The 109,124-nt window shown below is 65.8% G+C and carries 109 protein-coding genes, 2 tRNA genes and 2 pseudogenes (2 of these 113 cut by a window edge); 62 read left to right on the top strand and 51 right to left on the bottom strand.

Going from position 1 to position 109,124, the window contains the following annotated elements; genetic code table 11:
• A protein-coding gene (locus tag ACSQ24_RS14265) for a CaiB/BaiF CoA transferase family protein (protein ID WP_436095310.1) crosses the window boundary here: on the bottom strand, nucleotides 1-922 show its 5' portion. 272 nt of this gene lie to the left of the window's left edge; the window shows 922 of its 1,194 coding nt (coding positions 1-922); its start codon is at nucleotides 920-922; the stop codon falls past the left edge of the window.
• 219 nt (nucleotides 923-1,141) lie between these two features.
• On the opposite strand from ACSQ24_RS14265, the gene ACSQ24_RS14260 reads away from it, so the two are divergent.
• From ACSQ24_RS14260 to ACSQ24_RS14250, 3 genes are all read left to right on the top strand, one after another.
• Entirely contained in the window at nucleotides 1,142-1,969 is an 828-nt protein-coding gene (locus tag ACSQ24_RS14260; RefSeq protein WP_436095309.1) for a phosphogluconate dehydrogenase C-terminal domain-containing protein, read from the top strand.
• Between the two features lie 82 nt (nucleotides 1,970-2,051).
• Nucleotides 2,052-2,687: a pyridoxamine 5'-phosphate oxidase family protein gene (locus tag ACSQ24_RS14255; protein ID WP_436095308.1), complete on the top strand. Its 636-nt coding sequence runs from the start codon at nucleotides 2,052-2,054 to the stop codon at nucleotides 2,685-2,687.
• Between the two features lie 27 nt (nucleotides 2,688-2,714).
• Entirely contained in the window at nucleotides 2,715-3,113 is a 399-nt protein-coding gene (locus ACSQ24_RS14250) for a winged helix-turn-helix domain-containing protein (protein WP_436095307.1), read from the top strand.
• Nucleotides 3,114-3,117: 4 nt separating this feature from the next.
• Here the strand turns inward: ACSQ24_RS14250 and modC are convergent, their stop codons facing one another.
• Genes modC through modA form a run of 3 tightly spaced genes read right to left on the bottom strand, consistent with a single transcriptional unit; the run spans nucleotide 3,118 to nucleotide 5,747 of the window.
• Entirely contained in the window at nucleotides 3,118-4,209 is a 1,092-nt protein-coding gene (modC, locus tag ACSQ24_RS14245) for a molybdenum ABC transporter ATP-binding protein (RefSeq protein ID WP_436095306.1), read from the bottom strand.
• Nucleotides 4,206-4,904, bottom strand: a complete 699-nt coding sequence (modB, locus tag ACSQ24_RS14240; RefSeq protein ID WP_436095305.1) for a molybdate ABC transporter permease subunit — start codon at nucleotides 4,902-4,904, stop codon at nucleotides 4,206-4,208. Before modB ends, modC begins: the two co-directional genes overlap by 4 nt.
• 24 nt (nucleotides 4,905-4,928) lie before the next feature.
• Nucleotides 4,929-5,747, bottom strand: coding sequence for a molybdate ABC transporter substrate-binding protein (gene modA / locus ACSQ24_RS14235; RefSeq protein ID WP_436095304.1), 819 nt, complete (start codon nucleotides 5,745-5,747; stop codon nucleotides 4,929-4,931).
• Between the two features lie 116 nt (nucleotides 5,748-5,863).
• Between modA and ACSQ24_RS14230 the strand changes: the two genes are divergently transcribed.
• Nucleotides 5,864-6,070 (top strand): TOBE domain-containing protein, encoded by a 207-nt coding sequence (locus tag ACSQ24_RS14230; RefSeq protein WP_436095303.1) that lies wholly within the window; start codon nucleotides 5,864-5,866, stop codon nucleotides 6,068-6,070.
• Between the two features lie 255 nt (nucleotides 6,071-6,325).
• The gene (locus tag ACSQ24_RS14225) at nucleotides 6,326-7,033 is read left to right on the top strand and encodes an ankyrin repeat domain-containing protein (RefSeq protein ID WP_436095302.1); all 708 of its coding nucleotides are present in this window, start codon (nucleotides 6,326-6,328) and stop codon (nucleotides 7,031-7,033) included.
• Here ACSQ24_RS14225 and ACSQ24_RS14220 read toward each other — a convergent pair whose 3' ends face one another.
• On the bottom strand, nucleotides 7,034-7,783 hold the full coding sequence (locus ACSQ24_RS14220) for a peptidase (protein WP_436095301.1): 750 nt from the start codon (nucleotides 7,781-7,783) through the stop codon (nucleotides 7,034-7,036).
• Between the two features lie 133 nt (nucleotides 7,784-7,916).
• On the opposite strand from ACSQ24_RS14220, the gene ACSQ24_RS14215 reads away from it, so the two are divergent.
• Entirely contained in the window at nucleotides 7,917-8,840 is a 924-nt protein-coding gene (locus ACSQ24_RS14215) for a glutaminase (RefSeq protein ID WP_436095300.1), read from the top strand.
• A 4-nt stretch (nucleotides 8,841-8,844) separates the two neighbouring features.
• Here the strand turns inward: ACSQ24_RS14215 and sseA are convergent, their stop codons facing one another.
• Both sseA and ACSQ24_RS14205 read right to left on the bottom strand, forming a co-directional pair.
• Nucleotides 8,845-9,699, bottom strand: coding sequence for a 3-mercaptopyruvate sulfurtransferase (gene sseA, locus ACSQ24_RS14210; RefSeq protein WP_436095299.1), 855 nt, complete (start codon nucleotides 9,697-9,699; stop codon nucleotides 8,845-8,847).
• 48 nt (nucleotides 9,700-9,747) lie between these two features.
• On the bottom strand, nucleotides 9,748-10,464 hold the full coding sequence (locus ACSQ24_RS14205; RefSeq protein WP_436095298.1) for an alanyl-tRNA editing protein: 717 nt from the start codon (nucleotides 10,462-10,464) through the stop codon (nucleotides 9,748-9,750).
• Nucleotides 10,465-10,604: 140 nt separating this feature from the next.
• Between ACSQ24_RS14205 and ACSQ24_RS14200 the strand changes: the two genes are divergently transcribed.
• Nucleotides 10,605-11,432, top strand: a complete 828-nt coding sequence (locus tag ACSQ24_RS14200) for an SDR family NAD(P)-dependent oxidoreductase (protein ID WP_436095297.1) — start codon at nucleotides 10,605-10,607, stop codon at nucleotides 11,430-11,432.
• A 46-nt stretch (nucleotides 11,433-11,478) separates the two neighbouring features.
• Here ACSQ24_RS14200 and aac(3) read toward each other — a convergent pair whose 3' ends face one another.
• Entirely contained in the window at nucleotides 11,479-12,312 is an 834-nt protein-coding gene (gene aac(3), locus ACSQ24_RS14195) for an aminoglycoside 3-N-acetyltransferase (RefSeq protein WP_436095296.1), read from the bottom strand.
• Nucleotides 12,313-12,524: 212 nt separating this feature from the next.
• Between aac(3) and ACSQ24_RS14190 the strand changes: the two genes are divergently transcribed.
• The gene (locus ACSQ24_RS14190; protein ID WP_436095295.1) at nucleotides 12,525-13,115 is read left to right on the top strand and encodes a hypothetical protein; all 591 of its coding nucleotides are present in this window, start codon (nucleotides 12,525-12,527) and stop codon (nucleotides 13,113-13,115) included.
• A 90-nt stretch (nucleotides 13,116-13,205) separates the two neighbouring features.
• Here the strand turns inward: ACSQ24_RS14190 and ACSQ24_RS14185 are convergent, their stop codons facing one another.
• A complete protein-coding gene (locus tag ACSQ24_RS14185) occupies nucleotides 13,206-16,394 on the bottom strand; it encodes an efflux RND transporter permease subunit (RefSeq protein ID WP_436095294.1) in 3,189 nt (1,062 codons plus the stop codon).
• 73 nt (nucleotides 16,395-16,467) lie between these two features.
• Nucleotides 16,468-17,601, bottom strand: a complete 1,134-nt coding sequence (locus ACSQ24_RS14180) for an efflux RND transporter periplasmic adaptor subunit (RefSeq protein ID WP_436095293.1) — start codon at nucleotides 17,599-17,601, stop codon at nucleotides 16,468-16,470.
• A gap of 251 nt (nucleotides 17,602-17,852) precedes the next feature.
• On the opposite strand from ACSQ24_RS14180, the gene gatB reads away from it, so the two are divergent.
• From gatB to ACSQ24_RS14155, 5 genes are all read left to right on the top strand, one after another.
• Nucleotides 17,853-19,334, top strand: a complete 1,482-nt coding sequence (gene gatB, locus ACSQ24_RS14175; RefSeq protein ID WP_436095292.1) for an Asp-tRNA(Asn)/Glu-tRNA(Gln) amidotransferase subunit GatB — start codon at nucleotides 17,853-17,855, stop codon at nucleotides 19,332-19,334.
• On the top strand, nucleotides 19,331-19,837 hold the full coding sequence (locus ACSQ24_RS14170) for an N-acetyltransferase family protein (RefSeq protein WP_436095291.1): 507 nt from the start codon (nucleotides 19,331-19,333) through the stop codon (nucleotides 19,835-19,837). The genes gatB and ACSQ24_RS14170 overlap by 4 nt, the downstream gene beginning before the upstream one ends.
• Nucleotides 19,834-20,226, top strand: coding sequence for a hypothetical protein (locus tag ACSQ24_RS14165; protein ID WP_436095290.1), 393 nt, complete (start codon nucleotides 19,834-19,836; stop codon nucleotides 20,224-20,226). Before ACSQ24_RS14170 ends, ACSQ24_RS14165 begins: the two co-directional genes overlap by 4 nt.
• 1 nt (nucleotide 20,227) lies before the next feature.
• Nucleotides 20,228-20,689 carry an N-acetyltransferase family protein gene (locus ACSQ24_RS14160; RefSeq protein WP_436095289.1) on the top strand — a complete coding sequence of 154 codons (462 nt, stop codon included), beginning with the start codon at nucleotides 20,228-20,230 and terminating at the stop codon, nucleotides 20,687-20,689.
• 113 nt (nucleotides 20,690-20,802) lie between these two features.
• Nucleotides 20,803-21,510 (top strand): glutathione S-transferase N-terminal domain-containing protein, encoded by a 708-nt coding sequence (locus ACSQ24_RS14155; RefSeq protein WP_436095288.1) that lies wholly within the window; start codon nucleotides 20,803-20,805, stop codon nucleotides 21,508-21,510.
• A gap of 177 nt (nucleotides 21,511-21,687) precedes the next feature.
• Here the strand turns inward: ACSQ24_RS14155 and ACSQ24_RS14150 are convergent, their stop codons facing one another.
• Nucleotides 21,688-22,062, bottom strand: coding sequence for a DUF2147 domain-containing protein (locus tag ACSQ24_RS14150; protein ID WP_436095287.1), 375 nt, complete (start codon nucleotides 22,060-22,062; stop codon nucleotides 21,688-21,690).
• A 361-nt stretch (nucleotides 22,063-22,423) separates the two neighbouring features.
• On the opposite strand from ACSQ24_RS14150, the gene ACSQ24_RS14145 reads away from it, so the two are divergent.
• A complete protein-coding gene (locus tag ACSQ24_RS14145; protein WP_436095286.1) occupies nucleotides 22,424-22,693 on the top strand; it encodes a sel1 repeat family protein in 270 nt (89 codons plus the stop codon).
• A 3-nt stretch (nucleotides 22,694-22,696) separates the two neighbouring features.
• On the opposite strand, the gene ACSQ24_RS14140 is transcribed toward ACSQ24_RS14145, so the two are convergent.
• Complete coding sequence (locus ACSQ24_RS14140) at nucleotides 22,697-23,239, bottom strand: GNAT family N-acetyltransferase (protein WP_436095285.1); 543 nt, start codon at nucleotides 23,237-23,239, stop codon at nucleotides 22,697-22,699.
• A gap of 399 nt (nucleotides 23,240-23,638) precedes the next feature.
• Here ACSQ24_RS14140 and ndk point away from each other — a divergent pair, with 399 nt between their 5' ends.
• Nucleotides 23,639-24,061, top strand: coding sequence for a nucleoside-diphosphate kinase (gene ndk, locus ACSQ24_RS14135; protein WP_436095284.1), 423 nt, complete (start codon nucleotides 23,639-23,641; stop codon nucleotides 24,059-24,061).
• Nucleotides 24,062-24,260: 199 nt separating this feature from the next.
• Here the strand turns inward: ndk and ACSQ24_RS14130 are convergent, their stop codons facing one another.
• The gene (locus ACSQ24_RS14130; RefSeq protein ID WP_436095283.1) at nucleotides 24,261-25,085 is read right to left on the bottom strand and encodes a MipA/OmpV family protein; all 825 of its coding nucleotides are present in this window, start codon (nucleotides 25,083-25,085) and stop codon (nucleotides 24,261-24,263) included.
• Nucleotides 25,086-25,311: 226 nt separating this feature from the next.
• Between ACSQ24_RS14130 and ACSQ24_RS14125 the strand changes: the two genes are divergently transcribed.
• Complete coding sequence (locus ACSQ24_RS14125; RefSeq protein WP_436095282.1) at nucleotides 25,312-27,402, top strand: molybdopterin-containing oxidoreductase family protein; 2,091 nt, start codon at nucleotides 25,312-25,314, stop codon at nucleotides 27,400-27,402.
• Between the two features lie 191 nt (nucleotides 27,403-27,593).
• Nucleotides 27,594-27,884, top strand: a complete 291-nt coding sequence (locus ACSQ24_RS14120; protein ID WP_436095281.1) for a hypothetical protein — start codon at nucleotides 27,594-27,596, stop codon at nucleotides 27,882-27,884.
• Between the two features lie 12 nt (nucleotides 27,885-27,896).
• Here the strand turns inward: ACSQ24_RS14120 and ACSQ24_RS14115 are convergent, their stop codons facing one another.
• Nucleotides 27,897-28,613, bottom strand: a complete 717-nt coding sequence (locus ACSQ24_RS14115) for a glutathione S-transferase C-terminal domain-containing protein (RefSeq protein WP_436095280.1) — start codon at nucleotides 28,611-28,613, stop codon at nucleotides 27,897-27,899.
• A gap of 123 nt (nucleotides 28,614-28,736) precedes the next feature.
• On the opposite strand from ACSQ24_RS14115, the gene ACSQ24_RS14110 reads away from it, so the two are divergent.
• Nucleotides 28,737-29,483 carry a helix-turn-helix transcriptional regulator gene (locus tag ACSQ24_RS14110; RefSeq protein ID WP_436095279.1) on the top strand — a complete coding sequence of 249 codons (747 nt, stop codon included), beginning with the start codon at nucleotides 28,737-28,739 and terminating at the stop codon, nucleotides 29,481-29,483.
• A gap of 257 nt (nucleotides 29,484-29,740) precedes the next feature.
• Here ACSQ24_RS14110 and purN read toward each other — a convergent pair whose 3' ends face one another.
• Nucleotides 29,741-30,343: a phosphoribosylglycinamide formyltransferase gene (gene purN / locus ACSQ24_RS14105; protein ID WP_436095278.1), complete on the bottom strand. Its 603-nt coding sequence runs from the start codon at nucleotides 30,341-30,343 to the stop codon at nucleotides 29,741-29,743.
• Between the two features lie 17 nt (nucleotides 30,344-30,360).
• Nucleotides 30,361-31,431: a phosphoribosylformylglycinamidine cyclo-ligase gene (gene purM, locus ACSQ24_RS14100; RefSeq protein WP_436095277.1), complete on the bottom strand. Its 1,071-nt coding sequence runs from the start codon at nucleotides 31,429-31,431 to the stop codon at nucleotides 30,361-30,363.
• 194 nt (nucleotides 31,432-31,625) lie between these two features.
• Here purM and ACSQ24_RS14095 point away from each other — a divergent pair, with 194 nt between their 5' ends.
• The 3 genes from ACSQ24_RS14095 to ACSQ24_RS14085 all read left to right on the top strand — a co-directional run bounded on the left by ACSQ24_RS14095 (nucleotide 31,626) and on the right by ACSQ24_RS14085 (nucleotide 34,009).
• Entirely contained in the window at nucleotides 31,626-32,156 is a 531-nt protein-coding gene (locus ACSQ24_RS14095) for a CDP-alcohol phosphatidyltransferase family protein (protein WP_436095276.1), read from the top strand.
• A 73-nt stretch (nucleotides 32,157-32,229) separates the two neighbouring features.
• Nucleotides 32,230-33,324 carry an AI-2E family transporter gene (locus tag ACSQ24_RS14090; protein WP_436095275.1) on the top strand — a complete coding sequence of 365 codons (1,095 nt, stop codon included), beginning with the start codon at nucleotides 32,230-32,232 and terminating at the stop codon, nucleotides 33,322-33,324.
• Complete coding sequence (locus ACSQ24_RS14085; protein ID WP_436095274.1) at nucleotides 33,311-34,009, top strand: hypothetical protein; 699 nt, start codon at nucleotides 33,311-33,313, stop codon at nucleotides 34,007-34,009. The genes ACSQ24_RS14090 and ACSQ24_RS14085 overlap by 14 nt, the downstream gene beginning before the upstream one ends.
• Nucleotides 34,010-34,013: 4 nt before the next feature.
• Here ACSQ24_RS14085 and ACSQ24_RS14080 read toward each other — a convergent pair whose 3' ends face one another.
• On the bottom strand, nucleotides 34,014-35,246 hold the full coding sequence (locus tag ACSQ24_RS14080) for an acyl-CoA desaturase (RefSeq protein ID WP_436095273.1): 1,233 nt from the start codon (nucleotides 35,244-35,246) through the stop codon (nucleotides 34,014-34,016).
• 83 nt (nucleotides 35,247-35,329) lie between these two features.
• A complete protein-coding gene (locus ACSQ24_RS14075) occupies nucleotides 35,330-35,959 on the bottom strand; it encodes a hypothetical protein (RefSeq protein ID WP_436095272.1) in 630 nt (209 codons plus the stop codon).
• A gap of 105 nt (nucleotides 35,960-36,064) precedes the next feature.
• Here ACSQ24_RS14075 and ACSQ24_RS14070 point away from each other — a divergent pair, with 105 nt between their 5' ends.
• From ACSQ24_RS14070 to ACSQ24_RS14055, 4 genes are all read left to right on the top strand, one after another.
• Complete coding sequence (locus tag ACSQ24_RS14070) at nucleotides 36,065-36,805, top strand: TetR/AcrR family transcriptional regulator (RefSeq protein WP_436095271.1); 741 nt, start codon at nucleotides 36,065-36,067, stop codon at nucleotides 36,803-36,805.
• A gap of 145 nt (nucleotides 36,806-36,950) precedes the next feature.
• Nucleotides 36,951-39,167, top strand: coding sequence for an RNA degradosome polyphosphate kinase (locus ACSQ24_RS14065; protein ID WP_436095270.1), 2,217 nt, complete (start codon nucleotides 36,951-36,953; stop codon nucleotides 39,165-39,167).
• The gene (ppx, locus tag ACSQ24_RS14060) at nucleotides 39,103-40,665 is read left to right on the top strand and encodes an exopolyphosphatase (protein WP_436095269.1); all 1,563 of its coding nucleotides are present in this window, start codon (nucleotides 39,103-39,105) and stop codon (nucleotides 40,663-40,665) included. The genes ACSQ24_RS14065 and ppx overlap by 65 nt, the downstream gene beginning before the upstream one ends.
• Before the next feature lie 175 nt (nucleotides 40,666-40,840).
• Nucleotides 40,841-41,707, top strand: coding sequence for an NAD(P)H-binding protein (locus tag ACSQ24_RS14055; protein WP_436095268.1), 867 nt, complete (start codon nucleotides 40,841-40,843; stop codon nucleotides 41,705-41,707).
• Nucleotides 41,708-41,723: 16 nt separating this feature from the next.
• On the opposite strand, the gene ACSQ24_RS14050 is transcribed toward ACSQ24_RS14055, so the two are convergent.
• Together ACSQ24_RS14050 and rnd are read right to left on the bottom strand one after the other, a co-directional pair.
• Nucleotides 41,724-42,500, bottom strand: coding sequence for a hypothetical protein (locus ACSQ24_RS14050; RefSeq protein ID WP_436095267.1), 777 nt, complete (start codon nucleotides 42,498-42,500; stop codon nucleotides 41,724-41,726).
• Between the two features lie 113 nt (nucleotides 42,501-42,613).
• Nucleotides 42,614-43,753, bottom strand: coding sequence for a ribonuclease D (gene rnd / locus ACSQ24_RS14045; RefSeq protein WP_436095266.1), 1,140 nt, complete (start codon nucleotides 43,751-43,753; stop codon nucleotides 42,614-42,616).
• Between the two features lie 141 nt (nucleotides 43,754-43,894).
• Here rnd and aspS point away from each other — a divergent pair, with 141 nt between their 5' ends.
• From aspS to ACSQ24_RS14020, 5 genes are read left to right on the top strand one after another with little or no spacing between them, the layout of a single operon-like run.
• Nucleotides 43,895-45,673 (top strand): aspartate--tRNA ligase, encoded by a 1,779-nt coding sequence (gene aspS / locus ACSQ24_RS14040; protein WP_436097892.1) that lies wholly within the window; start codon nucleotides 43,895-43,897, stop codon nucleotides 45,671-45,673.
• Between the two features lie 6 nt (nucleotides 45,674-45,679).
• Nucleotides 45,680-46,051: a hypothetical protein gene (locus ACSQ24_RS14035; protein ID WP_436095265.1), complete on the top strand. Its 372-nt coding sequence runs from the start codon at nucleotides 45,680-45,682 to the stop codon at nucleotides 46,049-46,051.
• Between the two features lie 6 nt (nucleotides 46,052-46,057).
• On the top strand, nucleotides 46,058-46,357 hold the full coding sequence (locus ACSQ24_RS14030) for a hypothetical protein (RefSeq protein ID WP_436095264.1): 300 nt from the start codon (nucleotides 46,058-46,060) through the stop codon (nucleotides 46,355-46,357).
• Nucleotides 46,358-46,399: 42 nt separating this feature from the next.
• Nucleotides 46,400-47,296 carry a glycosyltransferase gene (locus tag ACSQ24_RS14025; RefSeq protein ID WP_436095263.1) on the top strand — a complete coding sequence of 299 codons (897 nt, stop codon included), beginning with the start codon at nucleotides 46,400-46,402 and terminating at the stop codon, nucleotides 47,294-47,296.
• Nucleotides 47,293-48,351 carry an acyltransferase family protein gene (locus tag ACSQ24_RS14020; protein WP_436095262.1) on the top strand — a complete coding sequence of 353 codons (1,059 nt, stop codon included), beginning with the start codon at nucleotides 47,293-47,295 and terminating at the stop codon, nucleotides 48,349-48,351. Before ACSQ24_RS14025 ends, ACSQ24_RS14020 begins: the two co-directional genes overlap by 4 nt.
• On the opposite strand, the gene ACSQ24_RS14015 is transcribed toward ACSQ24_RS14020, so the two are convergent.
• Together ACSQ24_RS14015 and ACSQ24_RS14010 are read right to left on the bottom strand one after the other, a co-directional pair.
• A complete protein-coding gene (locus ACSQ24_RS14015) occupies nucleotides 48,323-48,931 on the bottom strand; it encodes a CatB-related O-acetyltransferase (RefSeq protein WP_436097891.1) in 609 nt (202 codons plus the stop codon). The two genes, ACSQ24_RS14020 and ACSQ24_RS14015, sit on opposite strands and share 29 nt — an antisense overlap.
• A gap of 106 nt (nucleotides 48,932-49,037) precedes the next feature.
• Nucleotides 49,038-50,876 carry a hypothetical protein gene (locus ACSQ24_RS14010; protein WP_436095261.1) on the bottom strand — a complete coding sequence of 613 codons (1,839 nt, stop codon included), beginning with the start codon at nucleotides 50,874-50,876 and terminating at the stop codon, nucleotides 49,038-49,040.
• A 284-nt stretch (nucleotides 50,877-51,160) separates the two neighbouring features.
• Here ACSQ24_RS14010 and ACSQ24_RS14005 point away from each other — a divergent pair, with 284 nt between their 5' ends.
• From ACSQ24_RS14005 to ACSQ24_RS13980, 6 genes are all read left to right on the top strand, one after another.
• Nucleotides 51,161-51,646 (top strand): DUF192 domain-containing protein, encoded by a 486-nt coding sequence (locus ACSQ24_RS14005; RefSeq protein ID WP_436095260.1) that lies wholly within the window; start codon nucleotides 51,161-51,163, stop codon nucleotides 51,644-51,646.
• A gap of 119 nt (nucleotides 51,647-51,765) precedes the next feature.
• The gene (locus ACSQ24_RS14000; protein ID WP_436095259.1) at nucleotides 51,766-52,902 is read left to right on the top strand and encodes a patatin-like phospholipase family protein; all 1,137 of its coding nucleotides are present in this window, start codon (nucleotides 51,766-51,768) and stop codon (nucleotides 52,900-52,902) included.
• Between the two features lie 122 nt (nucleotides 52,903-53,024).
• Nucleotides 53,025-53,213: a hypothetical protein gene (locus ACSQ24_RS13995; protein WP_436095258.1), complete on the top strand. Its 189-nt coding sequence runs from the start codon at nucleotides 53,025-53,027 to the stop codon at nucleotides 53,211-53,213.
• Between the two features lie 199 nt (nucleotides 53,214-53,412).
• Nucleotides 53,413-53,489 (top strand) — tRNA-Pro (locus ACSQ24_RS13990).
• Nucleotides 53,490-53,524: 35 nt separating this feature from the next.
• Entirely contained in the window at nucleotides 53,525-53,830 is a 306-nt protein-coding gene (locus ACSQ24_RS13985; RefSeq protein WP_436095257.1) for an ETC complex I subunit, read from the top strand.
• A 43-nt stretch (nucleotides 53,831-53,873) separates the two neighbouring features.
• Nucleotides 53,874-53,950, top strand: a tRNA-Arg gene (locus ACSQ24_RS13980).
• A gap of 7 nt (nucleotides 53,951-53,957) precedes the next feature.
• On the opposite strand, the gene ACSQ24_RS13975 is transcribed toward ACSQ24_RS13980, so the two are convergent.
• Together ACSQ24_RS13975 and ACSQ24_RS13970 are read right to left on the bottom strand one after the other, a co-directional pair.
• Nucleotides 53,958-54,125, bottom strand: coding sequence for a hypothetical protein (locus ACSQ24_RS13975; RefSeq protein ID WP_436095256.1), 168 nt, complete (start codon nucleotides 54,123-54,125; stop codon nucleotides 53,958-53,960).
• A 115-nt stretch (nucleotides 54,126-54,240) separates the two neighbouring features.
• Nucleotides 54,241-54,522, bottom strand: coding sequence for a hypothetical protein (locus tag ACSQ24_RS13970; protein ID WP_436095255.1), 282 nt, complete (start codon nucleotides 54,520-54,522; stop codon nucleotides 54,241-54,243).
• A gap of 234 nt (nucleotides 54,523-54,756) precedes the next feature.
• On the opposite strand from ACSQ24_RS13970, the gene ACSQ24_RS13965 reads away from it, so the two are divergent.
• The 3 genes from ACSQ24_RS13965 (at nucleotide 54,757) to ACSQ24_RS13955 (ending at nucleotide 57,608) form a co-directional block, all read left to right on the top strand.
• Complete coding sequence (locus ACSQ24_RS13965) at nucleotides 54,757-56,445, top strand: ArnT family glycosyltransferase (RefSeq protein WP_436095254.1); 1,689 nt, start codon at nucleotides 54,757-54,759, stop codon at nucleotides 56,443-56,445.
• Between the two features lie 66 nt (nucleotides 56,446-56,511).
• The gene (locus tag ACSQ24_RS13960) at nucleotides 56,512-57,264 is read left to right on the top strand and encodes a glycosyltransferase family 2 protein (RefSeq protein WP_436095253.1); all 753 of its coding nucleotides are present in this window, start codon (nucleotides 56,512-56,514) and stop codon (nucleotides 57,262-57,264) included.
• Nucleotides 57,264-57,608 (top strand): lipid-A-disaccharide synthase N-terminal domain-containing protein, encoded by a 345-nt coding sequence (locus ACSQ24_RS13955; RefSeq protein ID WP_436095252.1) that lies wholly within the window; start codon nucleotides 57,264-57,266, stop codon nucleotides 57,606-57,608. The genes ACSQ24_RS13960 and ACSQ24_RS13955 overlap by 1 nt, the downstream gene beginning before the upstream one ends.
• Before the next feature lie 9 nt (nucleotides 57,609-57,617).
• Here ACSQ24_RS13955 and ACSQ24_RS13950 read toward each other — a convergent pair whose 3' ends face one another.
• Both ACSQ24_RS13950 and metC read right to left on the bottom strand, forming a co-directional pair.
• Nucleotides 57,618-58,331: a transporter substrate-binding domain-containing protein gene (locus ACSQ24_RS13950; protein ID WP_436095251.1), complete on the bottom strand. Its 714-nt coding sequence runs from the start codon at nucleotides 58,329-58,331 to the stop codon at nucleotides 57,618-57,620.
• A gap of 7 nt (nucleotides 58,332-58,338) precedes the next feature.
• Nucleotides 58,339-59,529 (bottom strand): cystathionine beta-lyase, encoded by a 1,191-nt coding sequence (gene metC, locus ACSQ24_RS13945; RefSeq protein ID WP_436095250.1) that lies wholly within the window; start codon nucleotides 59,527-59,529, stop codon nucleotides 58,339-58,341.
• A gap of 262 nt (nucleotides 59,530-59,791) precedes the next feature.
• On the opposite strand from metC, the gene ACSQ24_RS13940 reads away from it, so the two are divergent.
• From ACSQ24_RS13940 to ACSQ24_RS13910, 7 genes are all read left to right on the top strand, one after another.
• Nucleotides 59,792-60,817 (top strand): amino acid ABC transporter substrate-binding protein, encoded by a 1,026-nt coding sequence (locus ACSQ24_RS13940; RefSeq protein WP_436095249.1) that lies wholly within the window; start codon nucleotides 59,792-59,794, stop codon nucleotides 60,815-60,817.
• A 148-nt stretch (nucleotides 60,818-60,965) separates the two neighbouring features.
• Nucleotides 60,966-61,985, top strand: coding sequence for an amino acid ABC transporter substrate-binding protein (locus ACSQ24_RS13935; protein ID WP_436095248.1), 1,020 nt, complete (start codon nucleotides 60,966-60,968; stop codon nucleotides 61,983-61,985).
• A 151-nt stretch (nucleotides 61,986-62,136) separates the two neighbouring features.
• Nucleotides 62,137-63,159 (top strand): amino acid ABC transporter substrate-binding protein, encoded by a 1,023-nt coding sequence (locus ACSQ24_RS13930; protein ID WP_436095247.1) that lies wholly within the window; start codon nucleotides 62,137-62,139, stop codon nucleotides 63,157-63,159.
• Nucleotides 63,160-63,302: 143 nt separating this feature from the next.
• Nucleotides 63,303-64,493, top strand: a complete 1,191-nt coding sequence (locus ACSQ24_RS13925; protein ID WP_436095246.1) for an amino acid ABC transporter permease — start codon at nucleotides 63,303-63,305, stop codon at nucleotides 64,491-64,493.
• Between the two features lie 10 nt (nucleotides 64,494-64,503).
• On the top strand, nucleotides 64,504-65,883 hold the full coding sequence (locus ACSQ24_RS13920; protein ID WP_436095245.1) for an amino acid ABC transporter permease: 1,380 nt from the start codon (nucleotides 64,504-64,506) through the stop codon (nucleotides 65,881-65,883).
• Between the two features lie 17 nt (nucleotides 65,884-65,900).
• Nucleotides 65,901-66,689: an amino acid ABC transporter ATP-binding protein gene (locus ACSQ24_RS13915; protein WP_436097890.1), complete on the top strand. Its 789-nt coding sequence runs from the start codon at nucleotides 65,901-65,903 to the stop codon at nucleotides 66,687-66,689.
• Nucleotides 66,690-66,846: 157 nt separating this feature from the next.
• Complete coding sequence (locus ACSQ24_RS13910; protein WP_436095244.1) at nucleotides 66,847-67,128, top strand: hypothetical protein; 282 nt, start codon at nucleotides 66,847-66,849, stop codon at nucleotides 67,126-67,128.
• Between the two features lie 89 nt (nucleotides 67,129-67,217).
• Here the strand turns inward: ACSQ24_RS13910 and ACSQ24_RS13905 are convergent, their stop codons facing one another.
• Complete coding sequence (locus ACSQ24_RS13905) at nucleotides 67,218-68,381, bottom strand: glycerophosphodiester phosphodiesterase (protein ID WP_436095243.1); 1,164 nt, start codon at nucleotides 68,379-68,381, stop codon at nucleotides 67,218-67,220.
• A 174-nt stretch (nucleotides 68,382-68,555) separates the two neighbouring features.
• Nucleotides 68,556-68,693 carry a hypothetical protein gene (locus ACSQ24_RS13900; RefSeq protein WP_164547439.1) on the bottom strand — a complete coding sequence of 46 codons (138 nt, stop codon included), beginning with the start codon at nucleotides 68,691-68,693 and terminating at the stop codon, nucleotides 68,556-68,558.
• 156 nt (nucleotides 68,694-68,849) lie between these two features.
• Between ACSQ24_RS13900 and ACSQ24_RS13895 the strand changes: the two genes are divergently transcribed.
• The 3 genes from ACSQ24_RS13895 (at nucleotide 68,850) to guaA (ending at nucleotide 72,241) form a co-directional block, all read left to right on the top strand.
• Nucleotides 68,850-70,154, top strand: a complete 1,305-nt coding sequence (locus ACSQ24_RS13895) for an RsmB/NOP family class I SAM-dependent RNA methyltransferase (protein WP_436095242.1) — start codon at nucleotides 68,850-68,852, stop codon at nucleotides 70,152-70,154.
• A gap of 126 nt (nucleotides 70,155-70,280) precedes the next feature.
• Entirely contained in the window at nucleotides 70,281-70,589 is a 309-nt protein-coding gene (locus ACSQ24_RS13890; RefSeq protein ID WP_436095241.1) for a putative quinol monooxygenase, read from the top strand.
• A 74-nt stretch (nucleotides 70,590-70,663) separates the two neighbouring features.
• Nucleotides 70,664-72,241, top strand: a complete 1,578-nt coding sequence (gene guaA, locus ACSQ24_RS13885) for a glutamine-hydrolyzing GMP synthase (protein ID WP_436095240.1) — start codon at nucleotides 70,664-70,666, stop codon at nucleotides 72,239-72,241.
• 112 nt (nucleotides 72,242-72,353) lie between these two features.
• Here guaA and ACSQ24_RS13880 read toward each other — a convergent pair whose 3' ends face one another.
• Complete coding sequence (locus ACSQ24_RS13880; RefSeq protein ID WP_436095239.1) at nucleotides 72,354-73,286, bottom strand: helix-turn-helix domain-containing protein; 933 nt, start codon at nucleotides 73,284-73,286, stop codon at nucleotides 72,354-72,356.
• Between the two features lie 153 nt (nucleotides 73,287-73,439).
• Here ACSQ24_RS13880 and glcF point away from each other — a divergent pair, with 153 nt between their 5' ends.
• The 3 genes from glcF to ACSQ24_RS13865 are packed head-to-tail and all read left to right on the top strand — an operon-like array spanning nucleotide 73,440 to nucleotide 77,569.
• On the top strand, nucleotides 73,440-74,813 hold the full coding sequence (gene glcF, locus ACSQ24_RS13875; protein WP_436095238.1) for a glycolate oxidase subunit GlcF: 1,374 nt from the start codon (nucleotides 73,440-73,442) through the stop codon (nucleotides 74,811-74,813).
• A 38-nt stretch (nucleotides 74,814-74,851) separates the two neighbouring features.
• Complete coding sequence (locus ACSQ24_RS13870) at nucleotides 74,852-76,360, top strand: FAD-binding oxidoreductase (protein ID WP_436095237.1); 1,509 nt, start codon at nucleotides 74,852-74,854, stop codon at nucleotides 76,358-76,360.
• A gap of 30 nt (nucleotides 76,361-76,390) precedes the next feature.
• Entirely contained in the window at nucleotides 76,391-77,569 is a 1,179-nt protein-coding gene (locus tag ACSQ24_RS13865) for an ABC transporter substrate-binding protein (protein ID WP_436095236.1), read from the top strand.
• 85 nt (nucleotides 77,570-77,654) lie between these two features.
• On the opposite strand, the pseudogene ACSQ24_RS13860 reads toward ACSQ24_RS13865, so the two are convergent.
• From ACSQ24_RS13860 to ACSQ24_RS13790, 15 genes and pseudogenes are all read right to left on the bottom strand, one after another.
• A pseudogene (locus ACSQ24_RS13860) lies at nucleotides 77,655-78,768 on the bottom strand (IS3 family transposase).
• A 282-nt stretch (nucleotides 78,769-79,050) separates the two neighbouring features.
• Nucleotides 79,051-79,296, bottom strand: coding sequence for a hypothetical protein (locus ACSQ24_RS13855; protein ID WP_436095235.1), 246 nt, complete (start codon nucleotides 79,294-79,296; stop codon nucleotides 79,051-79,053).
• A gap of 180 nt (nucleotides 79,297-79,476) precedes the next feature.
• The gene (locus ACSQ24_RS13850) at nucleotides 79,477-81,096 is read right to left on the bottom strand and encodes a carboxylesterase/lipase family protein (protein WP_436095234.1); all 1,620 of its coding nucleotides are present in this window, start codon (nucleotides 81,094-81,096) and stop codon (nucleotides 79,477-79,479) included.
• Between the two features lie 238 nt (nucleotides 81,097-81,334).
• Nucleotides 81,335-82,117: a 2-oxo-hept-4-ene-1,7-dioate hydratase gene (gene hpaH / locus ACSQ24_RS13845; protein ID WP_436097889.1), complete on the bottom strand. Its 783-nt coding sequence runs from the start codon at nucleotides 82,115-82,117 to the stop codon at nucleotides 81,335-81,337.
• Nucleotides 82,118-82,182: 65 nt separating this feature from the next.
• Nucleotides 82,183-82,569, bottom strand: coding sequence for a RidA family protein (locus ACSQ24_RS13840; RefSeq protein WP_436095233.1), 387 nt, complete (start codon nucleotides 82,567-82,569; stop codon nucleotides 82,183-82,185).
• A 46-nt stretch (nucleotides 82,570-82,615) separates the two neighbouring features.
• The gene (locus tag ACSQ24_RS13835) at nucleotides 82,616-83,626 is read right to left on the bottom strand and encodes an AraC family transcriptional regulator (protein ID WP_436095232.1); all 1,011 of its coding nucleotides are present in this window, start codon (nucleotides 83,624-83,626) and stop codon (nucleotides 82,616-82,618) included.
• Between the two features lie 5 nt (nucleotides 83,627-83,631).
• On the bottom strand, nucleotides 83,632-84,198 hold the full coding sequence (gene nbaC, locus ACSQ24_RS13830; RefSeq protein WP_436095231.1) for a 3-hydroxyanthranilate 3,4-dioxygenase: 567 nt from the start codon (nucleotides 84,196-84,198) through the stop codon (nucleotides 83,632-83,634).
• 36 nt (nucleotides 84,199-84,234) lie between these two features.
• Entirely contained in the window at nucleotides 84,235-84,768 is a 534-nt protein-coding gene (locus ACSQ24_RS13825; protein WP_436095230.1) for a flavin reductase, read from the bottom strand.
• A gap of 4 nt (nucleotides 84,769-84,772) precedes the next feature.
• Nucleotides 84,773-86,338 carry a 4-hydroxyphenylacetate 3-hydroxylase N-terminal domain-containing protein gene (locus tag ACSQ24_RS13820; protein ID WP_436095229.1) on the bottom strand — a complete coding sequence of 522 codons (1,566 nt, stop codon included), beginning with the start codon at nucleotides 86,336-86,338 and terminating at the stop codon, nucleotides 84,773-84,775.
• Between the two features lie 146 nt (nucleotides 86,339-86,484).
• Entirely contained in the window at nucleotides 86,485-87,198 is a 714-nt protein-coding gene (locus ACSQ24_RS13815) for an ABC transporter ATP-binding protein (protein ID WP_436095228.1), read from the bottom strand.
• Nucleotides 87,179-87,943 (bottom strand): ABC transporter ATP-binding protein, encoded by a 765-nt coding sequence (locus ACSQ24_RS13810; protein ID WP_436095227.1) that lies wholly within the window; start codon nucleotides 87,941-87,943, stop codon nucleotides 87,179-87,181. The genes ACSQ24_RS13815 and ACSQ24_RS13810 overlap by 20 nt, the downstream gene beginning before the upstream one ends.
• The gene (locus ACSQ24_RS13805) at nucleotides 87,940-88,938 is read right to left on the bottom strand and encodes a branched-chain amino acid ABC transporter permease (RefSeq protein WP_436095226.1); all 999 of its coding nucleotides are present in this window, start codon (nucleotides 88,936-88,938) and stop codon (nucleotides 87,940-87,942) included. The genes ACSQ24_RS13810 and ACSQ24_RS13805 overlap by 4 nt, the downstream gene beginning before the upstream one ends.
• A complete protein-coding gene (locus ACSQ24_RS13800) occupies nucleotides 88,939-89,802 on the bottom strand; it encodes a branched-chain amino acid ABC transporter permease (RefSeq protein WP_436095225.1) in 864 nt (287 codons plus the stop codon).
• 74 nt (nucleotides 89,803-89,876) lie between these two features.
• Complete coding sequence (locus ACSQ24_RS13795; protein WP_436095224.1) at nucleotides 89,877-91,022, bottom strand: ABC transporter substrate-binding protein; 1,146 nt, start codon at nucleotides 91,020-91,022, stop codon at nucleotides 89,877-89,879.
• A 671-nt stretch (nucleotides 91,023-91,693) separates the two neighbouring features.
• On the bottom strand, nucleotides 91,694-92,059 hold the full coding sequence (locus tag ACSQ24_RS13790) for a helix-turn-helix transcriptional regulator (protein WP_436095223.1): 366 nt from the start codon (nucleotides 92,057-92,059) through the stop codon (nucleotides 91,694-91,696).
• A 1,035-nt stretch (nucleotides 92,060-93,094) separates the two neighbouring features.
• Here ACSQ24_RS13790 and ACSQ24_RS13785 point away from each other — a divergent pair.
• Nucleotides 93,095-93,274 (top strand): annotated as a pseudogene (locus ACSQ24_RS13785) (PhnD/SsuA/transferrin family substrate-binding protein); the annotation flags it as partial.
• Here ACSQ24_RS13785 and ACSQ24_RS13780 read toward each other — a convergent pair.
• Complete coding sequence (locus ACSQ24_RS13780) at nucleotides 93,274-93,585, bottom strand: oligopeptide/dipeptide ABC transporter ATP-binding protein (RefSeq protein ID WP_436097888.1); 312 nt, start codon at nucleotides 93,583-93,585, stop codon at nucleotides 93,274-93,276. The pseudogene ACSQ24_RS13785 and the gene ACSQ24_RS13780 sit on opposite strands and share 1 nt — an antisense overlap.
• Nucleotides 93,586-93,680: 95 nt before the next feature.
• Here ACSQ24_RS13780 and ACSQ24_RS13775 point away from each other — a divergent pair, with 95 nt between their 5' ends.
• Nucleotides 93,681-94,424 (top strand): aspartate/glutamate racemase family protein, encoded by a 744-nt coding sequence (locus tag ACSQ24_RS13775; RefSeq protein WP_436095222.1) that lies wholly within the window; start codon nucleotides 93,681-93,683, stop codon nucleotides 94,422-94,424.
• 6 nt (nucleotides 94,425-94,430) lie between these two features.
• Here the strand turns inward: ACSQ24_RS13775 and ACSQ24_RS13770 are convergent, their stop codons facing one another.
• From ACSQ24_RS13770 to ACSQ24_RS13750, 5 genes are read right to left on the bottom strand one after another with little or no spacing between them, the layout of a single operon-like run.
• Entirely contained in the window at nucleotides 94,431-95,360 is a 930-nt protein-coding gene (locus ACSQ24_RS13770; protein ID WP_436095221.1) for a polysaccharide deacetylase family protein, read from the bottom strand.
• Nucleotides 95,360-96,160: an ABC transporter permease gene (locus ACSQ24_RS13765; RefSeq protein WP_436095220.1), complete on the bottom strand. Its 801-nt coding sequence runs from the start codon at nucleotides 96,158-96,160 to the stop codon at nucleotides 95,360-95,362. The genes ACSQ24_RS13770 and ACSQ24_RS13765 overlap by 1 nt, the downstream gene beginning before the upstream one ends.
• A complete protein-coding gene (locus tag ACSQ24_RS13760) occupies nucleotides 96,157-96,990 on the bottom strand; it encodes an ABC transporter permease (protein WP_436095219.1) in 834 nt (277 codons plus the stop codon). Before ACSQ24_RS13760 ends, ACSQ24_RS13765 begins: the two co-directional genes overlap by 4 nt.
• The gene (locus ACSQ24_RS13755) at nucleotides 96,987-98,057 is read right to left on the bottom strand and encodes an ABC transporter ATP-binding protein (RefSeq protein ID WP_436095218.1); all 1,071 of its coding nucleotides are present in this window, start codon (nucleotides 98,055-98,057) and stop codon (nucleotides 96,987-96,989) included. Before ACSQ24_RS13755 ends, ACSQ24_RS13760 begins: the two co-directional genes overlap by 4 nt.
• A gap of 4 nt (nucleotides 98,058-98,061) precedes the next feature.
• Nucleotides 98,062-99,114, bottom strand: coding sequence for an ABC transporter substrate-binding protein (locus ACSQ24_RS13750; RefSeq protein WP_436095217.1), 1,053 nt, complete (start codon nucleotides 99,112-99,114; stop codon nucleotides 98,062-98,064).
• Nucleotides 99,115-99,415: 301 nt separating this feature from the next.
• Between ACSQ24_RS13750 and ACSQ24_RS13745 the strand changes: the two genes are divergently transcribed.
• From ACSQ24_RS13745 to ACSQ24_RS13735, 3 genes are all read left to right on the top strand, one after another.
• Nucleotides 99,416-100,129, top strand: coding sequence for a GntR family transcriptional regulator (locus ACSQ24_RS13745; protein WP_436095216.1), 714 nt, complete (start codon nucleotides 99,416-99,418; stop codon nucleotides 100,127-100,129).
• A 143-nt stretch (nucleotides 100,130-100,272) separates the two neighbouring features.
• Nucleotides 100,273-101,730, top strand: a complete 1,458-nt coding sequence (gene hydA / locus ACSQ24_RS13740) for a dihydropyrimidinase (RefSeq protein ID WP_436095215.1) — start codon at nucleotides 100,273-100,275, stop codon at nucleotides 101,728-101,730.
• Between the two features lie 314 nt (nucleotides 101,731-102,044).
• A complete protein-coding gene (locus ACSQ24_RS13735; protein WP_436095214.1) occupies nucleotides 102,045-102,818 on the top strand; it encodes a LytR/AlgR family response regulator transcription factor in 774 nt (257 codons plus the stop codon).
• A 511-nt stretch (nucleotides 102,819-103,329) separates the two neighbouring features.
• On the opposite strand, the gene ACSQ24_RS13730 is transcribed toward ACSQ24_RS13735, so the two are convergent.
• Nucleotides 103,330-104,214, bottom strand: coding sequence for a LysR family transcriptional regulator (locus ACSQ24_RS13730; RefSeq protein WP_436095213.1), 885 nt, complete (start codon nucleotides 104,212-104,214; stop codon nucleotides 103,330-103,332).
• Between the two features lie 144 nt (nucleotides 104,215-104,358).
• Here ACSQ24_RS13730 and ACSQ24_RS13725 point away from each other — a divergent pair, with 144 nt between their 5' ends.
• The 5 genes in view from ACSQ24_RS13725 to ACSQ24_RS13705 are tightly spaced (at most 11 nt apart) and all read left to right on the top strand, a layout consistent with a single transcriptional unit that may run on beyond the window.
• Entirely contained in the window at nucleotides 104,359-105,918 is a 1,560-nt protein-coding gene (locus ACSQ24_RS13725) for an ABC transporter substrate-binding protein (protein ID WP_436095212.1), read from the top strand.
• A gap of 11 nt (nucleotides 105,919-105,929) precedes the next feature.
• Complete coding sequence (locus tag ACSQ24_RS13720) at nucleotides 105,930-106,874, top strand: ABC transporter permease (RefSeq protein ID WP_436095211.1); 945 nt, start codon at nucleotides 105,930-105,932, stop codon at nucleotides 106,872-106,874.
• Complete coding sequence (locus tag ACSQ24_RS13715) at nucleotides 106,871-107,755, top strand: ABC transporter permease (protein ID WP_436095210.1); 885 nt, start codon at nucleotides 106,871-106,873, stop codon at nucleotides 107,753-107,755. Before ACSQ24_RS13720 ends, ACSQ24_RS13715 begins: the two co-directional genes overlap by 4 nt.
• The gene (locus ACSQ24_RS13710) at nucleotides 107,752-108,717 is read left to right on the top strand and encodes an ABC transporter ATP-binding protein (RefSeq protein ID WP_436095209.1); all 966 of its coding nucleotides are present in this window, start codon (nucleotides 107,752-107,754) and stop codon (nucleotides 108,715-108,717) included. The genes ACSQ24_RS13715 and ACSQ24_RS13710 overlap by 4 nt, the downstream gene beginning before the upstream one ends.
• Nucleotides 108,714-109,124, top strand: the start of a protein-coding gene (locus ACSQ24_RS13705; protein ID WP_436095208.1) for an ATP-binding cassette domain-containing protein. It continues 468 nt past the right edge of the window; the window shows 411 of its 879 coding nt (coding positions 1-411); the start codon lies at nucleotides 108,714-108,716; the stop codon falls past the right edge of the window. The genes ACSQ24_RS13710 and ACSQ24_RS13705 overlap by 4 nt, the downstream gene beginning before the upstream one ends.

Below are 109,124 nucleotides of genomic sequence, written 5' to 3'. Positions count from 1 at the left end.
AGGCGTCGAGCCAGTAGGCGCTGTCCTGCGTGGTCATGATCTCCTCGAGCAGGATGCGCAGCTCCGGGCGCGCCGCGTAGCGCTTCTCCATGTTGTCATAGCGCGGATCGCTCGCGAGTTCGGGCCGGCCGAGCGCGCCGCAGAAGGAACGCCAATGCCCCTCGGCGCCGACGCCGAGATTGATATGGCCGTCGCGCGTCGCATAGACGCCCATCGGTGTCGCATAGGGGTGGTCGTTGCCGGCCTGCGGCGGCACCTTGCCCTCGACCAGATAGCGCGCGACCTGGAAGTCCATCATGCCGATCTGGGCTTCGAGCAGCGAGGTCTGCACCCATTGCCCCTTGCCCGAGACGACGCGTTCCTGCAGCGCCACCAGCGCGCCGATCGCGCCATAGAGCCCGGCGGCGGAATCGGCGACGGCGATGCCGGCGCGTACCGGGCCCTGGCCGGGCAGGCCGGTAACCGACATCATCCCGCCCATGCCCTGGGCGATCTGGTCGAAGCCGGCGCGCAGGCGATAGGGCCCGCTCTGGCCGAAGCCCGAGATCGAGACCAGGATCAAGCGCGGATTGAGCGCGTGCAGCGTCTCGAAATCGAGGCCGAGCCGCTCCTTCACATCGGGCCGGAAGTTCTCGACCAAAAGGTCGGCATCGGCGATCAGCCTGCGCAGGATCGCCTTGGCCGGCTCCTTCTTCAGGTTGAGCGTCAGCGAGCGCTTGTTCCGGTGCAGGTTCTGCATGTCGTAGCCATGCCGCGGCCCGCTCATGTTCTCGTTCGGATCGACACCAGGCGGGCTCTCGACCTTGATCACGTCGGCGCCGAAATCGGCGAAGATGCGGGCGCAGGTCGGCCCGGCGCGCACGCGCGTCAGATCGAGCACGCGCAAGCGTTCGAGGGCGGTGGACGGCGTCGGGCGAGGCATGATGATCCGGAAGGGTGACAGGGGCGCCGACTATCCCGTCATCGTCTCGGGGCGTCAATCTTCGCACCATCTTGCATGCAAGATCGGCGGGTAGGCCATGCGTCAGCGGGAGGGCGGGCGAACGCAAGGAGCAGGATGCTGGGCGTTGCGCTTGCCGGAAAGCCCTGCGAGCTTGTCGGACAGCGTCGGCAACGGACGCGCGGACGCAGGAGGAAGACGATGACGGTGGTCGCACTGTTCGGTGCCGGTGGGAAGATGGGCATGCGGCTCGGCCGCAACCTCGCTCGCTCGCGCTTCGAGACCCGCCATGTCGAGATCAGTCCGGCCGGCCAGGACCGCATCCGCGAGGCCTTCGGTGCGGCCTGCTTCGAATCGGATGTCGCGATCGCAGGCGCCGAGGTCGTGATCCTCGCAGTGCCGGACACCGCCGTCGGCACGGTAGCAGCGGGCCTCGTACCGAAGCTGGCCGCCGGGACGATTGTCGTCATCCTCGACGCCGCGGCACCCTATGCCGGCCATCTGCCGGGGCGTGCCGACATCACCTATTTCGTCACCCATCCCTGCCATCCGCCGATCTTCAACGACGAGACCGACCCCGATGCGCGCGCTGATCATTTCGGCGGCATCGCCGCCAGGCAGCACATCGTCAACGCGCTGATGCAGGGGCCGGAGGAGCATTATGCGCTCGGCGAGGAGGTGGCGCGGGCGATCTGGGCGCCGGTGATGCGCTCGCATCGCGTCACCGTCGAGCAGATGGCGATTCTCGAGCCCGGCCTGTCGGAAACCGTCTGCGCCACATTGCTCGACGCGATGCGCGAGGCGATGGAGGAGGCGATCGCGCGCGGGGTGCCACGTGAGGCGGCGCGCGACTTCCTGCTCGGCCACATGAACATCCTGGCGGCGGTGACCTTCGGCGAAGTCCAGGGCGTGTTCTCCGACGCCTGCAACAAGGCGATCGTCTTCGGTAAGGAGACGATCCTCCGGCCCGACTGGAAGCGCCTGTTCGAGCCGCAGGAGATCGCCGACAGCGTCCGGCGCATCACATGACCTCCCTACGTGGCTTCGACCGACTCCGAAGCCGTGTTATGCCTCCTTCGCCGGCTGGGCGGCATGCCTTCGGAGAGATGAGATGAGTGCGATCAGCGAGAAGCTGAGCAAGACTGTCGATGACGCTACGCAACTGCGCTCGATCGTCGGCGAGGTGCATCCGCTCGCCGAGAAGAAGGTACTCGACCGGCTCGACCAGTTCTGCCGCGACTTCATCGCGCTCTCGCCCTTCCTCGTGCTCGCCAGCGCCGATGATGAGGGCAGGGCGGATGCGAGCCCGCGCGGCGACGGGCCTGGCTTTGTCCAGGTGCTCGACGACCGGACGCTGCTGATCCCGGATCGGCGTGGCAATAATCGGGTCGATTCCTACGGCAACGTGCTGAGCGCGCCCGGCGTCGGCCTGGTCTTCTTCGTGCCGGGGATTACCGAGACCCTGCGCGTCAACGGCCGGGCCCGGATGACCACCGACGCCGCGCTGCTGGAGCCTTTGGCCATGCAGGAGAAGGCGCCGAAGCTCGGCCTGATCGTCGAGGTCGACGAAGCCTATTTCCATTGTGGCAAGGCACTGATCCGTTCGAAGCTCTGGGCGCAGGAATCGCAGGTCGAGCGCGGCAGCTTCCCGACGCTGGGGCGTATCGTCGCCGAGCAGACCAAGGCGATCGATGCTGCGGAAGCCGACGCCAATATGGAAGAGGGCTACCGCACGCGGCTCTATTGAGCGCGCGCGGCCGCGGAGGGCTGGGCATTGTCGAAGGCTGATCAGCCCTTGCCGGCGACGCGCTTCAGCTTCCGGCTCGACTTCACGCCGGGCGGACGCCTCGGCCCCGGCAAGGTGCAATTGCTGGAGGCGATCGGCGAGACCGGCTCGATCTCCGCCGCCGGCCGGTCGATGAAGATGTCCTATCGCCGCGCCTGGCTGCTGGTCGACGATCTCAACCGGATCTTCCGCTCGCCGTTGGTCGAGGCGCAGCCCGGCGGCGCCAAGGGCGGCGGCGCGCATCTGACGCCGCTCGGCCGTGAGATCGTCGCGAATTATCGCGCCATCGAGGCGAAGACGCTGGAAGCGGGGGCGACCGAGATCGCAGCGCTGCGCGCGGCGGTCTCGCCGAAGGCTCCAATGCGCGAGCCCGGCCAGAAGGCCTGAGCGCTCACGGCGTATCGATCGAGACGCTTTTGATTACGGCATAGACCGGGCTGCCGGGAGCGAGCCCCAACTGCTCGGCCGATTTCGCAGTCAGGCGCGCGAGCAGGCCGGCGCCGTTGCAGTCGAGCTTCACTTCCAGTGCTGCGCCGTCGCCGTGCCGCGCGCCGATTGCCGCGACCGTTCCGGGCAGGACGTTGAGGGCGCTGATCCCGTCGAGCGGCTTGAGGCTGAGCATCACGTCGCTGGCGAGGATGCGCACGCGCAGCGCCGTCCCTTCCGGAACCTTGCGCCTACTGATCTGCAGCAGCCCGACTTGCGTCTCCAGGATCGTCAGGCCGTGTTCGGGCTCATGCCGCAGGACACGGGCTTCGAGGATCGCGCCGGCTTCCGGAGCGGCGGAGAGGATCGGCAGGTCGGGGCGGGACATCAATTCGGCGGTCGGCCCGCTCAGCGTCACCTTGCCCTGGTCGAGGATGACGAGATGGGTGGCGAGCCGCGCCACTTCGGCGATCGAGTGCGAGACATAGACGATCGGGATGCCGAAGCCGTCGCGCAGGCGCTCGATGTAGGGCAAGATCTCGGCCTTGCGCTCCTCGTCCAGCGAGGCGAGCGGTTCGTCCATCAGCAGGAGGCGCGGCTTGGCCAGCAAGGCGCGGCCGATCGCAATGCGCTGCTTTTCGCCGCCGGAGAGCGCGCCCGGCTGTCGCTGCAGCAGGTGGCCGATGCCGAGCAGGTCGACTACGTCGTCGAGCTTGCTGCCGCCATCCTCCGCCTTCGGCGCGAACCAGCGGCCATAGAGCAGGTTCTGGCGCACCGAGAGATGCGGGAAGAGCCGCGCCTCCTGGAAGACATAGCCGATGCGGCGTTGGTGCTTCGGCACGAAGATGCCGGCGGCGCTGCCGACCATCACCCGCCCATCGATGACGACGCGGCCGGCTTGCGGTCGGATCAGGCCCGAGATCACGTTGACGAGCGAGGTCTTGCCCGAGCCGGAGCGGCCGAACAGCGCCGTCAGGCGCCCGTCCGAGGCGAAGGCGGCATCGAGCGCGAAGGCGCCGAACCGATGCGAAACGGAAACCTCGATGACAACACTCATTCGACGGCGATCCGCCGGCCGACCAGCCGCGCCAGAAACTCCGAAGCGAACAGCGCGGCGACCGAGATCGCGATCGAGATCAGGGTCAGCCGCATTGCGCCGGCATCGCCGTTCGGCACCTGGGTGAAGGTGTAGATCGCCGAAGGCAGGGTCTGCGTCTCGCCGGGGATGTTGGAGACGAAGGTGATGGTCGCACCGAACTCGCCCATCGCCTTGGCGAAGCACAGGATCATGCCGGCGAGGATCCCGGGCAGAGCGAGCGGCAGCGTCACCGTCAGGAAGACCCAGAATGGGCCGGCGCCGAGCGTGCCCGCCGCATCCTCGAGCTTGCGGTCGATCGCCTCGATCGAGAGCCGGATCGCCCGGACCATCAGCGGAAAGCCCATCACGGCGCAGGCTAGCGCCGCGCCCGTCCAGCGGAACGACAGCACGATGCCGAACCAGTCATAGAGGAACTGGCCGATCGGCCCGCGCCGGCCAAAGCCGATCAGCAGGAGATAGCCGGTGACGACAGGCGGCAGGATCAGCGGCAGATGGATGACCGCGTCGAGCAGCGTCTTGCCCCAGAAGCGCCCGCGCGCCAGCAGCCAGGCGACGGCGAGCCCCAGAGGCAGGCTCGCCAGCATCGCAGTGGTCGCCACGATCAGGCTGAGGCGGACCGCCGTCCATTCCTCCGGCGTCAGCCAGTCGCTCACGAGCAATCCCTTACGAGCAATGTCTTACGAGGAGGTGGCGGGCTTGTTCAGGACCGTGAAGCCCTGCTTCTCGAAGCTAGCCTTGGCGCCGTTGCCGCGCAGATAGGAAAGGAAGCCCTGCGCGTCGGGATTGGCCGAATCCCTGGTGATGGCGACCGGGTAGACGATCGGCGGGTGGGTGTCCTCGGGGAAGGTTGCGATCACCTTGACTTTCGGATCGGCGGCGGCGTCGGTGGTATAGACGATGCCGAGCGGCGCCTCGCCGCGCGAGACCAAGAGCAGCGCGGCGCGGACATTGTCGCTCTGCGCGATCTTGTCCTTGACCTTGTCCCAGCCGCCGAGCTTCTCCAGCGCCGCCTTGCCGTATTTGCCGGCCGGCACCGAATCGACATTGCCCATGGCGAGCCGGCTCGAGCCGAGCGCAGTGGAGAGATCGACACCCGGCGCCAGCGTCGCCGTGGTCGTGGCATCGGCGGGCGCGATCAGCGCGATCCGGTTGGCGAGCAGGCTGACGCGGCTCTCCTTGATGATCAGGTTCTTCTGCTGGGCGTAGTCCATCCAGTCGAGATCGGCCGAGAGGAAGAGGTCGGCCGGGGCGCCCTGTTCGAGCTGCTTCGCCAGTGCGTTGCTGGCGGCGTAGGAGATCTTCGGCGTCGGCTTGCCGCTTTCCTTGACCCAGTTGGCCGCTGCCTCGTCGAGCGCGTTCTTCAGGCTCGCGGCGGCGAAGATCACCAGTTCCTTGCTCTGGGCGAGGGCCGGGCCGGTGAAGGAGGCAACGCCGATCAGCAGCGCGGCGGCGAAACCTAACAAGCTCAAGCCCACGTGGCGCCGGTTCGATGGCATAGGGCGGTCCTCGCTGCGGTTGCGATCGCTATGTGCGGCCGAATATAACGACGAGCGACCAAAGGTCGAGTCCGGCAGGAGCCGGCTCGCAAGCTTGTCAGATCGAGGAGACCAGCATGAAGATTTCCGCCCGCAACCAGCTCAAGGGCACCATCACCGAGATCGTCAAGGGCGCGACCACGGCGCATGTGAAGCTCGATGTCGGCGGCACCATCGTCACCTCGGCGATCACCAATGCCGCAGTCGACGAGCTCAAGCTCGCAGTCGGGCACAAGGCCTATGCCGTTGTGAAGGCCTCCGATGTGATGATCGCGATCGATTGAGCGCCGTGCGCCTGGTTGCGCGGCCGATGCCGGCTGCGTAGCTTTCGCCGCAAAGAAAAAGGCCCACGCCGAAGCGCAGGCCCAAGTCTAGGGAGGAAACGCCCAAGGAGGGCGCCGCAACATCGCTGCTGCGGTGCACAGGAGATAGGGCGGCACGGAGCGGGCTGCAAGAGGGAAGGGACAGCAAAGCTGACCCTATTTTGAGCAAGTTGCGTTTTTTCGCGCCTATTGCGCTGAAATGGCGGATGAAAGCGAATGCGTGAGGCGAAACGACGCGGGGCTAACGTTTGCCGAAACGGGTTTCGGAGCCTGCTCATCGTCGCTGCCTTCGGCTTCGGCGGGGCCGCGAGAGCCCAGATTCCACCGTCGCCGGCCGAGATCGCAGCCTATGACGCGCTGCATCTTGCCGCCTATCGCGGTGATCTGTCTGCCCTCCGACAAGCGGCCGTTACCGGCAACGGACTTGAAGTTCGGGATGGCCAGGGCCGCACCGCCTTGCATGTCGCAACCCATGCCCGTCAGCGCGAGGTGATGCGCGAACTCGCCAAAGCCGGAGCTGACACGCGCGCGCTCGATGCCCAATTCTACGACGCGATCACTATCGCAGCCGTCGCCGACGATCTGGAGACCATGCGCGCTGCGCTCGCCATCGGCGGCGACCCGCGCGCCATCACCAGCCCCTATCGCGGTACGGCGCTGATTGCGGCTGCCCATCTCGGCCATGACGGCGTGGTCCGCGAGCTGATCGCCGCTGGTGCGCCGCTCGACCATGTCAACAATCTCGGCTGGACCGCGCTGATCGAGGCGGTGATCCTCGGCGATGGCGGGCCGCGCCATGTCGAGACCGTAAGGGCGTTGGTCACGGCGGGCGCTAGGCGCGATCTCGCCGACCGCGACGGTGTCACGCCGCTCCAGCACGCCAGCCGCCGCGGCTATGCCGCGATGGTCGCGCTGCTGCAGTAGTCAGGCTGGGAAGTCCGGCGCGGGCAGGCTCGCGACCAGCGCCGTCAGCCCGTCGCTGTAGCGCTGGCGCATGTCGGCCCAATAGGGATGGTGGCTGTCGTATTTGGCGAGGTGCCGGGTCGAGAAGCTGTCGGCCTCGTAGCGCAAAAGATCGATCGGCGGAGCGACCGAGAGGTTCGAGCGGACCGTGGCATCGAAGGAGAGCAAAGCGAGCTTGGCCGCCTCATCGAGGCCGCTCGCCTCCTGCAGGGCCCGGTCGAGGATCGGCTTGCCGTATTTGGTCTCGCCGAGCTGGAGAAACTGGGTGCGCCCCGAGGCTTCGACGAAATTCCCGGCCGAATAGACCTGGAACAGGCGATGCGGTTCGCCGGCGATCTGGCCGGCGACCAGGAAGGAGCCGTTCGGGTCGCCATAGGGTTCGACGAAGGCGCGGTTGGCGCGCAGCACCTCGCGCAGCACGCCGCCGACGATCTGCGCCACGTCGAACATGGTGCGCGCCGCCAGGATGTCGCGGTTCTCCGCTCCGGTCGAGAGATCCTGCTTATGCTTGGTGTACTGCCGGATCATCGTGATCACGGCCTGCGTCGTCGCCAGATTCCCGGCCGAGAGGATCGCGATCACCCGCTCGTTCGGGACCTCGAACAAAGCGAGCTTCTTCACCACGGCAATCTGGTCGACGCCGGCGCTGGAACGCGAATCGGAGGCGAGGATCAGGCCCGAAGGCAGCAGGATCCCGAGGCAATAGGTCATGGGCGGCTCCCAGCACGGGCGCAGCATGCGCAGGAGCGCGATCTTTGCCAAGTTGCGACCGGAGCGATTGCTGCGAGGCAGACCGGGTGCGAAGCTCCCGGCGTTGGGCGACGGGACATGGCGGAGTTCGAGTATGCGCAACCTGTCGGACATCGTCGCGGCCGTTCACGCCGACATTGCCGAGCATATCGGCGGCGGCAAGGTGGCGGATTACATCCCGGCGCTGTCGCGGGTCGATCCGCGCCATTTCGGCCTCGCCATCGTTACCTGCACCGGGGAGCGGGCCGAAGCCGGTGACGCCGGCGTTCCGTTCTCGATCCAGAGCATTTCCAAGGTTTTCACGCTGACGCTGGCGCTGGAGCGGGCCGGCGCGCGACTCTGGCAGCGCGTCGGGCGCGAGCCATCCGGCTCGCCGTTCAATTCGATCGTCCAGCTCGAGCAGGAGCGCGGCGTGCCGCGCAACCCGTTCATCAATGCCGGAGCGCTTGTCGTCACCGACTCGCTGCTGACTGGCCGGACGCCGAAAAAGACTGCGGCAGAGATCCTCGCCTTCCTGCGCGAGCGTTCGGGCGATCCCTCGGTCTCGATCGACGAGGAGGTGGCGGGCTCGGAGGCGCAGACCGGCTTTCGCAATGCCAGCCTCGCCAATTTCATCCGGGCCTTCGGCAATCTGAAGAACCCGGTCGCCGAGGTGCTCGATGTCTACTTCCATCAATGCGCGCTCAAGCTGACCTGCGCCCAGCTCGCCCGCGCCGGCCTGTTCCTCGCCGGCGATGGCGTCGATCCGTTGACTGGCGCTGTGGTCTGCCGTCCGGCGCGGGCGCGCCGCGTCAAGGCGCTGATGATGACCTGCGGCCATTACGATGCCTCGGGCGAATTCGCCTTCAAGGTAGGGTTGCCCGGCAAGAGCGGCGTCGGCGGCGGCATCCTCGCCATCGTGCCGAAGCAGGCGGCGATCGCGGTCTGGTCGCCCGGACTCAACGCCGCCGGCACCTCGCATGTCGGCGCAATGGCGCTCGAACGCCTGGTCGAGCGCACCGGCTGGTCGGTGTTTTGAAGGCTCAGCCCTTCGCCGGCCCCGTCGCGACCGGGCGCTCGCTTGCGCCCCACTCGGCCCAGGAACCGTCATAGACGGAACGCGCCGGCTTGCCGAGCAACTCCAGCGCCGTCGACAGGATCACCGCCGAGACGCCCGAGCCGCAGCTCGTCAGCAGCGGCTTGTCGATGTCGACACCGGCCTCGCGGAATGCCGCGGCGAGTGCCTCCGGCTCCCTGAGCGTACCATCGGCCACCAGCGCCGAGGAGGGCAGGCTGAGCGAGCCCGGCATGTGGCCGGAGCGCAGTCCGGGGCGCGGTTCGGGCGCCTCGCCGCGGAAACGATCTGCGGGGCGGGCGTCGACTACCTGGATCGCGCCGCTCTCCAGCGCACGCGCCACGTCATTGATGTCGGCGACCGCGGAATGGTCGAGCCTGGCGGTGAAGCTACGCGGCGCGCGTGGTCGTGGTGCGCCGTCCTCGACCGGCCGGCCTTCCGCTAGCCATTGCGGCATGCCGCCTTCGAGGATCACCACGTCCTTGGCGCCGAAGGTCTGGAAGGTCCAGCGCACCCGCGGCGCCGAGAACAGGCCGAGCCCGTCATAGACGACGATGCGCATGCCGTCGCCGATGCCCATGGCGCCGACAGCCGCCGCGAAGGCATCCGGCCGCGGCAGCATATGCGGCAGGTCCGAGCTCTTGTCCTTGACCGCGTCGATGTCGAAACGCACTGCGCCCGGGATGCGCTGCTGGGCATATTCGGCCGCCGCATCGCGCTTCTGTGCCGGCAGGTAATAGGAGCCGTCGATGACCACGATATCGGGCGCATCGAGCCGCTCGGCCAGCCATTGCGTGGAGACGAAGATGTCGTTGCGGGCCATGCGTATGTCCTCGAAAGAGTCTGTTTTCAGGATGTTATGACGGAACGCTCAAGCGAGTGCGATGCGCACGCGCCGGTTCTGCTTGCCCTTCTTCTCGATATCGGTGACGGCAACCGAGCCGATCTCGGAGGTGTTGCGCACATGCGTGCCGCCGCAGGGCTGCAGGTCGATCCCCTCGATCGAGACCAGCCGAACCCGGCCGGAGCCGCGCGGCGGCTTGACCGACATCGTCTTGACCAGCCCGGGATTGGCGTCGAGTTCCTCGTCGGTGATCCAGCGTTCGGTGATCGCCGCGTTCTTCGCCACGAGCGCATTGAGCTTCTCGGTCAGCTCCGCCTTGTCGAGCCCGCCTTCGGGGATGTCGAAGTCGAGCCTTCCGTCGCCCTCGCCGATCGCGCCGCCGGTGACGGGATAGGGCAGGACGACGCTGAGCAGGTGCAGCGCGGTGTGGATGCGCATGCGCTTCAGCCGGCGCTCCCAGTCGAGCCTGGCGACCAGGGGCTCGCCGGTCGCAGGCGCCGCCTGGCCTTCGAGCGGGACATGCAGGATGCGGCTCTTGTCCTCTGGATTGTAGATCGCCGTGCCGATGGCGATCTCGGATCCGTCACTACGGGCGAGGACGCCGGCATCGCCAGGCTGGCCGCCACCGGTGGCGTAGAATACGGTCCTGTCGAGCTCGATGCCGCCGCGCTCATTGATCGCGACGACGGTCGCGGGAGCCTCGGCCAGATAGGCGTCGTCTCGGAACAGCAATTCGGTGGGCATCGCGATCTCCTTCTTCGCCTGAACTTATCGCAGGCAAGCCCGAGCCGGGGAAGACGGTGGAGGGCGAAGCAGGAGCGCGGTCGGCGGGGCTTCCGCTGCGGGCTTCGCATCACTAGGGTCCGGCGCAGGATTGCCATGGCATGGAGACCGCTCGCGATATGACCATGCCGCGCATGCAGCCGCAGGACGGCGTCGCCTGGGTAACCGGGGCGAGCTCGGGCATCGGCGCGGCTGTGGCGCTCGAACTGGCGCGGCGCGGCTGGACAGTCGCCGCGACAGCGCGCCGGCTCGATAAGCTCGAAGCACTGGCGCTGAGCGCGGACGAGCTGCCGGGGCGGATCGTCGCCCATTGCGGGGATGTCGCCGATCCGATGGCGATGGCTGCGGTGGTCGAGGGCATCGAGAGCGTGCACGGGCCGATCGCGCTCGCCTTCCTCAATGCCGGCATCGCCCCCCGCAACGGGCCCGGCCTGATCGACGTCGCCGCCTTCGAGCAGGTATTCGCGGTCAATCTGATGGGCGTCGTACGCGGCGCGGCGGCTGTCGCCGAGCGCATGGCGGTACGCGGCAAGGGCCAGATCGCGGTCAACGCCTCGCTGGCGGGCTATCGCGGGCTGCCGGGCGCAGCGGCCTACGGAGCGTCGAAAGCAGCCGCCATTCATCTCTGCGAGGCGCTGAGATTCGATTGCGAGCGGCAGGGCATCCACCTGCAGCTGGTCAATTCCGGCTTCGTCGACACGGCGATGACCCAGCGCAACAGTTTCCCGATGCCGTTCATGGTGTCGCTCGAAGAGGCCGCCGCACGCATCGTCGACGGCTTCGGGCGCGGCGGCTTCGAGATCACCTTCCCCCGCCGTCTCGCCTGGCTGATGAAATCGCTGCGGCTGCTGCCTTACCCGGCCTATTTCTGGGCGTTGCGCAAGCTAGCCAATGAGCATCGGGGCGGTCGTCGTGATGGCGCCGTTTAGGCGGAGAAGACTCTTCAGCCAATAGCTTGGGCGATGAAGCTCAGAATTAAGGCGAGCGTGATCTGAACCGCGCTTTGAGCCAGCTTATGCCGAAGCCAGTGATTGCCGCTGCATCGACCAGCGCGGACGGGGCTGCGCCGATCAAGCCTTGCCGGCCCTGGCCGCTGGCCAGGAACTCAGTCACGATTTCCGCGAAATAATCCTCGGGCAACCCGTCGACGATCGGGTCGCCGGTGTCGAACTCCTCGATCATGCGCCATTGCGTGCCGTCTGGCGTCGCGAGCGGCACCTCGATCCGCCTGATACGCTTGCCGGGGATGTCAGCCAGGTGCTCGGCATGGTGCAGCAGGGTCAGCGTGTCGAGCGGCGCGCCGAGCATCAGCACCTTGCCGCCTGCCTCGACCAGCTTTGCCAGCGGCGAACCTTCGCCATAGCCGTAGTCGAGCGGATGATCGGCGGTGAACCACTCGGCCTTCGCCCCGAGTGCGACGATGGAGGCGCCGGGGTTGCCGCTGCGCAGCGCACCGGGCGTTGTCCGCAGGAACTCCGGCAGCACGCCATTGTCGCGGATGGCGCGCGAGCGCTCAGGATCGAACGGCTGAACATGGTCGCGCCATTGCGGCGGCACGCGCCCATCTGCGTCGACCAGATCCTCGTAGCGCGCTTCCCAGTCGGCATAGCCGAGGACGGTGCCGTCAGGTCCCACTGCATCGGAGAGCGCGGCGATGATGGTGTCGGGACCGTCGAGCAGGTGGCCGACCTTGCTGACGGCGGCATGGACCATGACCGCATCGCCAGATGCCAGGCCGAACCGAGCAAGGTCGGCCGCGATCGCCGCGCGGCTGAGGAAGGGGCTGCGAGGAGGAAGGAAGGCAGTCATGACAGGCCTGGTCGATCCGGTTTGAGAGTAGAGGTGTCGGCGCGAGCACGGCAGGACTCGCGCTCACTCGGGGCAGCTTTCCCGAATGCGGCGCTTTCATGCGCTGACCCAACGGACTCAGTTTCGCGACCCAAAGGGATAGCGGCGCCGCTCGCAATTCTGCTTCGTGATAGATTGGAACCGGCTACGGGCAAAAGAAGGGGAGCGGGCTCATGGCAGCGCCGGAAGTCGAAGCCCTTGCGCGGCGCGTCGCCGCGCTCGAGGCGCAGCTTGCCGCCTTGCTTCAGGCGGTGAATGTCAGCCGTGGCGGTGCGGTCGCGATCACCGCGCCGGCGGGGCTGACCATCACTGTCGGCGGTAGCTGTGCAATCAATGTGGGCGCCGAACTCGCGCTGACGGTTGGCAGCAATTTCAGGACTGCGACGGGATCCGCCTATGTATTGCAATGCGGCACAGGTGCAAGGATCAGCGCCGGTACCGCCATCGGCATCGTCGCCGGTACGGCGCTGACCATGAACGCCAATCGCGAGATCAGCCTGGCGACCCGCGCCTTCGAGGTCGCCGCCGCGGTCAGCATCGACATCGACAGCAGCAAGGACTTCTCGATCGCGAGCGGAAAGACATTGACGCTCCAGGCCGCCGACGCCGCTCGGCTCGATACCGGTTCGGCGTCGCTTGACCTGAAGAAGGACGGCTCCGTCGATCTCAAGGGCAAGGATGTGACGATCCGGGCGAGCGGCAAGATCAATGCGACAGCGAGCTCGGACGTCGTGATCAAGGGCTCGAAGATCAAGCAGAACTGACCGCGGCCCGCGTCCGCGGTAAGCCTCGCCTCGATGCGGCGTGGCGAAGAAAAAAGCCCCGCCTGGCGGCGGGGCTTCGTTATTGCTTAGTCAGTGGTGCGCTTGCGGCGTGGCCTGTTTCGGCTCGGCCGGCTTCTTCTTGCCGCCGAGTGAGGCGAGCCAGCGCACCACGACGTAGAACACCGGGGTGAACAGCAGGCCGAAGGCGGTGACGCCGATCATGCCCGAGAACACTGCGACGCCGAGGACCTGGCGCATCTCCGCGCCGGCGCCGATCGAGATGGTCAGCGGTAGCACACCGAGGATGAAGGCGAGCGAGGTCATCAGGATCGGCCGCAACCGAGTCCTGGCGGCGGCGATCGCGGCTTCGCGGCGGCTCATGCCCTCGTCCTCGGCCTGCTTGGCGAACTCGACGATCAGGATCGCGTTCTTCGCGGCGAGGCCGACGAGCACGACGAGGCCGATATCGACCAGCACGTTGCGATCGAAGTCCTTGTAGCCGACGCCGATCATCGCCGCGAGAATGCACATCGGCACGATCAGGATGACCGCGAGCGGCAGCAGCCAGCTCTCGTACAGCGCCGCCAGCAGCAGGAAGACGAAGATGACGGCAAGGCCGAAGGCGATGATCGCGGTGTTGCCGGCGAGCTTCTCCTGCAGCGCGATCTCAGTCCATTCGAAGCCGAAGCCGGCCGGCAGGACCTGGGCTGCGATCTTCTCCACCGCCGCGATGCCCTGGCCGGTCGAGTAGCCGCGCGCCATCGACATTTGCACTTCAGCCGCCGGATAGAGATTGTAGCGCGGCACGCGATAGGCACCGGTCGTGTCGGAGAAGGTCGCGACCGAGCCGATCGGCACCATCTCGCCATCGGCATTGCGCGTCTTTAGGTCGGCGACGTCGCGGATGTCGAGCCGCTGGGGATTGTCGGCCTGCGCCGTCACGCGGAAGGTGCGGCCGAGGATGTTGAAGTCGTTGACATAGGCCGAGCCCATATAGATCGACAGCGTCTCGAACACGCGCGTCACCGGGACGCCGAGCATCTCGGCCTTGGTGCGGTCGATATCGGCGTAGACCTGCGGCGTCCTGGTCGAGAACAGCGTGAAGGGCTGCTGGATGCCGGGCGTCTGGCCCGCCGTTCCGGCCACGGCCCAGGTCGCGCCTTCCAGCGCCGCCAGGCCCTTGCCGCCGCGATCCTGGACATAACCCTTGAGACCGCCGCCGGTGCCGATGCCTGGGACGGCCGGGGGCTCGACGATCAAGGCAAAGGCCTCGCCGATCGAGAACAGCTGGGTGCGCAGGTCGTTGAGGATCCCTTGCGTGGTCAGGCCGGCCTTGGCCCGTTCCTTGAAGTCGGAAAGGGTGACGAAGGCGACGCCGGCATTGGGAGCCAGCGTGAAGGTCGCGCCGTCGAGACCGGCGAAGGCGACGGCATGGGCAACGCCCGGCCGCGACAGCAAGATGTCGGTCGCCTTGCGGATGACCGCGTCGGTGCGCGGCAACGACGAGCCGGCCGGCAGCTGGAAGACGGCGATGAAGTAGCCGCGGTCGAGCTGTGGCACCAGCCCGGTCGGAATCGCAGCCAAGCGATTGCCGGCGACCGCGATCAGCGCCGCATAGATCAGCAGCATCACGACGCCGAAGCGGATCAGGCGCGAGGTCACCGCGCCATAGGCGCGCGAGAGCCAGTCGAAGCCCTTGTTGAAGTACTTGAAGAACCAGCGCAGCGGCGCGCTGAGGGTCGCAAGGAATCCCTTCGGCTCCTCATGGTTGTGCGGCTTCAACAGGATCGCCGCCAGCGCCGGCGACAGCGTCAGCGAGACGAAGCACGAGATCGCCGTCGAGGCTGCGATCGTCACCGCGAACTGCTGGTAGAAGGTTCCCTGCAGGCCGGTGATGAAGGCTGTCGGGATGAACACGGCGCAGAGCACGAGCGCGATCGCGAGCAGCGCGCCGCCGACCTCGTCCATGGTCTTGTGCGCCGCGTCGACCGCGCTCATTCCTTGCGCCAAATAGCGTTCGACGTTTTCGACGACGACGATCGCGTCGTCGACGACGATGCCGATCGCCAGCACGAGCGCCAGCAGCGAGATCGTGTTGAAGGAGATTCCGACGGCGCTCATCACCAGGAAGGTGCCGACCAGCGAAACCGGGATCGCGATGATCGGGATGATCGCGGCGCGCCAGGTCTGCAGGAACAGGATCACGACGATCACGACGAGCACGATCGCCTCGAGCAGCGTCGTCACCACGGCCGAAACGGATTCCCTGATGAACTCCGTCGGGTTGTAGACGATGGTGTGCTCGACGCCGGCCGGGAAGTTCTTCGAGAGCTCCTGCATCGTCTTGATGAGGGCCTCCGAGGCCGCCAGCGCGTTCGTGCCCGGACGCTGGAAGACACCGATCGCGACGGCTTCCTTGTTGTCGAGATAGGAATTGGAGAGGTAGTCCTGCGCGCCGAGCTCGACGCGGGCGATGTCGCGGACACGGATCGTGCCGCCATCCGCATCTGAACGGACGACGATGTTGTAGAATTCGTCGATGCTGGTCAGGCGCCCGAGCGTGTTGACCGAGAGCTGGAAAGCTCCGTCCGACGTCGCCGGCGGCTGGTTGATCGCGCCCGCCGCGACCTGGATGTTGGCGGCGCGGATCGCGGCGACGACGTCGCCTGCGGTCAGGTTGCGCGCCGCGACCTTGGCCGGGTCGAGCCAGACGCGCATCGAATAGTCGCGCGCACCGAAGACCTGGACGTCGCCGACGCCCTCGACGCGGGTCAGCACGTCCTTGACGTTGAGCGTCGTGTAATTCGAGACGTATTGCTGGTCACGCGAGCCGTCGGGCGACAGCATATGGATGACCATCAGGAAGTCTGGCGAGGCCTTGCGGACCTGCAGGCCCAGCGTGCGCACTTCCTGCGGCAGGCGCGGTTCGGCGGCCGAGACGCGATTCTGCACCAGAACCTGGGCCTGGTCGACATCGGTGCCGGCCTTGAAGACGACGTTGATCGACACCCGTCCGTCGCCGGTCGACTGCGACTGGATGTAGAGCATGTCGTCGACGCCGTTGACTTCCTGCTCAATCGGCGCGGCGACCGTCGAGGCGACGACCTCCGCCGAGGCGCCCGGATAGTTGGCGGTGATCGTGACGGTCGGCGGCGCGATCTCGGGATATTCCGCGATCGGCAATGTGCGCAAGGTGATGGCGCCGGCGATCGTCAGCAGCACCGAGAGCACGGTCGCGAAGATCGGCCGGTCGATGAAGAAATGGGCGAAGCGGAACATGCTTTGGTCCTGGCCAAAGAGGGCAGGGCGGACGGAAAATACCGTCCACGCTTGGCGCGGCCTGTCGAGGCCGTCAGTTGGCGGCGGCCGCCTTGATCTCGGTCGGCTGCGGTGTCACCGCGACGCCCGGCCGCACCATCGGATTGGCGATGCCGTTGACGATCACCTTGTCGCTCGCGGTGAGACCCTTGGTGATGACGCGCAGCCCGTCGCTGATCGCGCCGAGCTGAACCGGCTTCGGCACCACCTTGTTGTCGGCGCCGACCGTCAGCACGATCTTGTTGGCCTGGTCGGAGACGATGACGGCATCCGGCACCAGCAAGGCGTCGCCTTCGCCGGCGAAGAGCCGCAGGCGCCCGAAGGTTCCCGGCGTCAGCAGTCCGTCGGAATTCGGGAAGACGGCGCGGGTGCGGATCGTCGCCGAACGCGCGTTCAGCGCGTTGTCGACGAAGTCGATCTTGCCTTCCCGGTCCCATTTGGTTTCGCTCGAAAGCCGCACGCGTACCGGCGTGCCGGGCTTCCGCAAATCCTGTGACTTCGTATAGCGAAGATAGTCGGCCTCGGAGGTGTCGAAGACGAACTTGATCGGGTCGACCGCCACGATCGTGGTCAGCAGCGTCGCGCCCGACTGGCCGCCGGCGATCAGGTTGCCCTGGTCGACCCGCTTGTTCGAGACGCGGCCGGCGAGCGGCGCGCGCACCTGTGTCCACTCAAGATTGAGCTCGGCCGTCTTCAGATTGGCTTCGGCTGCCTGCTGGCTCGCGATCGCGCCGTTGAGGTTGGCGCGGCGCTGGTCGATGTCGCGGGCGGTGATGGTGCGGTTCTGCGTCAGCGCCTCGGCGCGCTCGACCTCGTTCTGGTTGAGGTCGACCTGCGCCTTGGCACGCGCGACTTCGGCCCTGGAGGCGTCGACGGCGAGCTTGTAGGGCCGCTGGTCGATGGTGAACAGCAGGTCGCCGGCCTTGACCAGGTCGCCGTCACGGAAATGGACCGAATCGAGGAAGCCGGAGACGCGGGCCCGGACCTCGACCTGTTCGCTGGCCTCGAAACGGCCGGTGAACTCGTCCCAGTTGGTGACGCGCTTGGCGAGCGGCGTGGCAACGGTGACCGGCGGAGCCGGCGGGGCGCCTTGAGCGAGCGCCTCGGCGGACAGGGCCGGAAGCAGGACCGCCAGGGCGGCGATGGCCCGGCTGGAGCGGCGGATCATGTGAAACTCCGAAAATGCGGGCGCGGCGCAACCTTCACGGTTTCCGGCCGATTGCGCAACAACCCCATCGGACTGACGATTGTCAAGTTTCTTCACTCGACAATTTTGGCGCTATTTTCATCTGCCACCGGTCATTGTCGCTTTCGGGAGCCGCAAAGCCGGGTAACGGATGCTTGATGGCGGCGGGCCGAAGCTCTACCTGAGGGACGCGCGCGCCTGCGTCAGTAGCAACACCTCGTGGAAATCATCTCATGAATGCGCATGTCCGCCCCGCCGACCCGAAGAAGCTGATCAAGGGCGCGACCGGCGACTGGGAGATCGTGATCGGTCTCGAGATCCATGCGCAGGTGACCTCGAACGCCAAGCTGTTTTCTGGTTCCTCCACTGCCTTCGGTGGCGAGCCGAATGCCCATGTCAGCCTGGTCGATGCGGCAATGCCGGGCATGCTGCCGGTGATCAACGAGGAGTGCGTGCGCCAGGCGGTCCGCACCGGACTCGGTCTCAACGCGGCGATCAACAAGCGCTCGGTCTTCGACCGCAAGAACTATTTCTATCCCGATCTGCCGCAAGGCTACCAGATCAGCCAGTTCAAGCATCCGATCGTGGGTGAGGGCGTGATCGCGGTCGATCTCTCGCCGACCGAGCAGATCAGCGTCGGTATCGAGCGCCTGCATCTCGAGCAGGACGCGGGCAAGTCGATGCACGACCAGCACCCGACCATGAGCTTCGTCGACCTCAACCGCTCGGGCGTCGCGCTGATGGAGATCGTCTCCAAGCCCGATCTGCGCTCGGCCGACGAGGCCAAGGCCTATGTCTCCAAGTTGCGCACCATCCTGCGCTATATCGGCTCCTGCGACGGCGACATGGAGAAGGGCAACCTGCGCGCCGACGTCAACGTCTCTGTCCGCAAGGTCGGCGGACCGCTCGGCACGCGCTGCGAGATCAAGAACGTCAACTCTATCCGCTTCATCGGCCAGGCGATCGAGGTCGAGGCCCGCCGCCAGATCGGCATCATCGAGGATGGCGGCACGATCGACCAGGAGACGCGGCTCTACGATCCCGGCAAGGGCGAGACCCGTTCGCTGCGCTCCAAGGAGGAGGCGCACGACTATCGCTACTTCCCGGATCCCGATCTGCTGCCGCTCGAGTTCGATGATGCCTTCGTCGCCGAGCTGAAGGCGCATCTGCCCGAACTGCCGGACGCTAAGAAGGAGCGCTTCATCTCGCAGTACGGGCTCTCGCCCTACGACGCTTCGGTGCTCGTCGCCGAGCGCGAGCAGGCCGATTATTTCGAGGCGGTCGCCAAGGGCCGCGACGGCAAGGCCGCTGCCAATTGGGTGATCAACGAGTTGTTCGGCCGCCTCAACAAGGAAGGCAAGGACGTCTCGGCCTCGCCGGTCTCGGCCGCACAGCTGGGCGGCCTCGTCGACCTGATCGGCGAAGGCGTCATCTCAGGCAAGATCGCCAAGGATCTGTTCGAGATCCTCTGGTCGGAGGGCGGCGACCCCCGCGAGATCGTCGAGACCCGTGGCATGAAGCAGGTCACCGACACCGGCGCGATCGAGAAGGCGGTCGACGAGATCATCGCCGCCAATCCTGACAAGGTCGAGCAGGTCAAGGCCAAGCCGACCATGCTGGGCTGGTTCGTCGGCCAGGCGATGAAGGCCTCGGGCGGCAAGGCCAACCCGCAGGCCCTGAATGAGATCCTGAAGAAGAAGCTCGGCATCGAGTGACGCAACCCGGTCTCATCATCCGCGACGCGACTGCGGCCGATCTGCCGGCCGTACGCGGACTTTTGGTCGAGACCTGGCACGCTACCTATGACGGCATCTATGGCTGGCAACGTGTCGCGCAGATCACCAACGCCTGGCATTCGCTCGATGCGCTCTCCGCCCAGCTCGGCCGCGACAGCGGCGTCTTCCTGATCGCGCAGCTGGACAAGGAGATCGTCGGCACTGCCTCTGCACGACGGGAACCGGATCGAGCGGCAATGCTGACTCGGCTCTATGTCACTCCGCCGCGGCAGGGGGAGGGAATTGGGCGTACCCTGCTGCAGGTCGCGCTCGCCTGCTTTCCCGACGCGCCGGTGGCACGGCTGGAAGTCGAGAGCCAGAACGAGCTCGCCATCGCCTTCTACGAGCGCATGGGCTTCTTCCTGCAGCGCCAGGCCCGCTTCGACGGGCGCGAGGACACCCCCAACACGCTGATCATGGCCAAGCGGCTTTTCGTCGGATGAAAACCTACGACGTGATCCCTTTCGGTGAACGGCAGTTCCTGCTTCACTTTTGGCCCGTCACGGGCTTCCTGGAGAAATTTGACTCCGGACAATATTACGCCACCACCTGCAAGATCGTGCTCTCGGACGGTTATGCTGATCAGCATGACTGCATTGTGCGCAGAGAGCGCAGGCTAAATTTTGCTAACATACTGGTCGACGGCATCTATGTCCTCGTCAAGTCAGGCCTCGTTGCAGAGGCGCTTTCCGCCGCAGCCTATCAAATGACGCATGTCGGCAGGGCAATCAGCGAGGCTGAGGCTATAGCTTGGAGAAGCGACCCACCGTCGCAAGGCCATGACATTACCAGCAAAACTAAGAAGCCTGCCGATGACCACTTTGGACAATGACATGATCCAGATTCGTCCGGCGTGCCGCGAGGATGTCGCGCGCATCGCCTCCCTGATCATGCTGGGGGCCGCTACGCAGACACGCACGCTCGCGCAGATCGAGGAGGAGGCGCGCCACCCGGCCTATCTCGCCGCCTTCGACGAGGTCGAAGCCAGCCCTTACAACACGCTTTTCGTCGCCGAGCTCGACGGTGAAGTCGTCGGCACCTTGCAGGTCACGCTGATTCCCGGCCTGGCTTATCGTGGTCGCAAGCGCGCCAAGCTCGAGAGCGTCCATGTCCACCCCGACCTGCGCGGCCGGCGCATCGGTGAGGCCATGGTCGCCCATGCAGTGGCGTTCGCCCGCAAAAAGGGAGCCGGTCAGGTCGAGCTCACTTCGAACAAGTCGCGCGAGGCGGCGCACCGGTTCTACCGGCGCCTCGGCTTCGACCAGGGTCATGAGGGCTTCAAGCTTGTGCTGTGAGCGCGCTGCCCGCATGCCGCGCCCGCTCCAGGCGCACGGCCCCGGCGCTTACGCCGGCCGGGCCTGCGACCTAGATGTCCTGGCGACCCACAACAACCCGTAAGGATTGGGACATGTCAGCAGTGCAGGGCAAGCCGATCGATCTCCACTACTGGCCGACGCCGAACGGCTGGAAGATCACCATCATGCTCGAAGAGGCCGGGCTTCCCTACAACGTCATCCCGGTGAACATCGGCAAGGGCGACCAGTTCAAGCCGGAGTTCCTGGCGATCTCGCCCAACAACCGCATGCCGGCGATCGTCGATCCCGATGGCCCGGATGGCAAGCCGATCTCGGTCTTCGAATCCGGCGCGATCCTGCAATATCTCGGCCGCAAGACCGGGAAATTCTACCCGAAGGACGAGCGCGCTCGCGTCGCCGTCGACGAGTGGCTGTTCTGGCAGATGGGCGGCTTCGGCCCGATGCTCGGCCAGACCCACCATTTCCGCATCTATGCGCCCGAGAAGGTGCCCTATGCGATCGATCGCTACACCAACGAGGCGAACCGCCTCTACGGCGTGCTGAATAGGCGCCTCGAGGGCCGCGACTACATCTGCGACGACTACTCGATCGCCGACATGGCCTGCATCGGCTGGGCCCGCGGCTGGGAACGCCAGGGCCAGGACATCGTCCAATTCCCGAATGTCGGCCGCTGGATCGATACGATGCTCGCCCGGCCTGCCGTGGAGCGCGGGCTCAAGGTCGCGGAGGAACTGCGCAATCCGGCCGGGATCAGCACGCCCGAGGAGAAGGCGATCCTTTTCGGCCAGAAGGCGCGGTAAGCCCCTTCAATCGGGACGGGAAACGCACCGTCATCCTGGGCGAGCGGAGCTCGGCCCGGGATCCATCGAAGAGCTCCGGAACTCTACGATGGATCCCGGAGCTGCGCCGCTACGCGGCTTGTCCAGGATGACGTGGTGGTTCCGAGCGCAAGTGGCATGCCCCGGGGGCCTCGCGCTTCAATTCGACCGCGACCACTTCACCGTACGGCAGATCAGCCCGCCGAGCACACAGCCAGCGGTGGTGAGGCTGTCGCCGGAGAGCGTCATCGTGCCGGAATAGGTCTTGCCGTCTTCAGGGTTGAAGGCGCTGCCGTTCCATTTGCCGCCGGCTGCCGGCTTCATGTCGTAGAAGATGCGCTGGCCGACCTTGGCCGGGCCGCTGGCGTCCTTGAGCCAGGAGATCGTGCCGCACATCGCCTCGCCGCATTTGGTGAAGCGGACCTTGGACGCGCCGGTGTCGCGCAGCCAGGTGCCGGTGACGTCCTGGGCCGAAGCGGGGGCGGCGAAAGCGAGCAGCAGGCCGGCGGCAGTCATAGTCAGGCGAATGGCCATGGCGTTCCTCCTCTGTGGTGGCGATCTGTGTCGCCATATCGTTCAGATATAAACTATATCCGAGCCCGCGCCGGCTTCAAGATGCCATCTCGCGCGATCGCGGTGGCTTCGATGACCTCGGGGCAAGGTAAATCCCGAGTTGACGCCTGCGCCGAGGTCGAATCCAGGACCCATTGCAATCATTGAAAAATTCAGCACACGAGCCTGAATCGAATCTTGCTTTAACCGCTCGTTTGCGACTCGTTGAGCTTCGATTCATCTCGAATTTTAGCGGCTTCTTTTACCGCCCGGCACGAACCTCTCCTCACAAGCCGCGGCCTCCAAAACGGACCGGCATCGAAGGAAAACAGGGGTGATTGTCATGGCACGCATGGAAATGAGCGCGATCCCGGCCTCGCTGGCGATCCCGATGGAAGCCTCCGCCGACGCCTATTACGAGCTGGGCCTGATGCATGCGTCCGGCCGCTCCGGTTCGGTCGATCTCGTCGCCGCACAGACCTGGTTCAACATCGCCTTCGCCAAGGGCTGCGATCGCGCCGCAGCCCATCGTAGCGAGCTGGCGCTGGAGATGAGCCGCGACGAGACCGCCGAGGCGCTGCGCGAGGCACGCCGCTTTCTGACCCGGCACTGAGGTTCAGGTACGCAGCCGCGCCATCGTAAGCGCGTCGGCATAGGCGCCGGCGCGGAAGCCATAGGCGCGCAGGAGCCCTTCCTGCTCGAAGCTGAACTTGCGGTAGAGCGCGATCGCCGCCGCATTGTCGGCATAAACAGTCAGCTCGAGCCGCTTCAGGCCGAACCAGTTGTCGGCGGCGTCGACGAGTTCGCCGAGTAGCGCCGTGCCGACGCCGGTGCCGTGATGATCGTCATGTACGCCAATGCCGACATAGGCGGCGTGCGCCCGTCGGCCGCGATAGCGCTCGAAGCCGGCCTGGCCGATCAGCTCGCCGTCGCGGAGCGCGACGATGTTGAGCCCTTCGGCATCCGGGTTCTCCAGCCAGCGCCGCGTCACCTCTGTGCGTTGGTAGGGCAGGCGCAAGGTCCCGGCGCGAAAGCCCGGTAGATTGACTAGCGCCGTCAGCGCTTCCAGGTCATCGCTGCGCACAGCCCGGATCGATAGCCCGCTGGAGCCGGGCGGCCGCTCCGATCGGCCGGGATACACATCTCTTCCAAATGTCATGTCTGCTCTCCGAGAAACCGGGAGAGCCGAATTCCAGCGAACCCTGCTCGCCACGGCAGGGTTTGCGGGGATGATCGCGGCGCGCTTAGCGCAAGGCCGATCCCGCACACCCTTCCAGGTGCGTCGACATCAGGACTACGAGGGCGGTCGCAGCGATCATGCCGGGGATCATAGCGGCAGATCGTGCGCCGACAAGGCTCGCCACAGCCTTGTGGCACGGGGAGGGCGCAAGAGCCGGATGATTCGATCGAAAATCGCCGTGCGGTTTTCGATCGAATCTGAATCCGTCTCTTTTCAGATAGTTAGAGCATGATGGCGACCGAAAACCGGTTTCCACTTTTCGGCATCATGCTCTATAAGCGCGCCGCATTCCCCGATTTTCCCGCAAGGATAATAACGATGGCTGTCCAGCGTACCTTCTCCATTCTCAAGCCCGACGCGACGAAGCGCAATCTCACCGGCGCGGTCAACGCGGTCATCGAGAAGGCCGGCCTGCGCATCGTCGCGCAGAAGCGCATCCAGATGACCACGGAGCAGGCGCAGACCTTCTACGCCGTCCACAAGGAGCGGCCCTTCTTCGGCGAACTCGTCGAGTTCATGACCTCCGGCCCGGTCGTCGTGCAGGTTCTCGAGGGCGAGGACGCGATCGCCAGGTATCGTGAGGTGATGGGCGCGACCAACCCGGCCAATGCTGCCGACGGTACCGTCCGCAAGCTCTTCGCCCAGTCGGTCGGCGAGAACACCGTGCATGGCTCCGACGCGCCGGAGACCGCCGCGATCGAGATCGCGCAGTTCTTCGCAGGCAACGAGATCGTCGGCTGAGCCGACTTTCGTATTCCGGAAATAAGAAGGGCGGGTCCGCTGGACCCGCCCTTTTTCGTTGGTGACCGCGTCATTGCGAGGAGCGCCAGCGACGAAGCAATCCAAGAGGACGTAGAGCGCTGCCGCCCTGGATTGCTTCGCGGAGCCTGTACTCGGGCTTGCCGAAGGCAAGACCCGGGTGCTCGCAATGACGGCAAGGTCAGAAGCCGAGATCGAAGGCGTAGCTCGCCGAGATGCCGAAGGTGAGCGAGTCGCGGTCGCCGAAAGCCTTGACGATCGGCGCTTTGGCCGCGTCGCCCATCAGGTGCTTGTACTCGACATAGGCGGTGGTCTGCAGCTTGTCCGACCAATGATAGGTCGCCTGCGCAATCGCGCCGACCGAGTGCACGCCGGCATTGTAGCGCTGCAGAATGCCGCCATTGCCGGCGGTGACGCCGCCGAAATAGGTGCGGACATAATCGGCGCCGACGATCATCATGCGCGGGCCGACGCCGAGCGACCAGGCGCCGATGCGCTGGAAGACGTCGACCTTTGCCTCCGCCACCATCGCATCATGCGCGACGATGCCGCGGCGCAGGTCGACACGGGCGCGCATCCATGACGTGGGGTAGAATTCGACGAAGGCGCCGGCTTCGGCGCCGAACTTGGTGTCCGGCACTCCGGTGATACGCAGGGCCGCATTGGTGTCGGCCTTGCGCTCCCAAAGCAGGTTGCCGGAGAAGCCGACGCGCCAGGCCTGGCCCGAGAAGAAGCCGATGCTGATCGCATCGTCCTCTGAGGTCCACCAGGTGCTCTTGGTGCCACGGCCCAGCGAGATGATCGGCCGCGGCCGGAAGACATAGTCGTTCGAGCCCGCATAGTCCGGCTGGTAGCGCAGGCCGGCGCCAAGTGTCAGGTGCCAGTTCTGCACCGGCTCGGGCGAGGTGTACTGCGCGTACTGGGGGGACTGAGCTTTTGCCGGGGAGCCCAGCGCCAGGGACAGGCACGTGGCCGCAAGGCCGGCAAGGTAGGCAACGCAACGCATCGTCAGAACTCCGGCGCGTGAGCGCCTTGGACTACTCGGATACGTGCAAACTGAATCATTAGTCTTAACCCGGAGTTGACGAGCGCTTGCCTGCGACAACGCTGCTCGTATGGCTGGTGGCCCGGCCGAATCCCCAGCCGCCGGATGCGGCCACATTGCCTCGCTGCAGCCTGGCAATGCAACCGCCCCGCTTCCGTGGACACTGGACCTGTTCTAGGAAGGGGGCATGACAGAGCTTCCTCGCATCGCGCGCCTGCCCTCGGTCTGCCCGCATGACTGCCCCTCCGCCTGTTCGCTCGAGGTCGAGGTCATCGACGGCAAGACGATCGGCCGGGTCCGTGGCAACAAGCGCCAGAGCTACACCGATGGCGTGATCTGCGCGAAGGTCGCCCGCTACGCCGAGCGCATCCATCATCCGGACCGGCTGCTCCACCCGCTGCGGCGCGTCGGACCGAAGGGCTCCGGCGCCTTCGAGCGCATCTCCTGGGACGAGGCGCTGGGAGAGATCGCCGAGCGTTTCCTGGCGATCGAGGCCGAGCACGGCAGCGAGGCGATCTGGCCTTATTACTACGCCGGCACCATGGGGCTGGTGATGCGCGACGGCATCAATCGCCTGCGCCATGCCAAGCGCTATTCCGGCCAGTACTCGACGATCTGCACCACCACGGCCTGGACCGGCTTCATCGCCGGCACTGGCAAGCTCGCCGGCCCCGATCCGCGTGAGATGGCGAAATCGGACTGCGTCGTGATCTGGGGCACCAATGCCGTGCATACCCAGGTCAATGTCATGCACCACGCCATCAAGGCGCGGAAGGAGCGCGGCGCCAAGATCGTCGCGATCGATATCTACCGCAACGCCACGCTCGACCAGGCCGACCTTGCGCTCGTGCTCAAGCCGGGCACGGATGGCGCACTCGCCTGCGCCGTCATGCATGTGCTTTTCCGCGATGGGCACGCCGATCGCGACTATCTCGCTCGCTTCGCCGATGCACCGGATGAGCTCGAAGCGCATCTTGCCACGCGTACGCCCGAATGGGCGGCGGCGATCACGGGCCTCAGCGTCGCCGATATCGAAGAATTCGCCGCGCTCGTCGGGACACGCAAGAAGAGCTTCTTCCGGCTCGGCTATGGCTTCGCCCGCCAGCGCAACGGCGCGGTCAACATCCACGCCGCCTCCTGCATCCCGACCGTGACCGGCGCCTGGCAGTACGAGGGCGGCGGCGCCTTCCACTCGAACAGCGGCATCTACAAATGGCGCAAGGGCCTGATCGAGGGGCTCGACAAGATCGATCGCACCGTGCGCCAGCTCGATCAGTCGCAGATCGGCCGTGTGCTCACCGGCGATGCCGACGCGCTGCGCCAGGGCGGGCAGGTCAGGGCACTGTTCATCCAGAACACCAATCCGGTGACGGTCGCGCCTGAGCAGGAGCTGGTGAAGCGTGGCTTTGCCCGCGACGACCTCTTCACGGTCGTCCACGAGCAGTTCATGACCGAGACCGCGCTGATGGCCGACATCGTGCTGCCGGCAACGCAGTTCATGGAGCATGACGACCTCTACCAGGGCGGCGGTCACCAGCACATCATGTGGGGCGGCAAGCTCGTCGACCCGCCGGGCGAGTGCCGCTCCAACCATGAGGTGATCTGCGCCCTGGCGCAGCGCCTCGGCGCCGAGCACCGCGGTTTCGGCATGACCCCGCGTGAGATCGTCGACTGGACCTTGCAGGAGACCGGTCGCGGCACGCTCGATGAGCTGGTCGCCAATGATTTCCTCGACGTGCAGCCGGACTTTGAAACCGCACATTATCTGAACGGCTTCGGCTGGCGCGACGGCAGGTTCCGTTTCAAACCGGACTGGACCAAGGTTCCGAACAGCAATGCCGGCCTCGTCGGCCCGCACGAGACGCTGCCCTCGCTGCCCGATCATTGGGGCGTGATCGAAGCGGCCGATGACGAGCATCCGTTCCGACTCGCCACCAGCCCAGCGCGCAACTTCCTGAACTCGAGCTTCACCGAAACGCCGACGGCCAGGAAGAAAGAGGGCGCGCCAACGCTGATGCTGCACCCGGACGATGCGGGCGCGCTCGGCATCGCCGCTGGCGATCATGTCACCGTCGGCAACCAGCGCGGCACGGTCGAGCTCGACGCGGTGTTGTTCGACGGGTTGGTGCGGGGCGTCGTCATTGCCGAGTCGATCTGGCCGAACGGCGCGCATCGCGGTGGCCGTGGCATCAACACCATCACCGGAGCGGATTCGCCGGCGCCCTATGGCGGCGCCGCCTTCCACGACAACAAGGTCTGGATTCGCAAGGCGGTGTGACCTTTGCGTCATTGCTTTTTTACTGGGCCTGTGGACCATCCGCGCCGCGCGACGGCACAGCCTGTCGAGGGGATTCGGAAGTCCCCTGGGCTCAGCCGCGGAAACGGACAGTGCGAACGATGATGAAGCGGCGGGTTGATGCGGTCGTCTGGGCCGCTGGGTTGTCCTTGCTTATTTCCGCCGGTGCGGCGATGGCCGCTGGCAGCACGAGTTCGTTGCCGCCGCCGGACCCGACGGCGAAGAACCTGACGCCCTATATGATCCAGCTGCGTGCCTTCGACGCCTGTCTGATCACCCAGTCGCAATTGATGAGTACGACGCGCGAGGCCGTGCACACGCCGTGCAGTTGCTACGCCAAGGGCACGGTCAACGCCATGACCAAGGACGAGATCCAGGCCTTTCGCGACACCGGCTATTTCAACGACTCCGCCCGCGAGAAGGGCTACGAGTTCATCGACCGCTGCAAGCTGAAGAGGCCCTGACCGGCAGGCGGCTCATGCCGCCTTCGCCGTCTCGTCCTTGAAGTAGCGTTCGCGCATCCGGCCGGCATAGCTGACCAGGTTGGCGTGCTCCAGCAGCGCGCCGCGAATCGGCGAGTCGAAGATTTCGCACAGGCCAGCGATCATGAAGGCCCCGAGCGTCGCGTCTGCGCCGCTTGGATCGGGGCCGGTGAGATAAGGGTTCCCGCCGAGGATGCTGGCGAGCGCCTCAAGCGCCCGCTTGGCCAGCACGAGCCGCTCCGCATCGCTGTGCCGGCCGATGCCATTGCCATGCAGATTGCGGCGGACCTGGCGCTTGACCATGGCGACGACCAGCGGCCGCAACGGCGCCGGCACGGCATCGAAGAAGCGGCGCGGTCCGCGATCGAAATTGGCGGGATTGGCCCAGCGCTCCTGCACCACCAGCCAATACATGTGATCTTCGAGCATCTTCTCGACGGCCCAGGCGGTGCCGCGTTGTTCGGCGCTCAGGCCCTTGTCGAAGTCGATGCCGTGCTTTTGCTCCAGATGCAGGCGGATGAAGCTGGTGTCGGGAATGAGCTCGTCGCCGTCGCGCAGGACCGGGAACTTGCCCTTCGGCGCCTTCTGCAGATTGCCACGTAGGCGTTTGTAGGGCAGGCCGGACATTTCCATCAGGATGATGCCCTTCATGCAGAATGGGCTGGGGTCGGGTTGACCGAAGCCAGGCCCGAAAACGTGAAGCTCCAGCATTTTTCCTCCCGGCCAACGCATTTCGGCATGCAGCATGCACTGCTGCCACACTCCTGACATTTGATGTCAGGGCGAGTAGAGCAAGATCACCTTACGCCATCTCTCATTAAGCGGAACCACGCCATGCAGCGCGCTGAACGCTTGCTCGATCTGATCCAGGGGCTGCGCCGCCGGCGCCGCCCCGTCACTGCCGAGACGCTCGCCTCCGAGCTCGACGTCTCGGTCCGCACCGTCTATCGCGACATTGCGGCCTTGCTGCGCCAGGGCGTTCCCGTGCGCGGCGAGGCTGGCATCGGCTATGTCCTCGACGCCGGCTTCGACCTCCCGCCGCTGATGTTCTCGCCCGACGAGATCGAGGCCGTGCTGGTCGGCATGCGCTGGCTCTCCGAGCGGGCCGACCCGACCCTCGCACGCGCCGCCGAAGACGTCGTCGCCAAGGTGGCGGCGGTGCTGCCGCCGCACTTACGCCCGATCCTGCTCGACGGCGCGCTGTTCGCGCCGGCCTATTGCAAGGATTCCGCCATCGTCGACCAGGTCGACGCGGCCGCGATCCGGGCCGCGATCCGCAATGGCCGCAAGCTCGATATCGCCTATCGCGACGAGGCCGGCGCCGAATCGCGGCGGATGATCTGGCCGATCGGGATGACCTTCTTCGACCGGGTCCGCGTCGTGATCGCCTGGTGCGAGCTCAGGCAGGCGTTCCGCCATTTCCGGACCGACCGCATCGCCGAGCTCACCGCCCGCGAGGAGCGCTACCCGGCCCGCCGCGCCGACCTGTTCCGGCGCTGGCAGAAGGAGGAGCAGGAGGCGGCAGCGAGGCGGGCGATGGAGCAGCACAGTCTGCAGAGCGAGCCGGTGGCGGTGCAGTAGGCCGTCAGGCTATAGCCGTCATGAAGTGCGCGGGGAACCCTTCTCCCGTGTGGGAGAAGGGCAGGGATGAGGGCCTGCCCTACCAACAGAAGGCGCGGCGGCTGCCGCTTCGCCCTGATCATCCGCGGCGGTCCCTCACCCCTACCCCTCTCCCATCCGGGAGAGGGGATCCCGCGGGTATCTTTTCCTTCCGAGCCTTCTGGTCCCGAGATGCTCGGCTCTTCGCTTTTCTCCGGCCGAGAATGACGGCTGGAGCTTCAGGCGTCGGCCGCCGCCCGGTCTTCCAGCTTGGCGGCGCCGGAAGCGACCAGCGCCAGCGCTTGCGGGTAGATCCTATGCTCCTGTTCGAGCACGCGTGCCGTCAGGCTCGCCTCGTCGTCGCCGGGCAGGACCGGCACCTTGGCCTGAAGGATGGTCGGCCCGGCATCGAGTTCGGGCACGACGAAATGCACGGTGCAGCCATGTTCGACGACACCCGCCTCGAGCGCTCGGGCATGGGTGTGCGTGCCGCGGAAATCCGGCAGCAGGGACGGGTGGATGTTGATCAGTCGGCCCTGCCAGCGTGTCACGAACCAGGGCGTCAGCACCCGCATGAAGCCGGCGAGCGCGATGAGCTCGATCTGGTTGGCCCGGAGCGCTTCGTCCAGCGCGCGCTCGAAGGCTTCGCGATCCTTGCCGAAGGAGCGGTGGTCGACGCTGACCGTGGCAATGCCGGCCGCGCTCGCGCGCTCCAGCCCGCCGGCGTCCGGCACGTTGGCGGCGACCAGCACGATCTCTGCGGGGAAATCGGCGCGTTTGGCCGCCTCGATCAGCGCGACCATGTTGGAGCCGCGCCCGGAGATCAGGATCGCGGTCCGCATCCGCCTAGCCGCCGTGCTCACAGCGCGAGCTTGCCGCGATAGACAACGGCTTCATCGGCGCCACGTGCAGTGACCTCGCCGAGCCGCACCGGCTTCTCACCGGCCTCGGCCAGAGCCGCCATGACGGCATCGGCTTGAGCCGCCTCGGCGACGACGATCATGCCGATGCCGCAGTTGAAGGTACGCAGCATCTCGCGCTCGGCGACGCCGCCGACGCTGGCGAGCCAGCCGAAGACCGGCGGCACGGCGATCGCCGGCAAATCGATCGCGACGCCCAGATCGTCGGGCAGTACGCGCGGAATGTTGTCGGGGAAGCCGCCGCCGGTGATGTGCGCCAGCGCCTTGATGCCGGGCGCCGCCTTCAAAGCCTGCAGCAGGCTCTTCACATAGATCCGGGTCGGCTCCAGCAGCGCCTCTGCCAGCATCCGCTCCGGCGCGAACGGGGCGGGCGCCTCCCAGGCCAGGCCGGAGAGGGCGACGATGCGGCGCACCAGCGAATAGCCGTTCGAATGCACGCCCGAGGAGGGCAGGCCGAGCACGACGTCGCCGGCGACGAGGTCGGCGCGCGGCAGCAGCGTACCGCGCTCGGCCGCACCGACGGCGAAGCCGGCGAGGTCATAATCGTTGCCGGCATACATGCCCGGCATCTCGGCGGTCTCGCCGCCGATCAGGGCGCAGCCGGCCTGGCGGCAGCCCTCGGCGATGCCGCGGACGATCTCGACGCCGGCCTGCGGGTCGAGCTTGCCGGTGGCGTAATAGTCGAGGAAGAGCAGCGGCTCGGCGCCCTGCACGACGAGGTCGTTGACGCACATCGCGACGAGGTCGATGCCGATGGTCGAATGCCGGCCACTCTCGATCGCGATCTTGACCTTGGTGCCGACGCCGTCATTGGCGGCGACCAGGATCGGATCGCTGAAGCCGGCGGCCTTCAGGTCGAACAATCCGCCGAAGCCGCCGATCTCGGCGTCGGCGCCGGGCCGGCGCGTCGAGCGCACCAGTGGCTTGATCGCGTCGACCATGGCGTTGCCGGCATCGATGTCGACGCCCGCCTGCGCGTAGGTCAGCCCGTTGGCGCCCGGTTTCGTCATCGGTGTTCGCTCTAAACCAGAAGTGAGAGACGGATTCACCGATCAGGTCGGTTCGACCTGATCGGATCCGGCTCTTCCTGCGCGAGCGAATAGGCAAGCGCAGGGCAGGGGGCAAGCCCTCCCGCGAAAGCATTTCGCACTTCTCCCGCCTCTGCTCTACTTTGGAGTGCGATTCCGCCGGCAGGTTTCCCGCGATGACGCTTCCGAACCTGATCACCATCGCCCGCCTGATCCTGGTGCCGCTGGTGATCGTCATGATCGTCAATGGCCGCTGGGACGAGGCCTTCTTCCTCTTCGTCGCGGCCGGCGTTTCCGACGCCATCGACGGTTTCATCGCCAAGCGCTTCGACATGAAGAGCGAGCTCGGCGCCTATCTCGATCCGCTTGCCGACAAGGCGCTGATCGTCTCGATCTACATCACGCTCGCCATTGTCGGCATCATCCCGGTCTGGCTGGTGATCGTCGTCGTCTCGCGCGACCTGATGATCGTCGCCGCGGTGATCTTGTCCTGGCTGATGGCGCGGCCGGTGACGATTGCGCCCATTATCGTCAGCAAGCTCAACACCGCCGCCCAGCTCGTCTTCGCAGCGCTGGTGCTCGGCTCGAAATCCTTCGGCATCGACGCTGGCGCCGTGATGCCGGCGGCGCAGATCGTCGTCGCAACCTTGACGCTGGCCTCCATGGGGGCCTACCTCGCCCTCTGGCTACGCCATATGGCGACCTGATCCATGACTTGGATGATCCCCGAGGGATCACCATAATCAGGGCGCCGCGAGGTCCGGCTCTAGAGGCGAGTGCATGAGTCTTCAGCGTCAACTGCTCTTCTGGGCGCTCGCCCTGGCCATTCTCGTACTCGCGCTGATGCTGTTCCGGGACGTGCTCCTGCCCTTCATCGCGGCGCTGGCGCTGGCCTATCTGCTCGATCCGCTGGCCGACCGGCTCGAGCGCTGGGGGCTCAGCCGGCTCACCGCCACGATCGCGATCCTCTGCCTCTTCCTGCTCGTCTTCGTCGTCGGGCTGGTGCTGCTGGCGCCGCTGCTCAGCCAGCAGCTCGCCGGCCTGGTGGCGCGGCTGCCCGCCGATGCCGCCAAGCTACAGGCTTTGATCATGGAGCGCGGCGCGCCGCTGATCGAACGGTTCGGCGGCGCCAAGCTAGCGCAGGACGCTCAGAGCTCGCTCGGCAATCTCGTCGGCGAGGCGACGAACTGGGTCGGCAAGCTCCTGGGCTCGCTCTGGTCGGGCGGCACCGCGATCATCGGCGTGTTCTCGCTACTGGTGCTGACCCCGGTCATCGCGTTCTATTTGCTGGCCGATTGGGATCGCATGGTCGCGACGGTCGACAGCTGGCTGCCGCTCGATCATCGCGACACGATCCGCGGCCTGCTGCACGAGATGGACACGGCCATCGCAGGCTTCCTGCGCGGCCAGGCACTGGTCTGCCTGCTGCTCGGGACGTTCTATGCGATCGGGCTGTCGCTGGTCGGCGTCAATTTTGGCGCGCTGATCGGCATCATCAGCGGCTTTCTCTCCTTCATTCCCTATGTCGGCTCGCTGACCGGGCTCGTGCTCTCTGTCGGCGTCGCCACCGTGCAGTTCTGGCCGGACTGGACGATGCCGCTGCTGACGCTCGCCGTCTTCGCCCTTGGCCAGTTCATTGAAGGCAACATCCTGCAGCCCAAGCTGGTCGGCGACTCCATTGGCGTGCATCCGGTCTGGCTGATGTTCGCGCTGCTCGCCTTCGGCTCGCTCTTCGGCTTCGTCGGCCTGCTGCTTGCCGTTCCGCTGGCGGCGATCATCGGTGTGCTCGCCCGCTTCGTGCTGCGGCAGTATCTCGCCAGCCCTTATTATCGCGGCTATGCCGGTCGGCCGCCCGAGCCCCATGTCGAGTCCTGAGCCACCGGTGAAGCCGCGCCAGCTCGCCTTCGACTTGCCGGTCGATAGCCGGCACGGCGTCGAGGATTTCCTCGTCGGCCCCTCGAACGAGCAGGCCTATGGCCTGATCGAGAGCTGGCCGAACTGGCCGGCGTCCTGGCTGCGCCTGGTCGGGCCGGAAGGGGCGGGCAAGACCCATCTCGCCGCGATCTGGGCGGCACGCGCCCATGCCTGGACGCTGTCCGCCGCAGAGCTCGACGAGGCCAAGGTGCCGCATCTGGCGTCGGGTGGCGCACTGGTGATCGAGGATTGCGACCGCGCTCCGCTCGACGAGCCGGCGTTGTTCCACTTGCTCAACGCCACCAAGGCACGCGGCGCCACCGTGCTGCTGACGGCGCGGACCGAGCCGGGACAATGGGGCCTGAAGGTGCCGGACCTGCTCTCGCGCCTGCGGCTGGCTCCGCAGGCCGAGATCGCACCGCCCGATGACGCGCTGCTGCGCGCGCTGCTCGTCAAGCTCTTCGTCGACCGCCAACTGATCGTCGACACCGGCACCATCGAGGCGCTGGCGCTCCGGATGGAGCGCTCCTTCGCCGCGGCGCGCGATCTCGTCGACGCGCTCGACCGGCTTTCGCTCGAGCGTGGCCGGCGCGTCACCCGCGCCATGGCCACCGAGGTGGTCGCGTCGCTTTTCCCGGACGAGTGACCGCTCAGGCCTTCGCCGTATTGGCCGTACCGGTCAGGCGGGCATGGATCGTCTCGATCAGGAGATCATGCGCCCGCGCAGCGATCGCATCGAGCGACGGCGTCTTGACGAACATGGCGGCGGCCTTCTCGGCAAGCTCCTCGCGGCTCGGCAGCGTCGGCATGTGCCACTGCGCGATCGCGTCCTGCGCCTGCGCCTGCATCGCATGCAAGTGCTCGCTGGCCCGCGCCTGCAGCGCGGTGAGCGCCTCGCGGAACTCGGGCAGCGTCAGCGTGGGCAGATGCAGCTCGGGCAGGCCGGGTACGTTCGCATAGGCGTCGCGCACGGACTGGACGATGCGCTCCACCGGGACGGAGGCCGCGAGCCGCTCGGCCGAACGCTCGATCACGCGCGGCGGCAGCGCCTGGGAGCGCTCGACGACGGCCTGCGGCGGCGCCTTCAGATCCCAGACCAGGCGCAGCTTCGACAGGCCGAGGATGAGATAATAGGTCGGATCCCATTGCCACCAGCGAAAACCCTGGCGGACGCTGTACTGATAGGCGTGGTGGTTGTTGTGCCAGCCTTCACCCATGGTGATGATCGCCAGCCACCAATTGTTCCGGCTCTCATCGCCGGTGACATAGTCCTTGTCGCCATGCACATGCGCCAGCGAGTTGATGCAGAAGGTGCCGTGATGGACCGCGACCGTCGACCAGAAGAAGCCGACGAACAGGCCGGTCCAGCCGTCGATGGCGAAGCAGGCGATGGCGAGCAGCACCGCCGGAAGCAGCTCGAAGCGGTGCAGGAAACGCAGCTCCGGGAAGCGGGTCAGGTCGGTGACGGTCGAGGTGTCGCAGCGATCGTGGCCGTTGCTGAAGATCCAGCCGACATGCGAATAGAAGAAGGAAGTCAGCACCGGCGAATGCACGTCGTGCTCGGTGTCGGCGAAGCGGTGATGATGCCGATGCTTCGAGGCCCACCAGATCACGCTCTTCTGCGCCGTCGACTGGGCGAGGAAGGCGAGCACGAACTGGCCGATCCGGCTGGTCTTGTAGGTCCGGTGCGAGAAGTAGCGGTGATAGCCGCCGGTCACCGCGAACATGCGCAGCCAGTACAGGCCGAAGGCGAGCCAGAGCGAGGTCGCGCTGACGCCGCTCCAGAGCGCCCCGAAGCAGGCGAGATGGGCCAGCACGAAGGGAATGGCCGAAGGATAGACGATATCGCCGTGGTCGTCGGCGTGCTGGAGCTGCTCTGACAAGTTCGTTCTCTAAAAGTGCGTCTGAAGGCATGCGAGATTCACATGCCGACCAAACAGCAGGGGCGGGACGGGCGCAAGCGCCGTCAGCGTCGCAGCACAGGAAAGGGCAGGCCGTTGACGATCAGGCGCAACGCACAGGCGCCGAGCAGCACGCCGATGAAAGGCCAGTAGGCCATGTCGAGCTGAGCGCGCTTGCCGAAGGTGATCATGAAGCTCAGCCAGATGTACCAGGCGCCGAACAGGTGCAGCCGGCCCCAGGCGACCCGGCCGATCAGTGCGGCCGCCCGGTCGAAGGAGGTCGCCACCATCGCTGCGATCACGAGATAGGCGCTGCCACCGGCGACCAGCATGCTCGATCCTCCTAGCTCCGCGAACAGCGTGGGATCGGTGACGGCGAGCGCGATGATGGCGATGGCGTGCAGGAGATGCGAGACGGCGAAGCCGAGGCCGAGCTGTCGCCGGTTGCGCAATTGCCAGCGCGTCCACGGGTTTGGGCAGGCGCGAAACAGGGCGGACGCGGTGAAGGCGAGCAGGAAGAGGGCGAGCGAGGTCCGCGCCGTCAACCGGATCGCCATCCGGATACCGTCGCTGCCGCCCGCGGAGGCAAAGGCGGCAAGGGCCGCGATCGTCAGGATAGCGGCGAGCGCGCCCAGCAGAGGCCAGCCCTCCAGACCAGTTGGAAGAGCGGAGCTGCGCTTGTTTTCGGTCGACATCGCCGGTCTCCGCTTGAGTGCCTGTAACATGTAATCGGTGATTACATATCGGCGGCGGCGCGACAATGGATGTAATCGACGATTACATAATCGTGATGAGCTAGGGTGACGCCTCTGCTCGGCTGCTGCGGGATGGGAAACTGGTCTAGGTTCCTTGCGATGAGCACGACGAAGGCGAATCGGGTGGGAGCGGGCAAGGCCGCGGTGAGCGCCTCGGCCTATCATCACGGCAATCTGCGCGAGGCGTTGATCGCGCAGGCGCTCGCGCTCGCCGCCGAGGTCGGACTCGAAGCCGTCAGCATTCGGGAGGTGGCGCGCCGCGCTGGTGTCTCGCCCGCCGCACCGTTCCGGCACTTTCCCGACAAGGTCGCGTTGATGACCGCGGTAGCTGAGGAGGCGATGGCGCGCTTCCGGGCCGAGATCGCCGCTGCTCTGGCGCGCGAGGTCAGCGATCATCCGATCCGGCGTATCCGCGCCATCGGCAGGGCTTTCCTGGACTGGGCCCGGCGCAATCCGACGCATTTCGAGATCATCTCCTCGCGCCGCGCGATCGATTTCGCCGGGTCGGCGTCGCTCGGAGCGGACAACGCCGAAATCCAGGCGCAGATGGTGAAGTTGCTCGAAGAGGCGGCGCGGCGCGGGCTCCTGCGGGTCGATGACCCACAACTGATCCAGATCACCGGTCGCGCGTTGGTCTATGGCTTGGCGCGCATGTTGATCGACGGGCAGTTTCCGAGCTGGGGCGTCGCGGAAGCCGAGGTCGAGAGGATGATGGAGCGATCGCTCGATCTCTTCCTCGTCGGTCTGTTGAAAAACCCACCGGCTGCAGACCCGGACCGTTCATGACGTTTCGGCCTCGCTTGTCATCGAACCGTCACGCTACGGTGGCTTCAAGGCGAAGGCGGTCGCACCGGCTGCAAGCAAAACGACACAGAACACAGCTACAGGACCGGCAGTGGCACGAGCGGCATCGACAGCGAGAGCGAAGCGAATGACCCAAGATGTGGCGGAAGCGCCGGTCCAGGCGGCTGCGGCCCCGGCTCCGACGGCAGCGGTCCTGCAGATCGACGAGGAGCTTCGGCAATCGCCGAAGCGCTTCATGAACCGGGAGCTGTCCTGGCTGCAGTTCAACCGGCGGGTGATGGAGGAGGCCTCCAACCGCAATCATCCGCTGCTCGAGCAGCTGCGCTTCCTCTCGATCTCGGCGAACAATCTCGACGAGTTCTTCATGGTCCGCGTCTCCGGCCTGCGCGAGCAGCTCAAGGCCGGCGTGGTGACGCCGAGCCAGGACGGCTTGAGCCCGGCCGAGCAGCTCACGGCGCTGGGCGACGCGGTGTCGGCGCTGACCAGCGACCAGCAGACCCGCTGGAGCGAGCTCAAGCACGATCTGGAGGCGAATCGGATCGTGCTGCTGCGGCCAGTCGATATCGGCGCGCAGGACCGCATCTGGCTGGAAGACCGTTTCCTGCACTACGTCTTCCCGGTGCTGACGCCGCTGGCGATCGACCCAGCTCACCCGTTCCCCTTCATCCCCAATCTCGGCTTTACCATCGCGCTGGCGCTCGAGCGCATCAGCGACGGGCGCGCGCTCGACGCGCTGATCCGCGTCCCGGTGAAGATCGACCGCTTCATCGAATTGCCCGATCTCGCCCGCGAGGGCATCCAGCGCTTCATCATGCTGGAGGATCTGGTCGCGCTCTTCATCGGCAAGCTCTTCCCCGGCTACGAGGTCAAGGGCACCGGCTCCTTCCGCATCATCCGCGACTCGGATCTCGACATCGAGGAGGAGGCGGAGGACCTGGTCCGCGTCTTCGAGACGATGCTGAAGCAGCGCCGCCGCGGCGTCGTCATCCGGCTGGAGCTCCATTCCGACATGCCGGCGCATCTGCGCAGCATGATCATCCGCGAACTCAAGGTCGATCCCGACGAGATCGTCGTCGTCGACGGCATGATCGGCCTGAACGAGCTCTCCCAGCTCGTCGGCGTCGACCGGCCGGACCTGAAGTTCAAGCCTTACAACGCCCGATTTCCCGAGCGCATCCGCGAGCATGGCGGCGACTGCTTCGCCGCCATCCGCCAGAAGGACCTGATCGTCCACCATCCCTATGAGAGCTTCGACGTCGTCGTGCAGTTCCTGCAGCAGGCGGCGCGCGATCCCAATGTCGTCGCGATCAAGCAGACGCTCTACCGCACCTCATCGAACTCGCCGATCGTCCAGGCGCTGGCCGAGGCCGCCGAGGCCGGCAAGTCGGTGACCGCGCTGGTCGAGCTCAAGGCGCGCTTCGACGAGGAAGCCAACATCCGCTGGGCCAAGGATCTGGAGCGCGCCGGCGTCCAGGTCGTCTACGGCTTCATCGAACTCAAAACCCACGCCAAGCTCTCGATGGTGGTGCGCCGCGAGGCCGGGCAATTCGCGACCTATTGCCATATCGCCACCGGCAACTACCACCCGATCACGGCGCGCATCTATACCGACGTCTCCTTCTTCACCGCCGACCCGGTGATGGCGCAGGACGTCGCCCGCATCTTCAACTTCATCACCGGCTATGCCGAGCCGGCCGAGCTGGAACGCATGGCCGTCTCGCCGGTCAATCTGAAGAAGCGCCTGCTCGACGACATCGCCGAGGAGGTCGCGCATGTGAAGGCGGGCCGCAAGGGCGCGATCTGGGGCAAGTGCAACTCCCTGGTCGATCCCGAGATCATCGACGCGCTCTACGACGCCAGCCAGGCCGGCGTGCAGATCGATTTCGTCGTCCGGGGCATCTGTTGCCTCAGGCCGGGCGTGCCGGGCCTGTCCGACAACATCCGCGTCAAGTCGATCGTCGGGCGTTTCCTCGAGCACACCCGCGTCTATGCCTTCGGCGCCGGCCACGGCATGCCCTCGGTCAAGGCCAAGCTCTACATCTCCTCGGCCGACCTGATGCCACGTAATCTCGACCGCCGCGTCGAGGCGCTGACGCCGATTCTGAACGCGACGGTCCACCAGCAAATGCTCGAGCAGATCATGCTGGCGAACTTTCTCGACAACGAACAGAGCTGGACCATCTTGCCCGACGGCGGCTCGCGACGCATTGTCCCGCCGTCGGCCGAAGAGTCGTTCAACGCCCACAAGTATTTCATGACGAATCCGAGCCTGTCTGGTCGTGGAAAATCTCTCTCGAGTTCGAGCCCGCGCAGCCTCTCCCGCCGCGCCAGCAAGAAGGCCTGAGCAGGCGCGGAGCCGGCTGAGCGTCGGCGACACCGTCGCGATCATCGACATCGGCTCGAACTCGGTCCGTCTCGTCGTCTATGAAAACCTGTCGCGGGCGCCCGCGCAGGTCTTCAACGAAAAGGAGATGGCGGGTCTCGCCCGGCAGGTCGCGTCGACCGGCATGCTGGCGACGGACGCGATCGACAAGGCTTTGTCGGCGCTCGTGCGCTTCCGCATCCTGTGTGAGGCCATGCATGTCGGGCAGTTGCGCGTCATCGCCACGGCGGCGGCCCGCTATGCCTCGAACGGTCCTGACTTCATCGCACGCGCCGAAACGGCGGTCGGCCAGCCGATCGAGCTGATCTCAGGCGACCGCGAGGCCTATCTCTCGGCCCTCGGCGTGATCTCCGGCTTCGATCAGCCGCACGGCGTCGTCGGTGATCTCGGCGGCGGCTCGCTCGAGCTCGTCTCGGTGGATGGCGACCAGGTCGGGGCCGGGATCAGCCTGCCGCTCGGCGGCCTCGCGCTGATCGACCGCTCCGGCAACTCGATGAAGGCGGCCGAGAAGATCGTCCGCGACGATCTTGACCATCATCCGCAGCTCGCGGCCATGCGCGGGCGCGATTTCTATGCCGTCGGCGGCACCTGGCGCGCGCTCGCGACCCTCCACCAGCGCCAGTCGGGCTATCCGCTCAACGTCATGCACGGCTATATCGTGCCGGCCCGCGAGGCGAGCGACTTCGTCCGCCTGGTCGAGCGCGCCGACGCCTCCATGCTCGAAGCGATCGAGGCGGTCTCCTCCGCCCGGCGCCCGCTGCTCGCCTATGGCGCGCTGGTGCTCGACCAGATCATCAAGCGCGGACGCCCGCGCAATGTCGTGATTTCCGCCAACGGCGTGCGCGAAGGCCTGCTGCACGAGCAGCTCGGCAAGGACGAGCGCTCGGCCGATGCGCTGCTGCGCGGGGCCGAGGACTACAACCGGCTGCGTGCCCGCGATCCGCACCACGCCGAAGATCTGATCGCCTGGACCAATCAGCTCGTCGCCGGCGCCTATCCGCATGACGACCCGGCGCTGCAGCGGCTTCAGCGCGCCGCCTGCCTGCTCTCCGACATCGGCTGGCGCGCCCATCCCGACTATCGCGGCGAGCAGACGCTCAACGTCATCGCCCATGCCTCGTTCAGCGGCGTCGACCATGCCGGCCGCGCCTTCCTCGCGCTGGCGGCGTTCTACCGCTATGCGGGCCTGAAGGCCTCGGCGCCCGCGGTCGAGGGTCTGCGTCGGCTGCTGACCACGCGCCTGCTCGAGCGCATCCATATCCTCGCCGCGGCTTTCCGGGTCGCCTATCTGATCTCGGCCGGCATGCCGGGCATCCTGTCGCGCGCACCGCTGACCTGCGTCGACAGCCGCCTCGTCCTGCGCCTGCCAGATGACCTGAAGTCGCTGGCGAGCGAACGTGTCACGGGACGGCTGAAGCAGCTCGCGAAGCTGCTCGGGCGCGAGGTCGACATCCGCTGAGCGGCAATAGCCGATCTAGATGTTTGATCCCGTCATTTGATGGTGCAGTCTTTTCGCGAGAGCGGAAGGGCCAGGTTCCCCGCGGGAGCGCCACCACGACCGCGTCGATGCGTCGAGCGATACAGCATAATCAAGAAGGCCTGAGACACCTCGCCAAGCGAGACCGTGGAGCGGCATGAAGATCCTCGTCACGGGAGCCACGGGTCATGTCGGGCGCGCGGTCGTCGGCAGGCTGGCGTCACTCGGCCACGATGTGGTCGCGATGGTCCGGGACCGCCAAACCGCTGCCGCACGCCTGCCCTCCGAGATCGCCCTGCGCGTTGCCGACTACGAGAATGCCTCTGCCCTGAAGAGGGTCTTCGCGGGCATCGATGAGGTCGTCCTCATATCGAGCGACGGCGACGCGAGCACAGTCATGCACCATCATGCCAACGCCATCGAGGCGGCTGCTGCGGCCGGCGCAAGGCACATTATTTTCACCAGCATCGTTGATGTCGACGATCAGTCGCCGTTCTACTTCGCGCCTGTGTATCGCGACGCGGAGCGCCGCCTTGCGGCTTGCGGCGTGCCTTCGACCATCCTCAGATGTAGCTTGTATTGTGAGTTCATTCTCGACCATTGGCTTGTCCGCAGCCAATCGTCGGGAGAGCTGGTGTTGCCTACAGGGAACGGCCGGGTCGCACCGATCTCGCGTGACGACGTGGCGGCCGCCATCGCGGCGGTCGCAGCCAACCTCGAAAAATCTCCCAAAATCCATACGGTCACGGGAGACTTGGCGCTGGATTTCGGCGAGATCGCCGCCTCTTACGGCGAAGCGGTCGCAAGGCAGGTCGGCTATCGTCCCTGTTCCATCGACGAATACCAGGCCTTGGCGTCGGCGCAACTTGACGATCCCTGGCCTCGGGCGTTCTCCACCCTATGCGCTTCGATCGCCGAAGGCCGCTACAGCCGGGTCTCCGACGACTTTGCCGTCCTCACGGGCCGCGGGCCAGAGAACTTCCGGGATTTCCTTCGTCGCGCGACATCCGCGACGGAGGCATAGCCTGCCTCTCCGCCTCTTACTGATGCATCAGACCCTGGAACGCCGTCGGCTGGATCGATATCCGGCCTATGAACGGGCGATCATGCGCCAGGATGACGAAATAGGCGGCCGAGACCACCACCACATAGAGATGCGCGGCCACGATCTGCATGCGGAAAGCATGGCTGTTGCAGATGATGATCGAGAGCATGGTTGCCGTCGAGATCAGCCACATGGCGCACCATTGTGCCCAGGTGATGCCAGCTACTGACGCGGCCAGCCGCGCCAGCCGGGCGTGGCGGATCTCCAGGAGTTGGTTTAGCAGCGGCGCATAGGCCGTCACCGCATTCAGCCGGGAGACCAGCTGGATCGCACCGAGTAGATGCTGTTCCGATCGTTCGAAGACCGCGTCGTTGAGCGGCATGCTTTTGGCCATCGCTGGCCAGTCGACAGCGACGACCTCGCGCAGATAGGCCTGAAGACCGTTGATCAGCTCGGATCGCGTCTCCTCGGGCAGCACCACTGCCAGCGTCAATGCAGTCTCTACCGCATCGGCCTCGCGCTGGACTGCGGTCCGCGCCGAAACGGCGTCGTTCCAGATGCCGGCCGCGGAGAAGGCGACGATCAGGGCGAACAGCCCCCCGCAGGTGTTGATGATGGAATCGCGGATCGGCAGCGGCTCGTCCAGCCGGTAGCCGAGGCGTGGAATGGCGAAGCGGGCGAGCCCGATCAGGATCCAGCAGGCCGCGACGCTGAGCGCCAGGACGGCGAGGAACATCGCCGCCAGTGGCAGTTGATGGAACAGGATGAACACATCGCCCCCGGAATCTGTCAGCGCTCAGACGGCAGCAGCAGACCTCACCCGGGCCGCGGCGGACAACCCCCTTGTCCGAAATAGCCGAGGACGACTGCCCCCGTTTGCGGTCGTTAGCCGACCGTGACCCGTCCGCGCACGATTCTCAGCGACAGCGAGCCGTTCTTCAGCGCCAGCGCCTTCTCACCGAAAAGCTCGCGGCGCCAGCCCTTCAGGGCCGGCACGTCGGCCTCGTCGTTGCTGGCGATCTCTTCGAGGTCGTCGCTGGAGGCGATGATCTTCGGCGCGACGCGTTCGGTGTCGGCGGTCGCCTTGAGCAGCACCTTCAGCAGGTCGAGCACGGCGCCGTTGCTTGGCCGGCCGCGCTCGCGCTCGAGCCGGGGCAGGCTGTGCGGGTCGAGCGCCAAGGCGCGCTCGACCGCGGCCAGCACCTCGCCGCCGGCACGCGAGCGCTCGAAGCCGTTCGGCACGGAGCGCAATTCGCCGAGCGCCTCGGCCGAGCGCGGAGCGCGCTGGACGATATCCATCAGCGCATCGTCCTTGAGCACGCGCTGGCGCGGCACGTCGCGATGCTGCGCCTCGCGCTCGCGCCAGGCGGCGAGCTCCATCAGAACCGCCAGCTCCTTCGGCTTGCGCAAGCGCCCCTTGAGGCGCAGCCAGGCGTTCTCCGGCTTGACCTCGTAGGTCCCGGGCGAATTGAGCACCGCCATCTCCTCGGCGACCCAGCTCTCGCGGCCGCTCGCGGCGAGATCGGCCTGCAGCGCCAGATAGACGTCGCGCAGATGGGTGACGTCGGATTCGGCGTAGACCAACTGCGCTTCGCTGAGCGGGCGGCGCGACCAGTCGGTGAAGCGCGAGGATTTGTCGACGCGCGCCTTGGCGAGATCGTTGACGAGCTGCTCGTAGCCGACCGAGTCGCCATAGCCGCAGACCATCGCCGCAACCTGGGTATCGAACAGCGGCGTCGGCAGCACGCGTCCGAGCATCCAGACGATTTCGAGGTCCTGCCGGGCGGCATGGAAGACCTTGACCACGTTCTGGTCGGTCATCAGCGCCATGAGCGGCGCAAGATCGAGGCCCTCGGCCAGCGGGTCGACCATCACGGCCTCGTCCGGCGAAGCCATCTGGACCAGGCAGAGCTTCGGATAATAGGTCGTCTCGCGCAGGAACTCCGTGTCGACGGTGACGAAGGGGTGCGCGGCGAGGCGGGAGCAGGCGGAGGCGAGCTCGTCGGTGGTGTTGATCAGGTTCATGGCAGGCGCTCTTAGCAGATGAGCGCGCGCCATGTCGCGGGCGTTCTTGACAAGCGCGCCGCGCGCGTGTGGTTACGGCGCCAAATCGCTTGCGTGCCCGCCATCGGCCGCATGGACGCCCGGAAAGCTGAACCCGTGACCTTGCATCGCTACCGTTCCCACACCTGCGGCGCGCTCCGCGAGAGCGACATCGGCGCCTCCGTGCGCCTGTCCGGCTGGTGCCATCGTATCCGCGACCATGGCGGCGTGCTGTTCATCGATCTGCGCGACCATTACGGCCTGACCCAGGTCGTGGTCGACCCGGATTCGCCGGCCTTCGCCGATGCCGAGAAGGCACGCGCGGAATGGGTCATCCGCATCGACGGCAAGGTCAAGCCGCGCCTCGCCGGCACCGAGAACGCCAACCTCGCCACCGGCGCGGTCGAGGTCTTCGCCACGGCAATCGAAGTGCTCGGCCCGTCGGCCGAACTGCCGCTGCCGGTGTTCGGCGACCTCGAATATCCCGAAGACACCCGCCTCAAATACCGCTTCCTCGATCTGCGCCGCGAGAAGCTGCACAACAACATCGTGCTGCGCGGCAAGGTGATCGACTCGCTGCGCCAGCGCATGAAGTCGTCCGGCTTCTCCGAGTTCCAGACGCCGATCCTGACTGCGTCGAGCCCCGAGGGCGCGCGCGACTTCCTGGTGCCGAGCCGCCTGCACCCGGGCAAGTTCTACGCCCTGCCGCAGGCGCCGCAGCAGTACAAGCAGCTCCTGATGATGGCGGGCTTCGACCGCTATTTCCAGATCGCGCCCTGCTTCCGTGACGAGGACCCGCGCGCCGACCGGCTGCCCGGCGAGTTCTACCAGCTCGACGTCGAGATGAGCTTCGTCGAACAGGAAGACGTCTTCGCCACCATGGAGCCGGTGATCGCCGGCGTCTTCGAGGAGTTCGGCGAGGGCAAGTCCGTCACCCGCAACTGGCCGCGCATTCCCTATGCCGAGGCGCTGCGCAAATACGGCTCCGACAAGCCAGATCTGCGCAACCCGATCGAGATGCAGGATGTCTCCGAGCAGTTCCGCGGCTCGGGCTTCAAGGTCTTCGCCCGTATTCTCGAAGGTGAGAAGAACCGCGTCTGGGCGATCCCCGCGCCAGGCGGCGGCTCTCGCGCCTTTTGCGACCGGATGAACAGCTGGGCGCAGGGCGAGGGCCAGCCCGGCCTCGGTTATCTGATGGTCAAGGAAGACGGCGAAGGGCAGGGGCCGATCGCCAACAACATCGGTCCCGAGCGCGTCGCCGCGATCGTCGCTCAGATGGGGCTGAAGGGCGGAGACGCATGCTTCTTCGTCGCCGGCGATCCGGACAAGTTCTACAAGTTCGCCGGCAGCGCCCGCAACAAGGTCGGCTCTGAGCTCGGGCTGATCGACGAGAACGCCTTCGCCTTCGCCTGGATCGTCGACTTCCCGATGTTCGAGTACAACGAGGACGATAAGAAGGTCGACTTCTCGCACAACCCGTTCTCGATGCCGCAGGGCGGTCTGAAGTCGCTGCTCGAGGACGATCCGCTCTCGATCAAGGCGTTCCAGTACGACATCGCCTGCAATGGCTACGAGCTCGCCTCCGGCGGCATCCGCAACCACAAGCCGGAAGCGATGGTGAAAGCCTTCGAGATCGCCGGCTATGGCGAGGAGACGGTGATCGAGCGCTTCGGCGGCATGTACCGGGCCTTCCAGTACGGCGCGCCGCCGCATGGCGGCATGGCCGCCGGTGTCGACCGCATCATCATGTTGCTCGCCGGTGCGACCAACCTGCGTGAGGTCGCCCTGTTCCCGATGAACCAGCAGGCGGTCGACCTCCTGATGGGGGCGCCGTCGCCCGCGAGCCCGAAGCAGCTGCGCGAGGCAAATCTGCGCGTGAACCTGCCCGAGAAGGACGCCTGAGCGACCATGGCCTATCTGCCTGCCGGGCGAGCCCTGCTGCTCGCCTGCTTCGTCGCGCTGCCTCTCGGCGCCTGCGTCGCCGGTCATGCCGATTCCACCGCAGGTCGCGCCTCGGCGCTGGCGACGACGGTCTCGCGCGCTATCGCCTGCAGGGCCGGCTCGCCGCAGCGCACGACGCTTGATCGCTTCATCGCCGCCGAGAAGGCACGCGGAGCGAGCGACGAGCAACTCGCGGCCGCCCGCTCGACCTATGTCACGGTGTCCGAAGCCGAGATGATCAATCAGGACATCCGCCCGCAGCCCTGCACTGCTGAAGAGCGTGCGACGTTGCGCGGCAAGATGAACGATGTCCGCGCCGGCCGCTTCGAGGCGCTCTGATCGTCCATGACAGCGTCCAAGCCCAGCCTCGCCGCGCTCGCAGCCTTGAGTCTTGCCGGCTGCGTCGCCGTGGGGCCGATGCCCGGCACGCCCGAGTTCACGGCGGCGCAGGTTTCGCGTGCCTATGATTGCGGACTGAGGGTCGACCGCGGCCGCATCATCGCGCGCCTCCCGGCCGAGCAGCGCGGGCGCTTCGTCGCCGCCAATGCGAGCTATGCCGTGCAGTCCTACAAGGCGCCGCGTCGCTGCGAGGCGTCCGAGCGAGAAAGGCTTCAGCAGGAGCTGCGTCTTGGCGCCCGGCGCTGATCGCCTCTTGCCTCGAACCTCTCATCCCGCGCAGATGCGGCCATGAACTTTTCCGCCGCCGACGTCACCGCCATCGTCGTCAGCTTCGATAGCGCTGAGGTGCTGCCGTCCTGCCTCGCCGCACTGGCAGGCGAGGAGGTGAAGGCCATCGTCGTCGACAATGCCAGCGGCGACGCCTCGGCCGAGGTCGCGGTACAGCACGGCGCGCAGGTCCTGCGCAACGCCCGCAACGAAGGCTATGGGCGCGCCAACAACCGCGGCGCGCGCGCGGCGGCGACGCCCTTCGTCCTGATCGTCAACCCCGATCTGGAAGTGCAGTCGGGTGCAATCGCGAACCTGCTGGCGGCAGCTGAGGCTTATCCGGATGCAGCCGCCTTTGCGCCGCGCCTGGTCGAGCCCTCCGGCCGCGTCTTCCTGCAGCCGCGCTCGCTGCTCTCGCCTGATCATCTCAACCAGGCTCGTGCGATCGCGCTGCCCGAGGGCGACGCCTGCCTGCCGTTCCTGTCGGGAGCCTGCCTGCTGCTGCGCCGCGAGGTTTTCCTGGCGCTCGGCGGCTTCGACCCGGCGATCTTCCTGTTCTACGAGGATGACGATCTCTGCCGGCGCCTGCGCGAGGCCGGTCACGCGCTGGTCCATGTCGATGGCGCCAGCGCCCGCCATGGCCGCGGCCGCTCCAGCGCGCCGTCGCCGCAGCGGCGCTTCACCGCGCGCTGGCATCTCGCCTGGTCGGAATATCATATGGCGCGCAAATGGCGCCTGCCCGTGCCCGGCCTGGGCCGGACCATCGAAAATGCAGCCAAGGCAATCGGTTACGGCCTGATCTTGAATCAAGACAAGATGTATGCGCACGCCGGCTCGGTCGCCGGCGCGCTCGCGGCACGCGCCGGCCAGAGCGCACTCGCCCGGCAGGGGTTGAAAGAGGCGGAGGTCATTGCGTGACAGGCTTCTTGCGTGCCGCCAGCGCTGCCGACGGGCTGAGCCTGCCGCATAATCATTTTGGCCTGCTGCGTCTGTTGTTGGCGCTGGCCGTCGTGGTCTCGCATGGCCTCAGCGTCACCACCGGCAAGGTTGAGGACGAGTTGCTGGCCCATTCGACCGGCTTCACGCTCGGCGAGCACGCGGTCAACGGCTTCTTCGCCATCTCCGGATTCCTGGTGACGATGAGCTATGAGCAGCGCGGCTGGCGCGACTATCTGGTTGCGCGGACCTTGCGCATCGCGCCCGGGCTGATCGCGGCGACGCTTGTCGTCGCGCTGCTGCTCGGCAGCGCGACGACCAAGCTCAGCCTGTCCGCCTATCTCATCGACCCGCAGCTTTGGCGCTTCATCAACGGCACGCTGACCAGCTTCAAGAGCTCGGCCCCGTTGCCGGGCGTCTTTTCGGATAACCCGCTGACGTTCCCGATGGGAACGGTCTGGACCCTGAAATACGAGACCCTTTGCTATCTCGGCGTCCTGATCATCGGGCTCGTCGGCCTGCTGACCCATCGCCGCATCGTGCTCGGGCTTTGGTGCGCACTCGTCGTCGCGACGGTGCTACGTGAGATTCTCGCGCCGGATGGGTCGAAAGGTCTCGAGACGGCGTTGCGCCTGCCGCTGATCTTCCTGACCGGAGGGCTGGTCTATCTCTGGCGCGAGCGCGTGCCGCTGTCGCTGCCGGGGCTCATCATCGCGTTCGCGGTCGTGGCCCTGTCCCAGGGTACACCGGCCTATAAGGCGCTGCTCTATCTCGTCACCGCCTGGGGCGTTCTGGTGCTGGCGCTGGCGCCGCCGCTGACCCACTGGCGCAGCGAGCCGCCGGCCGACCTGTCCTATGGCGTCTATCTCTATGGCTGGCCGGTACAGCAAGCCTTCGTCGCGCTCTTCCCGGCGGTCGGGGCGCTTACGCTGTTCGGGCCGTCTCTCGTCGTGACTCTGCTCGTCGCCGCGCTGTCCTGGTATCTTGTCGAGAAGCCAGCGCTGGGGCTCAAGCGCCGCCTGCTGAAGCCTGCCTGATCGCGGCCGTCAGCTCGTCCACGCGATCGGACATCAACAGCGGCAGGAGCTGCGAGACCCGCTCTGGTGGAAGCTCCCACCAGCGGCTCGCCAGCAGCGCCTCGATCTGTGCTTCCGGCAGCCGCAGTCGCACCACCCTGGCCGGGTTGCCGGCGACGATCGCATAGGACGGCACATCGCGAGTCACAACGGAGCGGGCCGCGACGACGGCGCCATGGCCGATCGTCACCCCGGACATGATCATCGCCTGCGAGCCGAGCCAGACATCATGGCCGATGGCGACGTCGCCGCGCGTCGCGTCGTGGCCGCTGATCTCGCGCGCCGCCGGCCACAGGCCGGGCAGGGCAGGGAAGGGATAGGTCGTCGCCCAGTCGGTGCGATGGTTGCCGCCGAGCAGGATCTCGACACCGTCGGCGATCGAGCCGTAGCGGCCAATCGACAAGCGCGCTCCGCTCTCCGGGAACCGGACCTTGGGCCTGCCATAGGTGAAGGCGCCGACCGCGATCTGCCCCGGCCGGCGCGCCAGCAGCTTGGCCAGATGAATCCGGGTCTGGTTGTCCGGATTGACCCAGCGCCGCAGGAAGCTGCGCGGGCCGGCGGGCAGGCCGGCCCACCAGATCGCAAGTGTGCCCGGGCGCCAATCAGCGTCCGGGCTGGAGATGTCGTGCGAGGTCAAGCCGTCCGCCTCACTCGGCGGTGGCCTGGACGTCGATCTTGTCGAAGATCTCGGTTGGGTCGCCGAGCGTGATGACGTCGGCGAGGCCGAGCCCGGTCGCGGTCTTGGCGTTTGCCTTGACGGTGAGCGTGCCCGGCTTGGCGACGAAGCGGGCGATCGCGTTCGCCAGCGCCTTGGCGCCGTCCGACGGTCCGAGAATGGCAGCGAGGCCGAGGCTCGCCATCATGCCGTATTCGCGCCGGACATCCTCGACCTTGCGCTTCGACTTCTTCGCCTCGTTCTCGATCAGCTTCTCGGCGAGGCCGAGGTTCTGCAGCTTGAGCTCGACATTCTTGGCGGTCGCGCCGAGCAGCGCCACCTGGGCCAAGGCGAGATCGCCGGAGAAGACCTCCTTGCCGACATTGCCGAGCATGCCGGTGGCATCGAGCCTGGCCATGCCGACGCCGCCGAGCGAGAGCGTGCGGATCGCGAACTCCTTGCTCGCCTCCTGCCAGGCGAGGGCGAGTTTCGCCGACAGGTCGATGTTGCGGTAGCCCATCGCCAGCAGGTCCTTGGCGGCAGGGTTGTCGGCGCTCTCGACGATCGGGAAGGTGATCTTGTCGAGCGACAGCGCCATGTCGGTCGGGATGCCGTTAACCTGCTCGCCGGCCTTGAGCTCGAAGCTGCCGAGGCCGACCTGGATCGGGGCGCCGGCCGGGCGGCCGCGCTTGCCGTCCTGCGGCACGCTCATCTGTACGCCGCTCATCCTGATCGTGCCGAGCTTCGGGATGAAGCGGCGGAAGTCGAGGGTCTTGAGGTCGACCGCAGCATCGCCGAGCGCCTTGACCTCGCGCACCACGCTCTCGAACGAGAAGCCGGAATAGCCGAGCAAGGCAATCGTCCCCTTGGCGCCGCTGCCCTCGAACTGCAGGCCCTCGATCACGACGCCGGACTTCTCGGGAGCGTCCTCGCCGAAGGCGACGCGCGCAATGCGCATGTCGACCGGCTCGGGCTTGGCGCCGGGCTTCGGGGGTGTCTTCAGCGCCATCACGATGTCGCGGAGCTCGCCGCTGCCATAGTCGACGGCGTCGAAGATCTCGGCCATGGCGAGCAGCAGCTTGCGGCTACGCGCCTCGCTGATCGCCGGATCTTCCTTGCTGTTGAGATCGCGCGAGGCTTTCTCCGATTCCTCGCTGAGCACGGCGACGCGCGTCATCAGCTCGCCCATCGGCTCGGAGGCGACACGCGCCTTGAAGCCACGCAACGAGGCCTTGCCGGCTGTCATCTTGCCCTGCTCGCCGAGGTCGAGCGAATAGCCGTCCTGCTCGAGCTTGCCGAGGACCGGCTGCAGCGGCGCTGTTTCGCCGGGCTTGGCCTTCTCGGCGAAGACGCGCGCGATCTGCATCAGGTCGAGCGTCTCGAAGCTGGTGCGCTTGATCTCGCCATTGATTGGGCCGGTGCTGCCGCCCTCGACCTTGATCGTGCCATCGCTCGATTCGCCGCGTCCGATCCGGCCTTCGCGAATGTCGGCAAACTTGATGTTGCGATAGGTCGTGACCTGCTTCTGCGGGCCGAAATTCTGCTCCATCACCAGCGTCGGAGCGTTGATCTCGCTGGCGTCGAGCTTGCCGAGCCGCGCGATCGCGCTGTCGCCGCTGCCCTGGAAGATGGCGAGGAAGCCATCGCGGTCGAGCGAAGTGCCCTTCACCTCGAGCTTCGGGATCGACAGTACGAACTTGCCGAGGTCGAGCTTGATGTTGTCGAGCTGGAGATCGGCGGCGGAGGCGGGGCTGGCCAGGAGCACAAGCAGCAATGCTGTCGCGGACAGCGGCCGATAGCTGGCGAGGCGTCGGCCGGGCGAAATCGTCATGATGGTCTCCTGAAGCATGCGTCGAGGCCCGCAGGCGCGTAGCTGGGGCCAAGCCCCGATTGGCGGCGCCAGAGACGGATTCGCGGGCGTAGCAGCCCATCCGTCTTCGGCAGGAAGTCGGCAGCGACCCTGCCGCAAGGCGATGACGAAAGAAAGATGGCGCGCCCGCGAGTTGGGCGAAATGCTTGACGAAACGGTGTCGCTTCGTGCCATTGGCCGCAGAACCGCCACGAGGCCGCGGCAAGGCTTGCGTCGGGGTGGCTTGTCTGGCGCGAGGCGCGATGATGTCTTTTGTGGAACGTTTCTTGCGCCTGGCCTCAGTTGTCGCGCTGGCCTTGGGTGTCCTTACAGTCCTGCCGAAACCCGCAGAGGCGCAGAACGCGCCGGCCAGCGGTCTCGAGCCGCTGACCATCGTCACCACTTCTGGCCGTCACGCTTTCCAGGTCGAGGTCATGCGCACGCCGGACCAGCGCGCGCGGGGGCTGATGCATCGCCAGTTCATGCCGGCCGATCGCGGCATGCTCTTCGACTTCAAGCAGGTCGAGCCGGTCGCGATGTGGATGCAAAACACCTACATCTCGCTCGACATGCTGTTCATCCGCGCCGACGGCACGGTCGCGCGCATCGCCGAGCGGGCGGAGCCGCTCTCGACCCGGACGATTCCCTCGGGCGAGCCGGTGCTCTCGGTGCTCGAGGTCAATGCCGGCATCGCCGAGAAGCTCGGCATCAAGCCGGGCGACAGGGTCGAGCACCCGCTGTTCAAGCGCTGAGCAGCACGACCCTGTCATCCGTCACATCACAGCCGCAATTGCTTCGGACAACCGCTATCCTGACGTTGTCAAGATAATCTCTCTCGGAGGCTGCAATGGCGGACTGGACGAGACCGCTCTTGCGACGGTCGGTCGTGCTCGCTTTGCTCGCCCTCTCTGCTTGCCGCCCTGGCGACATTGTTCTCGATGCTGGCGAGCCGGTCGTCAGTGCCGGGCGCTACGCCTCCACTGCTTCGTCGCCGGCTGAACCCGGGAGGCGGACGCAGGCCCGCAATATCCTGGTCCTGACCAGTGGCGGCGCCGACGGCGCCTTCGGAGCCGGCGTGCTCCAGGCCTGGTCCCAGAGCGGCAAGCGTCCGGTATTCGATGTCGTCACTGGGACCTCGACAGGCGCGCTGCAGGCGACTGCGGCGTTCCTCGGTCCAACCTCGGACCATCTGCTGGAGCGGGTCTACACCACGACGCGGACGCGCGACGTCTTTCGTTCCAACGGCTTGAAGACGCTGGTCGGCACCGGCCTTTACGATCCGGCGCCATTGCGGCGCCTGCTGCTCGAGCTGATCAGCGATGACATGCTGGATCAGGTCGCTGCCGAGCATCGCAAGGGCCGCCGGCTCTATGTCGCGACCACCGATATGACGGCGGGCAAGACCATGTTCTGGGACATGGGCGCGATCGCCGCCTCCGGTGAGGATCGGCGCAGCCACTATGTCGACATCCTCGTCGCTTCGGCGGCGGTGCCCGGCCTCGTCGAGCCGGTGCGTATTCGTGACAGGCGAAGCGGCGCCGTTTCGATCCACAGCGACGGCGGCGTCAAGGCCCCGGTGCCGTTCGATGGCTTCATGCTTGGCAGGGTAGGGCGCGGCAGCACGATATGGGTCCTCGCCAACGGCCATGTCAGCCGCGACGCCGCCGTCAGCAGTCCGGCTGCGTCGACATTGGCGCTGGCCCGCCGCGGCGTCTCTCAGCTCATCCGGCAATTGCTCTACAGCTCCGTGCGAGAGACGCAGAGCAAAGCTGCGGCGGCCGGAGCGCATTTTCGGCTGGTCTCCCTGCCTGAGACGGTACCTGAGACGAGGGATCCGCTGCGCTTCGATCCTGATGAAATGCGCTCCCTGTTCGAGGCGGGGCAGGCAGCAGGTACGCGAATCTTCGGGACACCACCCTCGTCATTGTCGCCTGCTGATTCCTCGTTGCGGCACTCCAGCGTGGCTGCGCGCGCGGCACCAGCCAGTCCCGCGGAACCGGCGCTCTGACTAGAAGTCGCCATCACGAGCGGTCGTCTTGCCACTGGCCGGTCGGCGCTCGCTGCCAGTCGCCCGACGCCTTCGATCCGTCTATGATCGCCCGGTATAGCGGGTGGGACGGAGACTGGAACATGCCCGGGAATTCTGAGCGGACGGAGCTGGACGACCGAATCGCAATCGTCCGCAGGAATATCTCCGAGCTGATGGAGCAGGCGACCGGCGCATCCGGCGCGGCGGTCGAGGAGAGCATCGCCAACCGGCTCAACGAACAGCAGGATTTGCTCACCGAACTTCTCCGGCAGCGCGAGGCGCTGGGCTGAGGCTGCTGGAATCGTCGCTTTGGCCGGTTGCCGGCCCGGAGATGGCGGTACAATGCGTGCACAAGAGCCTACCCAGCGATCCCGTGGGAACTGCGTGTTCCCAAAGCGGACAGTTGGTGATATTGCGTTCCGCATCCGCCGGCTTCGAGATGGGCCGGTGGAACCGATTTGCGAGTGATTGATTACACTTGCGAGGCGGCGGGGTATAGCGCAGCCCGGTAGCGCATCTGCTTTGGGAGCAGAGGGTCCCAGGTTCGAATCCTGGTGCCCCGACCAATCTCGACGAGCTTTGCCGGAAGGCGAGGGGAAGCATGACGGCACGCATCTATTCGCCGACACGCAATGCGATGCAGTCCGGCACGGCCAGGACTGGCCGCTGGCTGCTGGAATATGAGCCCGAGCGGCCGCGCGAGATCGAGCCGCTGATGGGCTGGACCTCGTCAGGCGACATGAAGAGCCAACTCAGGCTCTGGTTCGACACGGCCGAGGAGGCTGTTGCCTACGCCACGCGCAACGGCATTGCCTATCGTCTGGAGCAGCTGCACGAGCCCAAGCGCCGCACCATGACCTACTCGGACAATTTCAAGTTCAACCGCGTCGGCCAGTGGACGCATTGAAACTAAACTGAACCGGCGGGGTCCATGCCCGCCGTTTCCGTCAGGGCCCGTAGCTCAGCTGGATAGAGCAGCAGCCTTCTAAGCTGCTGGTCACAGGTTCGAATCCTGTCGGGCTCGCCATTCCTTCTTACTCCTGAGCTTCGTCGCGGCGCAGCTCGAAGGCCAGCATCGCCTCCGCCAGCGCTTCCAGCTCGCGCTCCTTGTCCCTGCTGTCCGGCGCAGCGTTGAGTTCGGCCACGCGCTGCTGGGCCTGTTCGTAGTCCTCGTCGGTGTGAACCGCGATCGGGCTCTTCATGATCGTGCTCCTTTCGGTCCGCACTGACGTTTTCACGCGGCCAGAGGGTCAACCCTCCATCTGAGATGGGGTTCCGCGCGCCCCGCTGCCTTAGGCGCCACAGTCCTCTTTGTCCTCAGTCCTCGCGTCCCCAATTGCGCAGCTGGCGGATCGTCGGCAGCGTCGGGCGCAGGCGCCAGACCACCAAAGCGAGATGGCCGGCGAAGCCGATGGCGAAACCGGGGATGGCCGCGCCGAGCGTCACGGTGACCAGCCCCATTGCGCAGCCGCCGGAATCGCCCGGACCGCATTTCGGATCGAACAGCAGCATCGCCATGACGATGGCGAAGCCTATGAACATTGCCAGCAGCATGCCGAGGCAACCGATCCAGATCGCCCGCAGCAATATCCTCAGCATGGTGATCTCCTGGCCCGCCTGGGTGGCAAGCGCCGCCCCTGCGTCGCCGCAGGTGATGAGCGCATCTTGCCGCGATCGGCGCGAAGTCGTAAACGCCCCGCGGCCGGTTCGGCCATGATCGCGCCCGAAAGGCCGGGCATGGCCCGGACGCATCCGGTTGGTGAAGCACCCGGTCTCTGGTCGCTGACCGCAACCTCCAAGCTCCAGCCCCCGCCGCGGCTGCAAGGAGTATCGATGATCTCGCTCGGCTCCGGCCTGGACCGGCTCGCCAATTTCGCCTCCGCGAGACATTGGCGCGCCTGCGTGCTGCTCGTCCTGTGGTCGCTCGCTGCCTTCCTGCCTGGTTTTACCAGCCTGCAGCCCTTCGATCGCGACGAGCCGCGCTTCGCCCAGGCCAGCAAGCAGATGCTGGAGACGCGCGACTTCATCGACATCCGTTTCCAGGACGAGGCGAGACACAAGAAGCCGGTCGGCATCTACTGGCTGCAGGCCACCAGTGTCGCTGTGGGCGAGGCGCTCGGCGTGCCGCAGGCCCGGACCACGATCTGGCTTTACCGGCTGCCCTCGCTCATCGGCGCGATCGCGACCGTGCTCCTGACCTATTGGGCGCTGCTCGCTTTCGTCGGCGCACGGCTGGCCTTGCTCGGTGGAGCACTGATGGCGGCCGCCGTGCTGCTCGGCGTCGAGGCGCGCTTCGCCAAGACCGACGCCCTGCTCGCCGCCTGCGCGGTCGCGACCATGGGCGCGCTCGCCCGCGCCTGGCTCGACTGGACGCGCTCGCTCGCCTTCGTGCCGAGCCGCCACAACTGGCTGGTGTTCTGGTCGGCGACGGCGCTCGGCCTGCTGCTCAAGGGCCCGATCGTCCCGATGGTCTGGGGTCTAGCGGTTCTCGTCCTTGCCATTCGCGAGCGCTCGCTGCGCTGGTTCGCCCCGCTGCGGCCCGGGCTTGGGCTGCTGCTCTGCCTGATTGTCGTGCTGCCCTGGTTCGTCGCCATCGCGGTGAAGACCGGCGGCGACTTCTTCGCCGAAAGCGTCGGCAAGGACATGCTCGCCAAGGTCGGGGAAGGGCAGGAGAAGCATTGGGGGCCGCCCGGCCTCTACCTGCTGCTGTTCTTCGGCACTTACTGGCCCGCGGCCGCCCTCGCTGCGATGGCGATCCCGTTCGCCTGGGTGAAGCGCCGCGAGCCGCAGATCCTGTTCCTGCTCGCCTGGATCGTGCCGTCCTGGCTCGTCTTCGAGGCGGTGCCGACCAAGCTGCCGCATTATGTGCTGCCGCTCTACCCGGCGATCACGGCGCTGCTCCTGCTCGCTCTGGTCAATGGCGGCATCAACCGCTTCCGCCGCGGCTCGACGTTGACGGCCTCGCTCGTTGTTCTTGTGCCGGCAGTGCTTGTTGGCGTGCTGCTCTATGGCACCTGGACGCTCGACCGGACCTTGCCCTGGCTGGCGCTGCCGGTTCTGGCGCTTGCGCTGTTCGTTGCCTTCCGCGGTTTCCTCGCCTTCCGCCAGGGCGCACTCGAGGGCGCGCTCTGGCGCGGCGTGGTCGCGAGCCTGCTGCTCAGCCTCGGTGTCTTCGGCCTCGCCTCGCCGAGCTTGCGCGGTATCAAGCTCTCGCCGCGATTGGCGGAAGCAGTGCAGGCGGTGACCTGCCCGAACCCGCAGGTCATCACCGTCGGCTACCGCGAGCCGAGCCTCGTCTTCCTGGTCGGTACCGACCTGCGCATGGGCGCCGACGGGAGTGTCGCGGCGACCTTCCTGCGCGAGCCCGGCTGCCGGGTGGCGCTGGTCGAGGGCCGTTTCCTCGACGGCTTCCGCCAGACGCTCGTCGCGTCGGGACAGGCGCCGCGGCTCCTGACCACGATCTCCGGCTTCAACCTCAACGGTGGCAGGCGCATCGAGATGAGCGTCTATGTCCGCGAGTGATCGGCGCTTGCTCCGCCGCGGCGCTTGACGCAGTTTGCGCGCCGCCATGCAGAAAGACCTCAATCCGTGACCGAATCCGCGCCTTCTACCGGCCAGCCCCGCCTCAGCATCGTCGTGCCGGTGCGCAACGAAGAGGGCAATATCGCGCCGCTCGTCCGCGACATCGAGAATGCCTGCGCGGATATCGGCGCCTTCGAGCTGATCTATGTCGATGATGGTTCGAGCGACGGCACGGCCGCTGCACTCGCCGAACTTGCCGCGACGCGACCTTGGCTGCGGATCGTCCGCCATGCGCAATCCTGCGGCCAGTCGGCTGCGGTGCGCAGCGGGGTGAGGGCGGCGAGCGCCCCGATCGTCGCGACGCTCGATGGCGACGGCCAGAACGATCCTTCCTTCATCCCGGCGATGCTGGCCCAGCTCGAGGCGGCAGGCGCCTCGGCGGGCCTGGTCCAGGGACAGCGCGTCGGCCGCAAGGACACCGGATTCAAGCGCTTGCAGTCGCGCATCGCCAACAAGGTGCGCGGCGCCATCCTCAAGGATGCCACGCGCGACACCGGCTGCGGCCTGAAATGCTTCCGGCGCGAGGCCTATCTGGCACTGCCCTATTTCGATGCGCTGCACCGCTTCATGCCGGCTCTCGTTGTGCGCGAAGGCTTCGCGGTCCTGCATCACGACGTGCGCGACCGGCAGCGCCTGACGGGGGTTTCCAATTACGGTTTCTTCGACCGGCTCTGGGTCGGCATCCTCGACCTCGTCGGTGTCTGGTGGCTGATCCGGCGCCGCAAGCGTGTGCCGCAGATCGTGACGGAGGCGCGCTGATGCTCATCGACCTGCAAGGCATGATCGGAACCTATTTCCACGACGTCTTCGTCAACAATGTCGATTGGTGGGTCCTGCTCGGCGTCGTCGCGCAAGGCCTCTTCACCATGCGCTTCGTGGTGCAGTGGCTCGCCAGCGAGAAGGCGCAGCGCTCGGTCGTGCCGATGACCTTCTGGTGGTTCTCGATCGGCGGCGGCATGCTGCTTTTGATCTACGCGCTCTATCGCCGTGATCCGGTCTTCATCATCGGCCAGGGCTTCGGCGTGTTCGTCTATCTGCGCAACCTGCAATTCGTGCTGCGCGCGAAGGCGCGCGGCGAGGACACGAATTCCGCGCCGGGCTAAAGCGGGATCTCAGTACTCACCGGCCGGGAAGCCGTGGCGCGCCATCATGGTGCGATGCCAATCGCTGCCGATGAGGCTGTTGAGCGCCGTGTCGAAGCGCTCCCGCAGAGCGGCATGCTGCTTGCCGAATGCGAAGGCCCCGGCAGCCGGGTGGCCGCCCTCGTCGGCTGCCACGGTGACGACTGCCAGCTTATCGTCGGGCTGACGGGCAAGGTAGCCGCGATGCGCCATGGCGACGCTGGCATAGGCGTCGGCGTCGCCGTTCCTGACGGCCACCACGGCCTCTTCCTGTGTCGCGACACGAACGATCCGCTCCGGAGCAATGCCGGCTGCGAGCCCGGCCTGTTCCTGGACTTGCCCGCCCACGACCACCAATCGGGCGGCAGCGACGGCGACAGCTCGATAGCCGCTCAGCAGCTCGCGATCGGCTGAGCGCACCAGAAGACCGTCGGCCAGCGCCCAGACTGGCCGGCTGAAGTCGACGAGCTTTTGCCGTTCTGCCGTGACGAAGAGCGGCGTGGTCATCGTCCAGCGCCCGGAGGCGAGGCCAGGCAGCAACTCGGCGAACGTTGTCAGCTGTTGCTCGAATTCGGTGATGCCGAGCGCCTGCAAGGCCGCGGTCACCAGTTCGACGTCGCAGCCCTGCACAGTGCCTCCGGCTGCCGGCCAGCAGAAGGGCGGCTCGTCGAGATAGGCAAAGACAATCGGTCCTTCCGGCACCATGACGCGCTCAGCTCGCCGCTCTCAGCCGTGCGAAACCGGCGTCGAGATCCTCCTTGAGGTCTTCCAGGTCCTCGAGCCCGATATGGAACCGGATTGTCGGTCCCTTGAAGCCGGGCTTGGTCGCGGTGCGGTAGCGGGTGCAGTCGAATGGCAGCACCAAGCTCTCATAACCGCCCCAGGAGGCGCCCATGCCAAACAGCGTGAGCCCGTCGAGCATGGCCGCGACCGCCTTCATCGAGACCGGCTCGAGCTCGATCGAGAACAGCGAGCAGGCGCCGGTGAAGTCCCGCTTCCAGATGGCATGACCGGGATCATCAGGCATGGCCGGGTGCAGCACGCGGGCGACCTCGGGCCGCGCCACAAGCCAGTTCGCCATCTCCAGTCCCGCCGGCTGCAGCTCCTTGAGCCTGATGGCGAGGGTGCGGATGCCGCGCAGCGTCAGATAGGCGTCCTCGGGCGCGATGATCACGCCGAGCGCGTCCCAGGTCCGCTGGAGCTGCTTGTAGAGCTCTGGCGTGCGGGCCGAGACCGTGCCGATCAGCACGTCTGAATGTCCCGCATAGTACTTCGTCCCAGCCTGGACCGAGACGTCGACGCCAAAGCTGTGGGCATCGAAAAGGAGCGGCGTCGCCCAGGTATTGTCCATCATCACCATGATGTCGCGGGCATGGGCTGCGGCGACGATCGCCGGGATGTCCTGGACCTCCAGGGTCTGCGATCCCGGCGACTCGGTCCAGACCGCCCTGGTGTTCGGTTTGAACAGCGCGGCGATGCCCTCGCCGATGAGCGGGTCGTAATAGGTGACCTCGACACCGTAGCGCGGCAGCATCCGCTCGCAGAAATTGCGCATCGGATGATAGACGCTGTCGGTTACGAGAAAGTGGTCGCCGGCGGTCAGGAAGGCGAGGGCGGGCAAGGTGCAGGCGAGCAGGCCGGACGAGCAGGCGAGCACGCCGGCGCCGCCCTCCATGGTGTGGGCGGCGGCGAGCAGCGCGTCGATCGTCGGGCTGCCGGAGGTGCCGTAGCTGTAGCGTGCCTTGCGGACGAGGAAATCCGCGGTGCTCGGATAGATCACGGTCGAGCCGCGCACGATCGGCGGATTGACGAAGCCGTAGCTGTCGGTGGAATCGCGGCCGGCGAGGACGAGGCGGGTTTTCTCACGCAGCCGCGCGAATTCAGGCTTCGACAGCTTTTTCATGGACCGGAATGATAGGTGCGGGACGGGGCGGGTTGTGGTCGCACTTGACCACCTCCGGAAAGTCGCATGTGATGCCTGCAGTGAAAAGAGGCAGGTGCACGGGGAGCCCTTGCTTGACGCTCATGAACAGCTCTGGCAATCGACCGGAGCCAGGCTCCGCTTAAATTTTCGGCATCGAAACGAGACATCAAGTCGCGACGATGCGGTGACCGGCAGGTTCCGGCCGGCAGATGCCGGCGGGGCAACAATGGGAGAGATCAGAATGAAGAAATTCATAGCAGCCGCTGTCGCCGGCCTCGGCTTCACGCTGGCGGCGGCGAGCGCACAGGCGCAGGCGCCTCAAACGCTTACCCAGGTCAAGAGCCGCGGCATCCTGAACTGCGGTTCCAACACCGGTCTCGCCGGCTTCGGCGTGCCGGATGGGCAGGGCAACTGGGCCGGCCTCGACGTCGATTACTGCCGCGCCATCGCGGCCGCGATCTTCAACGACCCGACCAAGGTGAAGTTCATCCCGCTCTCGGCCAAGGACCGCTTCACGGCCCTGCAGTCGGGCGAGGTCGACGTCCTCGTGCGCAACTCGACCTGGACGATGTCGCGCGACACCGCGCTCGGCCTGCTGTTCACCGGCGTGAACTACTATGACGGCCAGGGCTTCCTGGTCCGCAAGAAGCTCGGCGTGAACTCGGCGCTGCAGCTCAACGGCGCCTCGGTCTGCACCCAGCAGGGCACCACGACCGAACTCAACCTCGCCGACTTCTTCCGCGCCAACAACCTGAAGTACGAGGTCGTCGCTTTCGCGAGCGCGGACGAGACCGTCAAGGCCTATGATTCCGGCCGTTGCGACGCCTTCACCACCGACGCTTCGGGCCTCTATGCCGAGCGCCTGAAGTTGACCGCGCCGGACGATCACATGGTCCTGCCCGAGATCATCTCGAAGGAGCCGCTCGGCCCGTCGACCCGCAACAACGATGCGCAGTGGTTCGGCCTGATCAAGTGGGTGCACTACGCCATGCTCAACGCCGAGGAGCTCGGCGTGACCAAGGCGAATGTCGACGAGATGCTGAAGTCGAGCAACCCGGAGATCAAGCGTCTGCTCGGGACCGAAGGCAAGTTCGGCGAGAGCGTCGGCCTGACCACCGATTGGGCCTACCGGATCGTCAAGCACGTCGGCAATTACGGCGAGAGCTTCGAGAAGAATGTCGGCCAGGGCTCGCTGCTCAAGATCGCTCGCGGCCAGAACGCGCTGTGGACCAAGGGCGGCCTGCAATACGCGCCGCCGGTCCGCTAAGGGATCATGCGGGGCGGGCGCTTCTGGTGCCCGCCCCGATTCTTTCCAACGTTGTTGGAAAAAAGTGGCTTTTCCGGCTGCGCTTGGCCCGGGATTTGCCGAGCTATCGAGGACGGGATGAACCCGTTCCGCCGGATAGGGGAAGTACATGATCAGAGTGATCAGCGCGGCGCTGCTCGTCGTCGCCGCTGCCTTTGGCGTCGCTAGTGCGCAGGCGCAACAGACCCTCGCTCAGGTCAAGAGCCGCGGGGTCCTGAACTGCGGCTCCAATACCGGCCTGATTGGCTTCGGCGCGCCCGACGCGCAGGGCAACTGGAACGGCCTCGACGTCGAATATTGCCGCGCCATCGCTGCGACGATCTTCAATGATCCCGCCAAGGTGAAGTTCATTCCGCTCTCGGCCAATGATCGCTTCAAGGCGCTTCTGGCGGGCGACATCGACGTGCTCGTGCGCAATTCGAGCTGGACCATCACGAACGACACGCCGCCCGGCCTGCTCTTCACCAACGTCAACTATTATGACGGCCAGGGCCTGATGGTGCGCCGGAAGCTCGGTGTCATGTCGGCGATGCAGCTTGCCGGCGCTTCGATCTGTGTCCAGCGGGGCACGACGACCGAGCTCAATGTGGTCGACTACTTCAAGACCAACAATCTCAGGCACACGATCGTCGCCTTCGACACCGGCCCGGAAACCCTCAAGGCCTATGACGCCGGTCGCTGTGACGCTTTCACCACGGACGCCTCGTCCCTCTATTCCGAGCGCTTGAAGCTGACCGCGCCGGACGACCATATGGTTCTCGTGGAGATCATCTCGAAGGAGCCGCTCGGCCCTTTGACGCGCGATAGCGACTCGCAATGGTTCAAGCTGATCAGGTGGGTCCATTTCGCCATGCTGAATGCCGAGGAGCTCGGCGTGACCAGGGCCAATGTCGACCAGATGCGGGGATCGACCAATCCCGAAATCAGGCGCCTGCTCGGTGTCGATGGCAGGTTCGGCGAAGGCCTCGGCCTGACGGCCGACTGGGCCTACCGGATCGTCAAGCATGTCGGCAACTACGGCGAGAGTTTTGAGCGCACCGTCGGCAGTCGCTCGGTGCTGAGGATGTCGCGCGGCCAGAATGCGCTCTGGACCAAGGGCGGGTTACAATACGCGCCGCCGATCCGGTAAGATTCTGTTAGTGTCTGGGCCGTCGGGCTCGGCTCGATCGTTTCGTCAGGCAAAGAAAGAGGAGAATGCGGCCGGCGGGGACTGGCCTGGAGCTTGCTAGCAAACCGAGAGCGGGGAGAACCCGTTCCGCCAGACAGGGGACAGAACAACCATGAAACAAATCATTGGGGCGGCGCTCATCGCCGTCACCGCGGCTATATGTGCGAGCGGAGCACAGGCCCAATCGCCCACTCTGGCGCAGGTCAAGAATCGCGGCATCTTGCTCTGCGGCTCCGGCACCGGTCTCGCCGGTTTCGGCATCCCTGATCAGCAGGGCAATTGGGCCGGCATGGACGTGGACGTCTGCCGCGCCGTCGCCTCGGCCATCTTCAACGATCCGAACAAGGTCAAGTTCATTCCGCTCTCGGCCAAGGACCGCTTCACTTCGCTGCAATCGGGTGAGGTCGACCTCCTGTCGCGCACCACGACCTGGACGATCTCGCGCGACACCGCGCTCGGCCTGAACTTCGCCGGCGTCAATTACTATGACGGCCAGGGCTTCATGGTCCGCAAGAAGCTCGGCGTCGATTCCGTGCTGAAGCTCGCCGGCGCCTCGATCTGCACCCAGCAGGGCACCACGACCGAACTCAACCTCGCCGACTATTTCCGCAGCAACAAGATCAAGTACGAGGTCGTCGCCTTCGCCTCCAACCAGGAGACGGTGAAGGCCTATGAGGCCGGCCGCTGCGACGCCTTCACCACGGACGCCTCGGGCCTTTATGCCGAGCGTCTGACACTCTCGAATCCCGACGATCACATGGTGTTGCCGGAGATCATCTCGAAGGAACCGCTCGGCCCCGTTGTGCGCCATGGCGACGATGTCTGGCTCGATATCGTCAAATGGTCGCTCTTCGCCATGGTCAATGCCGAGGAGCTCGGCGTCACCAAGGCCAATGCCGACGAGATGCTCAAATCCGAGAATCCGGAGATCAAGCGTCTTGTCGGGACCGAAGGCAAGTTCGGCGAACCGATGGGCCTGACCAATGACTGGGCCCTGCGCATCATCAAGCATGTCGGCAATTACGGCGAGAGCTTCGAGCGCAATGTCGGCTCAGGTTCGCTGCTCAAGATCGCGCGTGGCCAGAACGCGCTCTGGACCAAGGGCGGCCTGCAATACGCGCCACCGATCCGGTGAGAACCGCCGATGCGCGGCACCCGTCGCGCATCGGGCATTGAAGCTGTCTTGTTCCGGCGAACCGGATAAGAATACGGGCCGGCAGTGATCCGCTGGGGTCGCTGCCGGACCCTCGGTCGCCAATACTCAGAAGGGCGTCAGACGTGTCGACTACTTCCGCCGAGATCAAACCGGGCAAAGCCTCGTTGCTCTACGACCCCAAGATTCGGGGTTACGTCTATCAGTTCGCCCTGCTCGCCCTGGTCGGCTTCCTGATCTGGTCTGCGGCCTCGAACGCGATCGAGAACCTGCGAGCCCAGAAGATCGCCTCCGGTTTCGGCTTCTGGCACAACGCCGCCGGCTTCGACATCAACCAGAAGCTGATCCCCTTCAGCGCATCGGGCAGCACCTATGGCGAGGCCTTCTGGGTCGGCCTGCTCAACACGCTGCTCGTTGCCTCGATCGGCATCGTGCTCGCGACCTTTCTCGGTTTCTTCGTCGGCGTCGCCAGGCTGTCGAGCAACTGGATCGTCTCCAAGATCGCGATGATCTATGTCGAGGTCATCCGCAACGTGCCGCTGCTGCTGCAGCTGTTCTTCTGGTACAATGCGGTGCTGAAGCCGCTGCCCAATCCGCGCCAGTCGATCGAGCTGCCGGCCGGCTTCCTGCTCAACAATCGCGGCCTTTACATTCCCGATCCGCAGCTCGGACCTGGCGGCAACCTGATCATCTGGGCATTCCTGATCGGCCTTGTCGCGACCTTTGTTTTCCGTTCCTGGGCGCGCAAGCAGCAGGCCGCGACCGGCAAGCAGTATCCGATCGGCCTGGTCGCCCTTGGCCTGATCATCGTCCTGCCGCTGCTGGTCTATTTCGCCACCGGCCGGCCGATCACCTTCGTCTATCCGGAGCTCGCCGGCTTCAACCTGCGCGGCGGCATCCAGATATTCCCGGAGTTCGTCGCGCTGCTGGTCGGCCTCACCACCTACACCGCCGGCTTCATCGCCGAGGTGGTCCGCGCCGGCATCCTCGCCGTCTCGAAAGGCCAGACCGAGGCCGCCAACGCGCTCGGCCTGCGGGCGGGGCCGACGCTGAAGCTCGTCGTCATCCCGCAGGCGATGCGGGTGATCATTCCGCCGCTGACCTCGAACTACCTCAACCTGACGAAGAACTCGTCGCTCGCGGTCGCGATCGGCTATCCCGATCTCGTCCAGGTCTTCACCGGCACGGTGCTGAACCAGACCGGCCAGGCGGTCGAGGTCGTCGCCATCACCATGGCGGTCTATCTGACCATCTCGCTGGTGACGTCGTTTTTCATGAACATCTACAACAAGCGCATGACGCTGGTGGAACGGTGAGGGCGCCCCGATGACCGACGCAACCACCGAAATGGCTCCCTTCGCCTTCGTCCGTAGGGAAACGCTCGAGCAGCAGCCGGCGCCGCTCTCCGTCGCTGGGCCGCTCGCCTGGGTCAGGCAGCATCTGCTCTCCAGCCCGCTCAACATCGCGCTGACGCTGGTCTGCCTCTACCTTGTCGTCGACACGGTGCCGGGGCTGATCCGCTTCTACTTCCTCGACGCGGTCTGGACCGGGACGAGCCGCGATGCCTGCCTTGCCGACAAGGTCGGCCGGCCGGTCGGCGCCTGCTGGGCCTATATCGCCGATCGCTTCCAGTACTTCATCTATGGCTCCTATCCGATCAGCCAGCGCTGGCGCGTGAACATCGTCTTCGTCATGTTCGCGCTCGGTGTCGTCTGGCTGCTCTGGAACCAGGCGCCGAAGAAGAAGCTCGGCATCTTCTTCTTCTTCGTGCTGCTGCCGATCTCGGCCTATGTGCTGCTGCTCGGCGGCCCCGGCGCCGAGCGCTTTCTCGGCTTCTGCCTGACGGTGACGCTGGCGCTCGCGGCGCTCTATGTCGTGCTCTCCTTCATGCCGCAGCTAGTTCGCTTCAACATCGGTGACGCTGGTCTGGCGGTTGTGCAGCAGCTACCCGTCTGGAAGCGCTTCTTCGGACCAAAGCAGCTCGTCCTGTTCGCCCTGGCGATCTTCGTCTTCCTCAGCCTGCTGGCGAATAGCCCCGGTCTGCCCAGGGTCGATACCGGCCTCTGGGGCGGCATGACGGTGACCTTCCTGATCGCGGCGGTCGGCATCGTCTTCTCGTTGCCGCTCGGGGTCGTCCTGGCGCTGGGGCGCCGCTCCAGGCTGCCGATCATCCAGCTGCTCTCGGTGATCTTCATCGAGTTCGTCCGCGGCGTGCCGCTGATCACCGTGCTGTTCATGGCCAACACCATGCTGCCGCTGTTCGTGCCGCAGGAGTATTCGCCGGATCGGCTGCTGCGGCCGCTGGTCGGCGTCGCGCTCTTCGCCGCCGCCTATATGGCGGAGGTGGTGCGCGGCGGCCTCCAGGCCATGCCGAAGGGCCAGTACGAGGGCGCGATGTCACTCGGCCTCGGCTACTGGAGCATGATGCGGCTGATCATCCTGCCGCAGGCGCTGCGCATCGTGATTCCGGGCATCGTCAACACCTTCATCGGGCTGTTCAAGGATACGACGCTGGTCACCATCGTCGGCATCTTCGACTTCCTGCGTACCATCGAGGCGACCCTGGTCGATCCGACCTGGGCGACGCCGACGACCCGCGCGACGGGCTATGCTTTCGCGGCGGTTTTCTATTTCCTGTGTTGCTGGGGCATGTCGCGCTACTCGATTGCAGTCGAGAAGCGGCTCGCCGCCGGCCAGAAGCGTTGAGGGGACCAATCATGGCTATGGCAGAAACCACCGGCTCGCGCCCGACGGCGCTGAAGCAGACCGCGCTCAACACCGCGACGGCCGTCGAGATGATCGGCGTCAACAAGTGGTACGGCGAGTTCCACGTACTGCGCGATATCAACCTCAAAGTGTCGCGCGGCGAGAAGCTGGTCATTTGCGGCCCGTCGGGTTCCGGCAAATCGACGATGATCCGCTGCATCAACCGGCTGGAAGAGCACCAGAAGGGCCAGATCATCGTCGACGGCACCGAGCTGACCAATGACCTCAAGAAGATCGACGAGATCCGCCGCGATGTCGGCATGGTCTTCCAGCACTTCAACCTGTTCCCGCATCTGACGATCCTGGAGAACCTGACGCTGGCGCCGATCTGGGTGAGGAAGATGCCCAAGAAGGATGCCGAGGAGATCGCGATGCACTATCTCAAACGCGTCAAGATCCCTGAGCAGGCGTTGAAGTACCCCGGCCAGCTCTCCGGCGGACAGCAGCAGCGCGTCGCCATCGCCCGTTCGCTGTGCATGAGCCCGAAGATCATGTTGTTCGACGAGCCGACCTCGGCGCTTGACCCGGAAATGGTCAAGGAAGTGCTCGACACCATGGTCTCGCTCGCCGACGAGGGCATGACCATGCTCTGCGTCACCCACGAGATGGGCTTTGCCCGCCAGGTCGCCGACCGGGTGATCTTCATGGACGCCGGCCAGATCGTCGAGATGAACGAGCCGAACGAGTTCTTCAAGAACCCGCAGCACGAGCGCACCAAGCTCTTCCTCAGCCAGATCCTGCACTGATCTCTGGCAGCCAGCTGCCTACTGCTACGGCGCCCTCACGGGCGCCGTTTGCATGTTGGCTGCCTCGATTGAGACGCTCCTGCCGGCTCCCGAAGCTGCTTTTTTGGAACTTTCCCTGGTGGTTGCGGTTGTTTCCCTCGAAATCGGAGGAAACACCATGAAGCTCATTCTGACGACTGTCGTCGCTGGATTGCTGCTTGGCAGTGCCGGCGCCTATGCCCAATCGGTCGACATTGGGCCTGGTGGAGTCAGTATCGATACACGCTCGCCGCGCGAACGTGCCATCGACCGCGAGATCAGGCGCGAAGAGCGCTGGCGCGAGCGTGATCGCTGGGAGCGCCGCCGGGCCTATTGGGCTGAGCGCGATTGCCGGACCGAGACGCGGATTCGCGAAACCCCGCGCGGGGAGGTGCGTCGCACGGTGCGTGTCTGTGACTGAATGTGAGTCTGCCTGAGTGTGAGTTGCGTTGCGTAGGTTAAGGCGAGACCGCCGCACCCAGTCCGGTGCGGCGGTCTTGCGTTGTAAGACTACTTGGCGTTGCGTGCCTTCACCGCCGCGTCGGGGAAGTCCGAGAACAGCCCGTCGATGCCGAGCGCCAGATAGGCCTTGTACTCGGCGGCCGGGTCGCCCTTGAAGTCGGAGGCGAGGCGCTTGGGCTCGCTGCGGAAGGTCCAGCTGTGGACGAAGAGCCCGGCGGCGTGGGCGTTCTTCACGACATCGGTCGGCGGCAGCAATACGCGGTCACGCTCGTCGATCGTCCCGTCGCCATTGAGATCGCGCGGCTTGCCGTCGTCGCCGATCACTTGCTTGGCCGGCATCAGATAGGGCTTCCAGGGGCCAACGCCGTCGGCATAGGTCTTGATTTCCTTCAGGCCCTCGGCGGTGACGAGGTCCTTGAAGGTGCGCTTGTCGCCGGTGACGACGAAATCATAGGGCTTGTCGAAGGGCGCGGCGAGCACGATGCCGCCGTCCTTGTCGACATCGTCGGCGTCGACGAGCTGGATCAGGCGCAGCTGCGTCTTGCCGCGCAGATATTTAAGATTGGCCGTCTCGAAGCTCTGGATGAACACCGGCGAGGTCTTCTCGCTCCAGCCGGCGGCCTTGAGCTGATCGAGCAGCCTGTCCTCGATCGCAAGGCCCATCGCGGAGTGATAGGTCGAGTGCTTGATCTCCGGGTAGATGCCGATGGTACGGCCGGTCCGGGCGCTCTCGGCCTTGGCGAGATCGATCACCTGCTGCAGCGCCGGGATCTCGTACTTGCCGTTATGCGACTGGTCGCGGTCGGCGAAAGCCTGCTTGGCCCGCAGCGTCTTGATTTCGGCGAGGGTGAAGTTGGAAGCGAACCAGTCGGTCGTGTCGACGCCGTCGATCTTGCGGGTCGTCTTGCGCGCGGCGAATTCCGGCCGGGTCGAGACGTCGGTGGTACCCGACAGCATCGGTTCGTGCCGGACCACGAGGTGGCCGTCCTTGGTCGAGACCAGGTCAGGCTCGATGAAATCGACGCCATGCTCGATCGCGAGCTTGTAGGCTTCCAGCGTATGTTCCGGCAGATAGCCGCTGGCGCCGCGATGGCCGACGATCAGCGCGGGCTTGCCGTCGAGTGTCGGGGCCGGGCTCTGCGCCAGGGCCGGCGCGACCAGCGCGAGGACAAAGGTCGCCAGCATCGTGGCCGGCTGCAACAGGGGCTTCATCTCGTCCGATCCTCGTGTCCTGTGGAAGGTCGCGAAACTGCTCGGTCGATATGACAGGCCGGTGAAGGCCCGTTTGCTCCTTCGCGATGCCGGGAAACCGGTACCGCGAAGGTACTTTTTAGGCGCTCCAGGCGCTTCCGTGCCAGTGGCTGCGAGCGCTCGGAATCGGGAGGCTCAGCGACGGCCTTCCAGCGTGGTCTTGGCATCGAGGCGCTTGGACGGCGGCGGCGTGGTGTCGACCGGCTGGGTGGCGCAGGCGGCGAGCGACAGGCAGAACAGACCGGCGAGCGCGAGACGGGCGAAGGTCGTCATTGCAGGATCCCTAGGCGATTGGCGTTACGGAAGGAGTTGTATCGTCTTGCGCCCTGTGGGACGAGGGCGTCAAGGGTCCTTTCGCGCTTCGGAATCGTTCCAGATCGCGCTTGGTCCAAGCGCCATGACCAAGAGCAATCACAGGAACTGCCGGACATGACTCCTGCCGCCCGTATCAGCGCCGCCATCGAGGTTCTGGCGGACCTGATCGAGCGTCGGCGCCCGGCGGCCGATGCCCTGAAGGATTGGGGCCTGTCGCGTCGTTTCGCCGGCTCGAAGGATCGCGCTGCGGTCGCTTCGCTGGTCTATGACGCCCTGCGCCGGCGCGCCTCTTCCGCCCATGCGCTCAGCGAGGAGACGCCACGGGCACTCGTGCTCGGCATGCTGGTCAGCCAGCGTGGCATGGCGGTCGAGGAGATCTCGGAGCTCTTCAGCGGGCAGAATCACGCTCCAGCTCCGCTGACCGAATTCGAAGTCGCGGGGCTCGTCGCCTTCGATCTCAACGCGGCACCCGGCTGGGTACGCGCCGATGTGCCCGACTGGCTCTGGCCCTCCTTCATGGCCGGCTTCGGCGACGATGCGGTCGCAGAAGGGCAGGCGCTGGCGGGCAGGGCGCCGGCCGATATCCGTACCAATCGGCTGAGAACCGATCGCGACAGCCTGCGTGCAGCGCTGAGCCATCTTCAGCCCGAGCCGGGCGCCTGGTCTCCCGATGCCTTGCGCTTCCTGCCTGGCCCCGATGGCCGCGGCCCTTCGCTGCAAAGCGAGCCGGGCTTCTTCAATGGCGAATTCGAGATCCAGGATGAGGGTTCGCAGCTCGTGACCCTGCTCGCCGGCGCGCAGCCCGGCATGACGGTCGTCGACCTTTGCGCCGGCGCCGGCGGCAAGACGCTGGCGCTGGCCGCGCTTCTGGACGGCAAGGGACGCATCTTCGCCACCGACCTCGACAGCCGCAGGCTGGCGCCGCTGCACGACCGGGTCGCCCGCTCGGGCGCAGGCAATGTCGAGGTGCGCGTACCCAAGAGCCGCGGTCATGATGCGCTTGCCGATCTTGCCGGCACTGTCGATCTGGTGCTCGTCGACGCGCCCTGCACCGGCTCCGGCACCTGGCGGCGCAACCCCGATGCGAAATGGCGGGTGCGTCCCGGAGCCTTGGCCGAGCGCATCAAGGAACAGGCGCAGGTGCTCGATCGCGCCGCCAGTCTGGTGAGGCCGGGCGGGCGCGTCGCCTACATCACTTGCTCGATGCTGCCGGAGGAGAACGACGTCGCGGTTGATGCCTTCCTGGCGCGGCATGCTGGCTTTGCGCTGGTCGCGACACGTTCCCTGCTCGATACCGGCGAAGTCGATTTCGGCCTGCTCTCCCGTTTTGCCACACGTTTTGGCCTGCAGCTCTCGCCGCGCCGGACCGGGACCGACGGTTTCTATCTCGCTGCACTGGCGCGGCACGATCTGGCTTGAGGGCTCTGCCGCTGGTGAACGGGCGGTATCAATCCTGTCCGTAAGGGGCAGGTTTGTGCGTTCTTGCACTCGGCCGCCCGCATCGGCACCTGTTCCCGGCAGACCCCCGGGACAAAGGTGCCGACCATGAGCGATACCGAAGAGACCTTCATTTCCATCGCTGTGCTGAAGGCGAAGGCTGGCCAGCGCGAAGAATTGCGGCGGAGCCTGCTGGCGTTGATCGAGCCGACGCGAGCCGAGCCGGGCTGTCTCGACTACGTGCTGTTCGAGCTGCGCGAGGAGCCCGGTACCTTCTACATGCGCGAGGCGTTCACCAGCGTCGCCGCGCTCGAGGTTCACAAGGCGACATCGCATTTCCAGGCATTCGCGGCGACGGCCGGCGATTTGCTGGCCGAACCGCTGCGGCTGGTCGTGCTCGACCGCGTCTCGTCTTGAGCTGCCTGGCTGCGCCGGCCTGACCCGCTCTCAGCGCCGTTGCGCGCTCGCGCGCGATGGCGTAACCGGGCGCGATGAGCGCCCAGCCCCAAAACCCCGCCCATCACGATTCCATCCTGATCATCGACTTCGGCAGTCAGGTGACGCAGCTGATTGCGCGCCGCGTGCGCGAGATCGGCGTCTATTGCGAGATCGCGCCATTCCAGTCGGCCTCCGAGGCTTTCGCCCGGATGAAGCCGAAGGGCGTGATCTTCTCGGGCGGCCCGGCCTCGGTGCCGGATGAGGGTTCGCCGCGGGCGCCGCAGGAGGTGTTCTCCTCGGGCCTGCCGGTGCTCGGCATCTGCTATGGCCAGCAGACCATGGCCCATCAGCTCGGCGGCAAGGTCGAAGGCGGTCATGCCGCCGAATTCGGCCGCGCCGATGTCGAGATTGTCACGCCGTCGGCCTTGTTCGAAGGCGTCTGGGAGGAGGGCGGGCGCTATCCGGTCTGGATGAGCCATGGCGACCGCGTCACCCAGCTTCCCGCTGGCTTTTCCGTAAAGGCGACCTCGGAGAACGCGCCCTATGCGGTGGCGAGCGACGAGGGCCGGCGCTTCTACTCGACCATGTTCCACCCGGAGGTGGTGCACACCCCGGACGGGGCGAAGCTGCTGCGCAACTTCGTCGTGACGATCTGCGGCTGCACGCCGGACTGGTCGATGTCGGCCTATCGTGCCGAGACGATCGCCAAGATTCGCGCCCAGGTCGGCAAGGGCCGGGTGATCTGCGGTCTCTCCGGCGGCGTCGACTCGGCGGTTGCGGCCGTGCTGATCCACGAGGCGATCGGCGACCAGCTCACCTGCGTCTTCGTCGACCATGGCCTGATGCGGATGAACGAAGCGGAGGAGGTCGTCCGCCTGTTCCGCGACCACTATAACATCCCGCTGGTCCATGTTGAGGCTGAAGAGCTTTTCCTCTCCGAGCTCGCCAAGTGCGGCTCTGATCCTGAGGCCAAGCGCAAGACCATCGGCCGGCTCTTCATCGACGTCTTCGACGCCGAGGCTGCCAAGCTGGGCGGCGCCGATTTCCTCGCCCAGGGCACGCTCTATCCCGACGTGATCGAAAGCGTCTCCTTCTCCGGTGGGCCTTCGGTGACGATCAAGAGCCACCACAATGTCGGCGGTCTGCCTGAGCGCATGAAGATGAAGCTCGTCGAGCCGCTGCGCGAGCTGTTCAAGGACGAGGTCCGCGTGCTCGGCCGCGAGCTCGGCCTGCCCGAGGCCTTCGTCGGTCGCCATCCCTTCCCGGGGCCGGGTCTCGCCATCCGCTGCCCCGGCGAGATCACCAGGGAAAAGCTCGACATCCTGCGCAAGGCCGATGCGATCTATCTCGATGAGATCCGCAAGGCCGGCCTCTACGACGTGATCTGGCAGGCCTTCGCGGTGCTGCTGCCGGTGCGCACCGTCGGCGTGATGGGCGACTATCGCACCTACGACCATGTCTGCGCCCTGCGTGCCGTGACCTCGGTCGACGGCATGACGGCCGATTTCTACCCCTATGACATGGCTTTCCTCGGCCGCACCGCGACCCGCATCATCAACGAGGTCAAGGGCATCAACCGGGTGGTCTACGACGTGACCTCAAAGCCGCCCGGCACAATCGAGTGGGAGTGACGGATACAAACGGCGGCAATAGCGTAGGTTCGGCGGGCTGTAATTGGCGACTGGGCAAACTTCAATGCACCGAGAACGATCCGTTTCGGCGGCGTCTGCCGCTTTCTGGTAATCACGAGCAGCTTCGGTCTCGATATTGCCGCGGCGCAAGGCCGAACCGATTGCGAAAGGCCCGGTTGAAGACGGAGAGATCGTTGAAGCCAACCGAATAGGCGATGGAGGCGATGCCCTCACCGGCGCGGCGAGGGTCGAGCAGGGCCCGGCGACTCTCCTCCAGCCGCGTCGCCAGCAGCCAGCGCCCGAAGCTCTGGCCCGTTGCGGCAAAGCGCGCATGCAGCGTGCGCAGCGAGATATTGAAATGCGCCGCCACGACACCAGGCGACAGCGTCTCGTCGCCGAGCCGCCCGCGGCAGAAGGCGAGGATCGCCTCATGCAGACGATCGGCGCGGGGACCGCCGGCATCGCTCGAAAGCCCGATCAGATTGCACAGATTATCGGTGAGCAGGCTCGCGGACATCTCGTCCATGACCTCGCCATGACGAGCCAGTTCCAGGAGGTGGCGCCGTGCCAGCGACAGGAAGCGCGATGTCAGCGCGATACGGTGCGGGCGGCCACGCACGAGCCAGGGCGCCTTGAGCAGGAGCGTTCGGCGCGGCAGGACGGCGACGACTCGCCGGACGTCTTCCGAGAAGGAGAGGCGGAACGGCCGCGCGCCGTCGACGAGGCCGATCTCGCCGGGCTGGAGCAGAAGCCGCTCATCGCCCTGCGAGAGCCGGCATTGTCCCCGCTCCTGCAGGCTGATGAGAACGCTGTCGTCGCCCTGAGCGACGTGGCGGGGGGTGCGCACGACCTCGTGCCGCGTCGAGCGGAAGCTCGCGATCCTGACATCGCCGAAGCTGCGCCCGACAATAGAGGCGTGGAAGGCTTCCTGCGGGCCAGGCGCCTCTGTCGCAACGTTGAGCACGGCGCGGCACACGGTCTCGCGCCAGTAATCGAATCCGGAAGCGGGCTCCAGACCTTCCGTGCCCCAAACGATGGTCGCCATGACCTTCTCCGCCCGGCAGCCGACAGGACCCGCCGGGGCGCCAGCAGCCTTTCATAAGAACGATTTGCACGCAAAGCCGGATTATTCTGCACGCAGCGCCGAGACCCATCCTGCGTCCCTTCATAGCTTTCCGATTGGAGGGGCAGACGGGCCATGCAGACGGATTTCACCGCCGAGCAATTGCGCGATCCCGCGATCCGGGAAGCCGCCGACATCCTCGGCACCTGCGTGCATTATGGCTTCTGCACCAATACCTGCCCGACCTATGTGCTGAGCCGCGACGAGAACGAATCCCCGCGCGGGCGCATCGACCTGATCCGCGAGATGCTGGAGAGTGGCGGGCCGCCGAAGGCGCAGACCGTCGCGCATCTCGACAGCTGCCTTTCCTGCCTGTCCTGCATGACCACCTGCGCGGCGAAGGTCGACTATGCGCATCTGATCGACCGGGCTCGAATCCATGTCGAGCGTCATCACCGCCGCCCGCTCGCCGAGCGCGCGCTGCGGGCGCTGCTCGCTCTTGTCCTGCCGCGGCCGCAGCTGTTTCGCGCGGCATTGAGGCTCGGCCGTCTTGGACGCCCCCTGCAGCGGCTCCTGCCGCGCCGGATCAGACCTCTGCTCGCGATGATCCCGGAGCGGATGCGGGCGCAGATCCTGAGGCCGCAAGTGTTCAGGGCGCAGGGCGAGCGACGGGCGCGGGTGGCGCTGCTCGCCGGCTGCGCCCAGCAGGTGCTGGACGGCAACATCAACGCGGCGACGATCCGCCTGCTGACGCGGCATGGCTGCGAGGTCATCGTCGCCGCCGGGGCCGGATGCTGCGGTTCGCTGACTTTGCATATGGGCCGCGAGGACGAGGCCATGGCGGCCGCCGCCGCCAATGTCCGGTCCTGGATGCGCGAGCGTCGTGGCGAGGGGCTCGACGCCGTGATCGTCAACGCCTCCGGATGCGGTACGACGGTCAAGGATTACGGCCATCTCCTTGGTCGGACCGAGCTCGCGGGCGAAGCGAAGGAGATCGCCGGCGTCGCCCGCGACGTCACCGAATTCCTCGCTGGGATCGGGCTTCGGCCGGCCGCACCGGAGCGTCCGCGCCTGCGCGTCACCTATCACGACGCCTGCTCGATGCAGCACGGCCAGCGCGTCACCCGGCCGCCGCGCGACCTGCTGCGCGCCGTGGGTTTCGAAGTGGTGGACGTGCCGGAGAAGCATTTCTGCTGCGGCTCGGCCGGGACCTACAACCTGCTCCAGCCCGCGACGGCCGAAACCCTGGGCCGGCGCAAGGCGGGCCATCTCGACAGCACGGCGCCGGATGTCGTGGCGGCCGGCAACATCGGCTGCCTGACGCAGCTGCGGCGCTATGTCGGCGCGCCGATGGCGCACACCGTCGAGCTCTTGGACTGGGCGACGGGCGGCCCGCTGCCGCCTGCCCTAGCCGGGGCGGCGCTGACGAACCGGCCCGCACCGGAGCCGGAGGAGGCGACGGCCGCGACTACCGCCCCGGCGCCGAACGACGACGCCGGCTTCTGGTGATCGGCCCAGGCACACGACAACAGAGGGGAGACGCCGGCATGGCGGAGGCATTCTTCAACGAGGTCGCGACGGCGATCGGCGCCGAGTGGATCAACCGCAGCGAGGAGACGCTGCGCCGCTATGGCGAGAACACCATGCCGGGCGGCGACCGGCGCCCGCTCGGCGTGGTCTATCCCGGCAGCACGGCCGAGGTGCAGGCGATTGTGAAGGCGGCGAACCGCCATGGCGTCGCGCTCTATCCGGTCAGCACCGGCAATAATATTGGCCTCGGCAGCCGCTCGGCGGTGCATGCCGGTCAGGTCGTGCTCGATCTCGGCCGCAGGATGAACCGCATCCTCGAGATCGACGAGACCTTGGCCTTCGCCGTGGTCGAGCCAGGCGTCAGCTACCAGGCGATGTATGACGAGCTGGTCCGGCGCGGCGACAAGTTCATGGTCGACGTCACCTCCGGCCCGCCGCAGGGCGGCATGCTCGGCAACGCGCTCGACAAAGGGGCAGGTTACGGCCCGTATTTCGACCATTTCGGCTTTTCCTGCGGCATGGAGATCGTGCTCGGCAATGGCGAGGTGCTGCGTACCGGCGACGGCGCACTCGCAGGCTCCGAGCTGCCGAACTGGCACGTCAGCAAGTACAGCTTCGGCCCGATCCTCGACGGGCTGTTCGCCCAGTCGAATTTCGGCATCGTCACGCGCATGGGCATCTGGCTGCTGCCGCGCCCGCCAGCGGTCCGCAGCTTCCACTTCACCTATCCGGACGATGACGACCTCGGCGAAATCGTCGATGTCTGCCGGGCGCTCAAGCTCTCCAACTTCGTGCCGACGCTGCTGCGCGTCGCCAACGATATCTATCTCTGCGGTTCCGAGCATCCGAGCCCGGAGTACAGCCCTGGCAATCGCGCGCCGATCTCCGACGCCGGCCGGCGGGCGTTGCGCGAGAAGGACAAACTCGGCGCCTGGACAGTGTCCGGCGCCTTCTACGGCCCGAGCATGGCGGCGCTCGAACCGCAGATCGAGCGCGTGCGCGCCGCCTTCGGCAAGTCCGGCAAGGCGACATATATCCCGCATGAGGAGGCGCTCGGCTTCCATGCGCTGCAGGTCGCGATCAACGCCTGCTCGGGGGTTCCGGGCGTCGGCGAGCTCGGCCTGCTGAAATGGCGCCCCGGAGGCGGCAATCTCTGGTTCCTGCCGGGCACGCCGATGGTCGGCAGCATCGCCAACGAGTGCCAGCGCATGGCGCGGCGCATCTATGCCGAGCACGGCATGGACTACATGATCATGAATGTCTGCAGCGCCCGCTTCGCGCGCGGGCTGCACGTCATCACCTTCGACCGCGAGAACCCCGACGAGAACGCCCGCGCCAACGCCTGCTACGAGGCGCTCGCCCGGGCCTATGCCGAGCGCGGCATCTTCGTCGGCCGCGCGCCGCTCGACTACCACGCGCTCCATATGGGCCAGGCCATGCCGGCTTTCCGCGACAGCTGCACGGCGATCAAGGCCGCGCTCGATCCGGCGGGCGTGATCGCGCCCGGGCGCTACGGCATCGGCTGAGAGCGATCCGATCAGGAAGGAACCAACGAAATGTCCAACATACTCAGGACCGCCGCGAGCGCGCTGGCGCTGCTATCGGCCCTTTCAACAACGGCGTCGGCCGATCCGGCCAAATCTATCAAGATCGGCCTGGTCACCACCTTGACGGGGCCGCCGGCGGTGCTCGGCCAGCACACCCGCGACGGCTTCCAGCTCGCGATCAAGCAGCTCGGCGGCAAGATCGCTGGCATTCCGGTCGAGGTAGTCGTCGTCGACGACGAGTTGAAACCCGAAGTCGGCATCCAGCGGGTGCAGCAGCTGATCGAACGCGAGAAGGTCGATGCCATCGTTGGCATCGTCTTCTCCAACATTCTGATGGCGACCGCCCGGCGCATGGTGGATGGCCAGACCGTCTTCATCGGCACCAATGCCGGCCCATCCCCGATCGCCGGCGCAAGATGCAGCCCCTATCTGTTCTCTGCCGCTTATCAGAACGATCAGAACGCCGAGGCGATGGGGCGCCACGCCACGCAGAAGGGCTATCGCAAGATCGTGGTCGTCGCGCCCAATTACCAGGCCGGCAAGGACGTCGTCGCCGGCTTCAAGCGAGAATACAAGGGCGAGATCGTCGACGAGATCTTCGTGCCGCTGACGCAGCCGGACTTCTCCAGCGATCTCGCCAAGATCGTGGCCGCGAAGGCCGACGCCGCCTTTGTCTTCATGCCCGGCGGCCTTGGCGTGACCTTCGTCAAGCAGTGGCGCCAGGCGGGCATCACGCTGCCGATGCTTTCGGCCCACACCATCGACGAGACCAACCTGCCGGCGCTTCAGGACGCGGCGGTGGGCACGTCAGGCGTCACCAACTGGTCGCCCGCGCTTGAAGTGCCGGCAAGCCGCAGCTTCGTCGAGGCCTTCAAGGCGGAGTACAAATACACGCCCGCCAACTATGCCGCGCACGCCTATGACGCGGCGACATGGTTGAACGCCGCGGTGACGGCGCTGAAGGGCGAGATCGCGGACCGGACGAAGCTGATCGACGCGCTGCGCAAGGCGAAGTTCGAATCCGTGCGCGGGCGCTTCGAGATCGGGACGAACCAGTTCCCCATCCAGGACTATTATCTCGTCTCGGTGAAGAAGCGCGAGGATGGCAGCTTCGCCACCGAGATCGAGAGCAAGATCGTCGAGGGGCTGCCCGATGCCTACGGCAAGGAGTGCAAGATGCCGTTCTGATAGTCTGATAGGACGGGACGGCAGCGCCGGAAGCGGGGATAGGGTTATCGGACGTGGCATGACGTTGCCCCCTATTTGCCCTCGTTCATAACTGGACTCTGTTCTCGCTGTGGTCCGTCCTGGACCGGGTTGCAAACTCGTTGGGGGTGAGGCCGCCAAGGCTCGTGTGCGGCCGGCGGGCGTTGTAGTCCGTTCTCCATTCTTCGATCAGCCGGCGAGCGGTCGGCAGGTTGCGGAACAGGTGCTCGTTGAGACATTCGTCCCGGAAGCGACCATTCAGGCTCTCGACGAAGCCGTTCTGCATCGGCTTGCCCGGCGCGATGTAGTGCCACTCGACCTGGCTATCCTCCTGCCATTGCAGGATCGCCCGCGAGAGGTCAGCTCGGTGCCGTTGTCGCTGACGACCATGAGCGGCCGGCCGCGCAGGGCGATGAGCACATCGAGTTCGCGGGCGACCCGCTGGCCGGAGAGCGAGGTGTCGACGACGAGCGCCAGGCACTCTCGCGTAAAGTCGTCGACGATGACCAGCACGCGGAAGCGCCGGCCATCAACCAGTTGGTCCGCGATAAAGTCGAGGCTCCAGCGCTGGTTCGGCCCCTGTGGCACGGCCATCGGCGCCCGCGTTCCCAGCGCGCGCTTGCGCCCACCACGCCGGCGCACCGTCAGCCGCTCCTCACGATAGAGCCGGAACAGCTTCTTATGGTTCAGCGCGACACCGTCCCGCCGCAGCAGGATGTGCAGGCGCCTGTAGCCGAACCGCCGCCGCTGACCCGCCAGGGTCTTCAGGCGCTCCCGGATCGTCGCGTCGTCGGACCGACGCGAGGCATAGCGATAGGTCTTCGGGTCAAGCCCAATCAGGCTGCACGCCCGACGCTGCGAGTAGCTCTTCTCTTCGATGGCCCAGGTCACAAACGCTCTCCGCGATCCGGGCTTCAGAAGTTTTTTCCAAGCGCCTCGCGCAACGTCGCGACGTCGAGCATCGACTCCGCCAGCAGCTTCTTGAGCTTCCGGTTCTCGTCATCGAGCGCCTTCAGCCGACGGGCGTCCGATACCTCCATCCCGCCAAAGCGATTGCGCCAGTTGTACAAGGTGGCGTCGCTGATTCCGTGTTTCCGGCAGATATCCGCTACCGCGACCCCGGCCTGATGCTCCTTCAGGACCGCGATGATCTGCTCTTCGCTAAACCGGCTCTTCTTCATCTCCGTCTCCCTCCGACGGAGTCCAATTCAAACCGAGGGCGCTTCAGGGGGCAACGTCAGGCAGCTTGCAGGTTGATCGCGTCAAGCTGTTGCCTCCGAGTTTTGGAGGCATCTCCTTCGGCGATCTTCGCTTCTTGGAGCAATCGCATTTCGGCTTCTAGCGCGACGTGTGCCGCCAAGCTGACTGTTTCAACTCATGCCAAGCGACAACATTGTCGATCCAAATGGCCTTTCACCATGACCGTCATCGATATCCGGTTCCGGGCAATCACTCACGGTCTGCTACATGGCGCACAGCAGCGCCATCGAGCGTGCGCCCGGTCGATCTACCGCTTCACACCCTACCCCGGATTCCGCAGATAGCTCCGGATCGCGTCGGGCATGACGTAGTCGATCTCGCGGCGGACTCCCCAGAACTCCGAGCGCGGCCTGTCCTGCGAAGGCCTTGGGCGTCTTGGGCGCCTTGGCCTCGCGCAGCATGCGGCACATCTTGGCGGCGATGTCGCCCTGCGGCGTCGTCTTCGTCATCGACCATGACAAATCTCGTCGCCGAACACGCAAATGCCGTCGGCGGAGGGCGCGGCGGCTTGGCGTTCGGTCACAATTCGTGAGCGTTCCCGATGTCTAGCGGATCAGCGTCATTGGCTCGACGGCGTTGTCAGGCACATCCGCCTTGCGGCGCGGGTCAGCCATCGGCGCAAGGGCGCTTCAGATCTTCCAAGCCGCGGTGCGCCCGGGCTGGACCGCGTCGGCAAGCTGGTAGCCGCTCTCGTGGCCGAGGATGTTGACGCCTTTGCCGTCCGGCGAGACCGGACGCCACGCTCCCGAGATGTCGGAAGAGGGCACGCCGGTGTGAGCGAAGCGGGCCCAGCTCGCCAGCATCAGCTCGGACAGCTTGGCCTCGGCCTGCCCGGCTCCCACCTTGGCGCTGAAGAACGGGTGGCGATAGGTGCCGAAGACGAACGGGATCTCGGCTGTGTGCGGCACGCCGCGCGCCGGCGGCGCGAGGGGATGATCGAATTCATAGAGATAGGCGGCGTGCCCGGCCCGCGCATGGCGCCTGGCGGCCTCGAGTGCGCGCAGGCGAAAGACGATGTCGCCATAGGCGGCGATCCAGAGGCTTTTCGGAGCATCGCCCTCGGCCGGCGCGGCGGTGGAACGATAGGCCTCGACGATCTCAGCCACCGGCAGATGTGCGGCCTCCGGGCGATAAATCGCGATCAGGTCGCGGATCATCGCCTGCAACTCGGCCTCCGTCTGCGGCGACTTCGGTCCGCCCACAGCCTTGCCGTCGGGATTGACCAAGTCGTACCAGAACACGCCTTCGTCGCGCGTGGTGCCGATCAGCGCGGGGACAGCCGGCAATTGCCCGTCACGTGGCCAGGCCGTCAGCACCTTGCCATCGAGCACAGGCAGGATCGGCGGGCGTCCGAGCGAGCGCACCATGGCGGGGTCGCGCCCCAGCTGAAGCTCGGCGTCGTGAAGTTGCCGGGCGGGAAGTTCACGTAGGCCGGCGATGCTGGTGCCGAGCCGCTTTGCCAGCGCCTCCGCATAGGCAGCGGCGGTGTCGAGTTCAGGAAAGCCCGGGGCGCCGTGCAGCGAGCCGCTCTGAAGGATGACCTTGTCGAACAGCCCGGCATTGGCGGGGTTCTGCGCGATCGTCGCGACGCTCTGCCCGCCGGCCGACTGGCCGAAGAGCGTCACCCGCGCCGGATCGCCGCCGAAGGCGGCGATGTTGTCCTTCACCCAGCGCAGCGCCGCGATCTGATCCTGATGCCCCCAATTCGCAAGGGTGCCCGAGCGCTCGTCCGTGAGCGCGGGATGCGCCAGCCAGCCCAGCGCGCCGAGCCGATAATTCACCGTCACCACGACGACGTCGCCGCGCACAGCCAGCGCTGCGCCGTTCGTGCCGGCGACGAGGCCGTGGCCGGTGCGCCAGGCGCCGCCATGGAGCCAGACCATCACCGGCCGCTTGCCCTGGGCGGAGGGCGTCCAGACGTTGAGGAAGAGGCAGTCTTCCGATTGCGGATCGGCGCCGTCGTAGAGCCAGGCGGCCGCGCCCGCCAGGGTCTGGATCGAGGCTGCGCCCGGCTTGCTCGCGTCGCGCATGCCGGCCCAGGGCGCGGCCGGCTGCGGCGCGCGATAGCGTAGCGGCCCGACGGGGGCGGCGGCGTAGGGAATGCCGAAGAAAGCGGCGGCGCCGTCTTGCACGAAGCCCTGCAATTTGCCGCTCGCGGTCTCGACCACCGGCACATTCTGCGCCAGCGCGGCAGCGGCGAGCGTGCTCGACAAGCCTACCAGAACAGTCCTTCGATCGATCGGAAACATCGCCAGATCCCCTGAGCTTCTTAGTTTGTGGCTATGGAGGATAACGGGGTCAGGAAGCCCGCCTAGCTCACGCTGTAGCTGATACCCCGGAAACGATAGCCATTTTGTCAAACGGCGCTCAACGTTGCCCCCACCGGCATCCAAACAAACGCACGCCGAAACACAGTCAGGCAGTCGCTCAGGATCGGTGTGCCGGTATGGATTCGGTCATATCACCGGCGATGATCAGGGCAGCTCCTCAGACGAACGAGACGCCGATCGCGCCGAGTGGTCCGTAGTCAGCATGGATCACGTCTCCGGCCGCGACGTCGACCGGCCGTGTGAACGAGCCTGCAAGGACAATCTGACCTTTCTCGAGCTTCGCCCCGACCACCGCGAGCTTGTTGACCAGCCAAGCGATGCCGGCTGCAGGGTGACCCATGATCGCGGCCGAGACTCCAGATTCCTCGATGATGCCGTTTTTGGCCAGCGTCGCTCCTACCCAACGCACATCGATATCGAAGGGGCGAATCATTCGCCCGCCCACGACGACGCCGCCAGACGCCGCATTGTCGGCGATCGTGTCGGTGATGGCGCGAGGAACCTCCGTCCGGTAATCGATAATTTCGAGCGCTGGCACGACGTACTCGGTGGCGCGCATCACGTCGTAAATCTGGGTTCCGGGCCCCTCCAGATCCGACCCCATGACGAAGGCGAGCTCAACTTCCAGGCGCGGCTTCAGGAAGTTCGCAGCCGGAATCTGGGCGCCGTCGCGATACATCATCGAGTCGAGCAGATGACCGTAGTCCGGCTCGGTGATCTTGGAGGCCATCTGCATTGCCCGCGAGGTCAGACCGATCTTGTGACCGATCTGGCGGGCGCCTTTGGCAAGATGCATCTCGGCCCAGAGCCGCTGGATGACATAGGCATCCTGCAACTCGATCGCCGGATAGCTCTTGCTGAGCTGAGGGATGATCTTTTTGTCCTGTTCGGCCCGGTAAAGATCGGCAGCACCCTGGCGGCGTTCTTCGTCTGTCAGCATTGGTTGGCTCTGTCGCTGGGCGTTATTAAGGGTCGATACGGGCGGTGATGGCTGCAAAGGGCGAGTCAAGCTTCCGCGACGCAGTCGATCTCGAGCAGGAAGTCCTTGCGCGGCAACCGCGCTTCGACAGTCGTGCGAGCCGGCCAGCCGGACTGGTCGGGGCCGAAGAACTCCTTGTAGATCTCGTTCATCTCATCGAAATCGGCACGCCGGTCGAGGTAGATATTGACCTTGGCGATCTTGTCGACCGAGCTGCCGGCATATTCGAGCGTTGCCTTGATATGCTGCAGTGCGAACCGCATCTGCTGGGCAAAATCGCCCTGGGGGATTTTGACGTTCTCGTCGTAGCCGGGGAAACCGGAGACGAAGATCAGATTGCCGACCTTGACCGCGTTGGAGTGCGGCGACTTGGACCGCGGCAGGGCGGGATTGTTGATGATGGTGCGAGCCATTTCGGTTTCCTGTCGCTGAGATGAGGGAGCCATTCGACGCCTGCCGTCAGAGTGTCGAGCCAGGCTCCAGTTCGATGAAGCGTTGCCGAAAGATTTCTGGCGTTACGCCGCGGTGATGCTTGAAGAAGCGGACGAAATGCGACGGGTGGGAGTAGCCCAGTCCGTAAGCGATCTCCTTGATCGAGCGCTTGGTGTAGAGCAAAAGCCTCGTCGCCTGGCCGAGCAGCGCGGTCTGAACAATGTCCTTGGCCGAGCGGCCGAGCGCGCGCTTGCAGGCGGTGTTGAGCGCATAGGGCGTCGTCGACAGCCGGGCCGCGAACGACTCCACCGTGTGGGGCGTATCGGGCGGCCTGCCCGATCTTCCCGTGAGTTCAAGTTCGGTTTCCAGGCATTCCCGGAAGCGGTTGAAAAGGTCGGCGGTGCCGGCCGTAGAGCGTGTCGCGTGATTGTCGATCGGTTTCGCCGACGCGATCGCCGCATTGAGTTCGAGGAGACATGCGCCGAAGAGATAGCGAACTGTCTCGCGGCTGCGCCCGTGGTCGGCCGCGAATGTCTCGGCGATCAGAGAGATGAGCTTGCGCAGGTGTTCGGCAGTCGCGTCGTCTCGCAACTCGGTCAGGCGCAGTGCGGTCAGCCGCGCCAATGCCGATCTGACCGGGCTGTTGTCCAGAGCCAGGCCGGCCACGAAATCCGATGACACGCTGATGACATAGCCAACGCTGCCGGGTTCGTAGGTGAACTGGTGAACGACATTGGCCGGCGTGAAAACGCAGCATGGCCCTGCCGCGGTCGCCGCGTATCCGTCATGCTCGAAAGCGCAGCTGCCGGCGAATGCGATCGAGAGCTGGTGAAAATCCGGATGCCGGTGCAGGCCGATCCGCCAGTTGTTGGGGATATTACGGGTGGCGAAAGGCTCGATGTGAAAAAAACCGAAGCTCTCGGCTGTCCAGTTCTCTCCGTAGAGATAATAGGCCGGGACATTGAGCGCGCGCCGAGCGGCGCCGGAGGCAGCCGGAACATTCCTCGAACCCGGAGATTTCGGTGTCCCATCGGCCATGATTGTCAGGCCTTGTCCGCCGCAACGATCCCTGCCGGCAGACCCTCTCCGACACGCCACACGGTCGGGATCGTTCGGCCGGGATCCTGAGCCCAGGCTTTCCACGCCGCCTGAACCTTGGTGAGATCGGTTTCGATGTTGGTGATCAGGAACTCGCCCCTGAATTCGAGGTTTCCAGCCTCGTCATACCATTCCAGCGCATCGACTTCTCCAGGCTGGCGATAGCGCTCGATCACGAGGCCGATGCAGCCCTCCGGACGCTGCGGCGAATGCCTGACATGGGACGGCAACAGGTACATCTCGCCCTCTCGCACCACAACCTCGGAGCGCTTGCGCGTGACCGGGTCGATCAGTTTCAGCGTCACGTCGCCACGCAGCTGGATGAAGAGTTCCTCGCCGGGATCGTCATGATAGTCCGGGCGGTAGTTCGGCCCGCCGACCATCATGACGAGCAGGTTCTGCCAGCTCTTCTTCCAGAATTGAAGATTGCCGATCGGCGGCTTCAGATTGTGACCGTTCTCCTTGATCCATTCGTCGAGATTGATCGGCAGGTCGTCTGCATTGTTCGACACGATGGTCTCCTCGCTTATCCGTTGAAGATGCCGGCCTTAGCCTCCGGCCGCGCCGGCCGTCGAAAGGGGCAGCCCGATCCCGATCGGCCCGAGGCCGTGATAGCCGCGATTGAAGTACATCAGGGGCGCCTGCTCAGGTCTGGCTTCCGCCGAATAGACGCGCGCGAACATGATGTTGTGCGTGCCGAACTCCTTGATCTCGGCGATACTGCAATCGAGCGTCGCAACGGCGTTGTCGAAGACTGGCGCGCCGGTCTTCCGCGTCGACCAGCTCACCCTTCTGAAACGCGCCTCCATATCGTCGCCGGCCTGACCAGCGAAGGAGGCGGAGAGTTCGCCCTGATCGGCGTTCAGAAGATTCACGCACAGCACCAGATTGGTCTTGAAGGCCTGATTGGTGCGGCTGTCTTTGTGAACGCAGACGAGCACGGTCGCCGGCTCATCCGTGACCGAGCAAACGGCGGTACAGGTAAATCCGCACCGGCCGCCCGGCCCGTCCGTCGTGATGACGGATACTGCCGCGCCGAAGCGGGACATGGCGGTGCGAAAGGTATTGCGATCGACGTGCATGACATCAACCGTTCAGCCTGCCGAGAATGCTGACGTCCTCATTGCTGTGATAGCCCGGAGCGACCCAGCCGTTCTCGTCGTAATCGTTCATGCAGGCGGTTGCCAACGCCTCCATTTCGGCAAGTGCGCCGGAGCCTCGCGCCTGCATCAGGGCCTGCATCCGGATCGCTTCGTGGTTGCCGGCATAATTGCGCTCGTAGAGTTCGTGGCGCGAGCCGAACTCGGAGCCGACCGCATCCCAGAGCGCCTTCATGATCTTGATGCGCTCCTTGTAGTCGATGCCGTTGGAGCCGCGCGAATAGCGGGCCAGATAGGCATCGACTTCGGGGTTCTTGAAGTCGCGCGGGCTCGACGGCAGGTAGATCAGGCCCGATGCGACGATCTGTTGGATGATCGATCGGATCGCCGGATAGGCTTCGGTCGCAAAGATGCGATAGGCCGAACCCGCCTTGACGTTGGGCAGGTACGCGTCGCCGTGCCACTTGTCAGGCACCGCCGACATCGCGTCGGTGAGCGACCAGAACAGATTGCGCCAGCCAATGATCTCGCCGAGTTGGACCTGGACGCCGCGGAACTCGTCTGTCCCGCAAGCGCGCAATGCCTTCTGCAGCAGCCCGATGATGAAGTCGAGTTTCACCGACAAACGGGTGCAGCTTTGGAAGGTAAAACCGTTCAGGAAGCCCGATTGCGGGTAGAACTTCCGCAGCATATTGATGTCGCGATGCACGAACACGTTCTCCCAAGGGATGAACGCGTTGTCGAAGATGAAAATCGCATCGTTCTCGTCGAAACGGCTGGTCAGCGGATAGTCGAAGGGCGAGCCAGTCGCCGCCGCCGCCAACTCATAGGAGGGTCGGCAGATCAGCTTGATGCCGGGCGTGTCCATCCGGGCCATGAACATCACCGCGAGACTGTCGTCGGTGATCTCTGCCGCCATATTCTGGCCGAGGAAATTATACTGCGTCAGCGCCGAGGAGGTCGCGACCACCTTGGCGCCGGAAACGTAGATGCCGGCATCGGTCTCCTTCTCGATGCGCACATAGACGTCTTTCACGTCGTCCGCCGCCTTGTTGCGGTCGATCGGCGGGTTGACCAACGTGTGGTTGATGAACGGAACCGCCTCCTGGGCGCGCGCATACCAGCCGCGCGCATTATCGGCGAACTTGCCGTAGAAATCGGCATTCGCGCCCAGCGTGTTGGTGAAGCTCGCCTTGTAGTCGGGGCTGCGACCCATCCAGCCATAGGTCTGTCGGGACCAGGCTGCGATCGCATCGCGCTGCGCGATCAGATCCTCGCTCGAACGGGCGTAGCGGAAGAAGCGATGCGTGTATCCGCCGGAGCCGGTGTCGGTTTGCGTGGTGAGCACAGGCTTCGTCTTCGGGTCGTGCAGCGCATCGTAGAGCTTCGCGATCGAAACGGCCGAATTGCGGAATGCCGGGTGCTTTGTCACATCCTTGACGCGCTCGCCATAAATGTAGATTTCGCGGCCGTCGCGGAGCGATTCCAGATATTCGGCACCCGTGAACGGCCGCTTCTTGTCGGCACGGATGTCTTCAGGATTATCGGCCATGCGTTTCTCTCCCAAACATCTGCAGCATGGTGAAGCCGCTGCCCATTCGTCCGATCATCTCGAATGTTCGCCATGTCCGCGACCGGTTCGGATGGCCAATCCTTGAGATGCGATAGCCATGAATTGAACGTCGGAGCCCGGCAGCCTCAGTGCCCTCCGACGCCGAGGAATTGTTCGATGACGCCGGGCTCCGTGCCGAGATCGGCCCGCGTACCGGTCCAGGCGATCTGGCCACGCTCCATGATCAGCACATGCGTCGCGAAATCGAGGGCGCTCTGAATTCGCTGCTCGACCAGCAGGATCGTCATCTCGCCGCTCGCGGCGAGCGTCGACAAACCGGACATCAACTCCTCGCAGATCACCGGTGCCAGCCCCTCGAGAGGTTCGTCGAGCAGCAGGACGGTGGGGCGGCCGAGGATCGTTCGGGCTGTCGACAGCATCTGCTGCTCTCCGCCGGAAAGCTGATTGCCGAAGTTCCGCCGCCGCTCCTTCAGGCGCGGAAACATCGCGTATGCTTCCTCGATTGCCGGACGAGCTCGGTCCTTCAGCCCGACGAAAAGATTCTCCTCGACCGTCAGCGAAGGGAATACGCAGCGCGCCTGCGGTACGTAGCCCAGGCCGGCACGGGCGCGGCGATACGGCTCCATGCGAGCCAGATCGAGATTGCCGATGCGAATGCGCCCCGCGAGCAACCTGGTGTGGCCGGCCAGCGTCGCCAGCAGGGTCGTCTTGCCGACGCCGTTGCGGCCGAGGATGGCCAATCGCGCTCCGGCAGGCACCGTAAAGGTCACGCCTTCGAGGATCCGGGTCGGGCCGTAGCCGGCGGCGACGCCCTCGACGTCAAGCGGCGCTGCGGTCATCGGCGTAACTTCCCAGATAGGCTTCGCGCACACGCTGATGTCCCGTCACCTCCGACGGAGAACCGTCAAAGATGACGGCGCCGGCTGCCAGAACCACCACGCGCGTTGCGAAGCGGAAGACGAGATCCATGTCGTGGTCGATCATCAGAACGGCGAGTTCCGGCGACAGAGAGGTGAGCGCCGCGTCGATGAGTGGCGTGTCGCTCTGCGGGACTCCGGCCGCCGGTTCGTCGAGCAGAAGAACTTTCGGCTTCAACGCCAGTGCCAACGCGATTTCGAGCAGGCGCTGCAGCCCATAGGCGATCTCGGCTATTTTGCGATCGGCGACCGATCCCAGCGCGAACAGGCCAAGCAGTTCGTCGATCTCGGCCGAGACCTGCGCATTAGCCCGATAATCGCCAAACATCCGTCCCGCGATCCCCCGGCGTTGCATAACGGCAAGTCCGAGATGCTCGCGCGGCGTCATGCTGGGGAACAGCCGGGTTACCTGGAACGAGCGCACGAGCCCCAGTCGAACCCGCCTGGTCGGTTCGAATGTGGTGGCATCGACACCCCCGAGCAGCACACGGCCGCCATCCGGGCGAAGATGTCCGGTGACGAGATTAACGAAGGTGGTCTTGCCCGCACCGTTGGGCCCGATCAGAGCCACGCGTTCACCGGCGGCGATGGTGATCGACACATCCTGCGTGACGGCCAGGCCACCGAAGCTCTTCCGTAGCTTCTCGACATGCAGCAGCGCCGTCATTGACCGCCTGTCCTGATCCGGGCGACGAGTGCGGCTGCCCCGCCATAGAGTCCCTTCGGCGCGAACAGGACGACCACGACCAGCAACGCGCCGACGATGGTCAGCCAGTGGAACGGATTTGCCGCGGAGACGAGGTCCTCGAAGAGCACGAAGCTCACCGCGCCGATGAGCGCGCCGTACAACGTGCCCGTACTCCCGACGACCAGCATCACGAGAGACTGCGCCGAAAGCTGGAAGCTCAGGCTGTCGAGGCCGACGACCTGAGTTGAGATGGCCGTCATTGCACCGCCGACGCCGGCCACGGCGCCGGAAATCACATAGGCTTTGAGAAGCGTACCCCGGACGGATGCTCCCATCGCCCGCACGCGGACAGGGTCTTCCTTGGCGCCGCGGCACAACATTCCGAAGGGCGAGCGTGTCACTATCCGCAGGAGAAGGAAGATAATCGCCAGCAGAGCCACGGCCAGGCCATAGGCGGTGCGCCCCCAGAGATCGAATGCGAACAGCCCGAAGATCGGCGCCGGCTCGATTCCGGCCAGACCATCGCTTCCGCCCGTGTAGGCAGAAGCCTTGTTGGCGATCTGCTGAAGCATTTGCGCGATCGCAATTGACAGCACGAGTTGCGTCAGACCATGGCCGCGCAGGATCACCGCGCCCGATAGCGCGGCCATGATGGCGCCGCCGATCGCGCCGAGGCCGATCATCAACAGCGGATCGTGGATACCCCAGCGAACCGCGGCGATGCCGGCCAGATAGGCACCGGCGCCGAAGAGGGCGGACTGGCCCAGGGTCGCGACACCGCAATAGCCGGTGATCAAGTCGAGCGACAATACCAGCAGGGCAATTCCGATGATGCGCGTGAGCAACGAGAGGTTGTTCGGAAACAGAAGGTAGCCGACAGCCGCGAGAGCCAGGATGAGGCCGATCCCGGCGAAATCCCGCAAGAGCCAGTTTTTTCGTGCTGCGGGCGCTGCCCCGATGGAAATATCCGACATTTATGCAGCCCTGCCGAATAGACCGTTCGGATACAGCGAAACGACGACGACGACGGCGAGATAGGAGAAGAACTCGCCATATTCCGGCACGAGGAAACGCCCGGTGGTGTCGATCGCCCCGAGGAGCAGACAGGCGAGCAAGGCGCCCTGGATCGAGCCCGCGCCGCCGATCGACACGACGACCAGGAATGTCACCATGTAGCGGAGCGCGTAATAGGGCTCGATCGGCAGCATTTGTGCCCCGACGATGCCGCCAAGGGCTGCCAGCCCGACCGCGACGGCGAAGCTGGCGGCATAGACCAGCTTCGCATTCACGCCGAGCGACCCCGCCATGGCGGCGTCGTCGACCGTTGCCCGGATCCGAATGCCGAAAGCGGTCCTTTCGAGCAGGTACCACAGCGCGATCGCCACGCCGCCGCCGACCGCGATGGCGAAGAGCTTGTGGGCCGCGATCGAACGGAAGCCGAGATCGACCGGACCCCGGAGGAATTCGGGCAGCGGGATGACCTTCAGCGTCGGACCCAGAAGGTAGTTGGCAATGCCGATGATGCAAAAGGTGATGCCGATCGTCATCAGCACCTGCGTGAGTTCAGGTGCGCCGTAAATGCGCCTGTAGAGGAGGCGCTCGATCGGAATGGCCGCGATGACCGTGATGCCGACCGCGATCAGGATGGCGCTCGCATAGCCGAAGCCCAGCTCTTGCGTGGCATGGGATGCGATATAGCCGCCGACCATCGCGAAGGCGCCATGCGCCAGATTGACGACCCGCATCAATCCCATGGTGATCGACAGGCCGATCGAGATGACAAACAGCACCATGCCATAGGCAAGCGCATCGATTGCGACACTGAAGAAGGTCTGCACCGCTCCACTCTCCGCCTTTCCCCGCGCTGGCCGGACAGCCCGGCCCGAGCGCGTCCTGGTGATCTAGGCGGCGATCACTTGGCGGCGGCCAGGCCGGGGTCGCCCTGCTTCTCGAAGGTCGCGATCTCCTTGTTGATGTAGCGTCCGTCCGGCGTCTTGCTGACTTCGCGCAGATAGATGTTCTGCGTGATGTGCCGCGTTGCAGGATCGATCGAAACCGGGCCGCGCGGGCTTTGCCAGATCAGGCCCTTGATCGCTTCGACGGCCTTTGCCGCATCCTGCTTGCCGCCGGTGGCTTCGATCATCTTGTAGATGACGTGCATACCATCGAAGGCGCCGACCGCCGGAAACGACAACTCCTGGGCATTGCCGATGGCCTTGCTCGCCGCTTCGACGAACACCCTGTTCTCGGGCGAGTCATGCGACACCGAGTAGTGGAACGTCGTCTGAATGCCGAGCGCGGCATCACCCAGCGCGGGCAAATCCGATTCCTGGGTCAAATCGCCCGGCGAAAGGAACCTGATGCCGGCCTTGGCAAGATCATTCTCGTTATAAGCTTTGACGAAGCCGAGAGTTGTCGGCCCGGACGGAAGAAAGGCGAAGATGGCGTCAGCGCCCGTGCCGCGGACCCGCTGCATGATCGGGCTGTAGTCCGTGGTCGAGAGCGGCATGCGGATCGAATCGATCACCTGTCCCCCGAGCCCTATGAAAGCCGTCTTGAAAGCGGTTTCGGCATCGACGCCAGGACCGTAATCGCTGACGATCGTCACGACTTTGCCGATACCCTTGTCCCTGGCGACCTTCGCCATGGGCGTCGAGGTCTGCCACATGGTGAAGGAGGTCCGCACCACGAGCGGGCTTCGGGTTACGATCATCGAGGTGCCGGCATTCATGACGAGCATGGGGACGTTGGCCTGCTCGAGGATCGGCACAACCGCCAGCGCGTCAGGCGTGAAATAGAAGCCCGCGAGATACTGGACGCCTTCCTTGACCACGAGTTCCTGGGCACGGGCCTTGGCCTGCGCCGGATCGGCCTGCGGCAGATCGCGATAGATAATCTCGATCTCTTCGGCGCCGACCTTGCTGCCGTTCAACGCCATGTAGGCATCGATGCCGGCTTTGAAATTCTTGCCCTGGCTGGCGAACGGCCCGGAGAATGGCCCGATGACACCGATCTTGACTTTGGCCTCGACGGAACTCGCCAAGGCAAGGAAAGCCATGGCAACAACAGATGATCGCCGGATCATTCGAAATCCCCCGTGTTAGCCATCTTGCGAAAGCTGCTTAGTTTGTGGCTATGGAGGATAACGGGGTCAGGAAGTCCGCCTAGCTCACGCTGTAGCTGATACCAGGGAAACGATAGCCATTTTCTGGGACCGGCGTTGATGGCAGGCCGCAAATGCCCGCTGTCTGCAGGTTCGACGGATGTATTCCGCCGGACTCGTCTTCCGGCGGAGATGATGCCGCCTGACGCCGAATGGCTGTCGTTTGCGTCCCGCGGAACGCCTCATATTGCTCGCGTTCGCGCTCATGCACTCACGCGCCCGATCTCGATCACGCACTGAGGGCCAATGGGGCCGGCAGCAGTAACCCTGTAATCGGCCAAGGCGGTCATCTGAGCGAGTTCACACCAGCGAGGCGGGGCAGGGGGCTTCTTTGCCCGCAGCATGGCCCCGCAAGCTGCTGAGATGCATCGGCGTTCTACCACCCGTCGGACAGCGGTCGGGCAGGTAGGCGCAAATTCACAAGTCCCTCACTTCAGAGGGAATTTTGATCGAGGCGTGATCTATCGTGACCCAGAATGCCGTGGGGTACGAGCGGGATGAGTCTCCTCGGGAGGGAATGGGAATCTATCGCGCCATGAATGGCGCGATAGCTTTCGTCGCAACGCCTAGTCAACCACAGCCTTCACCGGGCGCGTCTTGCGTTGGCGGACGTTCGGGCCAGGCGCGATCTTCGTGCCCCCTGCCAGATATGCCTGTCGGCGCTGTTCGAGCCACACCTCGACCTCTTCCAGACCCCACACCACGCAGCGGGGCGTAAGATTGAAGCGGCGCGGGAACCCGCCTCGTTTTTCCATCTCATAGATCGTGCTGTCGGCGAGCGAGACGATCAGCCTGAGTTCATGCCGCCTGATGGTTCGCGGCAGACCGGTCAATACCGTTGCGGGGCCGGAGTAGCCCACGGGATCGCTGTCCTCGTCCTCTTGGAGTGGCATCATCAGGATGCGTACCCGCCTTGGTTTCTTCGTAGTCATCGTCTGTCCCCGGTTCTAGTGGGAAGGAGGACGGATACCGGGCTTGCGTTGGCGGGCTCGCAAAGAAGCCTTCGCGGGGGCAGGGCATCGTTCCCAAGGGCAGGGCGGGATGATACAAAGTCTCGGACGATAGGCTTGAGAATCCGAGCTTTCATATCGAAATCAGCCCCGCCGGCGATCCGACCCAGATCCTGGATGAGTGCGTGATGTGCGCTGGGTGACGGTACTTTTCGAGGTTGGTCACGTTAGTTGCAGAGCCGCCGTGAGGGGCATAAATCGTCCGATCGATCCCGATAGTTGGTGAAACGTCAGAAATTTTTTGCGGGAATTTTCCCTTTAATATCAATACCGTAGTTTTTTAGCGGCCCGAGTGTCGGATTTCCAGGCTGAAAACAAGAAAAAACCCTGCTAGATCAATCATCTAGCCGGGTGAAAAACAATAGAGTGGGAGTGACGGATACAAACGGCGGCAATAGCGTAGGTTCGGCGGCGATTTGCGTTGCCGCGTGCAGTTACCGCTTTAATCCGTTTCTCGCTTTTCACTGAGATGCTTGCGGTCTCCATTTTTGAATTCGTAGATTTGATCTGCGTAAACTTCTAGCATGATGTAAAGCTGCTTCGACGACCCAGGGTACTTTGGCGCAGAACAGCGTGCAGATCGGCTGGTCGGCTAAGCCGAGTTGACGTGCGGCGACTGCGCCGCGGTGAAGCGTGCTGTGGGGCCGGCTGTGCATAGCACAGCGCATGCCGGCGCGCGGGGAGAACCCTTCGGAAAGCTGCGATGGTGTCGTGCTCCCCCTGGCCTGGCACAAGGATCGATCTCGTGGCCGAGGTTTGACTGAGCCCTCTTCGGAAGTCAGATTGAAATCAAAATAAGATCAACCTGGGAGGGATGCGGTTGTAGTCGGTGCAAGCCGACTCACAGGTTCAGTTCATCAGCGCTGGAACCCCTCGCGCCGCGCCTTGCTCGCGGGCGCCGGGGCTTCTGTTGCTTTGCCGAGGATCGGGCTCGCCGGATAGCCCTTCCACTTCGGATTGACGCCCGTCTTCCTGACCTCGGACCTGCAACTGCTCGAAGCGCTGCAGCATTATCTGACCGACGCCATGGGCGTCGAGGTCCAGCTCGTTCTCAAGCGGACCTATCAGGAGATCACCTCGCAACTGCTCTCCGGACTGCTCGATGCAGCCTGGATCTGTGGGTTTCCCTTCGTGGCCTATCGCCGCGAGCTGGCCGGCTGCAGCGCCGGCTCCACCCGGACGCAGCGCACGATCCGACCTTCGCCCAGCATGACGGCCGGCGGCAAGCTCGTCCGGCAAGCGTCGCCCGCATGCTTGCAGCGCGGCACGAAGGAGCAAGAGGATGGCGGCTCGTTCAGCGCCCGCGGCGCGCCGGGGATGGCCTCGAGCCCCTCGCCCTTCTTCGCGCCGTGCAGGTTCGCCGCGAGCAGCCCCCTGGTATAGGGGTGCTGTGGATTGCTGATCAGCTCGCGCACCGTGCCGGTCTCGACGATCTGGCCAGCATACATCACCGCCAGCCGGTCCGAGACCTCGACGGCGACGCCGATGTCAAGGCCTGACGGCGGCCATTGCCAAGCGCCCTCGGGCATCGCAGGGATAGGCCATGCGCATCCTGCTCCTGAACCCCAACACCACCGAGGCGATCACCCAGCGCCTGCTCGCTGCCGCCCAAGCTGTGGCCGCACCGGGCACCGAGATCGTGCCGCTGACGGCGCCGCGCGGCGTGCCCTATATCGCGACGCGCGCCGAGGCGCAGATCGGTGGCGCGGTCGCGCTCGAAATGCTGGCGGGGCATCACGACAAGGTTGATGCCGCCGTGATCGCGGCCTTCGGCGATCCCGGGCTGATGGGCGCGCGCGAGCTCTTCGACATTCCCGTCATCGGCATGGCCGAGGCGGCGATGCTGACCGCCTGCATGCTCGGTCGCCGCTTCGCCATCGTTACCTTCGCCCGCGCGCTCGGCCCCTGGTACGCGGAATGCGTCGAGATGCATGGGCTGGCCGGCCGCTGCTCCGGCATCCGCATGCTCGACGAGGGCTTCTCGGACATTGCCGACGTGCAGGAGGAGAAGGAGGCGGTCATCGTTCAGCTTGCACAGCGCGCGGTCGTCGAGGATGAGGCCGATGTCGTCATCCTCGCCGGCGCGCCGCTCGCCGGCCTGGCAGCGAAGGTGGCGGATCGCATCCCGGTTCCGGTCGTCGACCAGATGGGCGCAGCGCTGAAGCAGGCCGAGGCGCTGGTCGCGCTCAAGCCGCGCAAGGCGAGTGCCGGCACCTTCCGGCGGCCTGATCCAAAGCCGACGCTAGGACTGGCGCCGGCGCTGGCGGCGCGGATCGAGCATCGCTGACCTTGATCAGCGCAGCGCCTCGATCAGGTCGCTGCGACCTATCCGGTTGAGCCAATGCAGCGCGATCTCGTCGCGCCTTGCGAACCAGACGCCCGGCTTCGAGGCTACATGCGCCAGGAAGCGCTCCAGCCCGCCGATCCGCCCGGGCCGGCCAATGATGCGCAAATGTAAGCCCACCGACAGCATGCGTGGCGCGCTCGAGCCCTCTTCATAGAGCCGGTCGAAGGCGTCGATGCAGTAGCGGGCGAAATCGTCCGCGAAGACGAAGCCGCCGCCGCGCTGGAAGCGCATGTCGTTGGTGTCGAAGGCATAGGGTAGCACTAGATGGTCGCGACTGCCGACATCGACCAGATAGGGCAGGTCGTCGTTGTAGGCGTTGGAATCGTAGAGGAAGCCGCCATGCTCCTTGAGCAGCCGGCGCGTGTTCGGCGAGGTCGCCGAGCGCGTGTGCCAGCCGCGCGGCGGCGTGCCGGCAGCTTTGGTGATCGCCTTCACCGTCAGCGCTATCGCCTCGCGCTCGGTCGCCTCGTCCATATGGGCGTGCCGCTCCCAGCGCCAGCCATGAGCGGCGACCTCGTGACCGTCGGCGACGGCCTCCTGCGCCAGCCAGGGCGAGATCGCCAGCGCGCGGCCATTGGCGTTCAGCGTGGCGCGGACGCCGTAGCGTTTGAGCATCTCGCGGATGCGGGGCCAGCCGGCGCGGGGGCCGTATTCGAAATGCGATTCCATGCAGAGATCGCGCACGCCGACGATCTCCTCCTGGACCTCGTAGACGCTCTCGTTGCGCTCGTCGCCCTGGCCAAGCGTCAGCTCGGCGCCCTCCTCGACATTGACGACGACGGAGACGGCGAGGCGCGCGTCGTTCGGCCAGCGGATCGCCGGCGGATGATTGCCATAGCCGCGGAAATCGCGGTCGGTCTTTGTGCCGGGGAACATCAGAGGTCGGCCATGCGGCGCAGGCCGACGAGCCGGTCGCCCACGACGAGCACGGCGACGGCGAGCAGGATCAGCAGGGTCGAGATCGCCGCGATGGTCGGATCGGGGCTTTCCTCGACATATTGCAGCATCTGAATCGGCAAGGTCTTGGTCCAGGCGTCGGTGAAGAAGATCGAGATCGGATAATTATCCATCGAGGCAAGGAATGCGAACATCCCCGAGGTCAGGAAGGCCGGTGCCAGCGAAGGCACCAGCACCTTGAGCACGGCCTTGGGATAGGACAGGCCGAGCGTGCGCGCCGCGTCGACCAGCGTGAAGTCGAACAGCGAGAGCGCGGCATACACCGTGCGGATGACATAGGGCAGGGTGATCACGACATGGGCGAGGATCAGGCTAGCCCAGACATCGCGCAGGCCGGCGGCGCGAAACGTCTCCAGCATGGCGATGCCGATGACGAGGCCGGGCAGCATCAGCGGCGAGACCAGGAAGGTCACGACCGCGTCGCGGCCCCGAAAGCTGCTGCGCAGCAGGCCGATGGCGCAAAGCGTGCCGAGCGCCAGCGCGATCGCGGTCGAGAGCGCCGCGAGTTGCACCGAGGCGGCGACCACCGGCCAGAGTTCGCGCGAGCGGCCGAGCGCCTGATACCAGCGCAGCGACCAGCTCGGTGCCGGCAAGGTGAAGACCGCGCTCGACCCGAAGGAGACCGCGACCGTCACCACGAGCGGCGTCAGTAGGAAGACGACCGTTGCGATCGCGAGCAGCCAGACGGTGAAGGAGGCGATGCGCTCCGTGACGGTCATGACGCGCCTCCCAGCCGCTTCGACAGGCTGGCGCTCGCCACCACGACGGCGACGGTGAGCACGAGCAGCACGACCGCCGTGGTCGAGCCGAGCTGTTCGTTGCGCATGAACAGGAAGGAGCGCCCGGTCAGGGTCGCCAGCGTCTGGAAGCGGTCGCCGATCAAGAGGCTCGGGATGACGTACATCGAAGCCGCCATCGAGAAGACGAAGGCGATGCCGGTGACGATGCCGGGCAGCGACAAGGGCAGCGCCACCTTGAAGAAGCGGTAGAGCGGCGAGGCGCCGAGCGTCGCCGCCGCCTCACCGAGCCGCGGGTCGATCAGCTTCAGCACCGAGTAGATCGGCAGGATCATGAAGGGCACGAAGACGTTGGCCGCTCCGATGACGAGCCCGGCCTCGGTGAAGAGCAGGCGCTGCGGCTCGTCCCAGAGCCCGATCCCGGTCATGAACTGCGAGACGATGCCATCCCGCCGCAGCACGATCTGCCAGGCGAAGGCCTTGACCACGACGCCGACCGAGAGCGGCAGGATGATCGCGACCAGGATCAGCGCCTGCATCGCGCCGCGCGCCCGGGCAAGCGCCAACGCGGTCGGATAGCCGATCACGAGGCAAAGCAGCGTTACCAGCACGGCGATGCGGATGGTGTTGCCGATGACGATCCAGCTGAAGCCATCCGAGAAGAAGCTGGCGAACGGCACGAGCGAGGGCATGCCGCCGACGAGCAGGCTGCGTCCCAACAGGACCAAGAGCGGGATGCCATAGACCACGGCCAGATAGGCCACGGCCGGAAGCGCGAGCAGCAGAACGGGATCGAAGCGCCGGGCCTTCATGGCGCAGCGCTCGTAGCCGGATAGACCAGCGTGTCCTCGACATCCCATGAGAGCTTGAGCCGCGTGCCGGGGCCGGCATCGGCCGGCAGCACCGGCGTCTCGACCAGGATCTGCGCGCCTTCGGGCGCGTGGAAATGCAGCTGAACGCGCGCGCCCTGGAAGGCTGCGTCAGTGAGTGGCGCCTCGATCCGGTTCGCCTTCTCATGGCCGATGGCGATGCGCTCAGGCCTGACGCCGAGGAGGACTGGACTACCGGGCAGGAAATTCGCCCTGGCGCGCAGCAGGCCGACCGCGGTCTCGACCGTGACCATGCCGTCCGCGGCCTCCGTGACATTGCCCGGCAGTCGCGTCGACAGGCCGACGAAGCCGAGCGCGAAGGGCGTCGCCGGCTGGTGGTAGATCTCGGCCGGCGTGCCGAGCTGTTCGATCCGCCCGGAATACATCACCGCGATCCGGTCGGACATGGTCAGTGCCTCGTCCTGGTCATGGGTGACGAAGATCGCGGTGGTGCCGACATCGCGAAGGATGCGCTTCAGGTCGATCTGCATCGCCTCGCGCAGCTTGCGGTCGAGCGCCGAGAAGGGCTCGTCGAGCAGCAGCAGCTTGGGGCCGACCGCGAGCGCGCGCGCCACCGCGACGCGCTGCTGCTGGCCGCCGGAGAGCGCCTTGATCGAGCGGCCGGCGAAGGCGCTCATCTGCACGAGACCGAGATATTTGGCCACGGCAGGCGCGATCTCGTCGCGCGCCACGCCGCGCGCCTTCAGCCCGAAGGCGACGTTCTCGGCCACGCTGAGATGCGGGAAGAGCGCATAGTTCTGGAAGACGACGCTGACATCGCGCTTGTGCGGCGGGCGCCGCGTGATGTCCTCGCCGTCGAGCGCGACCTTGCCCTGATCGGGCGCCATCAGGCCGGCGACGATGCGCAGCAAGGTGGTCTTGCCGCAGCCGGACGGGCCGAGGAGCGAGACGAACTCGCCCCGGCCCATCGACAGATCGACGCCGTCGAGTACGGTGGCGGCGCCGAAGGTCTTGGCCGCTCCCGCGACGGAAAGGAAAGCGGAAGCCATCCGCTCAGATCGCCATCTCGCGGTCCCAGCGCTTGATCCAGCCCTCGCGCTCGGCCGCGACATTGGCCCAGTCGATCTGGTGGATCTTGACGTCGGCGGCGAGTCCGGCCGGGCGCGGCACCGCCTTGTTGGTCGCCAGCGAGAAGGTCGGCTCGGCGAGCTTGCTCTGGAAATCGGCGCCGAGCATCTCGTTGACATAGGCGAAGGCCAGCTCGGATTGCGGCGCGCCCTTGATCACCGCGATGCCCGACGGCATGGCGAAGACGCCTTCCTTCGGCGCGACGAGGTCGATCGGCGCGCCGGCCGCCTTGCGCTCCAGCGCGTAGGAGGACATGCCGCAGGCGATCATGTAGGCCTCGCCCTGCTCGAGCAGGTTATAGGCCTGCGGCTGCTGGGTGTAGATCGTCAGCAGGTTGGATTTCAGCGTCGCGAGCTTCTTGAAGCCGGCATCGGTGTCTTTCTGTGCGGCGTCCATGGCGGCGCCGCTGGCGAGGTGTCCGGCCATGAAGATGTTCGGCAGGCCTTCGGTGTTCTGCAGCGAGGGGATGATGACGCGGCCCTTGTATTTCGGGTCGAACAGCTCGGTCCACGAGGTCGGGGTCGTCTTCATCACGCTCTTGTTGTAGGCGATGCCGAGCCAGGGCTGCAGGTAGTTCGCCCACATCGCGTCCATATGGGTCGAGCCCGGCACGAGATTGGCGAGGTTCGGCGCCTTGGCCGGGGTCAGCGGATCGAGCAGCCCTTCCTTGACGGCCAGGATCATCACCGGATCATCCATCTGGACGACCGACATGTACTGGCTGCCCTTGTTCTTCTGCATCTTCTCCAGGTTCACCAGCGAGCGCGTGCCCTCGAAGATGACCTTGCAATTGTACTTCTTCTCGAAGGCCGGGATGACGATCGACTCGACCCAGGGCTTGTGACCGGCGGCGCCGCCGACGACGAGCTCCTTGGTCTGCGCCCGCAGGACGGACGGCATGGCGATCAGCGCCGTCGCACCGGCGCCGGCCTTCAGCAGCATGCGGCGGCTCAGCCTGCCCTTGAAAAGCATATCCATGATCCGGCCTCGCAAGTTCGCCGCGCTCCCAGGCGGCGCGGATGTCTGAGGTGGTCAGCAATGGCTGTGCCAACTGTCACGAGGCAGGAAAATTCCATGAAAGTATTGCAACGCCAATGCTATAGGCGATTTCTCTCGCGATGGCGTGCAGATTCTGGGATGTGATGGAGGGAAGAATCTGGCGCTAGTTTTGTGCACAATTGCTAACAGAATGTGCAACACACTTGGTTGGTTTGGCGCTAGACTTGCAAGGGTTCGGTGCTGCCTTCACGCGGCGCAAAGCCGCGCTAAAGATGTCTCCATGGAAGAAGCCGAGATTCACGCCATCCTCTCCCGTCTCCTGCTGGCCGGTAAGCTGCCGGGGAGCATGAAGCTCGGCGAGCACAAACTCGCTGAGCTGTTCGGCGTCAGCCGCGAGCGCGTCCGCAAGGTGCTGCACCGGCTCGGCCATGAGCGGCTGCTGAAGATCGTCAAGAACCGCGGCGCCTTCACTATCGAGCCCGATCAGCGCGAGGCGCACCTGATCTACGAGGCAAGGCGCATCCTCGAGAGCGGCATCGCCGCCCATCTCGCCGACAATCTGACCGACGCGCAGGTCGAGCGCCTGCGCGACCATGTCGACCGCGAGGCCGACGCCCTACGTAAGGGCGACCGCGCCACCTGGATCAGGCTTTCGGCCGAGTTTCATTTCGTCCTCGCCGAGATGACCGAGAACCCGATCATCCAGCGCCAGGCCAAGGAACTGGTCGGCCGCACGATGATGCTGGTCACCTTCTATGAGACCAGCGCCGGCTCGACCTGCGGCTGCGAGGAGCACCGCGCCATCTTCCGCGCGCTGGCAGGGCGCGAGCGCGGCAAGGCGGTGAAGGCGATGAGCAGCCATCTCTCGCTGGTCGAGACGCGGCTCAAGCCGCTGGTCTGCGTCGAGGAGGGGCCGTCGCTGGAGAGCGTGCTCACGCAGGAGATCGCGACCTACCGCGCTTGGCGCGGAGAACTTGAGCCGGCTACAATCTAGCCGCTGTCCGAGCCGGGCATTCCGCCGAGTGATGCGCGATGGCCGGATCGGAATGCGGTGAGGCAGCCATTCCACCCGCCGCGTGGCCGCCTGTTTCGCGGCCCCACGTCTCGCAAACCCATCCAGAGCCGATTGAGAGCATCATGCCCAGCTTCGACCTGATCATCCGCAACGGCACGATCGCCACCGCGAGCGACGGCTACAAGGCCGATATCGGCATCCGCGACGGCCGCATCGTCGCGATTGGCGAGGCGTTGGCTGGTGCGGAGGAGGAAGTCGACGCCAGCGGCAAGCTCATCCTGCCCGGCGGCATCGACAGCCATGTCCACATCTCGCAGTCCTCGGGGCCGGGCATAGTCATGGCCGATGATTTCGAGAGCGCGACGCGGTCCGCGGCCTTCGGCGGCAATAGCACGGTCATGCCCTATTGCCTGCAGCAGAAGGGCCAGTCGCTGCGCGCCGTGCTGAAAGACTACCACGCGCTGGCGCAGGGCAATTGCCATATCGACCATTCCTTCCACCTGATCGTCTCCGATCCGACGGAAAGCGTGCTCGGCCAGGAGCTGCCGGCGCTGTTCGCCGACGGCTACACCTCTTTCAAGGTCTTCATGACCTATGAGGGCATGGCGCTCGACGATTACGAGATGCTGAGCGTGCTCGAGGTCGCGCGCGAGGCGGGGGCGCTCGTGCAGGTCCACGCCGAGAACTACGACGCGATCCGCTTCCTGACCGAGCGTCTGGAGCGTGCCGGCAAGACCGCTCCGCATTTCCACAGCCGCTCGCGGCCGATCCCGGTCGAGCGCGAGGCGACGCACCGCGCCATCTCGCTGGCCGAGCTGGTCGACGTGCCGATCATGATCGTCCATGTCTCCAATCGCGAGGCGATGGAGGAGATCAGGCGGGCGCAGGCGCGCGGCCTCAAGGTGATGGGCGAGACCTGCCCGCAATATCTGGTGCTGACCGAAGCCGACATGGACCGGACGGGCATGGAAGGCGCCAAATATGTCTGCTCACCGCCGCCGCGCGACCTCGCCAGCCAGCAGGCCTGCTGGGAGGGGCTGCAGCAGGGCATCTTCTCTGTCTTCTCCTCCGACCATTGCCCGTTCCGCTACGAGGACGAAGCCGGCAAGCTGGCGCCGAAAGGCCGCTCCTCCTTCCGCTGGGTCCCGAACGGCATTCCCGGCATCGAGACGCGCCTGCCGATCCTGTTCTCGGAAGGCGTCGGCAAGGGCCGCATCAGCCTCCAGCAATTCGTCGCGCTGAGCGCGACCAACCACGCCAGGATCTACGGGCTGACCAACAAGGGCTCGATCGCGATCGGCTACGACGCCGACCTCGCCATCTGGGATCCGAACCTGACCAGGCCGATTCGCCAGGCCGAACTGCATCACGGTTCGGACTACACCCCCTATGAGGGTGTCGAGATCACCGGCTGGCCGGTGTCGCTGCTGGTGCGCGGGCGGTTCGTCGTGCGCGACGGTGCCCTCACCGGAGCGAAGGGCGAGGGGCGCTACCTGCCGCGCGAGAAGCCTTTCACCTCCGAAGGGCTGGGCGATCAAGGACAAGAAGCGCGCCAAATCCGCCGAGCGCCAAGCCTATGAGGAGGCAGGCGTCCGAGGCGAAATCGGCATGAAGCCCATCGGCCGCTTCACCGATGAAAAATGGTTGGAAGACGATGGGGTGGCCGTGCCCTGCGAGGTGCGCGTCTTCCCTTTGAAGGTCAATCGCCAATTGAAGACCTGGCCCGAGCATCAGGAGCGTGAGCTCCGTTGGCTCGATCGCGATGAAGCGATCTTGTTGGTCGATGAACCAAGTCTGAAGGACGTAATAGCCGGATTCCGGCCACGGGTCCCGAATACGGTGGAGAGGTTCATGCCGCCGGCAAGGACGTGCTGCTGGTCGAGCGCTTCGCGTGATGCTGATAGACGACGAGCCGCCGGCCCGGCGCGGCCTGCGGCGGCTGCTGCGGGCGCATGCGGATATCGAGGTGGTGGCCGAGGCCGGCACGGTGTTCGAGGCGCAGGCGCTGGCAGCCGCGCTGCGCCCTGACGCGATCTTCCTCGATGTCGAGCTGACCGACGGCCGTGGATTCGACCTGGTCGCACAGTTGCTGCCGATGCCGGCGATCGTGTTCGTCACCGCGCATGATCTCTACGCGGCGAAGGCGTTCGACGTCTCGGCCGTCGACTTCCTCCTGAAGCCGGTCGATTCCGGGCGGTTGGCCGTGACGGTCGAGCGGTTGCGCCGGCACCGGCAGGACACAGCACGCGCCGTGGCACCCGGTCGGGAACGACAGGACGATGTCGAGCTGGATGTCGATCCCAAGCACGGCGGTCCGCAGCAGCGCATCCATCTGCGCATCGATGGCAAGTCGGTGATTGCGCCGCTCGGCACGGTCTCCATGCTGGCCGCGGAGGCGGATTTCACCCGCGTCTTCCTGAAGGACGCACGGGACTATCTGGTCTGCCGTCTGCTGCGACATTTCGAGGCTCAGCTGCCCAGCCCGCCCTTCATCCGCATCAGCCGCTCGCTGATCGTCAACCTGGATCAGCTGGAGCGGGTGGAGTGGCAGGAAGCCGGGCGCTGCAGCCTGTCGCTCGGCGGCGATATAGGGCCGGTCACCATCGGCCGGATAGCGGCCCGGCGGCTACGGCAATGCATCGATAGTGGTCGTATGATCAACGCTTAGGTGTTTGGGCCTGATCCGAGCCTCCCTGGCCTCCTCGGGATTTGGCTTGGGAGACGGACGATGCGCTCGCTGCTGTGTAAATCGGCGCGGGACGCCAGCGTCGATCGGCATCGCAGGGCACTGAGTTTGTTGCCAGGGGCCGCATTTCGCTTGGGTTCGCATGCTGGCGTCTCGCGCAATAGATTGCACTCCCTCCGAGAGATATTTCCCGACACAGCCGTGTTGCGACGGTGGCAAGAAACCGCCCGGTTTGCTCGCTCGAAGCTCACCTCATGTGAGCTACCCGCAATGAAGCGAACTCCACTTTCGCTACACCATCATCGTGCATGGAAGAGATAAATCTACCGGAAGGCGGAGCTTGACCGCGTCTGCAGCCGGTCGGATTCGCCCGCGTTCGGATTGTCTCGCGAGACTGCCCGAGAGCGGACGTTCCACGAGTCCCCTCGGGGTTCATCCCGCTATTTGTGGCTCGGAAAAAGCGGACATCGCTCTGCGGGTGCACACGAGCCCATCAATTTATCGCAATCTCGCGTGCGAGATTGGCAAGATAGCCGCATTCGTCTGCGGATTCGTTGTTCCACCACATCGCACAGAGATTATGCGCGGGTATCGGAGGGTCGGCTTCCAGTACCCTCAGTGCCAGCTTCTCGCCGGAAAGGTGGATCATCTCGCGCGGGATCATCGCCGCGCCGGTGCCGGCGCTGGCGAGGCGGGCGATCACGGTCAGCGGGTTGCAAGTATTGAGCCGGCGCGGTCTCAGCCCGCGCGCCCCGAACCACATCTGGATGGTGGTGAACAGGCCGGACGGCGGGCCGTTTGTGAAGATCGGCAGGTCGACCAGGTTGTCCGGCGTCGCCACGTTGCCGGCGAAGGGCAGGCTTTCGCCGATCACCCAGACGAGGTCGATCAGCCAGAGCGGGACGATGGTGACCCCATCATGCGCACGCGGCTGCGACAGGAAGGCGATGTCGATCGAGCGGTCGAGCAGGAGTTGTTCGAGCTTCGTGCTGAAATCGACGGTGACATCGACCTGTAGCTCGGCATGGCGCTGCGCCAGTGCCGCCAGCAAAGGGGGCAGGATGGCGGCGGCGAAGGAATCGGCAGCGCCGATGCGCAGCAGGGCGCGGCCGCGCAGTCCATCCTTGCTATGGCGCTGCACCTGCTCGGCATGTGCCAGCATCCGTTCGACATCCGCATAGATCGCATGGCCCAGCGTCGTCGGCGCCGGACGATAGAGCGAGCGGTCGAAGAGCTCGCCGTCGAGGATCCGTTCGAGCTCCTTGATGCGCAGGCTGATCGTCGGCTGCGACAGGTTGAGATGGAGGGCGGCAGCGCGGAAGCCGCCCAGCCGCGCGACCCAGTAGAACGCCTCCGCCTGACCAAAGGTATAGCGCATCGCTCAAGATGATAGCGAAAGACAATCAAGCGGCAATGACTTCTTATTTTTATTCGCCGTCTCAGCGATCTAGCTTTCATCCGTTCGGCGCGGTGTCGGCCGCCGGCGCCGCCAAGGCATTGCCATAAAACAAGGGGGACTCCGATGCTGACCGTGCCGACAAATCGCCGTGCGCTTCTCGCAGCCGCAGCAGGCGGCGCCCTTGGCGGCCTCTTGCCCGCGAGCCTGCTCCACGCCCAACCGACCAGTGGCAAGACCCTGACCATCGTCCTGCCGAGCAATCCGATCACCATAGATCCGATAAACCAGCTCAATCACGATGCCATGGTTCTCGGCCAGACCGTGTTCGAGAACCTGGTCGAATACGATGTCGACGGCCTGCTGAAGCCGCAGCTCGCCAGGGCCCTGCCGGTGATCTCGGCCGACAAGAAGACCTACACCTTCGAGCTGCGCGACGACGTCAGCTTCCACAACGGCAAGAAGATGACGGCGGAGGATGTGAAATACTCCTTCGACTACCTGCTCGATCCGGCCAACAAGGCGGCGCGCCGCTCGCTCTTCACCCGCATCACCAAGGTCACGGTGCTGGGTCCGCTCAAGGTTCAGTTCGAGCTCTCCGAGCCTTACGGCCCCTGGCTCTACTTCCTGACCAAATACATGGGCATCTACCCGGCCGGCTCGCGCAAGGAGCATGGCGACGGCTATTTCAAGTCGCGTCCCGCCGGGGTCGGTACCGGCTTCGGCGTCTTCGAGGAGTGGAAGCCGAACGACTACATCAGCTTCAGGAAGAACCCGAGCTATTGGCGTAAGGGGCTGCCGCATTGGGACCGGCTCGTCGTCAAGATGATCCCGGAGGACGCCACCCGCGTCGCCTATCTGCTGACCGGCCAGGTCGACCTGATCAGCGCCCCGCCGCCGCGCGAGTTCAACCGGCTGAAAACCATGCCGGGCATCACCGGCGCCTCGCGTCCGACGCTGGGCGGCGCGCTGCTGATGTACACCAACAACCTGAAAGCCCCCTTCGACGATGTGAACTTCCGCAAGGCGGTCTCGGCCGCGATCGATCGCAAGACGATCGGCGAGAAGGTCTATTACGGGCTGCTCGAGCCCTCGGCCGTGCCGGCGCCTTCGCGCGGCTGGTGGTTCAACGCCGAGGCGGACAAGGAGCTCGGCTTCGATCTCGACAAGGCCAAGGCGCTGCTGGCCAAATCGAAATACGCTGCCGGCGCCGAGTTCGACCTCAGCATCCAGGCCGAGCCCTATCTGCTCGACACCAAGGACGCGGCGATCTTCGTGCAGGCGCAGCTCGCCAAGATCGGCATCAAGGTCAACCTCAAGGTCTACGAGTTCTCGGTTCTGATCCAGCAGGCGATCCGCGGCGAGCACCAGGCGGCGCTGCAGGTCTTCATGTCGCCGGGCGAGCCGAGCTACATCATGCAGGTCTGCCTGACGCCGGAACAGGTGCTGTCCAAGAGCACGGGCTACAACAATCCCGAGTTCAACCAGACTCTTGCCGCGGCCTTCGCCGAGACCGAGGAAGCCAGGCTCAAGGACGCCTATGGCAAGCTGCAGGCGCTCGCTGCCCGCGACGCGCCGCTCGGCGTGCTCGGCTATGTCCATGCCTCCAATCTCTGGCGGCAGGCGCTGCAGGATGTGAAGGTCAACCAGGGCCTGACCATCGCGCCCGGCGAGATCAAGGTCTGAGCGAGCCTGCCATGCTCCGCCTCATCGCAGGCCGCATCGTCTCCTCGATCGGCACGCTGCTCTTCGTCGGCCTCGCGCTGTTCGCGCTGACACGCTCCGGACCGGGCTCGCCGGCCCGGATCGTGCTCGGGACTGATGCGACGGCTGAGCAGATCGTGCAGTTCGAGCAGACGCACGGCCTCGACCGGCCGTTCCTGTCGCAATACGCCTCGTGGCTCGGCGACGTCATGCGCGGGGATTTCGGCAAGTCCTTCGTCACCGGGCGCGATGTCGCGACCGACATTGTGAGCGCCCTGCCGGTGACGCTGTCGATCGTGCTCTTCGCCTTCACCATCGCGCTGATCTGCGGTGTCGGCATCGGAATTCTTGCCGCGCTTCGGCCGGGCGGGGCCTTCGATCGGGTCAGCCGCTTCGCCGCGGTGCTCGGCCTGTCGATCCCGGCCTTCTGGCTCGGCATCGTCTTGATCCGCTTCCTCGCCGTCGATCTGCGCCTGCTGCCGCCCGGCGGCTATTTCCCGCTCTCGGCCGGGCTGTCGCTGCACCTGCAGAGCATCCTGATGCCATCGGTCTCGCTCGCGGTCTACTACATCGCCGTGCTCGCAAGGATGACGCAGGCGAGCCTGCAGGAGACCCTGCGCGGCGACTATGTCCGCACCGCCCGAGCGATGGGGCTCTCATCCCGGCAGGTGGTGTTCTACGCGCTGGTCAATGCGCTGCCGCCGGTGATCAATCTCGCTGCGCTCTCCTTCGGCTACATGTTCGGCTGGGCGCTGATCATCGAGCAGGTCTTCAACATCCCAGGCCTGTCGCGCGCGCTTTTGAACGCGATCTCGCAGCGCGACTTCCTGCTGCTGCAAGGCATCGTCTTCCTGTTCACCGCGATCTTCGTCTTCGCCAATCTCGGCGCCGACCTGATCAACCGCGTGCTCGATCCGCGCCAGAGGGCGGCGGCATGAGCGGTCTGCGTAAAGCCGTGCGCGGCCTTGATTGGAGCGGCTGGCTCGGGGCTGGCATCGTCGGGCTGATCCTGCTCGCCGCGATCTTCGCACCGCTGGCCGCGCCCTATGATCCGCTCGCGCTCAACATCGAGGACAGGCTCGCGGCGCCCAATATGAGCCATTGGCTCGGTACGGACCAGGGCGGCCGCGACGTGCTGAGCCGGATCCTGTTCGGCGCCCGCGCCTCGCTCTCGGTCGGGATCGGCGCGGTGCTGATCGGTGCCCTGATCGGCGTCTCCGCCGGGATCTTCGCCGCCTACAAGGGCGGGCTCGGCGAGCAGCTCGTGATGCGCATCGTCGATGGCGTCGCCTCGATTCCGCTGCTGGTCTGGGCGATCGCGATCGTCGGCATCCTCGGCGTCGGGCCGCTGCCGCTCGGCCCGCTGCTTTTGCCCAACGAGGTCAAGATCGTCGTCCTCGTCGGCTGCCTGTTCTCGCCGGTCTTCGCCCGCGTCACCTATGCCGTCGCCAAACGCATCGCCGGGGCCGATTATGTCCGCGCCCGCTTCCTGCAGGGCGCCTCGCACTGGCAGATCGTCATCGGCGACGTGCTGCCGAACTGCCTGTCGCCGATCATCGTGCAGGGCACGCTTCTGGTCGCGATCGGCATCGTCATCGAGGCCTCGATCAGCTTCGTCGGCCTCGGGGTGCAGCCGCCGCAGCCGAGCTGGGGCACGATGCTGTCCGACGCCCGTAGCGCGATTTACTCCGGCGAATGGTGGCTGCCGGTCTTTCCGGGCCTCGCCATTTCGCTGACCGTGATCGGCTTCAACCTCCTGGGCGATGCGGTGCGCGAATTGTTCGATCCGCGCAGCGAAGCCAGGACGCTGGTCGCATGAGCGCCCCGCTGCTCAGCGTCGAGGGCCTGCGCGTCGGGTTCCGCTTGGCCGATGGCGGCATGATCGAGGCGGTGCGCGGCGTCGACTTTTCCGTCGCGGCGGGCGAGGCGGTCGGGATCGTGGGCGAATCCGGCTCGGGCAAAAGCCTCAGCATGCTCGCGGTGATGCGCTTGCTCGGTGCGCCGGCGCGCGCCACCGGCGGACGCGTGCTCTTCGACGGCGAGGATCTGCTCGCCGCCGACGAGAAGCGCATGCGGGCGCTGCGCGGGCGCGACATCGCCATGGTCTTCCAGGACCCACAGAGCTCGCTCAATCCGGCGCTGACCATCGGTCGGCAGATCACTGACGTGGTGCGCGCGCATCGCGGCGTCTCGGTGGGGGAGGCGAAGCGGATCGCGGCGGAGTCACTGGAGCGCGTCGGTATCCGCGACGCCGGCAAGCGGCTCGCCTCCTATCCGCACGAGTTCTCCGGCGGCATGCGCCAGCGCGCGCTGATCGCCATGGCGATCGCCTGCCGGCCACGCCTTTTGATCGCCGACGAGCCGACCACCGCGCTCGACGTCACCGTACAGGCGCAGATCGTCGACCTGATCGCCGAACTGCGCCGCGAACTCGGCCTCGCCATCGTCTTCATCTCGCATAATCTCCAGCTCGTCGCCGAGATCGTCGACCGCGTCGTGGTGATGTATGGCGGCAAGGTGGTGGAGGACGGCCCGGTCGAAGCGATCGAGCGCTCCCCGCGCCATCCTTATACCAGCTTGCTCAAGGCCTGCGTGCCCAGCCTCACCGGTCCGGTCGGCCCACTCACGGCGATCGAAGGCGCGCCGCCGCGGCTCGGCCGCCTGCCGGCCGGCTGCCCGTTCTCGCCGCGCTGCCCCGATGCCATCAAGCCCTGCGCCGTCGAGATGCCGGCGCTCATCGCCGAGGCCGGACACCTCACCGCCTGCTGGAGGCCGCGATGACTGGCCCGATCCTCTCGCTGCGTAGTGTCTCCAAATCCTTCCCGCAGGGCGGGCTGCTCGACCGTCTGCTCGGCCGCGACAACGGGCTCATCGCGCTCGACGATGTCAGCCTCGACATCCTGCGTGGTGACGTCGTCGGCGTTGTCGGCGAGAGCGGCTCGGGCAAGTCGACGCTGGCCGGTCTCGCGGTTGGATTGGCGCAGCCGACCTCCGGCGAGGTGCTGCTTGATGGCGCTCCGATGGCGGAGCTGATGCGCGACCATGCCGGGGCGTGGCGCCGGCGGGTGCAGATGGTCTTCCAGGATTCGAGCAGCGCACTGAACCCGCGCAAGAGCGTCGCGCGCTGCCTCGGCGAGACATTGGCATTGCGCGGCGTGCCCAAGGCGCAGCGCGAAAGCGAGATCGCC

It is taken from the genome of Allobosea sp. LjRoot237 (assembly GCF_964253285.1).
In the GTDB taxonomy this organism is placed as follows: domain Bacteria; phylum Pseudomonadota; class Alphaproteobacteria; order Rhizobiales; family Beijerinckiaceae; genus Allobosea.
This window is presented reverse-complemented; position numbering and strand designations above follow the sequence as displayed.

What these genes read in the sequence shown, in the direction of transcription:
- ACSQ24_RS14260 (WP_436095309.1), top strand. Translation starts at nt 1,142, where the DNA reads ATGACGGTGGTCGCACTGTTCGGTGCCGGTGGGAAGATGGGCATGCGG.
- ACSQ24_RS14255 (WP_436095308.1), top strand. Translation starts at nt 2,052, where the DNA reads ATGAGTGCGATCAGCGAGAAGCTGAGCAAGACTGTCGATGACGCTACG.
- modC (WP_436095306.1), bottom strand. Translation starts at nt 4,209, where the DNA reads ATGAGTGTTGTCATCGAGGTTTCCGTTTCGCATCGGTTCGGCGCCTTC.
- modA (WP_436095304.1), bottom strand. Translation starts at nt 5,747, where the DNA reads ATGCCATCGAACCGGCGCCACGTGGGCTTGAGCTTGTTAGGTTTCGCC.
- ACSQ24_RS14230 (WP_436095303.1), top strand. Translation starts at nt 5,864, where the DNA reads ATGAAGATTTCCGCCCGCAACCAGCTCAAGGGCACCATCACCGAGATC.
- ACSQ24_RS14225 (WP_436095302.1), top strand. Translation starts at nt 6,326, where the DNA reads ATGCGTGAGGCGAAACGACGCGGGGCTAACGTTTGCCGAAACGGGTTT.
- ACSQ24_RS14220 (WP_436095301.1), bottom strand. Translation starts at nt 7,783, where the DNA reads ATGACCTATTGCCTCGGGATCCTGCTGCCTTCGGGCCTGATCCTCGCC.
- ACSQ24_RS14215 (WP_436095300.1), top strand. Translation starts at nt 7,917, where the DNA reads ATGCGCAACCTGTCGGACATCGTCGCGGCCGTTCACGCCGACATTGCC.
- sseA (WP_436095299.1), bottom strand. Translation starts at nt 9,699, where the DNA reads ATGGCCCGCAACGACATCTTCGTCTCCACGCAATGGCTGGCCGAGCGG.
- ACSQ24_RS14205 (WP_436095298.1), bottom strand. Translation starts at nt 10,464, where the DNA reads ATGCCCACCGAATTGCTGTTCCGAGACGACGCCTATCTGGCCGAGGCT.
- ACSQ24_RS14200 (WP_436095297.1), top strand. Translation starts at nt 10,605, where the DNA reads ATGGAGACCGCTCGCGATATGACCATGCCGCGCATGCAGCCGCAGGAC.
- ACSQ24_RS14190 (WP_436095295.1), top strand. Translation starts at nt 12,525, where the DNA reads ATGGCAGCGCCGGAAGTCGAAGCCCTTGCGCGGCGCGTCGCCGCGCTC.
- ACSQ24_RS14185 (WP_436095294.1), bottom strand. Translation starts at nt 16,394, where the DNA reads ATGTTCCGCTTCGCCCATTTCTTCATCGACCGGCCGATCTTCGCGACC.
- ACSQ24_RS14180 (WP_436095293.1), bottom strand. Translation starts at nt 17,601, where the DNA reads ATGATCCGCCGCTCCAGCCGGGCCATCGCCGCCCTGGCGGTCCTGCTT.
- gatB (WP_436095292.1), top strand. Translation starts at nt 17,853, where the DNA reads ATGAATGCGCATGTCCGCCCCGCCGACCCGAAGAAGCTGATCAAGGGC.
- ACSQ24_RS14165 (WP_436095290.1), top strand. Translation starts at nt 19,834, where the DNA reads ATGAAAACCTACGACGTGATCCCTTTCGGTGAACGGCAGTTCCTGCTT.
- ACSQ24_RS14160 (WP_436095289.1), top strand. Translation starts at nt 20,228, where the DNA reads ATGATCCAGATTCGTCCGGCGTGCCGCGAGGATGTCGCGCGCATCGCC.
- ACSQ24_RS14155 (WP_436095288.1), top strand. Translation starts at nt 20,803, where the DNA reads ATGTCAGCAGTGCAGGGCAAGCCGATCGATCTCCACTACTGGCCGACG.
- ACSQ24_RS14150 (WP_436095287.1), bottom strand. Translation starts at nt 22,062, where the DNA reads ATGGCCATTCGCCTGACTATGACTGCCGCCGGCCTGCTGCTCGCTTTC.
- ACSQ24_RS14145 (WP_436095286.1), top strand. Translation starts at nt 22,424, where the DNA reads ATGGCACGCATGGAAATGAGCGCGATCCCGGCCTCGCTGGCGATCCCG.
- ACSQ24_RS14140 (WP_436095285.1), bottom strand. Translation starts at nt 23,239, where the DNA reads ATGACATTTGGAAGAGATGTGTATCCCGGCCGATCGGAGCGGCCGCCC.
- ndk (WP_436095284.1), top strand. Translation starts at nt 23,639, where the DNA reads ATGGCTGTCCAGCGTACCTTCTCCATTCTCAAGCCCGACGCGACGAAG.
- ACSQ24_RS14130 (WP_436095283.1), bottom strand. Translation starts at nt 25,085, where the DNA reads ATGCGTTGCGTTGCCTACCTTGCCGGCCTTGCGGCCACGTGCCTGTCC.
- ACSQ24_RS14125 (WP_436095282.1), top strand. Translation starts at nt 25,312, where the DNA reads ATGACAGAGCTTCCTCGCATCGCGCGCCTGCCCTCGGTCTGCCCGCAT.
- ACSQ24_RS14120 (WP_436095281.1), top strand. Translation starts at nt 27,594, where the DNA reads ATGGCCGCTGGCAGCACGAGTTCGTTGCCGCCGCCGGACCCGACGGCG.
- ACSQ24_RS14115 (WP_436095280.1), bottom strand. Translation starts at nt 28,613, where the DNA reads ATGCTGGAGCTTCACGTTTTCGGGCCTGGCTTCGGTCAACCCGACCCC.
- ACSQ24_RS14110 (WP_436095279.1), top strand. Translation starts at nt 28,737, where the DNA reads ATGCAGCGCGCTGAACGCTTGCTCGATCTGATCCAGGGGCTGCGCCGC.
- purN (WP_436095278.1), bottom strand. Translation starts at nt 30,343, where the DNA reads ATGCGGACCGCGATCCTGATCTCCGGGCGCGGCTCCAACATGGTCGCG.
- purM (WP_436095277.1), bottom strand. Translation starts at nt 31,431, where the DNA reads ATGACGAAACCGGGCGCCAACGGGCTGACCTACGCGCAGGCGGGCGTC.
- ACSQ24_RS14095 (WP_436095276.1), top strand. Translation starts at nt 31,626, where the DNA reads ATGACGCTTCCGAACCTGATCACCATCGCCCGCCTGATCCTGGTGCCG.
- ACSQ24_RS14090 (WP_436095275.1), top strand. Translation starts at nt 32,230, where the DNA reads ATGAGTCTTCAGCGTCAACTGCTCTTCTGGGCGCTCGCCCTGGCCATT.
- ACSQ24_RS14085 (WP_436095274.1), top strand. Translation starts at nt 33,311, where the DNA reads ATGTCGAGTCCTGAGCCACCGGTGAAGCCGCGCCAGCTCGCCTTCGAC.
- ACSQ24_RS14075 (WP_436095272.1), bottom strand. Translation starts at nt 35,959, where the DNA reads ATGTCGACCGAAAACAAGCGCAGCTCCGCTCTTCCAACTGGTCTGGAG.
- ACSQ24_RS14065 (WP_436095270.1), top strand. Translation starts at nt 36,951, where the DNA reads ATGACCCAAGATGTGGCGGAAGCGCCGGTCCAGGCGGCTGCGGCCCCG.
- ACSQ24_RS14055 (WP_436095268.1), top strand. Translation starts at nt 40,841, where the DNA reads ATGAAGATCCTCGTCACGGGAGCCACGGGTCATGTCGGGCGCGCGGTC.
- rnd (WP_436095266.1), bottom strand. Translation starts at nt 43,753, where the DNA reads ATGAACCTGATCAACACCACCGACGAGCTCGCCTCCGCCTGCTCCCGC.
- ACSQ24_RS14035 (WP_436095265.1), top strand. Translation starts at nt 45,680, where the DNA reads ATGGCCTATCTGCCTGCCGGGCGAGCCCTGCTGCTCGCCTGCTTCGTC.
- ACSQ24_RS14030 (WP_436095264.1), top strand. Translation starts at nt 46,058, where the DNA reads ATGACAGCGTCCAAGCCCAGCCTCGCCGCGCTCGCAGCCTTGAGTCTT.
- ACSQ24_RS14025 (WP_436095263.1), top strand. Translation starts at nt 46,400, where the DNA reads ATGAACTTTTCCGCCGCCGACGTCACCGCCATCGTCGTCAGCTTCGAT.
- ACSQ24_RS14010 (WP_436095261.1), bottom strand. Translation starts at nt 50,876, where the DNA reads ATGACGATTTCGCCCGGCCGACGCCTCGCCAGCTATCGGCCGCTGTCC.
- ACSQ24_RS14005 (WP_436095260.1), top strand. Translation starts at nt 51,161, where the DNA reads ATGTCTTTTGTGGAACGTTTCTTGCGCCTGGCCTCAGTTGTCGCGCTG.
- ACSQ24_RS13995 (WP_436095258.1), top strand. Translation starts at nt 53,025, where the DNA reads ATGCCCGGGAATTCTGAGCGGACGGAGCTGGACGACCGAATCGCAATC.
- ACSQ24_RS13985 (WP_436095257.1), top strand. Translation starts at nt 53,525, where the DNA reads ATGACGGCACGCATCTATTCGCCGACACGCAATGCGATGCAGTCCGGC.
- ACSQ24_RS13975 (WP_436095256.1), bottom strand. Translation starts at nt 54,125, where the DNA reads ATGAAGAGCCCGATCGCGGTTCACACCGACGAGGACTACGAACAGGCC.
- ACSQ24_RS13970 (WP_436095255.1), bottom strand. Translation starts at nt 54,522, where the DNA reads ATGCTGAGGATATTGCTGCGGGCGATCTGGATCGGTTGCCTCGGCATG.
- ACSQ24_RS13965 (WP_436095254.1), top strand. Translation starts at nt 54,757, where the DNA reads ATGATCTCGCTCGGCTCCGGCCTGGACCGGCTCGCCAATTTCGCCTCC.
- ACSQ24_RS13955 (WP_436095252.1), top strand. Translation starts at nt 57,264, where the DNA reads ATGCTCATCGACCTGCAAGGCATGATCGGAACCTATTTCCACGACGTC.
- ACSQ24_RS13950 (WP_436095251.1), bottom strand. Translation starts at nt 58,331, where the DNA reads ATGGTGCCGGAAGGACCGATTGTCTTTGCCTATCTCGACGAGCCGCCC.
- metC (WP_436095250.1), bottom strand. Translation starts at nt 59,529, where the DNA reads ATGAAAAAGCTGTCGAAGCCTGAATTCGCGCGGCTGCGTGAGAAAACC.
- ACSQ24_RS13940 (WP_436095249.1), top strand. Translation starts at nt 59,792, where the DNA reads ATGAAGAAATTCATAGCAGCCGCTGTCGCCGGCCTCGGCTTCACGCTG.
- ACSQ24_RS13935 (WP_436095248.1), top strand. Translation starts at nt 60,966, where the DNA reads ATGATCAGAGTGATCAGCGCGGCGCTGCTCGTCGTCGCCGCTGCCTTT.
- ACSQ24_RS13930 (WP_436095247.1), top strand. Translation starts at nt 62,137, where the DNA reads ATGAAACAAATCATTGGGGCGGCGCTCATCGCCGTCACCGCGGCTATA.
- ACSQ24_RS13920 (WP_436095245.1), top strand. Translation starts at nt 64,504, where the DNA reads ATGACCGACGCAACCACCGAAATGGCTCCCTTCGCCTTCGTCCGTAGG.
- ACSQ24_RS13915 (WP_436097890.1), top strand. Translation starts at nt 65,901, where the DNA reads ATGGCAGAAACCACCGGCTCGCGCCCGACGGCGCTGAAGCAGACCGCG.
- ACSQ24_RS13910 (WP_436095244.1), top strand. Translation starts at nt 66,847, where the DNA reads ATGAAGCTCATTCTGACGACTGTCGTCGCTGGATTGCTGCTTGGCAGT.
- ACSQ24_RS13905 (WP_436095243.1), bottom strand. Translation starts at nt 68,381, where the DNA reads ATGAAGCCCCTGTTGCAGCCGGCCACGATGCTGGCGACCTTTGTCCTC.
- ACSQ24_RS13900 (WP_164547439.1), bottom strand. Translation starts at nt 68,693, where the DNA reads ATGACGACCTTCGCCCGTCTCGCGCTCGCCGGTCTGTTCTGCCTGTCG.
- ACSQ24_RS13895 (WP_436095242.1), top strand. Translation starts at nt 68,850, where the DNA reads ATGACTCCTGCCGCCCGTATCAGCGCCGCCATCGAGGTTCTGGCGGAC.
- ACSQ24_RS13890 (WP_436095241.1), top strand. Translation starts at nt 70,281, where the DNA reads ATGAGCGATACCGAAGAGACCTTCATTTCCATCGCTGTGCTGAAGGCG.
- guaA (WP_436095240.1), top strand. Translation starts at nt 70,664, where the DNA reads ATGAGCGCCCAGCCCCAAAACCCCGCCCATCACGATTCCATCCTGATC.
- ACSQ24_RS13880 (WP_436095239.1), bottom strand. Translation starts at nt 73,286, where the DNA reads ATGGCGACCATCGTTTGGGGCACGGAAGGTCTGGAGCCCGCTTCCGGA.
- glcF (WP_436095238.1), top strand. Translation starts at nt 73,440, where the DNA reads ATGCAGACGGATTTCACCGCCGAGCAATTGCGCGATCCCGCGATCCGG.
- ACSQ24_RS13870 (WP_436095237.1), top strand. Translation starts at nt 74,852, where the DNA reads ATGGCGGAGGCATTCTTCAACGAGGTCGCGACGGCGATCGGCGCCGAG.
- ACSQ24_RS13865 (WP_436095236.1), top strand. Translation starts at nt 76,391, where the DNA reads ATGTCCAACATACTCAGGACCGCCGCGAGCGCGCTGGCGCTGCTATCG.
- ACSQ24_RS13855 (WP_436095235.1), bottom strand. Translation starts at nt 79,296, where the DNA reads ATGACGAAGACGACGCCGCAGGGCGACATCGCCGCCAAGATGTGCCGC.
- ACSQ24_RS13850 (WP_436095234.1), bottom strand. Translation starts at nt 81,096, where the DNA reads ATGTTTCCGATCGATCGAAGGACTGTTCTGGTAGGCTTGTCGAGCACG.
- hpaH (WP_436097889.1), bottom strand. Translation starts at nt 82,117, where the DNA reads ATGCTGACAGACGAAGAACGCCGCCAGGGTGCTGCCGATCTTTACCGG.
- ACSQ24_RS13840 (WP_436095233.1), bottom strand. Translation starts at nt 82,569, where the DNA reads ATGGCTCGCACCATCATCAACAATCCCGCCCTGCCGCGGTCCAAGTCG.
- ACSQ24_RS13835 (WP_436095232.1), bottom strand. Translation starts at nt 83,626, where the DNA reads ATGGCCGATGGGACACCGAAATCTCCGGGTTCGAGGAATGTTCCGGCT.
- ACSQ24_RS13825 (WP_436095230.1), bottom strand. Translation starts at nt 84,768, where the DNA reads ATGCACGTCGATCGCAATACCTTTCGCACCGCCATGTCCCGCTTCGGC.
- ACSQ24_RS13820 (WP_436095229.1), bottom strand. Translation starts at nt 86,338, where the DNA reads ATGGCCGATAATCCTGAAGACATCCGTGCCGACAAGAAGCGGCCGTTC.
- ACSQ24_RS13815 (WP_436095228.1), bottom strand. Translation starts at nt 87,198, where the DNA reads ATGACCGCAGCGCCGCTTGACGTCGAGGGCGTCGCCGCCGGCTACGGC.
- ACSQ24_RS13810 (WP_436095227.1), bottom strand. Translation starts at nt 87,943, where the DNA reads ATGACGGCGCTGCTGCATGTCGAGAAGCTACGGAAGAGCTTCGGTGGC.
- ACSQ24_RS13805 (WP_436095226.1), bottom strand. Translation starts at nt 88,938, where the DNA reads ATGTCGGATATTTCCATCGGGGCAGCGCCCGCAGCACGAAAAAACTGG.
- ACSQ24_RS13795 (WP_436095224.1), bottom strand. Translation starts at nt 91,022, where the DNA reads ATGGCTTTCCTTGCCTTGGCGAGTTCCGTCGAGGCCAAAGTCAAGATC.
- ACSQ24_RS13790 (WP_436095223.1), bottom strand. Translation starts at nt 92,059, where the DNA reads ATGACTACGAAGAAACCAAGGCGGGTACGCATCCTGATGATGCCACTC.
- ACSQ24_RS13780 (WP_436097888.1), bottom strand. Translation starts at nt 93,585, where the DNA reads ATGTATGCTGGCCAGATCGTCGAGACCGGCACGGTGCGCGAGCTGATC.
- ACSQ24_RS13775 (WP_436095222.1), top strand. Translation starts at nt 93,681, where the DNA reads ATGCGCATCCTGCTCCTGAACCCCAACACCACCGAGGCGATCACCCAG.
- ACSQ24_RS13770 (WP_436095221.1), bottom strand. Translation starts at nt 95,360, where the DNA reads ATGTTCCCCGGCACAAAGACCGACCGCGATTTCCGCGGCTATGGCAAT.
- ACSQ24_RS13765 (WP_436095220.1), bottom strand. Translation starts at nt 96,160, where the DNA reads ATGACCGTCACGGAGCGCATCGCCTCCTTCACCGTCTGGCTGCTCGCG.
- ACSQ24_RS13760 (WP_436095219.1), bottom strand. Translation starts at nt 96,990, where the DNA reads ATGAAGGCCCGGCGCTTCGATCCCGTTCTGCTGCTCGCGCTTCCGGCC.
- ACSQ24_RS13755 (WP_436095218.1), bottom strand. Translation starts at nt 98,057, where the DNA reads ATGGCTTCCGCTTTCCTTTCCGTCGCGGGAGCGGCCAAGACCTTCGGC.
- ACSQ24_RS13750 (WP_436095217.1), bottom strand. Translation starts at nt 99,114, where the DNA reads ATGGATATGCTTTTCAAGGGCAGGCTGAGCCGCCGCATGCTGCTGAAG.
- ACSQ24_RS13745 (WP_436095216.1), top strand. Translation starts at nt 99,416, where the DNA reads ATGGAAGAAGCCGAGATTCACGCCATCCTCTCCCGTCTCCTGCTGGCC.
- hydA (WP_436095215.1), top strand. Translation starts at nt 100,273, where the DNA reads ATGCCCAGCTTCGACCTGATCATCCGCAACGGCACGATCGCCACCGCG.
- ACSQ24_RS13735 (WP_436095214.1), top strand. Translation starts at nt 102,045, where the DNA reads ATGCTGATAGACGACGAGCCGCCGGCCCGGCGCGGCCTGCGGCGGCTG.
- ACSQ24_RS13730 (WP_436095213.1), bottom strand. Translation starts at nt 104,214, where the DNA reads ATGCGCTATACCTTTGGTCAGGCGGAGGCGTTCTACTGGGTCGCGCGG.
- ACSQ24_RS13725 (WP_436095212.1), top strand. Translation starts at nt 104,359, where the DNA reads ATGCTGACCGTGCCGACAAATCGCCGTGCGCTTCTCGCAGCCGCAGCA.
- ACSQ24_RS13720 (WP_436095211.1), top strand. Translation starts at nt 105,930, where the DNA reads ATGCTCCGCCTCATCGCAGGCCGCATCGTCTCCTCGATCGGCACGCTG.
- ACSQ24_RS13715 (WP_436095210.1), top strand. Translation starts at nt 106,871, where the DNA reads ATGAGCGGTCTGCGTAAAGCCGTGCGCGGCCTTGATTGGAGCGGCTGG.
- ACSQ24_RS13710 (WP_436095209.1), top strand. Translation starts at nt 107,752, where the DNA reads ATGAGCGCCCCGCTGCTCAGCGTCGAGGGCCTGCGCGTCGGGTTCCGC.